We start from the raw sequence: 115,343 nt of genomic DNA, 5'->3' as shown, positions 1-115,343 counted from the left end.
CAAATTTTTTGTAATTTGCTTGTTGCTCAACAACACCATCTAAGCCAATATTACATCCTTTCAGATAGTGAATGCCTGCTTCCCATATTTTCAAACCATAGCCTTGACCACGATATTTAGGATGTACAATATAAAAACCGAGAAAACCGAATGCTGCCCCATATTTAACGACGGATAATGTTGCAATAGGTTCACCATCCAGCAAACCGATTAGGAAGCCATTTGGATCCGTGAGATAATAACATTCTGCATCATGAAGCCCAGGGTTCCACCCCTCTTTCGCTGCCCAGTCAATAGCTATATTAACTTCCTCACGAGTCATTGTTCGGATTATGTAGTTATTTTGCTTCATTAGATCTCCTTATGATGCTTCCTGTTTCCTTAAAGAGTATGGTGAGAATGCAATTATAGCCATAAAAATACATTGTAGTGAGACTTGCCCGATGAAGTTCATTGAATGTATAAAGCAAATTAACCTACTGAAGAAAAGACCAACATTTCACTATCAGACTGAAATCCTAAATGCCTGTATAACTTTTGACCTAGCTCTGATGCGGCAAGTCGTAACTGTGTTATATTCGCCTGTTGTGCTTCATAGATAATATGGCTCATGATCTGTTTAGACAGCCCTTGTCTTCTATAACTGAGGTGCGTTTGTACATCATCAATAATCATTTCATTGCCAGCAAAAATTGCCCGAGCCCATGATATTAGATTTTGTCCATCACGTAGATAGTACATAACAACTCCATTTTTATTAAACCTATCTAAGCAAACAACATCAGCCCCTCGCTGCTCGTTAAACCAATTCACCTCATCATTACTATTTAGCACTTTAACATCATGTTGAGGTTTCTGTGCTTGAAGCTGGTTCATCGCTAAAGACATCAACCGTTCTTGAGCCACAGGCAAATACTGTTGCTGATCAAGCTGTTTGTATGCAGACAATCCGATGTTAAAGAGCGTAATAAAATGCTGCTCTTGGTTGATACTTGTCCTAAACGATTGCAGATCAAATTCCTTTAAATTCCATATAAACGCCTCATGCTTACGTTTAACTGTACCAATAACCGTACTAAAAGAGCAGATCACACCACTAGTGCTATGTGTTAGCACAACTTCACCTTGAGTGCGTGATTGACTCCACCCCACCACAAAGCTCCGAATAGCCTCTACTAATTTGTTGTATGTATTAATGTCCATTAAATCCCTTACTGCTTGTACGGTGACTTGTTACTTCCAAAATGAATGTCAATATTATACCCTCAGTGATGGGTATTCCTACTAAACAAAAGTCGTTATCCATGATTAAACAACTCGAAAAGCTATTACAGCAAGGCCAGGACAATGCCATGTTAAGATTTGGCTTGGGAAAAGCTTACCTGGATTGCCTACAGCCAGAGAAAGCTATTGAGCATTTCACCGCCTGTTTACAACATGATAAAAACTACTCCGCAGCCTGGAAATTGCTAGGAAAAAGTTATGTTCAATTGGAAGAGTGGAAAAACGCTGCTGATACTTACCAACAAGGTATAGTAATCGCTCGGAGTAAAGGTGATAAGCAAGCAGAAAAAGAAATGCTTGTTTTCCTTAAGCGGTGCAATAAACAATTAGATAACACCAAGTAGCAATATATTCCTACTTGGTCATTGATATACCCTTCACGAATCACTTTTAAGGTTTGTTATCAGCGCTCTTGGCCACTATGGATGGTGAGAATGCAATTTACGCAGGCGCATTTAACTACTCCCCAGTCACGTTATACAACATGACTGGGTGGTAAAAAAATAATCAGTGCACCTAACTCAAATAATATCTAAGGTGACAACCAGGACAGTGATTATATTGGGCGATTTTCAGCTATATCCAGCTCGTTTAATAAAAATCCTTTACTCTTTTCAACACCATTAATAACAAGATGAATTGTCATTAAATTAGTTGGCAATTCGATAGCCGTTTCTAACTCTGTCCAACTATTATCATCAACTTGGCTTTGTGCAGCTGAAAACCAGTCTTTTTTACCATCAGTCGTTTCATAATAGATCCAAAGTGTTGCTTGTCCTTTTGCTAACCCTTTCAAACTTGCCTTAACTTGGTATTTTTTCCCTGGTTGCATTGCACAGGTCATATTGATACCCAATGTGGGTAGGTTAACACTGTTTTCTACTTGGAGAACTTTTTCAACTTCACCACTAATGACTTCTTCAACAAATGTAAATTGATCATTTCCTGGAATCCAGGGATAGATACCTTCCAATTTTTCTTCAGAAAAGCTAATTGTCCAAGAATCGGGATGCCAATTTATACTACTGGAGTTAGGCAACTTCTGTAGAGAAGACTTTTTAGTACCCACTAATTGTTTCGATGACATACAAAAATTGGCTACATGAGGCGCTGCGATGTTTAACGCTTTTGCATTATTAGCTTCCAGCCCCCCCGCTATTTTCCCACCCAGACTCATTTTTTCATCATCATAGCAAGGCTCTATTCCATACTCACAGACTTTTATGGATGGATTCGAAAAATAAGGTACTCGATCAGCCATACCATGATCTTGTGGATACGTCATTATTGAAGCAACACGATCCTTGCCTTTTGTAGCATACCCAAACGCAAAAGGATACTGACCCGAAAATACTTGAGCGTCAATTGCGTCATTAATGGTATTAATTCCTCCTAATGTGGGCACTTTTTTTCCATAAAAATTAATATCTTTTAATACATCAAAGTACTCATTATAAAGTGTTTGATAATCTGGAAATGATTTTTGCTCTGTGGACAGTCCGTGGTTTAATCCAAAGAGATGTCCTAACTCATGAGCAACATGATAGGCTGTTTCATTACTATCAGGGTTAATACTATATTCAGAGCACTGATCATTAACATTAACAACAGCATATGCATTATTAATATTCTGTATAGAAAAAGCACCTTTATTATAAAGGAAATAACCAGGTGCTGTTAGTCCGCAGGTTATACCACTACCACTTGCACCATCAACCTCAAATAATGTTAAAACCAAATCCGCATGATATCGAGCACGTAAGTCACGCAATGTTCTATTTTGTCCACTTTCTTCTAACGCCTTAGTGATTTCTTGTCCATCAACAGGCATCAGGGATGTTTCTACAGGGTACTGTTCCACTAAGTTCAGCTTAATATCAACCTTACTGTTTTCGAATGCTTTATTAGTAAATGCAATATAATCAATAATTTTCTTGTTGATATTTTGATTATTTTTTTGGTATACCTCTTCTGCTTTTGGCGTATACACAACCAAGACATCAACTTCATGTACTTTTGTACCAGCAAGAACACTTGTTACACCTAAAAATGGAAGCAACAAGGTAGTTTTTATAATGGAATTACCTGGTTTATTTTTTATCATACTCAATATATTCCAAATAGAATAAAACTTTTTAAAGTCATGTCATTCTATTTGTAAACCTTTATTATTCTATTAGTAGAACTACAGATAACACCACACAAAAAGGCATACATTCGTACCATATTAATACCTATGGAAACATATGATACTATCAGCAAGGCGGTCATTAACAATTTAAAATATATTTTTTACTTTTTATATTAATCCATACATTCTTAAACATACTCCATGAGTATTTTTATGCACGATATCTTTCACTTTCCCATAGCAAAACCTGAAAAAATTTTTAAAAAAACACAACCAATGGTTTACTGAATGGTAATGTCGAGCAATTTCTTAGAGAACAAGATCACGGTACAATTAAAGATTGTCATACTTATTTTAATAAAATGATACGCAATTACTCTGGGGTAATTTTATACAATGTGTCATGCATTATTTATGGCGTGAGCAGAATTAGCGAGAATGATTTACAGCCCAGCAACTTTCGTAATAACACATAGGGTCAATTGAGAGTAGACACACAAAATCTCCAATAACATTAAAATAACTGATTTAACTAATTATAATCAGTATACTATAAACTGTCCCATCATGCCTTTATCTTCATGCTCAAGTACATGACAATGATACATATAAGGAATATGATAATTAATATCCGATCGATTTTCTATATCTTTCATATATTCTTTTCGATAAGTATTGTGGTTAAATTCTACCAGTATTTTGCAAGTATGATACTCACCTTCATCCATTTCACCAATACGTTTTGGCAGTGCGATTGTGTCCTTCCATCCTTTTAGAGTATTGTCTGGCTCTTTTCCATATAGCTCAAGAACCAAAAACGAGCAGCCATGAACATGAAAGTTATGACCTCCTTTCAAGGATTTTATTTCCCATATCTCAGACATGTCTATTTTTACTTGTTCATTGATAAACTTCATATCAAATTCTTTATTATTAATACTCATTTTTGATAATTCATCGTCTACTGTAAGTTCAAATGATCTAGATACATCAGACAATGTATTAGTAATCAAGTCTCTCTTAATTTTACTATTTCTTAAACTATTAGCTAAGATCGTTTCTTTTAATTGAAAAGAATTTACTACAATCTTTGCTATACTCACTGTAATATAATCAGGATCAAAGGGATCAGAAGGTAGTGTAATTGCCTTCATCTCTAGCATACCACCTCTAAATTTTGAAAAGTCAACTATTATTTCAACCCTCTCACCTGGAAGAACCAAAATTTTTTCAACTTGTTCAGGCTGGTTTAAAAACCCTCCATCAGAAGCAATAACATAAAATGTAGTATCATTAAAGAATAGATTATATGGCCGTGCATTAGATGCATTTAATATCCTGAATCTTACAAACCCTGGCATTACTGATATAAATGGATTAGCTACTCCATTTATACAATATGTATCACCTACAAATACTCTGTTTGGTTTTCGATCATAAATCTGCTGTCCGGTATCGTCAAAAAGCTTATCTTGCAAAATAATTGGTATATCATTAACCCCATAAATATCTGGCAAACCCAACGAATAGCTATTTTTATCCTCTATAATAAACATTCCTGCATGACCAAAATATACCTGTTCAGCTGTTTTACCACAGGTATGATCATGGTACCAGCAAGTTGCAGCTTCTTGATGAATTGGCATACTGATATTCCAAGTTTCGCCTGGATGAATCATCTGATGAGGACCACCATCTAAACGACCGGGTATATGTAGGCCATGCCAATGATTGGTTACTGACTCTGATCTTAAATTTACAATAGAGAAATCAACAACATCACCTCGCTTGACTTTAATTGTAGGGCCTAAATATGAGCAATGATGTTGTAAAGTAGAAATGCCAGTAGCATAGGATTTTTTCCCCGGATAAAACTCATGTTTGGTATCTTGAATATACAGAGTTGGCATACGATATCGTTTTGTATAAGGGGTATACAACAGGGGGGGGACACAAAGAGGATTATAATCAGAAATAGCTTTTTTTTGCCGATAAGAAAGTCCCTCTAATGGTCGAGAGTGACCACCAATAGAAACCCCTGCTGAAGTTAGTGCAACTCCCGAAGAAAACACAGCTCCATATTTAATAAAATCTCTACGCTCCATATATGTACCCTTTAATTTTTATATACTAAACATGAATAATTTTTTTATTTATTTTTGTTTTCAATATAAAACTTCGAGTACTTCTTAAGAGGTAAGCCTGCATTTTTACAAGAGTTTCAAAATATCTGATTATAAAGTTTAGGTTTGTTCAATAACAGAAAATTGACCGATTTTACTAACACCCTGTTCATCCATACTTACCAGCTGATATAAGTAAGGAACATGGTACTTCAAGTTAGTCGGATTATAGGCAGCTTGAAACTGGTTTACACCATGTCGATATGTGGTCGTATTAAAACTAATGAGTATCTTCATTTTATGCAATTCATTCCCCCTTCCCCCTATTGTAATAGTATCCAGCCATCCACAACTCTCAGGAGGAATGCCATTTATACTAACTACTAGAAATGAAGTTCCATAGATATGAAAAGTGTAATTCCCCTTTACTTCTACCTCCCAAACTTCATCTTTATCTCGAACAACAGCACTCTCAATTTCATTCATATTGAAGATTGTTTTTTCCAATATATTTTTTTTTGCTGTTTCAACTTCGTCTGTTGATATTTTTTTTACTATTGGCAATGTATCTACAAGATTAAAGTTAACATTGAGACTATTTTGCCTCAAACTATTAGGCAATACCGTATCAGTACAGGCAACATCTTCAACCAAAACTTTTAGTGCAAGAACTGATAAATCATTCCAAAAACTATCCACAATGTTAATTGCAATATTTTGCTGTTTTTCCTCAATTAACAACATTAGCTCACAGCGCTGACCTGGTGCTACTCTTACTTTTTTTATAGCAATGGGGGCATTCAACATTCCGCCATCTGTTGCAATTTGGTAAAATATTGAGTCATTAGTAAAAGAAAAATCCAAAATCCGACTTTGTGTGGCATTTACAATCCGAAAACGAACCCAGCCAGGTGAAACAGAAATATATGGCTTAACGGTGCCATTGATAACTAGTGTGTTCCCCCTGTAGCGTGTGTTGAGATTAAATATTTCCTTCCCTTCACTATCAAAATTTTTATCCTGAACAATAAGCGGAATATCATCCAAACCATATGTGACAGGCATATTCAATGACTTATTACTTTCATCTTCAACAATCATAAGCCCCGCATAGCCTAAGTACATCTGTTGAATGCCCAACTCATAACCTAATGGGTGATACCAACAAGTAGCAGCTTCTTGCTGAATATGTAATGTAGTGTTCCAACTTTCTCCTGGATTTATCAACTGGTGGGGACTGCCATCAACACTTCCTGGAATATGCAAACCATGCCAGTGATTCATAGTTACTTCATTAGTTTGGTTTTTAATCGATAATTTAACAACATCGCCACGTTTTACTTTTATAGTTGGCCCTAGGTAATTCAGTTGATGCTGTGATGAAGATAAACCTATAGAAGAAGATACAATATTATGAAAAAAACTATGCGTTTTATTATTTATCGTTAGGGTTGGTAAGCTATAAAAGTCAGAAAATGGATCATTCAGCATTGGAGGAATATACAGTACATTATCACTTTCAGTTAACTCTACTTCGTACTTTATATTATCTGTTTTTAAGCCAGAATACAAAATACCCAATGCGCCCACTCCAGACGCAACAGTTAAAAACTGACGTCGATCCATTCCTTTACCTTATTATAATTAAATTTTCAGGCTTCATCGTACACTATAAACTGCCCCATCATACCTTTATCTTCATGCTCAAGTAAATGGCAGTGATACATATAGGGGAAATGATAGATCAACTCTTTTTGGTCTTTTAAACCACTAATATTCTGATTGCTAGTGTTAGCACGATAGGTTGTATGGTCAAATTTTACTAAAATTTTTGCCTTGTAGTATTTTCCTACAGGAGTACCTGGCTCTGGCAATGGTAGTACCACTGTATCTTTCCAGCCTTTAAACTCATCTGGAGGAGGCTCATCATCAATCTCCATAACAAGAAATGAACAACCATGCACATGAAAGGGATGTCCTCCTCGCAGAGACTTAACCTCCCATACTTCAAGAACACCACGAGGAACAATATCATTTATAACTTTCATGTCATAGGCTTTATTATTTATATACATTTCCGTTAGAGTACTATTACTACTTAAATCAAAAGATCTGGATATATCTTGAGGTGCTGATTTAATTTCTTCCTCCCAGTTGATCCATTTTTTCCTTAACCGAGATGGTAAAGCAGCAGGAAGCTCAAAACTATCTTCAATAGCCAGTCGCATAATTTTAACAAACAAGTCGCCGCCACCCGGATCAACAACGATCGTTTTAGCCATTAGATCGATAATACCACCACCATCCTGTGATAGATCAATCATAATTTCAGCACGCTCTCCTGAGTACAACGTAAGTTGATCAATTTGTACTGGTTGGTTTAAAAAACCACCATCTCCTGCAATAACATAAAAACTTCGTCCATCCTTAAAGTAAAAGTCAAAGTGTCTATCATTCGCACCGTTTAATATTCTTAAACGCACCCAGCCTGGGTTTACTTTACAATATGGACTTATCGTACCATTCACTAATATATTATCGCCTAAAAAGATAGGACCACCTCTTAAGTCATAAATTTGCTCAAAATTTGTGTTAAAAAGCTTATCATGAACAATAACTGGAATTTCATTAACTCCATAAATATCCGGAATTCCTAAAAAAGTACTATGAGTATCTTCTATCAAAAACAACCCTGCATGGCCAAAATAAACATGTTCCGCAGTTTTGCCACAGGTATGATCATGGTACCAGCAAGTAGCTGCTTCTTGCCGAATAGGCATGGTTATATTCCAAGTTTCACCTGGCTGAATCATTTGATGAGGCCCACCATCTAAACGACCAGGTATATGTAACCCATGCCAATGATTTGTAACAGGTTCTTGTCGTAAATTAACAATAGAAAAGTCTACAACATCTCCTTGTTTAACTTTGATAGTTGGGCCAAAATATGAGCAGTGATGCTGTAAAGTTGAAAGTCCTGTGGCAGGGGATTTTTTTTCAGGATAAAATTCATGAAATGTATCTTGTACATATAACGTTGGCATACGATAACGTTTAGCGAAAGGGTTATATAATAGCGGTGGTATATATAATGGATTATACTCTGAAATGTGTTTTTTTTGCTGATAATTAAGCCCTTCGGAAGATCCTGAAGAATTTAGTGCAGAAAGCCCCACAGAACTAAACGCCAATCCCGATGATAAAGTGGCTCCATATTTAATAAAGTTCCTGCGGTCCATTACATTACCTTTCCAATTTGAAAATTTTAATCTTAGGGCTTCACGTCAAATAAATCCACCCTTTTGAAGCCAAATAAGGCTCAACATGATAATTATTAACTGCTTATATCGAGTTCAAATCAGTCTTTTACTACATTATTTCACTAGCTCAACCCAACACCTTATACTTGAAATTATTTTTCCTCGATAAAATTATTTTTTCTTTTTTATTTTCAAATTTTAATACAACCACATTTTGCTGATTTCCAATCTCTGACATAGCAGTTATTTTAACATCCAACTCATTTACTTTCTTTAGCACATTAAGCATATTAATGTTAACATTTGTTTCATGACGACCAAATCGCACATCATTTACATCTAATACGATTTTTTCGCCACCAATTTTTATACTTATATTATTTAACAAATAGCGACCCAACAGCTTTTCTTTTTCTTTTATATTTAGTTTACTATAACGCTCTTTACCATAATAAATTCTTAGCGCAATATCTACTCCCTGCTGCGCAAATGAACCATGAATATAACTTGAACCAGGCGTGAGTATAATATTATAGAATGAGATAAAGTTTGTGTGAGAATAAGTTAATTCACTAAACAAAAACAAACTTAAAAAAAATGATTTATAAAAAAGGTTCGAGAGCATTATAAATTCCTTTTTACTATGCACTCATTACTATTGATAGAGCACTAAAATTTCATAACAGCATACTAACAACTGTATGACAATGACTATCGATCTTCATAAAAACAACAATACAGCAGACTCCAGTTAAGACAACTATTTTTTTGTCTTTTTTTGTCGCAATCTTTCATCCGCATTATAAAAAATAGCGAATATTATTACTTAACAGTCACTTATTCAGTCTTATTTTCTTTTTCTATTTACCAAGAAAGTATCTATCTTCAACACTCTACTTTTGACGACAATAAACTATTAGTCATAATAATTTTCAGGATAGACTAACTAATCAGCATAAATTGTAATAATGTGTACTAACAATGCGTATAGTCATTTTTAAAGTTAAGGCAAACCAACATCTTGCTATTCCCAAGAATTTAAAAAGAATTGCTGTAGTATTCTAATAGGCACGAAAGACAAACAAAGGTTGGGTAATGTGCGTCGGCAAGAATGCGGCACCCAAGCCTCCAAGGAAGGATTCACGGCGTGTTAGTCGAACATTATTCAGACTTTTTGATCAGAGGGCCTAGGTAAACCAGCTTTTAAAGCATAAAAATACAGAAGGTGTATTTTGTTACACTCTATTCAACACACGCCTAATAATATCGTATGAAAAGCCTCGATATTGTAGAAAGCGAATATGTTTTACTTTTTCTTTATCATCTTTAGGCACGGATGAAAACTTTCTTTGCCATGCCAGTAGTGCAACCTCTTCCCAGTCTGGCTCATACTCTTCCAATGCTTGCTCTACCATTTCGACGGTAAACCCACGAGCACGCATGTCCTGACGGATACGCATAGGCCCATGCCCTCTATCTATTCGTTGTCTAACAAACGATGCAGCAACTCGATGGTCATCTAACCAGCCTTTTTCAAGTAATTGCTCAATTACTTGTTGGATAAGACTATCATCTGTTGTCTTTTGTCGAAGTCGGGAAGTTAGTTCGGCAGTAGAAAAATCGCGACGAGCCAACAGTGTTAGTGCTGACTGTCGCAGAACGGCGAGAGAAATGGTCATACAATACGGGTGTAAACTGTTTGTTTTAAAACGTTCGGTATACCTGTATGTAGGTATACCTTTTATCTCTGATACCAAATAAAAGTACTACTCAGCGGTTGTCGCTTTTGATTTTCCTTTCTTTTCTTTAGTCACAGGTTCAGCAGCCTCTTGAGGTGCATCCTCACTAGCAAGCGTGCCGTGCTTCTGACGTATTTTTTTCTCAATTTCCCAAGCAATCTCAGGATTGTCTTCTAAATACTGTGCTGCATTCGCTTTGCCCTGGCCAATTTTATTTCCATTATAGGAGTACCAGGCACCAGCCTTATCAACAAGGCCATCTTTAACACCAAGATCTATAACCTCACCCATATGATAAATACCTTTACCATAAAGGATCTGAAACTCAGCCTGACGGAAAGGAGGTGAAACCTTATTTTTAACGACTTTTACGCGGGTTTCATTGCCAATGACTTCTTCACCTTGCTTGACAGACCCTGTACGACGGATATCCAAACGCACAGAAGCATAAAACTTGAGCGCATTGCCTCCTGTTGTCGTTTCAGGGTTACCAAACATGACACCTATTTTCATTCTGATTTGGTTAATGAAGATAACAAGACAGTTCGCCTGTTTGATATTACCCGTAATTTTTCTCAGGGCTTGCGACATAAGGCGGGCTTGAAGGCCGACATGAGTATCGCCCATTTCGCCTTCAATTTCAGCCTTAGGCGTTAACGCGGCAACAGAGTCAACAATAATGACATCAACCGCACCCGAACGAACCAACATGTCCGTGATTTCAAGCGCTTGCTCTCCAGTATCAGGCTGAGATACATAAAGGTTATCAACGCTTACCCCTAGCTTACGTGCATATTCAGGGTCAAGCGCATGCTCAGCGTCGACAAAGGCACACGTAGCCCCTTGTTTTTGCGCTTCAGCAATGACTTGCAATGTGAGTGTTGTTTTACCTGAAGACTCTGGTCCATAAATTTCAACGATACGTCCTTTTGGTAAACCACCAATACCCAGAGCAATATCTAAACCTAATGAGCCTGTTGAAATGGCTGGAATAGCTTCTTGTTCATGATCCCCCATCCGCATGATGGCACCTTTCCCAAACTGTCGTTCAATTTGGGAAACTGCAGCGGCTAAGGCTTTTTTCTTGTTGTCATCCATCAAATCACACCTCGTGAAGCAAAAGGACGAAACAGGCGAGAAACACCAGTACTGTATATATATTCAGTATTATGTCATAGATTTCCCATTCCGCCTAGTATAAAACAGTATTTTTTTTAACTAGATCATCTCTCTACCACCAGGCACTTAACCTAAAGCTCAATTCTTATGAGTTGCAATCAGATGGAAGATTTTTAATGAGACAATAACCGTATAAAAACAATCCAGCATTTATTATATAACCCTATATGCACAACTAAAGATTCAACCGAACACTTTTGGTAAACGGTTATAACCTGGTAGTGTTGAACGCACCTTAAAGACTAATTCCTTAGCCGGTCCATTATGCCAGTAAGTGCCGCTAACACGGCTTGCTGACGTATCTGACGACGATCACCGTTAAACTCAAAGTGCCTGGTCAACGTCTGACGACCTGTTGCAGACCATGCAATCCAAACAGTACCTACTGGTTTGACATGGCTTCCACCTGTTGGCCCAGCAATGCCGCTAATAGCAATGGCAAGATCTGCTCGCGTATGCAGTAAAACACCTTCAGCCATTTGAATGACAACAGGCTCACTTACTGCGCCAAACTCCTCTAGCACAGCCAGCGAAACACCCAGCATGTGATGTTTGGCCTCATTAGAATAGGTCACAAAACCACCTTCAAACCAGGCAGAACTACCAGGCACGGCTGTCACTTCTTGGGCAACCCACCCACCGGTACAAGATTCTGCTGTTGCTAACTTCAGCTCACTTTGTTTTAGTGCTTGACCCACTGTTTCGGCAAGTACGTAAGCCTGATCTTCAAATGTATCCATAATTCACCACACGTTATTCAACACTTTCAATCGTACAACCTATAGCGTAATGTAACGCGATTTAACTGAAAAAATACGACGACTGCTCTATATCCCTGAGAGTTTATTCGATGTCTCCCAATCCAAAACAAGGACTTTTGTCATTATTATTAAAAGTCGGTTGTCAGTGACTCATAAACCCTTAAAATCCTCTCCCATTATCTGTTTTCCTATGTGAGCAAAGAGATCGTTTGTTATCGATGACTAAAGTAAAGCAACAACAAGCTCAACACACCCCCATGATGCAACAATACCTGAAGATAAAACAGCAGCACCGTGAGGAGCTTGTGTTTTATCGAATGGGGGATTTTTATGAGTTATTTTATGATGATGCCAAAAAAGCAGCCCACTTACTGGATATTACATTAACAGCGCGAGGCCAGTCTGCAGGTGAACCCATCCCAATGGCAGGTATCCCTTTTCACTCTGTTGATGGCTACTTAGCAAAACTCGTCAAATTGGGGGAATCTGTCGCAATCTGCGAACAAGTGGGTGATCCCGCTACCAGTAAAGGACCAGTAGAAAGAAAAGTAGTACGTATTTTAACGCCTGGAACCATTAGTGACGAAGCGCTATTAGAAGAACGACAAGACAATTTGCTGGCTGCGCTTCACTGCCATGAGTCAACCTATGGGTTAGCTACCTTAGATATTAGCAGTGGTCGCTTTCATGTGACTGAATTAACCGGATTTGAAGCAGCACAGGCAGAACTACAACGACTGTCGCCTGCTGAAATTCTAGTCAGTGAAGAAAAAGATTACGGGTCATTGTTACAACCATATAAGGGTGTTCGAAAACGCGCACCTTGGGATTTTGATTATGAGTCTGCCTATCAACAACTCACACATCAGTTTGGCACTCAAGATTTAGCAGGTTTTGGTTGTGAGCACTTATCCATAGCGATTGAAGCTGCAGGATCCCTTTTACAGTATGCAAAAGAAACCCAACGCACTGCCCTGCCGCACTTACGTGCTCTTCATGTCGATCGTCATGAAGAAAGTGTTATTCTTGACGCTGCTACTCGTCGTAATTTGGAAATCACTACCAATCTATCCGGCAGCCGAGATAACACCTTACTTTCAGTAATGGATCATACGTCTACAGCAATGGGTAGCCGACTCCTTAACCGCTGGTTAAACCGCCCACTGCGTGACCACCATACATTAGCACTGCGGCAACAAACCATTACGGCGTTACTGGAAAACTATCACTATGAAGGTATACACCAAACCCTAAAACAGATTGGTGATATTGAACGTATATTGGCACGTATAGCCCTTCGCTCCTCACGTCCACGCGACCTAGCCCGTCTACGGGATGCACTTGCCGTATTACCGGACTTACAAGACTTACTGCAAGCAATAAATGGTGGCTTAATTGAGACACTGGTTACTCAAATCAGCACTTACCCGACACTTGTCGACTTGCTACAACGTGCGATTATACCTAATCCTCCTGTAGTTATTCGTGATGGTGGTGTGATCGCCGAGGGCTATGATGATGAGCTTGATGAGCTACGCGCCATCAGTGAAAATGCTGGCGATTACCTCATCAAACTAGAAACGGAAGAGCGACAAAAAACGGGCATTAGCACACTAAAGGTGGGGTATAACCGCGTTCATGGCTATTTTATTGAAATCAGCCGTCAGCAAGCACAACAAGCACCAACCCATTATATTCGTAGACAAACCTTAAAAAATGCTGAACGTTTCATCACACCAGAACTAAAAACCTTCGAAGATAAAGCACTCAGTAGTAAAAGTCGTGCACTTGCAAGGGAAAAGCAGCTCTATGAACAGTTGATAGAAACACTGGCTACCGACCTAGCACCACTTCAAGAAACAGCATCTGCACTGGCTGCACTGGATGTGCTTAATAACTTAGCTGAACGTGCAGAAACACTGAATTTCTGTCAACCAACCTTTATAGATGCTCCTGGACTAAACATTGAAGAAGGTCGTCATCCGGTCGTTGAGCAGGTATTAGATGAGCCATTTGTGGCGAATAATGTCTCACTGTGCAGCGATCGTCGTATGTTGATTATTACTGGGCCAAACATGGGTGGTAAGTCAACGTATATGCGACAGACAGCACTCATTGCGCTTTTAGCACATATTGGTAGTTTTGTACCCGCCACTAAAACCCAGCTCAGTATTGTTGATCGTATTTTCACCCGTATTGGTTCATCTGATGACCTAGCAGGGGGACGATCAACCTTTATGGTAGAAATGACTGAGACTGCGAATATCCTTAATAATGCAACCCCCAACAGTTTAGTCCTTATGGATGAAATTGGTCGGGGTACCAGTACTTTTGATGGTTTGTCATTAGCTTGGGCGTGTGCCTCACACTTAGCACAACATGTACAAGCATTCACCCTGTTTGCGACTCACTATTTTGAGCTCACAGCCTTGCCTGATGCTCATCATAATGTAGTCAATGTTCACCTGAATGCGACCGAACACAATGAGCGTATTGTCTTTCTGCATACGGTTCATGAAGGTCCTGCGAATCAAAGTTATGGCTTACAGGTCGCGCAACTTGCAGGCGTACCCCATTCGGTTATCGGTTTAGCACGAGAAAAACTGCAACAGCTTGAAGCAGAATCACATTCTCATCAGCAGGCTACAGAAGACCATCAAACTATTGATGCCAATACATCACAACCGGTCACATCTAAATCAACTTCCAAACGTAAAAAAGCGGAACCAATTCAGTCTGACCTTTTTGCAAGTGCACCTCACCCCGTTATTGCCAAATTGGAAAAGCTTAATATTGATAATATGACACCACGCCAAGCGCTGGATATGTTGTATCAAATTAAGGAACAGCTATAGTTACAGCAAATAGCCACGTATTATACCCTTCATTCGGGGTATAATACGTACTCTACCATGTGATCTTTTGTTAGACGCCTATGCAAACTATACAAAAGGTACAACGTTATAAGTATAGTTTTATTCGCTTTTAAGCATACTTAATTCATTTAGCTATAAATTTAGTGTAAATTCATCTAGAAAAAGCTGCTTATAAGCAACGATTATCTATAATGTCTTTTTAATAACTGATAAACTAACTTTCTGTTGGTTAGCCTGATTATTGATGGAGTAAAACACCCATGGCATTTGTAGTTGGCGAAAACTGCATCAAGTGCAAATACACGGATTGCGTTGAAGTCTGCCCAGTTGACTGTTTCTATGAAGGACCTAACTTTTTAGTCATTCATCCAGACGAGTGCATTGACTGCGCATTATGTGAACCTGAGTGTCCAGCAAATGCTATCTTTGCTGAGGATGAGCTACCAGACGACCAAGAGCACTTTAAAGAGTTGAATGCAGAATTAGCAGAAGTATGGGATAACATAACAGAGAAAAAAGATGCACCTTCTGATGCCGATGACTGGAATGGCGTTGAAGGAAAACTTTCTTATTTAGAGCGTTAAATATTTATACTCATCACTATGAGTATATCAATAGCAATATATTTTTAATTAATTTATTTTAGCATATATTTATTAAATATTTTTTCATATTTAACGCCCAATAAAAAACCGAGTAATACTACTCGGTTTTTTATTGGAAAATAATAAGGCTAACCATTAACTAAATAATGCGTCACTTGATAAACCCTGTTTTTCCAAAATGACTCTTAAACGTTTTAGCGCTTCAACTTGTATTTGACGCACACGTTCACGGGTCAGTCCAATTTCACGTCCCACTTCTTCTAAAGTGCTTGTTTCATAACCTCTTAAGCCAAATCGACGGGCAATGACTTCCCTTTGCTTTTCGGATAATTCACCTAGCCATTTATCAATACTGCTATTTAAGTCTGTCTCCTGTAATACCTGTGCTGGATCAGCATCATTTTCATCCGAAATTGTATCTAGTATTGATTTATCAGAGTCAGGCCCTAAAGGTGTATCTACAGAAGACACACGCTCATTTAAACCTAACATTCGTTTAACATCATCAACAGGCTTGTCTAGTAAATCAGCAATTTCTTCTGGTGAGGGTTCATGATCGAGCTTTTGCGTTAATTCACGTGCAGCACGCAAATAAACATTCAATTCTTTTACCACATGAATCGGTAACCGTATCGTCCTGGTTTGATTCATGATAGCCCGTTCTATCGTTTGTCGAATCCACCATGTAGCATAAGTCGAAAAACGAAATCCTCGTTCAGGGTCAAACTTTTCAACGGCACGTATGAGTCCTAAATTACCTTCTTCAATAAGGTCTAATAGCGTTAATCCCCGATTAACATAACGTCGTGAAATTTTAACAACCAAGCGTAAATTACTCTCAATCATTCTACGCCGACCCGCCTCATCGCCTTTAAGTGCTAGTCGAGCATAGTGTACTTCTTCTTCTGGCGTTAATAATGGAGAGTAACCTATTTCATTCAAATAAAGTTGAGTTGCGTCCAGACTTTTATAAAACCCCTCCTCATCTTCGTTCTTTTTATTAGCAGCCGAAGCTGACCGATTATGACTGGAACTGGATTTACTATCATCTGCCTCAAATGACTCGTTATCATCAGATTCTTCAAATTCGTCAGGAACTTGAATCATATCATGCTCGTATTCGGAAAATTCAGTGTTTTCCCTTTTTAGCGCCATAGTCATAAATCCTGCGTCTGGTTAGGTTGATATAATTATTGTTGTCTATCCATGACACACTGATTAATTCGCAGTACATGGGTTAAGTAGTTATTATTTCGGCAAATACTTCAGTGGGTTTACAGGTTTGCCTTTATTTTTATGGCGAATCTCAAAATGAAGAACCGCTTTAGCACTACCATTACTACCCAGTTCTGCGATTTTTTGTCCCATTTTAACCCGGTCGCCTTCCTTGACTGCTAATGATTGTATATGTCCGTAGGTGCTTAAATATTTACTGTTATGTTCAATTATTATTAATTTTCCATACCCCAGCGGACTACTTCCCGCATAAATAACTTTTCCTTCGGCCGCTGAGCTAACAGGCTGACCTAATTTTGCCTCAATATCAATACCCTTGTTAACCTTACCTTTTGTAGTAAATTGTGAAACAACTTTTCCACTCACAGGCCACTGCCACCCAAGATTAGCAACTGATGACACTTTTTTGGGATTTACTTTTCGAGTTGTTTTTTTGACATTTATACTCTTTGATTTGTTTGCAACAGTCGTTTGTTTTATAACTTTAGGTTCTTTTTTCTTGGCAACAGATTTTATTTTTGAATGCTCAAAAACAATACGCTGCTGAGGATAAATCGTGTAGGGTGGCTGAATATTGTTGGCGTTTGCTAACGCTTTATAGTCCCAACCATAATGAGCTGCAATAGAATAAAGCGTTTCACCCGGTTTCACCGTATGAAATCCTGAAGTTACTTTTGGCCTTTGATTACGGTCTGTAACAGGTGCATAGGAACCACCTGAAATACACCCTTGCAACAAAACAAAACACATCACAATAAAAGTGTGATAACAAAAAACGGCAAATTTTTGACTGTATAACGTCACTATTTTCACCTGAGATGGCTCGGTAAAACGAAAATGTTACAGTAATTATTATTCCATAACAAAATAAACAAAATTAACCCTACGATAAAAAAATCTAAAAAACTCATTTTTTTGAACTTCATCAACAAAAAATAGAACAAATATTCCATTCTTTATCATACTAAAACTAATCGCCGGTCACTCCAGACTAGTCATGAACCGGTCTTCTTAAACGATCTAAACTTATAACTAAAACAATAGCGGTAATCATTAAAATTATTGCCAACACAAGTGAGCTTGACTCACCGGTAATCATTTCATAATCAAAAGGTGAAACATTTTTTTGTAAAAAAGGTACCTCATGACCTTCACTATTTAGACGCATACTTTCGGTGACTTTCCAGGGCCAAACTTTATTAAGGGATCCCATCATTAATCCAGTTAAAAATGCAAATGTTATATCCCTTACATTTTTTAATAACCATGCTAAAACATTAGAAAATAATAATAACCCTGTCACACAACCTAAACCAATTGTCGCTATGGTGAGAATATTAAATGACTTTATCGCATCAATAACAGGAGCATATAAGCCTAGCAACAGTAAAATAAAACTCCCCGACACACCGGGTAATATCATTGCGCATACAGCGATAGCGCCACCTAAAAATAGATGAAAATAGTCTGCAGACATCGTAATAGGCGTAGCGACGGTAATCCAAAACGCAAACACAGTTCCAGAAATAGCACTCATTAAACTGGAAAATTGCCAACGTTCAATTTGCCGAATAATAAAAAATGCAGAGACAATGATAAGTCCAAAAAAGAACGACCAGAGATGTACAGGATAATTTAATAATAAATAACTAATGACTTGAGAAAGCGAGAAAATACTTACTAAAATGCCCATAAACAAAGTGACAATAAATGGGCCATTAATATATTCCCAAGCCGCCTTCCAACCATCACTAAATAAAAGGCGAAGCGCTTGGTGATTGACACGGCGAACAGACTCGATCAGTTGATCATAAATTCCAGTGATAAAAGCTATCGTTCCTCCTGAAACACCTGGCACAATATCAGCCGCCCCCATGGCCATACCTTTTAAAAATAACAACAGCATAATAAAAGAACCTTTAATAAAATAACTGTTTATCTCTTGTTTGAAAAAAGGCTAGCCCTATTGATTCGTTAGTTACACCCTTACTGCCATTTTGTTAGAAGGGTATAATCATACGGCACCAGGTAATAATGGGACAAACCTAACAGGCGCAAGCATACGCTGGGTAATTCCCGTTGAAGTCTTAGTCAACAATACTAACTGTTGTTCATAACTCTGCCCAATCGGTATCACCATACGCCCTCCTTCTGCGAGTTGGTCTATTAGTTTTTCTGGCACATCTTCTGGTGCAGCCGTAACAATAATGCCATCATAAGGTGCATAACCTGGCCATCCTTCAAATCCATCCCCGTAGCGAAAACGTACATTCCTAACATTTAATTGTCGAAGTTTCTGCTCTGCTTTTCTCTGCAATGATTTTATTCTTTCAACCGAAAATACTTGAGAGCAAAGTTGGGATAAAATTATGGTCTGGTAACCAGAGCCTGTACCAATTTCCAATACCTTTCCTAATGGCCCAGATTGACGCAAAGCCTCCGTCATTCTGGCAACAATATAAGGCTGTGAAAGGGTTTGACTAAACCCGATGGGTAAAGCAGTATCTTCATAAGCGCGATGCGAAAGTGCTTCATCAACAAACAAGTGTCGAGGAACATCACGCATAACCTCCAGCACGCGCTCATCCTTAATTCCCTCTTGCTGTAAACGCCGAATAAGACGTTCTCGAGTACGTTGGGAAGTCATGCCAATCCCGGCAACATCCAACTTTTTCACAAAATTTCCTCCAACCAACTCCCTACATGTGAAAACACTTGGTAATGTGTTTTATCAATTTGTAATGGGGTCACTGAAACATAACCAGCTTTGACTGCATGGAAGTCCGTCCCTTCTCCTGCGTCCTCCCCCTTTCCTACTACTGAAATCCAGTATCCCTCTTTGCCTCTAGGGTCAGTTTGTTTAACTGGTTTTGCCGCTCTCGCTCTATGGCCAAGTCTTGTTAACTGGATACCTTTAATTTCAGACCAGGGACAGTCAGGTACATTGACATTAAGAATACTACGAGGCGGCAATATCAACGCTTCAATATTAGACACTAATTGTTGTACAACATGAGCGGCGGTTTTTAAATTAGCGGCAGAACGACTACATAATGAGACAGCAATAGCAGGCGTTGCTAAAAATCGCCCCTCTAAAGCAGCCGCCACAGTACCTGAGTACAATACATCATCACCGAGATTAGCGCCCAAGTTAATGCCACTGACCACCATATCAGGCTCCTGGGGCAATAAGCCGTTAATCCCCAAGTGAACACAGTCAGTAGGCGTCCCATTCAAGCTAATAAAACCATTTGCTAAGCGAGTGGGACGTAACGGTTTATCTAAAGTCAATGCACTACTCGCACCACTACGATCCTGATCTGGTGCCACCACATCACACTGGCCAATTTGCGATACTGTTTCATAAAGTGCCATCAAGCCAGGTGCAAAAACCCCATCATCATTAGCTAATAAAAACTTCATGCTGTTTGAGAGTCCCCCCACTCCACCAATTCACGAATGACTGTGGTTGCATATAACCCTTTTGCTAAGAAAAAGTTAATTTCTAAGCAGTTTTCACTTAACCACTGCCAAACCAACTGCTTAGGTACCAAAGCCAAACTTCGCCGTTGCTGCTTCAATCCCGCATGGACCAAGCCGTCCGCAAACAAAGACACAGATTCTGCAGTAGTCTTCTCCAGTTTTGCTACTTCATGAGCGGTTAGCAGCGCTCCTTCACCCCAAAGAGGGCCTGTGGCAAACAGCTCACCCGCTTCAAAACGCTGGAGAATCACTTCATCAATTGCATCAGCCTTAATAATGGTATTACCGTCATTAAACTGTAGTACATCACCTGGTAAGTATTGATTCCAGCTATGATCTGCAACTCTGCTCGCTAAAACATGATTAAACAGAACAGACCTCGCAGTTGACAGTATTATGCTCCGTTTGTTTGGTGACATGCGTGATAATGATTGTTTTGCAAAGCTTGCTTCCGCAGCTCGAACATTATCACCCGCAATACCAAAGCGTTGCTCACCAAAGTAATTGGGCACGCCTCGCGCCTGGATAATACCTAGTTTTTGTTCAACAATTTGCTTTTCAGGAAATTCACCATACAAGCGAATACGGAATTCATTACCAAGATGCGTTCCCCGTTTTAGTTTTCGGTGGTGCCGTACAACATGTTCAATCTCAACCCCAGGTACCTTAAATAAGTGCCAATCAACATCTTTTTTGATTGGAAAGGGTAAAGAAAACCACTGACGGGTAATTGCATGACGGTCTTTAAGACCACAATAACTGACTTGTCGTTTATTAATCCCTACAAAATTCGCTAACTGGTCTGCAACCCAAGCTGTATTTTGTCCCGTTTTTTTCACCTGCAAACAAAAGTGTTCACCCTGACCCGAAGGTTCAAAGCCCAACACTTCATTAACAATAAAGTCTTCTGGAGAAGCTTTAAAGCGAACCGTACAAAGTGGCCCACCATAGGCAAATGGTAGAGGCTTAAGGATAATTTGTTTCTCAGTCATATAGATTTCAACAATACAACAGCGTGTGCCGCAATACCTTCTTTACGCCCAGTAAAACCCAATTGCTCAGTGGTTGTTGCTTTTACATTAATACAATCAGGTGATACTCCCACATCAGCAGCAATGTTCATCTGCATTTGAGGGATATGGGCTGCCATTTTAGGTGCTTGCGCAATAATAGTAAGATCAGCATTACCGACTTGCCAACCCTTTGTTTTTAACTGTGATATTACATTAGTCAACAAGTGTCGACTGTTTGCATTAGCAAACTTCGGATCAGTATCCGGAAAATGACGACCAATATCTCCTAATCCGGCAGCACCCAATAATGCATCACATAACGCATGGAGTAGAACATCACCATCAGAATGAGCGACTAACCCCTGATGATAAGGAATCGTTACCCCACCTAATACAATCGCGTCCCCATCCCCAAAACGATGTACATCATAGCCATGACCTATTCGCATGCTATCCCCTGTTGCTGTAAGTAAAATGCTGCCAGTGCTAAATCAGCAGGCCGCGTAATCTTAATATTATCTTCTGCACCTTCGACCATCAGTGGTTGAAAACCTGCATGTTCGACGGCAGAGGCTTCATCTGTAATGCCTGTAATATTATTGACCAACGCCTGCTGTAAGCTGTCGAACAGCAATTGGAAACGAAACATTTGTGGTGTAAATGCTCGCCATAACAAATGCCGGTCTACCGTTTGCTCAATAACCCCCTGCTCACTGGTGCGTTTGATGGTATCGACCACAGGTACACCCAGCAAACCACCCACAGGGTGATCACTCAGCGTGGAAATAAGCTGTTGTAAGTCACTATGGCGAACACAAGGTCGAACCACATCATGCACCAGCACCCAATCATCCGCATTGGATTGAGCATTTAATGCAGTTAAACCTGCTAATACCGAATCTGCCCGCTCTTTTCCACCAACAACCTTGATAATTTTCGGGTCATCTAAAATAGAAAGCTGCTTGGCATAAGAGTCACCTGCAGCTAAAGCGACAATAATCTTGGTGAAATAAGGAAACGTCAGCAACCGCCGTAATGTATGTTCCAGAATTGTATATTGTCCAAGTTGCAAATATTGCTTAGGACATTTTTGTCCCATTCGTTTGCCAATACCGGCAGCAGGCACAATGACCCAATATTGAGCGCTATTTTGCATAGGTATAAAACGTGAAAGGAGTTTATGGACTGGTAATTTGATAAAAAACTTCGCCTCGTTTAATCATACCCAACTCAAAACGGGCATGCTCTTCAATGGTCTCCAAGCCATTTTGAAGCTCAACAACCTCCGCTTCTAAAATACGGTTACGGTGTTTAAGGCGCTGGTTTTCTAAACCTTGTTGACTAATGTATTGTTTAGTTTGCCACCATCGACTGACACTGCTATCACCCAGCCATAACTGGTATTGCAGTATGATGAATAGCACAATTAAAACATAGTTAAGCCGCTTCATGTTTCAATAGTTGATCTTTTGCTCAACGAAGCAAGACAGTTTACCTGATTTTTTCCTGATAAGGTTATCGCAGACACAGATTTTTACAATAAATCCAATTTTCCGAAAAACGTCAAGAAATTTACCGTATAAAAAAGGGAAACAAGTGTTTCCCTTTTTCCATAAAGCCTGTTGAGCCAATTGTTTATGCTTTAAACTCGGCACGGCCTTTGTAAGGAGCTTTAGCACCCAAAACTTCTTCAATACGAAGCAGTTGATTGTACTTAGCCACACGATCAGAACGGCATAGTGAACCGGTTTTGATCTGGCCAGCCGCAGTACCTACAGCCAAGTCTGCAATCGTAGCATCTTCAGTTTCACCACTACGGTGAGAAATCACAGCAGTGTAACCAGCATCTTTCGCCATTTTGATTGCATCTAAGGTTTCAGATAAAGAACCAATCTGGTTGAACTTGATTAGGATTGAGTTAGCAATGCTCTTATCAATACCTTCTTTCAAAATCTTGGTATTGGTTACAAATAAGTCGTCACCAACGAGTTGAACTTTATCACCAATTTTCTGAGTCAATACAGCCCAGCCATCCCAGTCACTTTCATCCATACCATCTTCAATAGAGATGATTGGGTATTTTTGTGAAAGCTCAGCAAGGTAATCAGCAAAACCTTCAGAGTCAAAGGCTTTACCTTCACCACTCAGGTCATATTTACCTTCTTTGTAGAACTCAGAAGAAGCACAGTCTAGTGCTAATGTCACGTCTTCACCCAGTTTGAAACCAGCTTTGCTGACAGCTTCAGCAATCACTTCTAATGCCGCTTCATTGGATGGCAGGTTAGGTGCAAAACCACCCTCATCACCTACAGCTGTGTTCAAACCACGCTCTTGCAATACTTTCTTCAAAGTGTGGAAGATTTCAGCACCATAACGTAATGCTTCAGCAAAAGAAGGCGCACTCACTGGTTGAATCATGAACTCTTGGATATCAACGTTATTATCCGCGTGCTCACCACCATTAAGGATATTCATCATAGGTACAGGCATAGAGTAAACACCTGCTGTACCATTGAGTTCAGCGATGTGCTGATACAAAGGAATTTTTTTGTCGATTGCTGCGGCTTTTGCGTTAGCTAAAGATACCGCCAGGATTGCATTAGCACCAAAGTTGGATTTGTTTTCAGTACCATCCAACTCAATCATGATTTTGTCGATTGCACGTTGGTCGGTTGCATCTTTACCAAGTAGTGCTGGACGAATCTTTTCATTGATTGCAGCAACGGCTTTTAAAACACCTTTGCCCAAGTAACGTGACTTATCACCATCACGCAATTCTAATGCTTCACGAGAACCTGTTGATGCACCAGAAGGCGCACATGCGCTACCTACAGCTCCAGATGCTAAGATAACATCGGCTTCTACAGTTGGATTACCACGAGAATCCAACACCTCACGCGCTTTGATATCAACTATTTCAGCCATACCTATTTAAACTCCAACGATTGAATTTACAGGTGAAAAACTTATTGGGTATTCAGCGGCTCAAAGCTTTTAACCAATTCATCTAAAGCCTTCATTTGTTTGAGGAAAGGCTCTAGCAGAGAAAGACGCAGTGCTGATGGCCCATCACATCTTGCGTGATTAGGATCAGGGTGCGTTTCTAAGAATAGACCCGCAATGCCTGTTGCGATACCAGCACGAGCCAACTCAACGACTTGTTCTCTACGCCCACCGGCTGAGTCACTTCGACCACCAGGCTGCTGCAATGAATGGGTTACATCAAATATCACAGGGTAGTTAAATTGCTTCATAATGCCAAAACCAAGCATATCTACCACTAGATTGTTATACCCAAAGCAAGAACCACGCTCGCATAAAATTAGTTTATCGTTCCCTACTTGCTCACATTTAGTAAGGATGTGTTTCATCTCATGTGGTGCCAAGAATTGTGCTTTTTTAATATTAATCGCGGCACCTGTCTCAGCCATGGCTACAACTAAGTCAGTTTGTCGAGAAAGAAATGCTGGCAGCTGAATGACATCAGCTACTTCAGCTGCCGGTTTAGCTTGTTCAGGCTCATGTACATCAGTGATAACGGGAACACCAAATGTACTTTTCACTTCTTGAAGAATTTTCAACCCTTCTTCAAGCCCTGGCCCTCGAAAAGAAGTGACTGAAGAACGGTTTGCTTTATCAAATGAAGCTTTAAAAACATATGGAATGCCAAGCTTTTCAGTAGCTCGAACAAAAATCTCAGCAACCTGAAGTGCCAAGTCACGAGACTCAATGACATTCATGCCACCAAACAGCACCATTGGGCACTGGTTACCCACTTGAACATTACCAACGGAGATTACTTTCTGTGTCATGGTGTAGATCCCCCCTTATTTATTCTTTACCAGCTTTTTTAGCCAGTGCTGCTTGAATGTAATCTGTAAATAACCCATGGCCATCACGTGGAGTCGATGTAAACTCTGGATGGAACTGACAAGCGACATACCAGGGATGATTAGGTACTTCAACAATTTCTACTAAAGATTTATCGGCAGACCTTCCAGAAATAACTAAGCCTGCTTGCTCTAGTTGAGGTAAATAATTGTTGTTTACTTCATAGCGGTGACGGTGACGCTCACGAATAACCGACTGTCCATAGGCTTGTTGAACTTTAGTACCTTCAGTCAACAGGCAGTCTTGTGCACCAAGCCGCATTGTTCCGCCCAGGTCAGATTCCTGTCCACGCTGTTCAACAGAACCGTCACGATTTAACCACTCGGTAATCAGGCCAATAACAGGATGCTTACAGTTTGGTTCAAATTCAGTAGAGTAAGCGCCTTCAATACCCGCTACATGACGTGCATATTCAATAACAACAACCTGCATCCCCAAACAAATACCTAAAAAAGGTACATTGTTTTCACGAGCATAACGAGCAGCCATAATTTTGCCTTCAACACCCCTCTGGCCAAAACCTCCAGGGATTAAAACAGCATCCATTTGCCCAAGCACATCAATACCATCTCGCTCAAGCTGCTCAGCATCAATAAACTTAAAATTAATTTTGGTACGCGTTTTTAAACCCGCGTGTTTTACCGCTTCGATCAGTGATTTATAAGCATCCAGTAAGTCCATGTACTTACCCACCATCGCTAAGTTAATTTCATGCAATGGGTTTTTCTCTGCGTCTATTACTGCAGACCACTCACTTAAATCAGCAGGGTTACACTGAAGGTTAAAACGCTCCACAATAATATTATCCAGTCCCTGTTTGTGTAACATACTGGGAATACGATAAATCGTGTCCGCATCTTCCAGGGAAATAACAGCGCGTTCTTCGACATTCGTAAAAAGTGCAATCTTACGGCGGGCAGAAGCATCAATATGGTGATCTGAACGGCAAACCAAAATATCTGGTTGGAGACCAATTGAGCGTAATTCTTTCACAGAGTGCTGAGTTGGTTTGGTTTTAGTCTCACCCGCTGTTGCAATATAAGGCACAAGCGTTAAGTGCATTAATAGTGCTCGGTTAGTGCCCAGCTCAACTTTTAACTGACGAATCGCTTCCAAAAAGGGTTGAGACTCTATATCACCAACAGTGCCACCGACCTCAACTAAGGCAACATCAACGTCACCCGCACCTTCAATTACTCTTCGCTTAATCTCATCAGTGATATGAGGAATTACCTGGACAGTTGCTCCCAGATAGTCACCACGACGCTCTTTTCGTAAAACATCTTGATAAATACGACCTGTGGTAAAGTTGTTACCCTGTTTCATCGTGGTACGAATGAAACGTTCATAGTGTCCTAAATCCAGATCTGTCTCCGCACCATCATCTGTGACAAAGACTTCACCATGCTGATAGGGACTCATAGTACCTGGATCAACATTGATATAAGGGTCCAGCTTCAACATGGTAACCTTCAGCCCTCGAGCTTCTAGAATAGCGGCTAACGAAGCAGCTGCTATGCCTTTACCAAGCGAAGAAACAACACCACCTGTGACGAATATATAGCGCGTCATGAAGAACCTGTAGAATTTTCAGAAAAGTTGCGGTTTATGACCAAGGAGTGGAAGGGAGACTGGTCACGTCAAGATGGGACTACAGGCTACCAGAAACTGCTAGTAAGCTCAATCAACTATCTCTTAACTTACGTACAAACCGATCAGGTTAGACACGGTTGCCAGTCAATATTCCAACCAGGCTCACTCGCCTGAGCCGCAAATTCAGCCGTTACCCAAAACCCTGCAGCAGCCACCAATTGTCCATTTTTATTCACAATTAATGGCACTCGATCTCGTAACCATGGCACAACATTAAATTCTTGCAACCATCTTTTTAATGTTTTTTTACCACTTCTTTCAGCAACTGCAAACTTTTTTTCTGTAGGCCATTGTTCACGATAAATAATATGTAACGACTGAGAAGCAGAGCCTACCTGAATTCTAGGCACATTGTTATTGATCGATGACAACATTAATAAGCCATTGCCTGATAAGTGATGCTGATTACTTGTAGTAATATTTAATACTTCGGCTTCTGGTAAGTCGTTCATCTGAGCAGGCAGTGCAAAAAGCCACTCTTTGTAACGCCTGACCATGACATTCCCCCAACAAATTTGTGGCGAAGCATCAGGTCGGGCATTAAGTTGCTGCGTGATTTGAGCTAAATGCACTGTTGAGGGTTTTGGCCAGTTTAACGCCTGTAGCCAGTAACGAATAACATTACTCTGACGAGCCTCTGAAAGTTGTAAAAAAGCAGGAAGGTAAATAGGGAAACCATCCATACCTGTAATGAATGGAGGCTCCTGCACAACGTGTTGCATATCTTGTATGGCTACATCATGTAAAATTTCTGTCACCGCCGTACAGTGTTGAACTGTCTTCGTTAAAGATGCAATTACATTTGGCCAGCGTTGTAACACAGCAGGAAGCACTTCATGACGCAAGTAATTGCGATCAAAATCAACTTGGTCATTTGACTCATCGTTGACCCAGACTAACTCATGTTGCTCAGCATACTGTGCGATAGCCTGGCGATTAACCTGTAATAATGGTCGAAATAGTGAGCCTAAACCTACATTTCTTGATGCTGGCATAGCCGCAAGTCCTTCAACGCCAGCTCCACGAAATAGCCGGTAAAGCAATGTCTCTGCTTGATCTTGCGCATGATGGGCTAAGAGTAAACATTCAGTCTCTTGCAACTCATTAGCAAAAACCTCATAACGTGCCGCTCTGGCTGCATCTTCAAGGCCTTGACCAGCACCTTCGACTTGAACACTAAAAACAGAAACAGGTACGCTCCATTGTTCTCCTAGTGACACACAGTGTGACGACCACTGTTCAGCATTCATACTCAAGCCATGGTTGATATGAATAGCTCGCAGACTTTTTAACTGCCCCCTTAGAAAGAGACATTTGCACAAATGCAACAGCACCACAGAATCAAGGCCACCACTTAAGCCGACACAAAAAGAAGATGCACCTGTTTTTTTTAATTGAGCAAGTAGCCAGTCTGCCGTGAGATTAAACGCTTTAGCCATGCTGTTTATTCACTAGGTCTAACAATGGGGGAAACGGGTAGGAAGCCATCTCTGTTTATGGACTGAGATGGCTTGAACAATTGGATGATCGCTTATCTGTTAACTAAGTAAGCCTAATGGCTTTGATCAGACACGTTACCATAACTCATTAATCGCTTATAACGATGCTCCAGTAAAGTATCAGTATCCATCCGCTGCAGAACATCTAACTCTTTAAGCAACACCTCTTGGATACTGGATGCCATTTGAGTCACATTACGGTGAGCACCACCTAACGGCTCTGGAATAAGACGATCCACAAGCCCTAAATCCAGTAGACGATCTGCAGTAATACCCATAGCTTCAGCCGCATCTTCAGCGCGCTCAGCTTTCTTCCACAGAATGGATGCACATCCCTCAGGTGAAATAACCGAGTAAGTAGAGTACTGCAACATCATCAAGTGATCACAGACACCGATTGCCAATGCACCACCAGATCCACCCTCACCAATAACCGTTGATATGATTGGTGTTTTTAAGCGAGACATGACCGCTAGATTGTAAGCAATGGCTTCACTTTGACCACGTTCTTCTGCACCAATACCAGGGTAAGCGCCTGGTGTATCAATAAACGTAATAATGGGCATTTTAAAGCGCTCAGCCAGTTCCATTAAACGACACGCTTTACGGTAACCTTCTGGTTTGGGCATACCAAAATTACGCTTTACTTTCTCCTTAACATCCCGGCCTTTTTGATGACCAATCACCATTACGGGCTTATTATCTAAGCGGGCAATACCCCCAACGATAGCCGCATCATCAGCATATTTGCGATCACCATGTAATTCATCAAAATCAGTAAAGATATGCTTTACATAATCCAGTGTGTAAGGGCGTAATGGATGCCTTGCTAATTGCGCGACCTGCCAAGATGACAAGTTATTAAAGATTTTTTTAGTTTCTTCCTTACTTTTTTGTAGCATCTGCTCAATTTGAACACTTACATTAAAGTCATTATCGGTACCTTCATCAGGCCCCAGTCGAATCTGACGCAGCTCTTCAATTTTTTCTTCAAACTCAGCAATTTTCTGCTCAAAATCTAAGTAATTTGGATTCATATCAAATGTCGTACCCCAACGTCTGGCCTACGTGGTGACTATAGCCAGCAATAACCACACAGATTAAGTTTTTTATGAGTTATTGCTCACTACTAAAAATTCGTTTTAGAAAAATAAAAATAAAGCCGCCAATATTACCGTCTTGCATAACAAACAGCTAGTAGGCTATGGCCACATTTTCTTTACCAAATGTATTTTTCAACAGCTGCATGAGTTCATCACTAGGCGTAATTTGCCACTGCTCAGCTAACAGTAACTGTGCTTTAGCATCAGGCCGATAATACTCTACCGTTACAGGGATAGGACCTTGATGATGTGTTAATAAATGCGCTAACTGTGTAATTTGCTCAGTATCCACCCGTTGAGCATAAAGTCTAAGCACTAACTGTCTTGCATAATGTTGTCTAGCTTCCAGTAAACTGACTAGTCGTTTTGCTCTCACCTTAAGGCTATTTGAAAAGTCATCATGACTCACTTCACCTTCAACAACCACCAAGGCATCTTTATTAATTAAGTGTTGATATTGTTGAAACTGATCTGCAAAGATTGAAACTTCAATACGTGCCGTACGATCATCAAGCGTAATAAATGCCATACGATCACCACGTTTATTTTTCATAATTCGCATGGCAACAATCAAACCTGCAAGGGTTTGTGTTTCCCGTCCAGGCTTCAGTTCGGTAATACGCTGGCGAATAAAGTGCTGAAGTTCAGACTCATAACTATCTATTGGATGCCCTGTCAGATATAAGCCTAATGTATCCTTCTCTCCTTTTAAACGTTCATGATCAGACCACTCAGTAACGGCCAGGTACTTTTCATACACATCAGCACTTTCATCGACGAGTAAATCTTCAAACAAATCACCAAGCCCACTATCAGCCCCTTTAACAAGCTGCTCAGCTGTTTTAACTGCTTCTTCGGTACTTGCCGCTAAAACTGCTCGAACCTTTCCAAGCTCTGGTCCTTTAGCGGCGGGGTTATGGCCTAGCTTATCAAGTGCCCCTGAACGAATCAGCGCTTCTAATACTCGCTTGTTAATTTTCTTGCTATCAACACGCTGACAAAAATCAAAAAGATCTTTGAATCCGGCTTGACCTCGTGCTCCAACAATAGCCTCAATAGGGCCTTCACCTACCCCTTTGATGGCACCTAACCCATAAACAATCTCACCTTGATCATTCACAGCAAACTGATAACTACTGACATTCACATCTGGAGGCACAATGGCTAGTTTCATGATGCGACACTCTTCTATCAGGGTCACAATCTTGTCAGTATTGTGCATATCTGCTGATAACACAGCGGCCATGAATTGAGCAGGATAATGTGTCTTTAGCCAGGCAGTCTGAAATGAAACAAGCGCATAGGCTGCAGAGTGAGACTTGTTAAATCCATACCCCGCAAATTTTTCCATCAAATCAAAGATATAAGTTGCCTGCTCGACAGGAATTTGATTATCTGAAGCTCCTTTATTAAATATCTCCCGCTGCTTTGCCATTTCTTCTGGCTTTTTCTTACCCATTGCTCGGCGGAGCATATCGGCTTGCCCCAGTGAGTACTTGGCCAATACCTGAGCAATTTGCATTACCTGCTCTTGGTAAAGAATAACACCATAGGTATTTGATAAAACGGGTTCTAGATCTGGGTGGGGATACTCAACAGCTGCACGGCCGTGCTTTCGATTAATAAAATCATCCACCATCCCCGATTGAAGGGGCCCAGGCCGGAACAATGCAACCAAGGCAATAATATCCTCAAAACAGCTAGGTAGCAGCCGCTTGATTAACTCCTTCATTCCTCGAGACTCAAGCTGAAAAACTGCCGTTGTTTCTGCTCGTTGTAGGAGTTGAAATGAGTCCTTATCAGCCAGGTCAATCTGCATAATATCTAAGGCAGACTCTCCCTGTTTAGCCCGCTCAACGTTAATAGCATTTACTGCCCAGTTAATAATGGTCAGCGTTCTTAATCCCAAGAAGTCGAACTTAACAAGACCTGCCTGCTCAACATCATCCTTATCAAACTGGGTAACTAAGCCATGTCCATGCTCATCGCAATAAAGTGGTGCAAAGTCGGTCAACTTTGTGGGTGCTATAACCACCCCTCCCGCATGCTTACCGACATTACGGGTAATGCCTTCCAACTTTAACGCCATATCCCAGATTTCTTGGCCTTGCTCATCATTTTCTAAAAATTCTCTAAGCGGCTCTTCCTGATCAAATGCTTTACGAAGCGTCATACCCACTTCAAAGGGAATCATTTTAGAGAGTTTATCTGCGAGACTATATGACTTACCTTGTACCCGAGCCACATCACGGACCACCGCCTTAGCGGCCATCGTACCAAAGGTTATAATCTGCGAAACGGCATCACGTCCATACTGATCAGCCACATAATCGATCACTCGATCTCGGCCATCCATACAAAAGTCAACGTCAAAGTCAGGCATGGACACCCGCTCAGGGTTAAGAAACCGTTCAAAAAGCAAGTCGTAGGCTAATGGATCAAGGTCTGTAATTTTCAGTGCATAAGCCACTAATGAACCAGCACCTGATCCCCGCCCAGGGCCAACGGGAACACCATTATTTTTAGCCCACTGAATAAAGTCCATCACAATGAGAAAGTAACCAGGAAACCCCATTGAGATAATAATATTTAGCTCAAACTCCAAGCGATCCAGATATGTTTTACGCCTCGCTTGATAGTCATCGGACTCTGGATCAAGTATCAATTCAAGCCGCAGCTCCAGTCCATCAAGACTCTGCTTGCGGAAAAACTCATCCATTGTCATCCCTTGCGGGATTGGATATTCAGGTAGAAAGTATTTACCCAACCGAACATTCAGTGTACAGCGCTTGGCTATTTCAACTGAGTTTGCTAATGCCTCAGGCAAATCGGCAAATAGCTCAACCATCTCCTCTTGCGTTCGAAAGTACTGCTGATCACTGTAAATTCTTGGCCTGCGCGGGTCATCAAGCACACGTCCTTCACCGATACACACTCGGGTTTCATGAGCTTCAAAGTCATCTTGAACCAGAAAGCGTACATCATTTGTCGCAACTAATGGACACGTTGTTTTTTCTGCAAGGGTCACAGCACCATGAACAAAACCTTCATCATTAGGTAACCCTGTTCGCTGTATAGCCAAATATAGACGACTGGAGAAGTACTGCTGCCAATACTGAAGTGTATCTACAGCTTCCTGTTGATGACCTGACAACCACAACTGACCAACATCACTGTCCTTATTAAATAGCGCAATTAATCCCTCTGCTTTTTGCTCAAGCCACTCACGCTCGACAACAGGTTTACCATGTGCTTGTCCCCGTTGATAGCCCATCGAAATAAGTTCCGTCAGATTTCGATAACCTACGTCATTTATAATTAATAACACAACACGTGAGGGGGATGAGCTTCCTTCCAATGGGGTGAGACAAATATCTGCACCACATATTGGCTTTATGCCTGCAGCCATTGCGGCTTTATAAAACTTAACCAAAGCATATAAGTTGACTTGGTCAGTCATAGCCACAGCGGGCATTTGGTCCTGTTGAGCGGCTTTCACCAGCTCTTTAACCCTTACAAGGCCATCAACCAAAGAGTATTCTGTATGAACATGTAAATGTATAAATCGTGGCGACTGATGAGACATGAGCGATTCAAGCTGTTAAACTGTTGATTCAATTGGGGAAATATTATTAGATATGTCCGTGGTTTCAGGGGATAGCATTGTAAAGCCTACCCAGTCAGTTGTCATGGCCTAAACTGTTTCCTCAGAGCTAAGAAAATCAAACCTCGAATCTTTTTACGAAGTGTGTTTAGATTATCACTTCTGTGAATGATTAATACTTATAACTTATAAAACAATTCACATAATGGATCCCGCTTTCATGAAAGATGCGCTTGTCATTGGCATGCCAGCACATCCTATCAAGCGAAGCCAGAAATCGCTGCTAGCGCTTTTTCTTCTGTTTTTCGTTGCCTTAGATTTTTCATCCTCACCTGCTTCTGCTGCAGAATGTAAAACACTTACAGCCAGTGGCAACTCAGAATACCCTCCCCTTTTATGGCGAGACCGGGAAAACCCTAAAGCACTACTTGGTCTTTCCGTTGAAGTATTATCTGAAGCTCTAAAGAGCAAGCAAATTAACTTAAAAGCACGCTATGTTGGCCCCTGGTCTCGAGCCCAAGCACTTGCCAAAAGTGGTGATATTGATTTACTGGCAGGGGCTTTTAAAACAGCAGAAAGACTTCAGTATATGGATTATATAGAACCTCCTTTACTGGAAGTCCCTAGCGTACTTTTTGTACTACATGGCAAACATTTTCCTTTTACCACTTGGGAGCACCTTAAAAACAAGCATGGTGCTACCCTTATTAATAACAGCTTTGGCGAAAAATTTGATCGTTTTGCTGCAGAACATTTACAAATTTATGGTGTTCGCTCTGTAAAACTAGCATTTAACCTACTTTTAGCTGAGCGTACTGACTATGTACTTTATGAGTTATATCCTGGGTTAGCCTATGCACGAGAGATGGCGATAGAACATAAAATTGAATATCTACAAAAACCCGTTAACGCTGAAGGCCTTTATTTTACAATTGCCAAGCGATCTCCCTGTAATACTCCAGAACTTAAATCCTTTATCAGAAAAACAGTTATCCAGTTTCGTCAGTCAGGAGAGCAACAAAACCTTCTTAATAAATACCTTAATCTTTGGCAGCGGCAAGCTACACTGAAACCGCCACCACCCTAAAATTACTAGTAATCTCAAACAGTGTGTTATCTGGCCTTAAACTACAAAAAAATAGCAATTTAACTTAACAACCGTTTAACAGGTCCAAAAGACTGTCGGTGAATCGGTGAAGGACCAAGTGACTGTAGTGCCTCCAAGTGATACTTGGTGGGATAACCTTTGTGTTTAGCTATGCCATAACCTGGATATTGCTCATCTAGCACAAGCATTTCCTGATCTCTCGCCACTTTTGCCAATACAGAAGCTGCAGCTATTTCCATTATACGACTATCGCCCTTTACCACTGCTTGACTTGAACACAACAGTTGCGGACAACGATTACCGTCCACTAAAACATGTTCAGGTGCCACAGATAAGCCATTTACTGCACGCTGCATAGCCAACATTGAAGCATGTAAAATATTAATCGTATCTATTTCTTCTACTTCAGCCCTGCCTAAACACCAACTGAGAGCCTCTGTTTTTATTTGCTCAGCTATTTGTTCTCGTTTTGACTCACTCAGCTTTTTAGAGTCATTCAAGCCAGCAATTGGTTTTTCTGGATTGAGTATGACTGCAGCCGCAACCACAGCACCACAAAGAGGACCTCGTCCTACTTCATCTACGCCGGCAATCCTACTTTCAATGATTCCTTGCTTAGCAAGGTAGTCGTAACCAAACTCAATTGTCATGCGCTGAAAAACCAACAAAATTTTAAGTAAGAGTTATGAAATTAGCTTCGTGATGGCATCGGCTGCCCGCTCACTTGCATTACAGCGAAGCTGCTGGTGAATTTGTCGAAAAGTGTCGTGTAATTTAAAGGCCGTGTTAGGATGAAATGCATTCATAATCTCAACAGCAAGGTGAGTTGATGTCGCTTGCTGTTGCAATAGCTCAGGTACCAGTAACTTATTAGCTAATAAGTTAGGTAGCGAAACATAAGGTGTTTTTAGCATACTAGATACTAATAAGTGCGTTAAACCTGAAACTCGATAGGCAACAACCATGGGCCTTTTTACCAACATCGCTTCCAGTGTCGCAGTGCCTGATGCAAGCAAAATAGCATCACTTGCCGCCATTACATCTTGAGCCTGTCCTAGAAAAACGTGAGTTGATAACTCAGGAAAAGCCTGTGCTATTGCCTGTATTTGCTGAAGACGGTGTTTATTCGCTGCCGGAATTAAAATTTGCAAATCTGGGAGTTGATGTTGACAAAGCTTAGCAGCGTGCATAAACAATTTAGCCAGCCGCTCAACCTCACTCCGCCGGCTGCCAGGTAACACCGCTAGTGTAGGACGCTTACCAACAGCTAACTTTTCCCGAGCAGCCTGCTGGCTCATTTCCAAAGGGATATCATCAGCCAGGGGATGCCCTACAAACGTAACAGGAATATTATGCTTTTCGTAAAATGCAGCCTCAAACGGAAATAAAGTGAGCACATGATGAGTACTCTCTGCCACATTAAACACTCTTTTCTGACGCCATGCCCAAATAGTAGGACTTACGTAGTGCACTGTTGTTATTCCGGAGCACTTTAACTTTTTTTCTAAACCTAAATTAAAGTCGGGCGCATCGATCCCAATAAACACTGTTGGTGGATGTTGCTGCCAGTATTCAACTAATCGACGCCTTAATCGTAAAAGCTCAGGGACTCGACCTAAAACTTCAGTCAGCCCCATGACGGCCAAACGCTCCATCGACTCAAAGGATTTAAACCCAAGCGCTAACATGCGAGGGCCACCAATACCCTCAAATGTTGCATAAGGAAATCGTTTCTGCAATGACTTAATTAAGCCAGCACCTAGCAAATCGCCTGATGCCTCACCAGCAACAATGGCTATTCTTATCTTTTTGTTTGAGGTCATGATACTAGCTAGCGGGTTATACCCCGATTAGAAGACAGGAGTGAGTCAATTAAACGTTGTACTTCATCATATTCGCTTGACCATTGCTCAAGCTCGGTAATGGCACCTTTTAAGGTCAACCCTTGACGATAAATAATTTTATAACAACGCCTTAGCACATTGATCAGCTCAGCTGAATAACCCCGTCTACGCATACCTTCATAGTTCATACCATGGGCTGCAGCAGGGTTACCACTCACCGTAACAAATGCAGGAATATCTTTAAATACAGCAGTATGAGCTGCACTCATACTGAAGGCCCCAACCTGGCAAAACTGGTGAACCGTTGAGTAGCCCCCTAAAATAACGCTTTCCCCAATATAGACATGCCCTGCAATAGCGGCATTATTAGCCATAATAATATCATTGGTCAAAATACAATCATGTCCTATATGAACATAAGCCATAAGTAAGTTGTTATTACCTATTTTCGTGACACCATTATCTTGGATGGTACCACGATGAATAGTGCAACCTTCACGAATAATATTATTATCACCAATTTCTAACCGAGTTGGCTCACCTTTATATTTTTTATCCTGACAATCCTCACCAACAGATGCAAACTGGAAAATTCTGTTATTTTTTCCAATTTGCATTGGGCCTTTTAGCACCACATGAGAGTGAACGACTGTACCGCTATCAATTTCAACATTCGGCCCTACATATGTCCATGGGCCAATCTCTACATCTGCAGCCAGTTTTGCACTTGGATCTATGATAGCCCGCGGATCAATCAAGGTAGTAATTCCTTCTTAGCACATAGAATTTCTGCTGAGCTGGCTAATTTACCATCAACCAGTGCCTGACAAGAAAACTTCCAGATTCCACGTTTTTCCATTACAAATGAAGCATTAAGCTGGAGTCTATCACCTGGCACAACAGGCTGTTTAAAACGTACTTTGTCAGCACCTGCAAAATAATACACATGATTATCTTCAGGCTGCTTTCCACTCATTTTAAAACCTAAAATCCCTGCAGCTTGAGCCATCGCTTCAATGATCAATACGCCAGGCATGATAGGATGCTCAGGAAAGTGACCATTAAAAAACTCTTCGTTAACACTGACATTTTTGTAACAAGAGATTGTGTTGGCTTCCAGATCCAGCTCTACAACTCGATCAACCAACAAAAAGGGATAACGTTGCGGGAGATACGCTTTAATCTCTTGAATATTCATCATGCTTTGATTTCGCCTGTTTCTAATAACGAGGTAATGCTAGTGACGACTGGGGCAAAACCTTTAATGAGGATTACACCACTAACCGTTAGTGTTCATTACGTTTTTCAAGCTGGTGAATGCGCTTAGCCAGCTCATCAAGCTGACGAATACGTACTACCTGCTTTTTCCACTGTGCAGCAGGCATGCTTGTGCCTGCTCCAGAGGAGTATGTCCCTGGCTGGTCAATAGACTTAGTTACCAGAGTCATTGCTGTAATGTGCACATTATCAGTGATTTTCAGGTGGCCGGCTAAGCCAGAACCCCCAGCTATTGTACAGTTTTTTCCAACGGTTGTACTTCCAGAAATACCCACACAACCAGCAATTGCAGTATTTTCACCAATTACTACATTGTGAGCAATCTGAATAAGGTTATCCAGCTTCACACCATTACCAATAATCGTATCACTTAAAGCTCCACGATCAATCGCTGTATTTGCACCAATTTCAACATCATCACCTATGATGACACTACCTAACTGTGCAATTTTCTGCCACTGGTGTTGTTCAGGTGCAAAGCCAAATCCATCAGCCCCAATCACAGCTCCACTGTGAATTATAACGCGTTCGCCAACGGTTACTCCGTAACAAATAGTGACATTACGCGATATATGTGTATAAGCACCAATTAAACTATCACGCCCCACCACTGAGCCAGACTCAATAACAGCGTGTTCACCAATGGTAACGCCTGATTCTATAACAACATTAGGACCTATATAAACAGAGTCAGCTAACTCAACGGTATGATGTACTACAGCTGAAGGGTGAATACCCGTCTCAAACTGTCGACTTGAATCAAAAAGGTGGGAAATCTTAGCATATGCAAGGTAAGGATTGGCGACAACAATTACATTACCTGAAAATTGTGCCGCCATGTCAGGGTTCAAAATAACTGCTCCAGCTTTTGATGTAGCAAGGTATTTTCGGTAGGCCGGATTAGCCAAAAAAGATAAATCTTTTGGCGTAGCATCTTGCAGTGTAGCCAACCCTGTCAATATTAACTGAGCATCTCCGATTAAATCAGCTTGAAGATACTCAGCCACCTGCTTAAGTGTATAAGCTGAAGCAACTTTCATGAAACCCTACTATAGAATTAACGCATTTGATTTAACTTGAGTATAACTTTATTGGTTATATCATGTTTTGCGTCAACATAGTAAGCTGCGGATTTCTCTAATACAATTTCGTAACCACCTGCTTTAGCCACCTGAGCAATAGCAGAGTCCAGTTTTGGCTTTAAGCTTTTGATTTGTTCACGATCTGCTTTATTTTTTTCAATCTGCAATTCTTTAGATTGCACCTGAAAATCTTCAGCTTTGCGCTTTAATTGAAGTTGAAGCTTTGTACGCTCAGAATCACTCATTGCAGATCCATCTTTTTGCAACTTTTGATTCAATGACTTTGCATCTGCTTCAAGTGCACGCAATGTTTTCACTTTACCACCGAATTTTGCTTCGGCTTGTTTTGCATAGTGTTTTGCTTGATCAGACTCCAACATTGCCTTTTGATAATTAATAACGGCAATTTTCATTTCAGCAGAAGCCAAAGGAGCGACCAAAAGCGCAAGGCTAATACCTATAATTTTACCCAGCTTACTAGACAACATCACATCTCCTATAAATTCGCTTCAAACGCTTTTAGAAGGTTTGTCCAAGAGCAAATTGGAACACTTCAGTCTCATCATCTGAATCAGCATTTAAGGCTTTTGCCAAGCTGAAAGTCAGTGGTCCAAGACCTGTAATCCAGGTTACTCCAAACCCTGCAGAGTAACGCAGCTCTCCAAGATCTACATTGCTACAGTTGTTTTCATCACTACGACAGCTGGTGTCAAACACATTACCCGCATCCAGAAATACAGCACTTCGTATAGAACGCTGATCACGAATAAAAGGTAGTGGGAAAATAACTTCTGCAGTCCCTTCCACTAAAACATTTCCCCCTATGGGGTCGTCGTCAGTATTATCCTTACGTATTGCTCGTGGGCCAAGGGTATTATCTTTGAAACCGCGCACAGAACCGAAACCACCTGCATAATAGTGCTCTATAAAGGGCATTTCAGATGTGCTACCAATACTATCACCGTAGCCTAAGTTCGTCTTAAGATGTAATGTTAAGCTATCAGTTAATGGTTTAAACAACTGACCTCGATAATTCACTTTATAAAACTGTAGATCACTGCCAGGAAGCGCCAGCTCTAATCCTAAACTTTGTGAATGACCACGAGTTGCTAATACCCCCCTGTTCAAGGTGGACTCATTCCAACCAATATTGAATTTGTAGTTAAGGTATTTATCACCTTCTTCATCAATAAAGTTTTGAATTTGTTTAGCTGTATTAGTACCCGTTTTTACTTCGGTTTGATCAAGACCAAAACCAAAACTTAAATTTGAGGTTTCTGACAGTGGATAACCAAATGTCATACTGCCACCCCATACATCTGTTGAATAGTTGGAAATGTCTTTTTCCTCATAATCAGTGGTGCGATAAAACACATCAAAACCACGACTAACACCATCAACAGTGTAATAAGGATCATAAAAGCCAAAGCGGTATAACGTTCTGGACTTACTGGTATTAAGGCCTAAGTTAACCCTGTTTCCTGTACCCAAGAAGTTACGCTGGCTGATATTTCCACCTAAAATCAAACCACTTCCCTGAGAAAATCCAACACTGGCTGAAACACTACCAGAAGCCTGTTCTTCAACACCATAATTCACATCAATCTGATCGGTAGTGCCTGGTACAGGTGTTGTTTCAACATTAACTTCTTTAAAATAACCCAGCCTATCTAAGCGGGTCTTTGATTGCTCGATTTTATGAGTAGATGCCCAAGCACCTTCCATTTGACGCATTTCTCGACGCAATACTTCGTCTTCAGTTTTCGTATTACCTATAAAGTTCACTCGCCGTACATAAACACGCTTACCAGGGTCTACGAAAAAGGTAACACTCACACTATTATCTTCATCATGAGGCTGTGGAATCGTATTTACGTTAGCAAACGTATAACCATCATTACCTAAACGTCTAGCTAAAAATTCTTCTGTTTTAGTAATTGCCTTCCGTGAAAAAGTATCGCCCTCTTTTACCACAATAAGCTTACGCATCTCTGACTCAGGTACTTTAATATCACCAGCGAGTTTTACATCCTTAATTGTATATTTCTCACCTTCGTGAATATTAATTGTAATGTAGACCTCTTCTTTATCTGGCGAAATAGAGACTTGAGTAGAGGTAATATTAAAATTGATATAACCACGGTCTAAATAGTAAGAACGTAGACGTTCTAAATCACCAGATAATTTTTCACGCGAATACTTATTATCATCGGTGTAAAAAGAAAGTAAGCCAGAAGGTTGTAATTGAAAAAGCTCAAGCAGCTCATCATTTGGATAAATACTGTTTCCAACAATATTTATATGTTCAATGGTCGCCACTTTACCTTCTTTAATATTGATTTTAATGCCCACACGATTTCGTGGGAGAGGTGTTATTTCTGACTCAATTTTCGCGCCATAGCGACCTTGCGCCACATATTGCCGCTCTAATTGTAAACGAATAGCCTCAAGCGTGGCCTGCTCATAAATTTCACCTGGCGCTAGACCTTCTTGTTTCAAACCATCAAGTAGCTTTTCAGTATCAATTGCTTTGTTACCTTCAATATCAATACTGCTGATAGAAGGACGCTCAACCACCGTTATTACAAGAATATTCCCATCCCGTGCAAGCCGTATATCCTGGAAGTAACCTGTCTTAAATAGGCCACGTGTTGCTTCAGTAATTGCTTGCGCATTGACTTCATCACCAATGGTTAAAGGCAGTGCATTAAAAACCGTACCTTCAGATACACGTTGCAAACCATCAACGCGAATATCTGAGACGATAAATGAATCCGCCAAACATACGTACGGTAAAGCCGTACAGCCGAAAAGTAGAGACAACAGATATCGCTTCATGGAATCCGTTCTTCCAGAGCTGTAAGATGAAACATCACGAACCCGAAGGCAGGTTCCCCCAAAAAATAAACTACAGACGACTCAAGTCGTTATAAAAGGCAATAAACATCATCATGATGATCAATGCAATGCCTATACGACTACCAAACTCTTGAGTCTTTTGTGACACAGGGCTGCCTTTAACCCATTCAATGAGATAATAAACAAGGTGCCCACCGTCAAGTACTGGTATTGGTAGTAGATTTAAAACACCTAAACTGATGCTTAATATCGCCAGAAAATTGAGAAAGCTCTCAATACCTGAACGTGCTGTATCACCAGCAACTTTTGCAATTGTAATGGGGCCACTCAAATTTTTAACTGAGACAACCCCCTCTATCATTTTCTTTATTGAGCTTAAAGTCAATGCTGTCATTGACCAAGTTTTAGACAATGCAACAAATAGTGCATCATGTGGCGCATAACTTATGTCGCGAAATATATTATCTGAAAATGAAACTGCCTGTGGTGAAGCCCCGATAAATCCTATAGTTCCAGCTTCACTCTCTTTTACACCAGGTGTAACAGTCAACACTTGTCTTATATTATTACGTCGTATTTCAACCTGTAATGGCTGATTTGGATGTTTTTTAACTTTTTGAACCCAGTCACTCCAATCTACGACAGGTTTATCATTTATTGACAGAATTTCATCACCTGATTTCATTCCTGCTTTAACTGCAGGATAACCATCCATCAACTCACCCACTATTGCCGGAATCTTAGGGTAAAACTCAGAAATACCTAATGCAGCGAGTGGTTTTGGTTGTTCAACACCAGCTAGCCAATTATCAATGGAAACTTCACGCTGAATTGTACTTTGCAGACTGTCACTTTCAGCTGATAAGCGAAGTGTAAGTGGAATTTTGCCTGTGTCCCCAATGTAACTTAACAAAGCAATGTTGATGTCATACCAGGAGGGGGTTTGCTCATTTCCTACAGCAACAATTTCGTAACCTGAGCGAATATTAGCGTTTGCCGCTGGGCTATCAGGCTTAACATCACCAATAACAGGAATAAGGGCTTTAATCCCTATCATCAGCATTAGCCAGAATGCGATTATGGCGAGGATAAAATTAGCAACTGGACCTGCAACCACAATTGCAATTCGTTGCAATACAGACTTACGTGTAAACTCAAAAGATTGGTCAGATTCTGCAACAGGGCCTTCCCTTGCATCCAGCATTTTGACATAACCACCTAATGGAAAGGCTGCAATCACAAACTCAGTGCCATGCCGGTCATACCATGAGAATAAAGGCTTTCCAAACCCAACTGAGAAACGTAAAACTTTGACACCACAGCGCCGAGCCACCCAAAAGTGTCCAAACTCATGAAATGTTACTAACAGCCCTAAGGCGACAATCATCGCTACTATTGTTTGCAATAACTCAATCATGTTTGCAGCCTGTGCATCCCTATTTAGTTATTTGTTGCTAGCGTACACTATTTGTTGAGCACACTCACGAGCAATTCTATCTGCCTCTAATACATGCTCCAAACTATCAGCGGCTTTGCAAGGTATTTTATTAAGAACTGCCTGATTAACCTGAGCAATACCCACAAACTTCAACTCATTACCCAAGAAAGCCTCCACAGCAACCTCATTAGCGGCATTGAGGATAGCCATCGCCGTCCCTCCAACTTGAACAGCTTGCTTAGCTAACTTTAAACATGGAAAACGTTCTTCATTGGGTGTTTCAAAGTCAAGCTGCCCAATTTTTGCCAAATCAAGGGGAGAAACCCCAGATGTTATTCGCCCAGGCCAGGCAAGAGCATGAGCAATAGGTGTGCGCATGTCAGGGTTACCTAGTTGGGCAAGAACTGATCCATCAACATAGTCGACCATTGAGTGAATAATACTTTGTGGGTGAATAACAACGTCAACTTGATCAGGTGAAGCAGAAAATAGCCAACAAGCTTCAATAAATTCCAACCCTTTATTCATAAGTGTGGCTGAGTCAACTGAAATTTTTCGCCCCATGGACCAGTTAGGGTGATTACAGGCTTGCTCTGGAGTTACATGCTGCAACTCATTCAAAGAAAAGTTACGAAATGGACCACCAGATGCTGTTAATAGTATTTTTCGAATACCTGCACTAACCAGTGAATCGCTAACAGTAGAAGGCAAACATTGGAAGATGGCATTGTGCTCACTATCGATTGGAAGCAGTGTTGCACCTGCACGCGTTACTTCCTGCATAAAAAGCGCCCCTGACATAACAAGCGCTTCTTTATTTGCAAGTAACACCTTTTTTCCAGCACTTACAGCAGCCAAAGTGGGTAATAAACCCGCAGCACCAACAATAGCGGCCATAACGGTATCAACTTCTGAAGCTGCAGCCACTTCAGCCTGAGCCTGCTCTCCTGTCAAAACCTCCGTCGAGCAGCCTGTATCTTTTAGTAAAGTTTGCAGTTTACTTGCAGCAGTACTATCCGCCATAACCACATATTTCGGGTGAAACTGCTGACATTGGACTAGCATCCCAGCGACATCTTTTTGAGCAACTAACGCAAACACCTGATATCGGTCAGGATGTTGAGCAATCACATCTAAAGTACTGCAACCTATGGAGCCTGTAGATCCCAAGATAGTAATGTTTTGCACTATTTATCGACCCGCTGCTTATAAACCAATAACAACTAAAAGTAATGCAAGTACTGGTGTTGCCGCTGTCAACGAGTCAATTCGATCCAGAACACCGCCATGACCAGGCAATAACTGACTGCTATCTTTTAAGCCTTGCTCACGCTTAAACATGCTTTCTACAAGATCACCTAAAATTGAACTGGCAACCACTAACCACGCTATGACAATAAGCAATACACTGTTAACACCATTTAAACGCCAGTACCATGCAAAAACAACTGAGAGCACAGTGATAACAGCAAGGCCTCCTGCTACCCCCTCCCAGCTTTTACCAGGACTAACGCTTGGCGCTAACTTTCGCTTACCAAAACGTTTACCAGCAAAGTAAGCACCACTATCAGCACCCCAAACTAATAACAGAAGAAAAATAATAAGTGAGCTACTGTTTGCTTGCATTTTAATCAGTACAAATGCTTGCCACGCGGTAAGAAGCACCAATATACCTACTGCCAACTTAATAATAGTTGTATCCCAGAACCACCTAATTTTAGGGTATTGAATGACTAAGAAAAGCGCGGCACACCACCAAAGCATACTTATGATCACACCCCAGGTATAAGGAACCCATATAGCGCTGACAATCATAGCCAATGCATAAACCAGGGTATAACCAATACGCTGAGATATTTTCTGCCAGCCAGCTAAATTAGCCCATTCCCACGCGCCAAGGGTGGTAATTGCACCAATAAACCAACTAAAGTAAGGAAGATCAAGAAATAGCACCCCTAATAATACAAGAGGAGCTAGAATAACGGCTGTTAAAATACGTTGTTTTAGCACTGATCCTGAGCCTCAACCTGCTCGCTTGTACGCCCAAAGCGTCGCTCCCGACCTGCAAAATCTATCAATGCTTTTTCAAACTCTTTGGGACCAAAGTCAGGCCAAAGTGTTTCTGTAAAGTAAAACTCAGTGTAAGCAAACTGCCACAGCATAAAATTACTTATTCTATGAACACCACCAGTCCGAATACAAAGATCAGGTAATGGTAACCCTTCCGTCTGCAAGTGTTGCTCAACAAGTTCTGCTGAAATTTCATCTGCTTGCAATGTGCCTAACTGTACTTTTTTCACCAGTTGCTGACACGCATTGAGTATATCCCACTGCCCACCATAATTAGCAGCAATCACTAAAGTAACTTTGGCATTCTCTGCTGTTAATGCTTCTGCATCAGCAATATGTTTTTGCAGTGAGGGATTGAAAGCTGAGCGATCACCAATAACTTTTAAGCGAATATGATTTTTATGTAAACGTTTAGTTTCTCGTTTCAGCGCTCTTAAAAACAGTTCCATTAGCGCTGATACTTCGTCCTCTGGTCGACGCCAGTTTTCACTACTAAATGCAAATAAAGTTAAGACTTCAATACCATAGCGACCACAGGCCTCAACAATACTTCGTGCAGCACTCAAGCCAGCACGATGACCTGCTATACCAGGCAGTCGCTTACGTTTAGCCCAACGATTATTACCGTCCATAATAACGGCAATATGTTTAGGACGTTGCTTTAGTTCTCCCAGGGAATCAGAAATCTCTGGTTTGAGATGATTAGACATAAATCTGGAAATAATCGGCTATTGAATTGAGGTCGAAACAATAAACATTTATTTGCTTAATGCAAACAGAGAGATGCAAATATAATTCACAAAAGTAGTGTAGTGTCACCAAAAACAACAGCAGTATGAAATCTTCTTTCACACTGCTGTGACAATATTACAACAACTACTCACCTAAATTTTGGCTAGCACTTATATTTCCATAAGATCTTTTTCTTTATCCTGAAGCACTTTATCTATTTCACTAATATATTTATCAGTAAGCTTCTGGATATCATCTTGAGCTTTATGCTCTTCATCTTCACTGATTTCTTTATCTTTCAGTAAGCCTTTAAGATCATTATTTGCATCACGACGAATATTACGCACAGCTACGCGTGCCGATTCAGCTTCTTGACGTGCTTGCTTAGTAAAGCCTTTACGTGTTTCTTCAGTCAGCGGTGGTAAAGGAATACGTACCACATCACCAGACGTTGCAGGATTCAAGCCCAGGTCAGACTTCAAAATGGCTTTCTCAATCTCAGGAACCATATGTTTTTCCCAAGGAATAACAGCCAGCGTTCGACCATCTTCTGTAGAAATATTAGCCGCTTGCGACAGCTGGACTTCAGAACCGTAGTAATTCACCTTAACATCGTCAAGCAAGCTTGGATGTGCACGACCAGTTCGAATCTTTGCAAAAGCAATAGATAGCGATTCAAGACTTTTTTTCATTCGGGCTGATGCATCAGCCTTAATCTCATTAATCATTATTCACCCCCACAAATCAGCGTACCTTCATTACCACCAACGACAATATTTAACAAAGCACCTGATTTATTCATATTAAAAACGCGAACTGGCATCAGGTGATCCCGCACCAAACAAATGGCTGTAAGATCCATGACACCTAGCTTACGTGTCAGTATCTCGTCATAAGTGAGCGTATCATACTTGATTGCATCAGGATCTTGCACTGGATCTGCAGTATAAACACCATCTACTTTCGTCGCTTTCAGCACTAAGTCTGCCTCTATTTCAATGCCTCGCAAACAGGCTGCTGAGTCAGTAGTAAAAAAAGGATTACCCGTTCCTGCAGAAAAAATAACCACATCGCCATTTGTTAAATAGCGCTGTGCCAAGCGCCGATCATAGTGCTCAACTATACCACTCATAGGTATCGCAGACATGACACTGCTTTTAATATTTGAGCGCTCCAGCGCATCACGCATAGCAAGGGCATTCATGACGGTTGCCAACATCCCCATATGGTCACCTGTGACTCTATCCATACCGGCTGCATGCAATGAAGCACCACGAAATAGATTACCACCACCGATGACAATGCCGACTTGAACGCCAATACCCACCAACTGCCCTATTTCTAGAGCCATACGGTCTAATACTTTTGGGTCAATACCAAACTCCTCAGTACCTACGAGTGCTTCACCACTTAGCTTGAGGAGGATACGTTTATATTTGGGTTGACGGTCACTTACCGGCATAGAGCATTCCTTCTATCAGCGCATACTTTTAAACGCCCAAAAGTAATTGGCCTGCAGTTGCAGGCCAATAAGATTGTTACTTGTTGAGGCCCGCTTGAGCCGCGACCTCAGCAGCAAAATCAACTTCTTCTTTTTCAATACCTTCCCCAACTTCGTAACGGGTAAAACCAGCTACCGTTGCACCAGCTTCTTTAACTAACTGTCCAACTTTCATGTCAGGGTTCTTCACAAAAGGTTGCTCTACCAGGCTGTTTTCAGCCAAGAACTTGTTCACACGACCCACAACCATTTTCTCAATGATATCAGCAGGCTTGCCACTGTCCTGAGCTTGAGCAGTATAAATTTCACGCTCTTTTTCGATGAGCTCAGCAGGCATATCGTCTTTGCTTACTACCGTTGGGTTAACTGCCGCAATATGCATTGCAACATCTTTGGCAACTTCTGCATTACCACCTGTTAACGCAACAAGTACCCCTATACGGTTATTAGCATGCACGTAGCTACCAACAACTTCGCCTTCGGCAGAAGTAACACGGCGAACAGAAATATTTTCACCAATTTTTTGTACTAATGCTTGACGTCTTTCTTCCATACCGTCAGCCATAATCTGCTCAACGGAAGAAGCCTTAGTATCAAACGCCTTAGTCACTACTTCTTGTACAAACGCCAAGAAATTTTCATCACGGGCTACGAAATCAGTTTCACTGTTAACTTCAATCATGACACCATAGCGGCCATCATCAGCTAATTTAACTGCGATTACACCTTCAGCCGCAATCCGTCCAGCTTTCTTTGCAGCTTTCGCCTGGCCTGACTTACGTAGCTCTTCAATGGCTTTTTCAATATCACCTTCTGACTCAACCAGTGCTTTTTTGCACTCCATCATGCCCAAGCCAGTACGCTCACGTAACTCTTTTACCAATGCTGCAGAAATTGCTGCCATTACATTTTCCTCTGAATTAGGTTGATTAGACTAAAACATGTTGACTGAATAAACGTACTAACACATTATCGGCAAAAAGGGGGCTTTGCCCCCTTATTGTCATTCAGCCAATGCAATGTGCTACTTGAGGTTTAGCTTAGCCTTCAGCAGCAGCTTGTGCTTCACCCTGCTCGTCAACTTCTTCTACGAACTCATCTTTAGTACCAACATCTGAAGCAGAGCGACCTTCAACAATAGCATTTGCAACAGATTGCACATAAAGCTGGATTGCACGGATCGCGTCATCATTACCAGGTATAACAACATCAACGCCTTCTGGGCTGCTGTTGGTATCAACAACGCCGATTACAGGAATACCCAGCTTGTTTGCTTCGCTAATAGCAATACGTTCATGATCAACATCGATAACAAACAGCGCATCAGGTAAGCCACCCATGTCTTTGATACCACCAAGACTACGCTCTAGTTTATCCATGTCACGACTACGCATTAAAGCTTCTTTTTTAGTTAGCTTTTCAAAGGTGCCATCTTGACTTTGGCTTTCAAGATCACGTAGACGACGAATAGATTGACGAATAGTCTTGTAGTTTGTCAGCATGCCACCCAACCAACGATGGTCTACATAGGGCATTCCTGCACGCTGAGCTTCTTCACGGATAATTTTGCCTGCAGCACGTTTTGTTCCAACAAACAATACTTTTTTCTTTGCTTCAGCCATTTTTTGAACAGAAGCCAAGGCACTGTTGAATGCTGGAAGTGTATGCTCCAGGTTAATGATATGAATTTTATTGCGAGAACCAAAAATGTATTTGCCCATTTTTGGGTTCCAGTAACGGGTTTGGTGACCAAAGTGAACGCCCGCTTTCAGCATTTCACGCATTGTTACTTTTGGCATACTAACTCCTATAATGGGTTAAGCCTCCATGTACCCCATAGACCAACCTTTCGGCACCCAAGTCTATGTGACGGCACATGTGTGGGGTTAAAGATAAATTACCTATTAATCAAGCGGCGCTTTATACCACAAAAGCACCTAGGTTAAAACCTTATTACTTCATTTTATCTTTCAATTTTAGGCTATTCTAAGGTCGCGGCTATCCCTAACTGAGAATTCCCTTCAACAAAGATTTCATAAAGTCAGTTTGAGACCCCTTAAATAACGGTTGCCAGTTCTGATACACTAGCGAGAACTATAATCGTTTGCCGTTAAAAACTACTTATCAGGATTTACCTCTCAGAATGAATGTTACAATTAAGACACCTGAAGAAATTGAAAAAATGCGCGTTGCTGGCCGCATGGCAGCCGAAGTGCTGGAAATGATCGAGCCTTATGTTGTGGCAGGTGTTACCACTGGAGAGCTGGATCACATTTGCCATGACTATATTGTAGACACCTTAAAAGCCATCCCAGCCCCCCTTAATTATAGAGGTTTTCCAAAATCTATCTGCACCTCTGTCAATCAGGTTGTTTGTCATGGCATTCCAAGTGATAAGAAAACTCTAAAAAATGGTGACATTATCAATATCGATGTCACGGTTATTAAAGGTGGATACCATGGTGATACCAGTAAAATGTTCTTTATTGGCAACCCACCTGAGCACGCTAAACGACTCAGCCAAGTCACCCAAGAGTGCTTATATAAAGGGATTGCAGAAGTTAAACCTGGTGCTTTTCTAGGTGATATTGGCTTTGTTATTGCGCAGCATGCTCATGCTAACCATTACAGTGTGGTGGAAGAGTATTGTGGTCATGGCATAGGTAAAGAATTTCATGAAGATCCCCAGGTGCTTCACTATGGTAAACCTGGCACAGGGCTTAAATTACAAGAAGGTATGACATTTACCATAGAACCTATGATCAATGCAGGTAAAAAGTTTACCAAACTCAATAAAAATGATGGTTGGACAGTAACAACCAAAGACGGTCGACTCTCCGCTCAGTGGGAACATACCATCCTGGTAACCGCGACAGGCGCAGAAATTTTTACCAAGCGTAAAGAAGAAGATATTCTTTAGTCATTACTGCCATTATTCCTGATTACTGAAGTATTTTGCTAAGAGGTTGGTTAGCATGTTGATACCACCATCCTTTGATCAGCTGTGTGTAGAGCTGTTTGATAAAGGACAGTTTCGCGCAGACTTAATACTTTCCAGTAATCCTTTGCCTGCTTACAAAAAATCGCTTCAGCGAGCTCAACAAAAAATGGATGACCTGTATCAAGCAGGCATCAATATTGAGCATCTGGTTCATGGGCGGGCTTGGGTGGTAGACCAGCTTTTAATGTTAGCATGGGAGTTCTACGTAGGGCATGAGCAAGACGATATTGTCTTGCTTGCTGTTGGTGGATATGGACGACGCCAACTGCACCCCCACTCCGACATAGATTTATTAATTTTACTTTCTGGAAACCAACACCATCATTACCTTCCCGCGATTCAATCTTTCCTTACTTTATTGTGGGACTTAAACCTGGCTGTAGGTCATAGTGTTCGCTCTTTGGATGAGTGCGTAAGCGCTGCTGCTGACGATATTACGGTAATGACCAACTTACTTGAAGCCAGAGTAATAACAGGTTTTCCCCTTTTACTAAATAAACTTTGGCATCGGATTAGTTATTTAGGCATTTGGCCTAGTCGCCTTTTTTTACAAGCAAAATATGAAGAACAACGTACCCGCCACAAAAAATATAACGAAACTGAGTATAACTTAGAGCCTAACTTAAAAAGCTCACCTGGTGGTTTGCGTGATATTCAAATGATATCTTGGGTAACTCGCCGCCATTTTGGTACAACCAAACTGCATGACCTGGTTAATTGCCAACTCTTAACAGAAAACGAATACAGTATTTTAATATCAGGACAGGATTTTCTCTGGCAAGTTCGCTATGGGCTTCATATGCTGGCTCGTCGAGATGAAAACCGTTTACTGTTTGACTATCAGCAACAACTTGCCGCGTTATTTGGCTATAAAGACAGACCAGGCAGTTTAGCAGTTGAACAGTTTATGCAAAAATATTTTCGGGTTGTCATGTCACTCGGCGAATTAAACGACCTGCTTTTACAGCACTTTGATGATTTAATTTTATCCGCAGGTCAAGCCCAAACCGTCGTATCAATTAATGAGCGCTTCCAAACACGAAACAATTACATCGAAGTAGTCACACCTGACGTTTTCAGAAAAACCCCCTCAGCACTACTCGAAATATTTGTCATTATGACCCAAAACCCTAGTATTTTAGGTGTTAAAGCTACAACTATTCGCCTTATAAGAGAGCACCGCTATCTGGTAAATGATGAGTTCAGAAATGATCCACATAATGCTGCTCTTTTTCTACAGTTAATGGCAGCGCCTTATGGGTTAACCGTTAATTTAAGACGAATGGTTCGTTATGGATTAATGGGGCGTTATTTACCCGAATTTGGTCGTATAATTGGGCAAATGCAACATGATTTATTCCATATTTATACAGTCGATGCCCATACGTTATTATTAATAAAGTTTTTACGTCGTTTCCACTATTCAGAAAATGCTGAACAGTTTCCTGTAGCATCTGAAATCGTTCAACGTTTACCCGATCTCGCCTTACTCCACATAGCAGGGTTATATCATGATATTGCCAAGGGGCGTGGGGGCAATCACTCAGAACTCGGAGCAGAAGACGCACAGGCCTTTTGCATACGCCATAGTATATCCAAAGAAGACAGTAATTTTATTATCTGGCTGGTGCGCAATCATTTACTCATGTCCACTACAGCGCAACGAAAAGACTTATCTGATCCAGAAGTCATTCACGCATTTGCGCGTCAGGTTATTGATCAAACCCATTTAGATTGCCTGTATGTGTTAACTGTTGCAGACATTAATGCGACTAACCCCAAACTTTGGAATAGTTGGCGAGCCGCCCTACTAAGACAACTGTATCAAGAAACCAAACGTGTATTACGACGCGGACTGCAAAAACCTGTTGATAAAAATGAGCGTATAGCATCTCGTCAGGAAGAAGCGCTCACACAACTCAGCACAGAAAAAATTCCAACAACACAAATTTTTAGCGCCTGGAGCTCACTAGACGACAACTATTTTTTACGCCACTCTGTCGAAGAAATTGTGTGGCATACACATGGCATTCTTACCGAAAGTACAACTAATGCTCCATTGGTTCTTGTGCGAGAAACAACACATCCTGGGTTTGAAGGTGCAACTCAGATCTTTATCTATACAAAAGACAGTGATAATTTATTTGCAGCTGCAACAGCCGCCATCGACCAACTTAATTTAAATATTCAGGACGCAAGAATCATTACATCGCACAACAATTACAGTTTAGATACCTTTACTGTTTTAGAATCAGATGGCACGCCTATAGGCGATAACCCACAACGCATAAAACGTATTAAACGAACACTCACTCATAAATTAAATAATCCTGCACGTTACCCCAGCATTATTCAACGCCGTACACCTCGACAATTAAAACACTTTACCTATCCTGCGGAAGTCATTATCAGCAATGATACAAACCATAGTACAACCATTTTAGAAATAATTGCACCAGACCGTCCTGGCTTATTAGCGCTACTAGGGCGAATATTTATGGAGCTAGGCTTATTTATTCATAATGCAAAAATAGCAACACTGGGTGAACGTGTAGAGGATGTCTTTTTTATAACTGATGCTCATGGACATCCAATTACTGATGCAAGTGAATGTGAACACATCAGGCAAACACTGTGTAAACAGTTGGATGACCGGACACAGCAAGATGCAGGCAGAAAAAACAGTCGCCGTAAAAGCCTGACAATTCAATAGTTAATTTGATGCAAAATACGATGAGCGGAGAATAAATAGTCTAATGATTACCCTATTCGGTATTAGTCAGTGTGATACGATACGTAAAGCGCGTAAATGGCTTGATGCTAATAATATAAACTACACTTTCCACGACTTCCGACGTCAGGGGCTTACAATTGAGCAGGTACATGCTTGGTGTACTGAACTAGGCTGGGAAAAAGTACTTAATAAACGAGGTACAACATGGCGCCAATTACCTGAAGATACCAAAAACGCCACAAATGAAACCTCAGTTATAGAGCTACTGGTTGCTCATCCAACATTAATTAAACGTCCCATTCTTGATACGGGTCGCCAGCGTTTAATCGGCTTCAGTGAAACAAACTACCAACAGATTTTACTTGAAAATTAATGACGAGAAGTACTCATGAGTAAAAAATTTTTTAGTTTAGCCCTAGGTATTGGTTCCAAAAATAGTCGTGGTGAGTGGCTAGAGGTCTATTATCCAAACCCGATTTTATACCCTTCCTCACGGCTTATAGAACAAGTCAGTGCCATTGTTAACTATGAAAAAGGCAACACTACCATTGAAGTTACACAAGAGCAGCTCAAACAACTTGCTCACTCATTAACAGATGACGCAACAGAATTACACGTAGCGTTCATTGAACAACTAATAAGCTCTACACAACCGTTAGTGTTAACATTACTGGAAAGTGATGCTGCGCCTTCTTCAACCCCCGAAGCTTATTTAAAACTCCATTTACTGTCACATCGCCTTGTTAAACCTCATGGTACAAATTTAAGTGGTATTTTTACCCTTTTACCCAATGTCGCATGGACAAGCCAAGGTGCCATTGACCTGACAGAGCTTCCCGATTACCAGCTAAAAGCACGATTGACTGGTCAGCAACTACATGTTTTCTCTGTCGATAAATTTCCTAAAATGACTGACTATGTTGTACCTAAAGGGGTAAGAGTTGCGGATACCGCAAGGGTTCGTTTGGGCGCTTATCTAGGAGAGGGTACCACGGTAATGCATGAAGGCTTTGTTAACTTCAATGCAGGTACTGTGGGTAAAAGTATGGTTGAGGGACGGATTTCAGCAGGTGTTATTATCGGCGAAGCCAGCGACCTAGGCGGTGGCTGCAGTACCATGGGTACACTTTCAGGTGGCAACGACATCGTTATCGCTATTGGTGAACAATGCCTAATAGGCGCTAATGCAGGTGTAGGTATTCCTCTGGGAGATCGCTGTACAATTGAAGCAGGACTCTATATTACTGCAGGTGCAAAAGTACAAGTATTAGATGAAAACAATCAACCTGTGAAGGTTGTTAAAGCAAGAGAACTTGCAGGTCAATCAGATCTATTATTCCGCCGTAACTCCCTAACAGGAGCCCTTGAGTGTAAAACTAATCGTAGTGCTATTGCGCTAAATGAAGAGTTACACGCGCATAATTAATAGCTAAAAGCTAATGACATAATTAGTTATGTCATTAGCTCTCTCTAAACATATTGCATCCTGTTACTTATCCAAAGCCCCTTTTTTTATATTAATTACCATCTTTTTTCCGCTTCAGTATTCTCAACACTTTTGTTTTTTTACCGTTTTCATCATTTCCAAATAATGAGCCACCTACACATACTTAAATTCTGTAATATACAAAAAACACAACATTCAACGTACATTCACAGTAGCTCAAATAAAAGTATAATTTATGACACACGAAGCAATTAAGTTGCGACGGAGTCTTTATCCATGCTATTGTTATGCTTATTCAAGTGCATCATAGAAGTAGTTTTTCTGGATGGCTTCAACAGGCTTTGAGTCATTGCCAGTGTTTTGGACATACTATGTCTTTGCTGCAGCTGTATAATTAGCCTGATATTAAATGCATGACATTTAATATATAAGAAAGTGATCAGAAAAATTCCACCAGCAAAACTGCTCTCTTGTTTTGACTGTTTATTCTTTAGGGAGCTTCAGGTGAAAACACCTGCATTTATTGCATTCTTTATCAGCTTACTTATTTCCCTCAGCATTTCAACTGTTAGTGCCAATAATAATGCTATAAATTTATGGCAGTTAAGGCAAGATTCTGTCTATGGGACAGCACCTAATGGATCACCAGCTATTTTTATCACTGCTTATGTTGATGTACTTAAGCAGTTAGGAGTAGGTACACAACTCATATTGCCATTTCCGAATAAGCAACTCACTTTACAACTAACAGAATATGAGCAAAGTGGTGGGAATATCACAACCTGGCAAGCTAATATCATTGACCAAACACACAGTGGTACAGCCAGCCTAATAACCACATCAAAAAGTACGCGCATTAACTTATTTACTGACGAAGGTAGCTACGAGATTCAAATAAACAATTCAACAGGAAAAGGGTTAATCGTTAGTGAAGATGATTTAATACAAAATACGCAAGAGTCCGTCCACCCTACGCTTAAAATTTGGCAACTTAGTTCAGAGCCAAATGCAAAAGGTGATTACTCAGTAAAAGCTGATGCCAGTATATTTAATAGACTACAATTTGGCTGGCGACTACAGATTACACTTCCTAACACAAGTAAAACGCTCGTGGCCACATTAACGAATCGTGAGCTGCAACCTGGTAATTTAACGATTTGGCAAGGCAAGTTTTCTGAAGCAAACGATGAAGAGTTTATTACAATAGTCACTAATGAGATTGAAACTTACGTTACAATAAAATGCAGTGAGGGGACCTTTGAAGCCAGACTGAGCCATGTTACCAATCAAGGCGTTATTAGCTTAGTCAATGACGACATTTCTACCCAACCAATTCAACCTGTAATTTCCCTATGGCAAGCAGACCTGTTTAGTTATACTCAAAATAACCCTGTTGCCTACCTCAATGTTAATACCAATGCGCTTCAACAGCTGATGGTAGGACAACATATTTCTATCTATATACCACAGTTACAGCAAACACTTACGGCATCCATTGACTCATTCAACCAGCCGAATCGCTACCTTAAACTGTATAGGGCAGCCATCGACAACACCCGAAATGGCTATTTAATAATCAAAGTCAGTCAACAAGATGCTCGTGTCTTTATTAGCCTCAGGAGAGGCTTACAATATAGGGCACAAATTAACATGATGTCAGGACAGGGATATCTTACTGATTTTTTTAGCACGTATTATGGAACGTACTAAATAGACTCATTAATAACGATGCACGCTAATTTAGCGTGCTATCGACCATTTACCTGGCAAATATACAAATGACGCAATGTGTAAAAATAACCCTGGGAAGAAAATGCATTTAAAATAACAAATCCATTGCAATTTTTTTTCTGCGTATAATGAAAAAACCTAAATAACTATAAGTAAGAAAGTAACCAACGCAATAGATACGGAATATTGCTGTATCATTAAAATACTTATAATAAAATAGCCGCTTTTAGCAAATCCAAAACAGAAATAATTCCTACAACTTCCTTATTATTTGTTACCAAAACACGATGAATCTGTCCTCGAACCATTGCGTCAGCAACTTGCACAAGCGGTGTATCAGGCTCAACCTCATAAACTAACGGTGTCATAATATCAGCGACAAGCGTTGAGCCATCTACCGTCACCCGAAATGCATTACGCTCTTCACTGGACAACCTATAGTTATCTAATGCCTGATAGAAACTTGAATCACGTATGGGAGGTTCTTCAGACTGTAAGCTAGCATATCGAACTAAATCCGTGAGGGTTACAACACCTAATAACTTGCCCGACTCATCAATGACAGGCGCCCCAGATATTTGGTGATCAACTAGAAAATCAGCCAGCTGATTCACAGACCAATCATAATGTGCAGTCAAAATCTGCGTTGTCATTAAGTCAGATGCTTTTTGTCCCTGAAATACATCTCGCATATTATTTTCAATTATTGATGATTCCAACATGACAATGCCCTATTCCTGATGGCTATTTCTTTTAAATATATAATATAACCTAGCTTTTATAAGGCTATATCCATAAAACTACATCCATAAGACTATACCCGTTCAGTCTTACCTATGTCCTTTAATTTATCTTTACAGATAAGTATGACCAAGCAAGTATACTATGATATTGATTGCGATCATCAGAACTTAATAATTTGAAAATATTTTTCGCAAACTACCATCTGAGCGCATACGCTTTATTTCTAGGTTAATATCATCTATACGAGAACTTAATTTGGACCCTTTGGAAAAAGCTATTTTATATTGACTTTTACTAATCGCTTTTCTTGCAAAACTAAATTTGTCTCGCCACTTAGGATGGCGACGGATAATATCCTGCATTACCTGTTCATCAGAAATCATTAGATCCACTTCATTATTCATCAGCTTAGCAATATTTTCCAAGTGATCTGCACCATAAAAAACTTCTTTAAACTTATTTTCTTCTATGGCTTTATCCATATCCACACCATGGCTATAGCCACGTATCGTTGCTAGTCGATAGGGATACAAATCACTCATTAATTGCCATTGAACAGGTTCACCACGTTGCCTCAAATACCACACACGATCATGAGATATAAAAACTGTCTGGCTAAATGTCATGTAGCCCGATCGCTCAGGTGTCTGAATAAGAGGAAAAACAATATCCGCGGTATGCTCATGGATCATCCTTAAACATTCTTCCCAAGGATAAAGCATTGTATCCATTTGAAAGCCAAGGCGCTTCAGCAATTCTCTTGCAAAATTTACTGCGACGCCACCAGTGGCAGGGCGTCCAATATCACCCAAAATATAAGGTGGCCAGGGATCACTGACATAAAGTACTCGGGGCATTTCTTTTTTTTCTGCCGCCACACTGGGAGGGGAAAGTAAAGAAGGAAAAAGTCCTACAATTAAAATAAGGACTCCATAAAAAAAACTAGAAAATAAGCGCCGTTTAGGACCAGTCAGTAACGTCTCTATACAGCGAAAGGCTATAAATAACCCACAAAATACTTTAGTGCTTTGAGGACTCAAGGGTAAAACTCCAGCCTTTATAGTAAAAACTAAAATTCTATACTATAACTAAAGCACAAATTCCCCACCCTGCTGAAAAATGCCGTTCATTAATTCATCATGATGAAAAGTATAAAATGTCAAACTAAATTCGGCATTCAGCTGAATTTATTTAACTATCACGACTAATTCGACTGGCTATTGCACTTGACTGATTACGGTATTTAGCATCTTGCCGCTTATTATAGGGACGTAGCGCTGAACCCGTCATTGTTTCAAAATTAATAGCACCAATCGTCATATTGGGTTTTAAACCGAGGGGTAGCTTTCCACCATTAAAAAACTCTAAAACAATCTGGCCACTCCAACCAGGGTCAATTCGATGTGCAGTAACATGCACCATCAACCCTAAACGTGCCAAAGATGAACGGCCATCAAGCCAACCAACGATATTATCTGGTAGCGTCACGGATTCTTTAGTAACAGCCAGTGCCAATTCGCCAGGGTGTAAAAAGAAGGACTCTTCATCATCCAGAATAATTTCCTTGCTCATAATCGAGTCAAGCACGCGATCCATCTCTTCCCTAGGGCCACTTAGGTCAACATAGGGGGCTGCATGATCATTAAATACCCGAAAGCTATTACCCAGTGTTAAGTCAACACTGACACCATTAATTCGAGATAACGGTGGCTGTGGATCGATAACAATAGCCCCTTGTTCCATCAATGCTTCAATATCACGATCACACAGTCTCATGTTGTCTACTCCAGAAGAAATCGTAACTCATCAATAATATATGCAAATCAGTTTAGACATGACGCCTGTTTTAGCTAGGTTAAGATTGCTCTCAACTCAACTGTACCGAGCTAAAATTCATCACATCGCGTTTATGATTAATCATCAGCAATAGAGATCGTAGGTCCAGATGACATTGACGCTGTGATTTTACCCAGCTGTACTGCCATATTTCTTGCCATCACTCGATAGCGCTCAGCAATCTGACTTTCTGGTTCGGCAAGTACTGTTGGTGTACCACTATCGGTTTGCTGGCGAATTTTTAAATCAAGCGGCAAAGATCCTAATAAAGGAACATGATATTCATCCGCTAGCTGGGCGCCACCACCTTCACCAAATATTGGCTCTATATGACCACACTGACTACACACATGCATGGCCATATTTTCGACAATACCGGCTACTGGGACTTTCACTTTATGGAACATCTCAATCCCTTTGCATACATCAAGCAAAGCAATATCTTGAGGTGTGGTGACCATAACTGCAGCCGTTACAGGTACTTTCTGGGCTAACGTCAGTTGAATATCACCAGTACCAGGCGGCATATCAATAATAAGGTAATCTAATGATTGCCATAGTGTTTGTTGTAGCAGCTGTTGTAATGCTCCACTCACCATAGGACCACGCCACACCATGGGCGTTTTATCCGTTACCAGAAACGCCATAGACATCACTTGAATGTCATGGGCAATCAATGGTTTAAAGTATTTATCCTCAATGGTTTCTGGACGAACATCTTCAGCAACCCCAAGCATCATCCCTTGACTGGGTCCATAGATATCTGCATCCAATACACCTACTCGGGCACCTTCCTGTGAAAGCGCCAAAGCCAAGTTTGCCGTGGTCGTTGATTTCCCCACCCCCCCTTTACCTGAAGCGACAGCAATAATATTTTTGACCTGCTGTAAAGCGGGTATCTGCGTTAAACGAGGAAAATTAGGTATCGCCCAGTTAACCTCTATATTCACCGTTGATACATCTGGAAGCGAGAGAAGTCCCTGCTGGAGAGTCTCTTCAAATGCTTGCTTAATATCATTTGCAGGAAAATTTAAGTCGATCGTAATATCAACATGGCCGCCATTGATATTAATATGCTTAATCACTTCATGTGCTGTTAGAGGAATATCCAAGTGCGACTGTAATGATTGCGCTACCAACAATTCAACATGTTGGTGTATGCGTTGGGTCATACTTACTCCCACCAAAAAGGACGTTGAAAAGATTAATCTGAAGATTTTTTAAGTTTTGATCGCAGTGCAAGAAAAGCGGCTCTTCCCCCCTTAGGATTAATGCCCTGAGCCTGCATGGCCGCTTGAAGCTGCTTATTAGACTGTCTTTCAACCATTTCTTGAATAGAGGCCTTCTTGTGCTCTAAAGCTAGAGCAATAGGTGCATCAAGCGATTCACCATCCAATAGCCGTTGACACAACTGCTCATAATTGCGTTTGAACAAGGGATAAGCTATTCGTTGTTCTTCAGTACGGAGCACCATCCAGCCCGTCGCTTTAGCCGCTAAATAAACAGCAGGATGAGACCAACAGTAGTCAGGTGAAAATTCCGTCACATTACAGGCTTCATAATAGGCTGCCAGGGGCTGTTTTAAGCCAAGCTCCTCATAACGCAGCCTGCAATAGTGAAGAATCTCTTTAAGGTCAGGAAAGAACTCAGTATGGCGAATCGCAAGGTCTGCTGCATTGACGATTCGTTCAGGCGTATACTCTTTAAGCATGTCAAGCCATAGCGACTTCGCCACTTCAATATCATCTTGTGTTGGAAAAGCAGACCGAAACTTAATAGGCGATGCCGCTCTTAGTTTACGAAAAACAGCATTGATGGCCTGGTAATACTTAGTCAGATCGCTCGACGCCGCTTTCGAAGCGGAATTTGTTGGCCCAGCTGTAGTCTGTAAGTTCTTCAGCCGTTGATTGATGAGTGTTTTGCCGTCTTTCACTTTGCTGGCGCTTCCACTGATAGATCACATGGTTTTTAAATCGATTTTGCCAAGCTTTACGTGCTTCACCTGTTTCCAGCCAGTATAACTTGAAATCAGGTAGTTGTTTCCAAATAAATTCTGCCGGAATTCCATAGTGAATGGCAAGCCACTCAACATAACGAGGATCAGGCTCAAAGTCCTCAGGTAATGGTTGCACTCTCGCTCCAGACATACCATCCTGGTTTTCTGAGCGCTGCTGATCAACCTCTCGACCACGGCCAAAAACTGGGTGCTGAGGTGCATCTTGGGCAGTTTCTGCTGTAACGATTTCCCAAGGAGGAACTCCTTGATTGAGTAAACGATTGTATCGTTTTCGATCATTGCTCATAACATACCTGCTTGCTATCTACCCGCTGTTACCAAAGCAAAGGCCGCTCCAGCTATTTCAACGTACTTTACATCTTGTGCGTGTCTTGTTACTAAGGTCTTTACTTAGCACGACCTCCTACTAGAAAGCACGCCAGTCAATTAAGACCAGCATGGCTTACTTTACAGAGCAATGGGAGAATTCCTTTCGCCCAAAGTTCAGCCTTAACGGGCTAACTTTACATTTCCTTCCTTCAACCAATGAAGAGAAAGGGGCGACGATTATAGACATATCTGAATATCGAGCAAGAAGAATCAGTACGTTTCTCGTTTTTCGCAATCTAAGCACTCTTCATAAGTGATAGACGCATGTTATCTCAACATACCGCAGTTGAGTTCAATTTATGTAAGGCATTCTATCATACATAAGACAAAGCTGTTTTCTTAAACGACACTACTTTTTTGACAACACCTATTTGACGACAACTAAGGTATGAAGAAACAGAAAACATGTGCAGTATGATTTTCCTAAGCTTAACATTTGGCACGGCAGTATATTGCTTCAATGTTGCTATTTACCTAACATTTCTATGTAAATGGCATTACCCAATTGTTGCTCCACATGAGTGACCCATTGGCACGCCCCATATGTCAGGACACCGCTTCTGTTCTTTGAGATAAAAAGCCACTCAACGCCTCAAGCCAAATGATATACTGCACCCGGTAATACCAGCTGCCTCTTAACAAGGTAAACCAAGCAACTTCACACACAAATCAATGCATCAAACGTAGTGTATCAGTCATTTATACCCTTAATTGTAAAAGAGGTACCTTGACTGATGCCAACCTTTTTCTGTCAACATTTGTTAGTTGAAGAACTGCCTAGTGTTACCCCATAAGTGTTCGCTAACATTAAAAGCTGGCAAAAACCTGAACTATTGCTGGGTGAAACCCTGCATCTTTGGCATTATAATTGGCTCCCTTATTGAACTTTAGAATTGAGATACTGGCTGACCATGACCCAAGAAGCTAAACGAAACATCCTGGTAACAAGTGCCCTCCCATATGCAAATGGTCCTTTGCATATGGGACATTTAGTGGAGTACATTCAAACTGATATTTGGGTCCGTTTTCAAAAAATGCGTGGCCACCAGTGTATTTATGTATGTGCAGATGATGCCCACGGCACAGCCATCAGTCTCCATGCAGAAAAGCTAGGTATCACACCTGATGAGCTGGTTAAAAACATCAATGCTGAGCGCATCAAAGACTTTGGTGAATTTTCTATTGAGTTCGATAACTACTACTCCACACACTCTGAAGAAAATCGCGAGCTTTCTGAAACCATTTACTTAGCACTACGCTCTGCAGGACATATTTCCAAAAAGACCATCAGCCAAGCCTATGACCCTGAAAAGCATATGTTTTTAGCTGATCGCTATGTTAAGGGCGAGTGTCCCCGGTGTGGTGCTGCGGACCAATATGGTGATAATTGCGAGGTGTGCAGTGCCACCTACTCACCAGCAGAACTCAAAAACGCAGTATCCACGCTGTCTGGTGCCAAACCGGTAACCAAACAGTCTGAACATTATTTTTTCAAACTCAGTGAGTTCACTGACTTTTTACAGAAATGGACAACAAGTGGCCGAGTCCAACCAGAAATCGCCAACAAGCTTGCAGAATGGCTGGATAGTGGCTTACAAGACTGGGATATCTCCCGTGATGCTCCCTATTTTGGTTTTGAGATACCAGAAGCCCCTGGCAAATACTTTTATGTTTGGCTGGATGCCCCTATAGGCTACATGGCAAGCTTTAAAAATCTCTGTGATCAACGTGATGACCTTGATTTTGATACTTTCTGGAGCCCTGAAAGTAAGACCGAAGTTTACCATTTCATTGGTAAAGACATTGTTAACTTCCACTGCCTATTTTGGCCTGCCATGCTATCCGGTGCAGGCTATCGCACCCCCACTCAAGTTTGTGTACATGGCTATCTCACTGTCAATAATGAGAAGATGTCAAAATCCAGAGGTACATTCATCACCGCTCGGACCTATCTGGATCACTTAAACCCTTCTTATCTTCGTTACTATTATGCGGCTAAGCTCAACAGTCGTATTGATGATATTGACCTGAACCTAGAAGATTTTTGTCAGCGTGTTAATGCCGACTTAGTTGGTAAAGTTGTTAACATTGCTAGCCGCTGCGCCAACTTCATCAAAAAACAAGGTGGTGTACTTTCTAGTGAAAACAGTGAACCTACCTTAATTGCAGAGTTTGCAGACAAAGCCTCTATAATAGCTTCTTTGTATGAGCAGCGTGAGTTTGCCAAAGCCGTCCGTGAGATCATGGCTCTAGCAGATAAAGCCAATACCTACATCAATGATCAAGCGCCTTGGGTCTTGGCTAAGCAACCTGGACAAGAACAACAGGTTCTGAATGTTTGTACCGTAGGTATTAATCTGTTCCGGCTAATTATGCTGTATTTGAAGCCCATCATTCCTACTTTGGCTAAAGAAACAGAAGCATTCCTTAATATTAAACCGCTCCAGTGGCAAGATGTTAATAGCGTTTTACTCAATCATTCTATTCAACCCTTTAGTGCTATGTTGACCCGTGTTGACCCTAAAAAAATCAGCGCAATGGTTGATGCATCTAAAGAAAGTCTTGCCCCCAAGCAACAAGCAATACCTGCAGATAGCCCACTAAATAAAGAACCTATTCTTGACGAAATCAACTTTGAGGATTTTGCCAAAGTTGACTTACGCGTTGCCCTGATTGCCAACGCAGAGCATGTTGAAGGGGCAGAAAAGCTGCTAAAGCTGACATTGGATTTAGGTGGACAAAGTCGTACAGTCTTTTCTGGAATTAAAAGTGCCTATAGCCCTGAACAACTGGTTGGCAAATATACTGTTGTTGTCGCTAACCTTAAACCAAGAAAGATGCGCTTTGGTTTATCTGAGGGTATGGTGCTTTGTGCTGGTCCTGGTGGCAAAGATCTATGGCTGATTCATCCAGATAATGGTGCTAAGCCAGGTATGCGAGTCCTCTAGTCACTTAATTTATCTAATGTAATGATATGGACTGCAAGTCTGCCTTAACTTACTTGTGTGTCCATATCATGAACTTTTGTAATGGAAGCGACTGCTACCTATAGCAATGCCAATTAAGCTTATAACATATTTGACTTAAAACTTATGCCCTATCATCTTGTATGGCATAAAAAGCTGGCTGATAATAGTCATTCAGCCATTTAGTGACAGCTCCCGTTAAATCACAGCGTTCTTATCGCACTTATTCCAGTAGATGGTATTTTTAGCATGCTTGATTCAGCCAGTGAAATTGCACTTATTTTGACCAGTGCAATTTTGGTGAACAACTTTGTACTTGTGCAGTTCCTTGGACTCTGTCCATTTATGGGGGTTTCCAATAAATTGGAAACTGCAATGGGTATGTCACTGGCAACAACCTTTGTACTAACTTTGGCTTCAATTACCAGCTATATCACTTATGAGTACATTTTAAAGCCACTGGACTTAACCTTTTTAAAAACCATTGCCTTTATTCTGGTCATCGCCGTTGTTGTGCAATTTACCGAGATGGTTGTCCGCAAAGCCAGCCCTCTGCTTTATCGTGTACTGGGTGTATTTCTACCTCTGATCACGTCTAACTGTGCTGTGCTTGGTGTTGCCCTGCTTAACAGTAACCGGCTGCACAGCTCACTTCTAGGTTCTGCTGCTTATGGCTTTGGTGCTGCTGTGGGCTTTTCACTGGTATTAGTCATGTTTTCAGCAATGCGTGAGCGACTGGCCTTGGCTGATGTCCCTCAACCTTTTCGGGGAGCGGCCATAGGTATGATCACCGCAGGTTTAATGTCACTGGCCTTTATGGGCTTTACTGGACTTATCAAGCTTTAATTTGTAGTTAAACACAGGCAGTCACCCATGGAGATTATTGTCTACGCCATACTTGCTCTGCTGACCCTGGCACTCATTTTTGGGGCCATACTTGGCTTTGCTTCAGTGCGGTTTAAAGTAGAAGGCGACCCACTTGTTGATCAAATCAATGCGCTGTTGCCACAAACTCAGTGCGGCCAGTGTGGCTATCCTGGATGCCGCCCTTATGCTGAAGCCATTGCAGACGGTGATGTCATTAATAAGTGCCCTCCTGGTGGCGAAAGCACCATTGCCTCACTTGCTGACTTACTTGATGTCGAACCTATGCCTCTGGATGAAGCTCATGGTGAGGAAAAACCTCGTACAGTGGCATATATAAGGGAGGATGAATGCATTGGTTGTACAAAATGCATTCAGGCCTGTCCTGTTGATGCCATTCTTGGTGCTGCCAAACAAATGCACACAGTGATCGTCAATGAATGTACTGGTTGCGACCTTTGTGTTGAGCCCTGCCCTGTTGATTGTATTGAAATGAGACCCATTGAAGTCACCACAAAAACCTGGTCATGGGAATTACCACCCGCCCCTGTAAACTTAATCGCCACTGATGCTGGACGGGGGCATGCTGCATGACACGTAAAACATGGCCTCTAACGGGAGGCATTCATCCTCCTGAAAACAAGCATCAGTCAACACAGCAACCTATCAAAATTGCCGCACTACCAGAAAAAGTCATATTACCTTTAAGCCAGCACATAGGTGCACCAGCTGAACCTGTCGTTGCTGTTGGTGATCAGGTGCTAACGGGACAGTGTATTGCCAGAGCCAATGGTTTTGTCAGCGCACCCGTGCATGCTTCAGTTTCAGGTACCGTAACCGCAATTGGCCCAATGGCTGTACCTCATGCGTCTGGCATGTCTGAACCTTGTATAGAAATTCAAAGTGATGGGCAAGACCTATGGACTTCATTAATCAGCAATGAAGATTACACTTCACTTTCCGCAGAAAAGCTTCTTGAAATTATCCAACAAGCAGGCATTACCGGGTTAGGTGGTGCAGGCTTTCCCACGGCAGTAAAGTTAGCAGCTCGAGCAGAATCGGCTATTAAAACCCTCATCATCAATGGTACAGAATGTGAGCCTTACATTACCGCTGATGACATGCTAATGAGAGAGCGTGCAGAGCAAATTATTAGTGGTATAAAAATCCTCCAGTATCTGGTCAAACCCACGGAATGCTTGCTTGGAGTAGAAGACAATAAACCTGAAGCCATAGCGGCCTTAAAAAAAGCTGCCGAAAACACGACAATTGAAATAGTGGTTTTTCCAACCAAATACCCTTCAGGTGGAGAGAAACAGCTTATTCAAATCCTTACGGGTAAAGAAGTGCCCAGTGGTAGTTTACCTGCAGATATCGGCATCCTTTGCCAAAATGTGGGTACTGCCGCCGCTATTCACGATGCGGTTATTCTTGGTAAACCATTAATTTCCAGAATTACCACCATCACAGGAGAAGCACTGCAACAACCAGGTAATTTTGAAGTCAGGTTAGGTACACCTGTTGATTTCCTATTAGAGCAAGCGGGCTTACACCCAGAGCAGCTAGCGCGCCTAGTCATGGGGGGGCCAATGATGGGCTTTACCCTGCAATCACTTGCTGTACCTGTTATAAAAACGACTAACTGTTTAATTGCTGGTTCTCAGACTGAGCTGTCTCCTGCTCCTCCCGCTCAATCCTGTATTCGCTGTGGCCACTGTGCTGAAGCATGCCCTGTTTCCTTGCTTCCTCAACAGCTGTTTTGGTTTGCGCAAGGCAAAGAATACGCTCAACTACAACACCATAACTTGTTTGACTGTATCGAGTGTGGAGCTTGTGCCTATGTTTGCCCAAGTCATATTCCTTTGGTGCAGTACTACCGAGGCGCAAAAGGTATCATCCGCCAGCAGGAGCTGATGCAACAGAAAGCAGCGCAATCTAAGCAGCGTTTTGAAGCCAGACAAGATCGATTGGCTAAAGAAGCTGCCGCCAAAGAAGCCAAACGAAAAGCGAATGCAGAGAAAGCAGCTCGACTCAAAGCAGCCGCTGCAGAAAAAGCTTCAAGTAGCGAACAACCAAAACAAGAAATTCAAGCCGCACTGGAAAGAGCCAAGGCTAAAAAAGCACCAAGTAAAACTAGACCACTGCTTTCTGCAGAACAGAAAGAGTTAAAAATCCAGCTTGCAATGGTCAGTGCACAACTTAAAAAGCTGCAACGCAGTATTGAACAAAGCGGCTCAGCCCCTGATGCCAAGCAACAAGATGATTTAGATAGACTCCAACAACAACAGCAGTCTCTTGAAAAAGCTCTTGCCACTGCCACACCAAACGATTCAGATCAGGCAAGTACTCCCACTGATGCCACGACATCACAAGAAAAAACTGGATCAGGTCCTGACCTGAAAGTATTTCAAATTAAACTGGCCCAAGCGAAAGCTGCACTGAAAAAAGCAGAACGCGCTTATGCTTCAGCAGCAGAAAATAACGCCGCCGATCAGGATGCGCTTAAAGCAGATATTGCTGAAAAACAAGCAGCTCTTACTGAAGCAGAACAAGCACTTGCTAAAGCTAACCCTTCTTTAACAGAACCCTCTCACTCAAAAGACACAGCAAGTAAGAAGCCCAAAAAACAGCCATTAGATGAAAAAACCAAGACCCTTAAAATCCAGGTGGCGATGGCAAAAGCACAGCTACGTAAGCTGAATAAGCTAGCTGAACAGGCAGAAACAGCCCCTTCGCAAGAAGAAATAGAGGTAGCAGAAAAGGCTTTATCTGATGTAGAGTCAGCACTTTCTGAACACCAGCAACACACATCGTCTTCATTGGCTGACGTCTAAAGAGGTTATGCTATGACACTCATTCGACAAACCTCGCCACATACCATCAAGCCAAACTCAACACAGGCCATCATGCTAAATGTCTTGATGGCTTTGATCCCCGGTTTGTTAGTTAGCGTTTACTTTTTTGGCTGGGGCGTTTTAATCAACTTAGTATGGGCTTCGATTATTGCGGTAAGCTCTGAAGCATTGGTTATTAAACTACGCAAACGGCCTCTTCGTTTTTTCCTACAGGACTATACCGCTGTTGTAACCGCTGTACTTCTTGCTTTGGCAATTCCTCCTTCAGCACCCTGGTGGCTAACGCTGATAGGAACAAGTTTTGCGATTATTATTGGCAAGCATCTTTATGGTGGAATGGGTCAAAACCTCTTTAATCCCGCCATGCTTGGCTATGTGCTATTACTCATTTCATTTCCATTAGAAATGAGTGCCTGGCTGCCGGCATTAGGGGTTCGTGAAGGTCAAGGGGTTCTGGACTTCATGACCTCACTCCACCTGTTCACTGGCAGCATGCCTGTCAGTACACTCGATGCAATGACCATGGCCACCCCTTTAGATATCCTTCGTGAAAATAACAGCCTGACCCTTGAAGAGCTATGGGCTACCAATCCCGTTTTTTCTAACTGGGCAGGCAAAGGCTGGCAGTGGGTCAATATAGCTTACTTGCTGGGTGGAGGCTGGCTACTCTATAAACGCATTTTCACCTGGCATGCACCAGCAGGTATGCTGCTTACGCTGGGTGTAATGGCAACCTTGTTTTATGGTGGTGAAGGCTCCAACAGTCACGGCTCCCCTCTTTTTCACTGGTTAAGTGGTGCCGCCATGCTAGGTGCGTTCTTCATTATCACAGACCCAGTAACTTCAGCAGCCAGTAATAAAGGGCGCTTTATATTTGGAGCAGGCATTGGTGTACTGACGTATATCATTCGTACCTGGGGTGGTTACCCTGATGGTGTAGCCTTTGCCGTATTACTGATGAATATGGCAGCCCCCACCATTGACTACTACACCCAACCTAGAACCTATGGCCATAAAAAGCCTAATCGAGGCTTAGCAAAACCGGATTAATTGCCCATGAATGTAATAGGGATTGCCATTACCCGTAACAGCTTACTATTAGGTGTATTTGCAACACTGACGGTTGGTGTTATTGCTGTTACCTATGCACTGACCAAAGATCGAATTGCTGACCAAATTCGTGAGGCAGAAGCCAAAGCGTTATATGAAATATTACCTGAAGAAAGTCATGACAATGACTTACTCAAAACCGCTATCAGCATTACCCCCAATGAGGACTTAGGCAATGAGAAGCCTGCTCAAGGCTATGTCGCTTTTCAACAACAACAGCCATCAGCAATCATTCTGCCAGCAACAGCACCGGATGGTTACAATGGCCGGATTTTATTACTGGTAGGAATCTACGCTGATGGCACATTGAGTGGTGTACGTGTCATTTCTCATAAAGAAACACCAGGCCTAGGTGATGCCATTGATACCAAAGTATCAGACTGGATTCTTGGTTTTGCAGGTAAATCTTTAACAAACCCAAATCAAGCAAAGTGGGCTGTTAAAAAGGATGGTGGCGACTTTGACCAATTCACAGGAGCCACGATTACGCCCAGAGCAGTGGTTGGTGCTGTTAAACGCACCTTAGACTACTTTAACAAGCATCAAGACACCCTATTTCAGCAAGGTCTGCAACAACTGAGGACTCATGATGGCTAACAAACCACTGTCCACTGTCGCGGCTGATGGCTTTTGGAAAAACAACCCAGCCATTGTTCAATTATTAGGGCTTTGTCCCCTACTTGGCGTATCAAACAGTGTCGTAAATGCATTAGGATTGGGGTTGGCAACAACTGTAGTATTAACCTGCTCAAACTTAGTTGTTTCCCTCATTCGCAAACAGGTCACTGATGCCATCCGTTTACCGGCATTTGTCATGATCATTGCCTCATTTACTACCTGTGTCGAGCTTCTCATGCAAGCCTTCACCTATGAGCTATACCAAATATTAGGTATTTTTATCCCACTCATTGTTACCAACTGTATTATTTTGGGTCGAGCTGACAGCTTTGCAGCCAAAAATCCGTTAGTCCCCTCTATAGTGGATGGCTGCACAATGGGGCTTGGTTTTGCATCTATCCTTCTCTTGCTTGGCGCGGTTAGAGAGTTGATAGGCCAGGGCACCTTGTTCAGTAATATGCATCTCCTGTTGGGTGATGTTGCGCGCCACTGGGAGATAACCGTAATCACTGACTATAAAAAGTTTCTGTTTGCTATTTTACCTCCTGGCGCTTTTGTATTTATGGGCTTTTTGATTGCACTTAAAAATATCATTGACCAGCATTTGGCTGAGCGTGCTAAACAAAAGTCAGCACCCGTTGAAAAAGGTAGCAAACGTGTTAGGGTTACAGGCCAGATAAACTAACACCTGTCATAGTGCAGTTTCATTACCCATGATAGTAAAATGAATAATGAATAAAGAAAAACGACAGCAGATATTTTCACGGTTGCAGGCCCAAAACCCCAATCCCACAACAGAGTTAAACTACAATTCGCCATTTGAACTGCTGATAGCGGTGATACTTTCAGCACAAGCAACCGATGTAGGGGTCAATAAGGCAACTGTTAAGCTGTTCCCTATCGCCAACACACCTGAAAAAATATTCGCCCTTGGTTTAACAAAACTAAAGTCATACATTAAAACCATCGGGCTATACAATGCTAAAGCTGAAAACATCATTAAAACCTGCCAAATTCTCATAGAAAAATATAATTCTGAGGTACCTGATACCCGAGAAGCTTTGGAGTCGTTACCTGGTGTTGGCAGAAAAACAGCTAATGTTGTGTTAAATACCGCATTTAGACAACCAACGATGGCTGTTGATACCCATATTTTTCGTGTGTCTAACCGCACAGGAATAGCACCAGGTAAAAATGTACTTGAAGTCGAAAAACGTCTGCTTCGGGTTGTTCCCAAGGACTTTTTACTCGATGCCCATCACTGGTTAATTCTACATGGTCGTTATGTATGTAAAGCACGTAAACCGCAGTGCAACTCTTGTATCATTGAAGACTTATGTGAATATAAAGAAAAAACCATAGCCTAGGTTTATTTGCCAAGCTATTTATTTATCCAGCTTCATAAATAAAAGAAAGTACACACTAACACACTCTCTGACCTGGCCAGTATGGAGGGGGTAACAAAGCAAATGAGTATATTATTTGTGATCCCCTCTGTTTCAATGGGAGCAATAGCTGCTTTATGACGACCACATCCCCCACCTTAGCATTAGCCTGTGATCTTATCGCCCGACCGTCTATCACTCCAGAAGATGCAGACTGTCAAACCCTCCTTATCAGTCGCTTACAACCTTTAGGCTTTCATGTCGAACGTTTGCGCTTTGGTGAGGTTGAAAATATCTGGTTACGCAAAGGAAATAGTGGACCTGTACTTGCTTTTGCAGGTCATACAGATGTTGTACCTACAGGCCCTAAAGAAGAATGGCATACACCACCTTTTACCCCCACAATTAAAGATGATTACCTATATGGACGTGGTGCCGCTGATATGAAAGGCAGCTTAGCCGCGATGGTGACTGCTACTGAACGCTTTCTTAACGCCTACCCAAATCACCAGGGATCTTTAGCATGGCTAATTACCAGTGATGAAGAAGGTCCTGCGGTTAATGGCACACGTAAAGTGATGGAGTACCTCAGCGACCGGAATGATTACATCGACTGGTGTATTGTTGGAGAACCTTCAAGCACCCAATATGTGGGTGATGTAATTAAAAATGGACGTCGCGGCTCATTGACCGGTGAACTCACCATCCGAGGTATTCAGGGTCATGTGGCCTACCCTCACTTAGTAAAAAACCCCATCCATCTGGCAGCTCCTGCACTTGCCGACTTATCAACGACTGAGTGGGATAAAAGCAACGATTTTTTCCCCGCAACCAGTTTCCAGATTTCCAACATCCATGCGGGTACGGGTGCAGGTAATGTCGTGCCTGGTGAGCTACAAGTGATGTTTAATTTTCGTTTTTCTACGGAATCTTCTGCTGAAGAGCTTCAAGCCAGAACCCACCATATCTTGCAACAGCACCAACTAGATTATCATATTGACTGGACGTTATTTGGCAGTCCCTTTTTAACAGCGCAAGGACGTCTCATTGATGCCGCTCAAGCTGCCATTCATGCTGAAGTAGGAGTTCATTCTACATTATCTACCTCTGGTGGCACTTCAGATGGACGCTTCATAGCACCTTATGGTACAGAAGTGATTGAATTAGGCCCCTGTAATGACACAATCCATAAAGTGAATGAATGTACACGTATTTCAGAACTTGAAACACTCTCCTCAATATACGAACGCATCATGATTAATCTTCTGGGTTAACACTCTAGTAAGTGCTTTTTTTGTTTCTACTACAATCGTCCTGTTAACCTGAGTTCAGGTTAACAGAAGCACATACGGTTCAATATAGATTTAACATTAAGTGTTTGAATAAGCTCACCAACCTACGCTTTACACAAACAGCGTTTGGTGTATAACTCATTAACTCTCTTTTCATTATCACAATTCAGCAGATTAAAAGCATTGAGTATAAAGATTAACTGGTGAGTAGCATTGCTAGGTCTATACTACCCGTGTTAGCTTAGGTGCTCTTGACAGGGTTGGATAACTAGTTTTCCCAAGAGAGTAACAACCATGCAATTACCTGATATTGAAATCTATGTAAAAAACACTACGCCAGACCTTATTGAAGATTGGCTGGATGACCGCTTTGATAGCGTTGAGTTAGTCAATAAAGAGGGGCGTACTCATCAATATAATGTTGATTGGCAAGGTATGAACATACCCGTTATGGTTGTTGAACGAGCAGCCGGTCGCGCCTTTACCAGTATATGGTTTAACTCAGCAGAAACACCTTGGGAAACAGATATTGAATGCGCACGTGATGCTTTTGAATTTTTTGACACAGAAATACGTTGTAATGGTACATTCTGGCAGGAAGAAGAAGCAGCGGATAATGAATGGTGGCGGATTACCCATCAAGGTGAAGGTATTATAAGCTGGCAAGAGTAAATAAGTTAACACGCTCCCCATTCTGATTATTCATCAAGCTTACTTTTTATAATACAGCCTTTGCATTATGGCGATGAGTCGTCACAAAGCTATTTTCAAAGGCGACTTAGAGCCGTGGATACGTAACAGCATAATGCATAAAAGCCTCCTGAAATACATAGTACGGTGTATGTACTTGAATACTCGCCTCATTAAGTATTTGGCAGTATTTAAAATCGTTTCTGTTAAAAGCAACTTTAACACCTCAATGACGCTATTTACCCTTCATGAGCCAGTCAATCTCACTTAAGGGTACCTCTAAAAATAGTGAATTTTATACCGCATCTCCAGTAGGTTTTTAATAGGTTTACAGCCATGAGTACATTACAAGATAAAGTCAACAGTATTAATCACTAAATATCTATACCCAGCACACTAAAGCATTTTTTAAGATTATCACTACTACGTTTTTTAAAGCAAACACGTCAATCACACAATAAGCCCCATTACGCTTTAATCAAAACACCGTAGCGACAAGATGTAAAAAGTAATAAAAGTGATATAAAGCCAAAAGCAAATGATTGCTTATCTCACAGTGGAAGCTTACCCATCCAATATGAACAGAATTATTAAAAACAAAATCAATACTTGACCACCCCTCCCTCAAAAGAGGTCTACATAAAAACTATAGTTAAAGAAAGAAACTTTTATTTAACTGTAGTTTTCGTATTAATAAGGGGAAATACTTAAGTATCTGGAAAAAAACAAAAAATGTCGAAGATATCAATTCAACTCAAATCTCTTTTAAGATGCTGTTTACGAAAAGTCCTATTTTTATGGGTTAAAACCAATTACTTAGGTGAATTACCCTCAATACCCTCATTAAAAGAAAGCGATGGAATTTGCTATATTCTAGCTCGTCAGTCATTATTTGATACGCTAGTCCTTGAGGAAATTTGCCAAAGGCAGGGACTAGCTTCTCCAAACCAAAAACTCATCGTCACCCATAATCAGCTACTCCCCAACTGTTTACATTTAATTCAACAACCAACCATTTGGCGAATCTTTCCCCCACCCAAACCATCTGATCAATTACACCAGCTTATTACATTCTTACAACGCCACCCAGAAAAAAATATTCAACTCATTCCAGTGACGATTTTTTGGGGCCGTTCCCCCCTTAAAGAACAATCAGCGTTTAAATTACTGTTTACCTATGATTATGCTGTCGGTGGCCGTTTACGTAAATTATTTGCTGTACTGGTCCATGGTCGACAGACAATGATTAATTTCAGCACACCGTTAGCTACAAGAGAGTTAGTCGATGAACAACTCTCAACCAATCGTACAGTGCGTAAATTAGCAAGAATTCTGCGAGTCCACTTTCGTCAATTACGTACTGCAGTTACAGGTCCTGAGCTTTCTCACCGAAAGACATTGGTTAATCAGCTACTACATAGTCAACCTGTTAAGCAAGCCATTCTCGATCAGGCTAACGCAACACACGACAATATTAGTCGATTAAAAAGTAAAGCCCGGAAATATGCGAATGAAATTGTCTCTGACTTTCGCTACCCTGCAATACGCTTTTTAGATATTGTACTGACCTGGTTTTGGAATAAGCTCTACAATGGCATTCAAGTAAATCACATTGAACCTATCCAACAATTGGCTAAAGACCACGAAATTATCTATGTCCCTTGTCATCGTAGCCATATCGATTATCTACTATTATCTTATGTGCTCTACAAACAAAACTTAAGCCCCCCTCATATTGCAGCAGGAATAAACCTAAACATGCCACTTGTTGGAGGTTTACTTCGTCGGGGTGGAGCATTTTTTATGCGTAGAAGTTTTAAAGGAAATAAACTTTATACCACTGTTTTTAATGAATACTTGCATACTTTACTGACGCGTGGTTTCCCTACAGAATACTTTATTGAAGGTGGTCGTAGCCGAACAGGTCGATTACTACAGCCTAAAACAGGAATGCTAGCACTCACGCTACAAAGCTATTTAAAAGATCAACGAAAACCTTTTTGTTTTGTGCCTGTTTATATTGGCTATGAACGCGTATTGGAAGGAACTACTTACCTTGGTGAGTTACGCGGAAAAGCGAAAAAAGCTGAGTCACCCCTTGATATTTTACGTATTCTTTCAGCCTTGAAAAAAGAATTTGGCGAAGTATGGGTTAATTTTGGTGAACCTATTTTACTCAATCAGTTTTTACTGCAAAAACAACCAGATTGGCAATCTAACATTTCCTCAGAGCCACTTAGTATTATTACACGACAGTCCTGGTTTCGTAGCTTAACTCAGCAACTGGCAAATACTATTAACTGTCATATCAATGCTGCTGCTGTCGTCAATCCAGTAAACCATATTGCTACCGCGTTGTTATCAGCCCCCAAACAAGCAATGAGTGAAGAATCGTTAACAGAACAGTTAACTTTTTACCATTGGCTATTAGAAAAACTGCCCTACAGTGCACGTATTATATCAACACCCAAAACACCAGCAGAAACGATTCTTTATGTCGAAAAGCTAGGGTTTATCCGTCGACAGACTGACTCTCTGGGGGATGTAATCTATGTAGAGGGCAAGCATGCTGTGTTAATGACCTATTACCGTAATAACACGTTACATCTTTTTGCAATACCTTCCCTTATTAGTTGTTTCTTTAATAATAGTTCTCGAATTAAAGAAGCAGACCTTTTACCGATGTGTAACAAAATATACCCTTACTTACGTACAGAGCTTTTTTTACCTTGGCAACCAGATCATTTTAGTCATCTGCTCAAACAATGGCTGGATATACTTGTCGAACACGCCATTTTGCAACGAGAAAATGGCTGGCTACAAAGTCCAAACCCAGAGTCCGTCACTTCAGTCACTTTTAATTTTCTTGGTAAAACAATTATACAAACGTTAGAGCGCTTTTATATGGCACTAAGTTTATTGATTCGAAGTGGTAGCGGCCAAATAAACAGAGATACGCTGGAAAAACAATGTCATGAACTTGCCCAACGCTTATCCTTTATACAAGGCATAAACGCACCTGAGTTTTTTGATAAATCGCTTTTCAAGAACTTTATAGAAACGCTTCGCCAACAAGACCTGGTTCAAGCTGATGAACAAAAAAACTTATCATTTACTCATAATATTCATGTCATACTTAATAGTGCTCGTTATGTACTTCCTAACGAAGCACGACAAGCTATTCAGCAACTAGCCACTGTACATCTAAATAAACAGTGATTAAGCAATTTTCCAGTCTAAGGCATATTGTATTATTGTGGTATGCCTTTTTTAACATAAATATCAAACCGGTTAGCTTTTCCTGCTAACTGTAAAGTAGGTTTTTTATTAGCCAGAAGTGGTGCCACTCGCGGCCTTTTAACAACAACTCGATAGCGTGCTGTAGTATAAGCATCTGCAAATAACTGATCAGCGTCACTGTCACCTTCTAACAGCTTCTGAAAAAGTTGCATCTCTTTCTTTGACAATGCTGATTTTTTATCTTGATGTGGAAACATAGGATCAAGGAAAACACAATCAAAACTTTCTGGCTGACATTCGGCTAAAAACGATTTTGCATCTTGAAGTGGCTGCAATGTCATTCTTTCAATAATTGATTGAATCTCATGACATTCTAGTGCTCGTCTTAAACCATCACGTAGCAAACTAAATACAACAGGTGATCGTTCTAATAATGTCAACTCACAACCAAGCACTGCAAGAACAAATGCATCCCGCCCCAAACCAGCCGTTGCATCCAAAACTGAAGGTTTGAATTGTTTTTTAATACCAATCGCTTTTGCAATAGCTTGCCCCTTGCCGCCGCCATGCAATCTTCGAAAAGCTACTGGACCATGAACAAAATCGACATAGACTTGTCCCATTTTTTTATCATATAACGCTTCCAAGCTAACTTTATCTTCATCAACGACTAAAGCCAGCGATGAATTTAAATCCACTTCATCATTGTGAAGTTTTAGTGGTAAATCAAGTTCATCCGCTAGTTCTTTAGCATAAGGTAACCCTTCAGGAGTCGCGGGTAATACAATAACCGTATTTTTTGAGCACATCATGGGTGTTACCTTCATGCATGGTGTCGAATGGTTAAACGGAAGAAATACAACAATACCTAGTGAAAAAGGTATCTATGAAGGGAAGGAAAGTACCAAATAAAACGGCTTAAGGAAATCTATACATAAACATCAATACCAAACAACTCCGTACTCCCATGCTCTAAATCGAATTCAGCTACTTCAGTATAGGTGCGAATACTTCTTGGTAGAGGATTCACTTGATAAGCATGGGTTTGGAATGATTGTTCAGTATGACGACTTTTATTCACCCGTTGAGTTTGCACAAGTCTATACATTGATTCAGTCAGGTGTTCACTTTCATCTTGTGATGAGTGATGCCCCCTTGCCACCGGCTGTATAGATTCAACTGATTTCGGTGTCGTATTTGAACTTCTGGGTAACAGATACTGTGCACCTGATGTCAAATGACCAACACTGGAAACCACACCCCAACTCCTCTCACACAATAAAAACTTTTACCTGCTATTTATTATTGTAACCATTGCTCAAATTAATAATTAGAGCAATCATTAAAATATATTACATGTCCTTACTTATTTTTTTACATCACTATTACCTTATTAGTAGTATAACAGGTTACTCAGTAAATAAATGAAAACTCGAGTGCTTTTTCTCTGCACGTGAGCAAGTAGCCTTTCTTTCATTAATATCCATCACAAGGACAAATTGATTCCAGCGAACAAAGTTAAATACGCTAGGAAAAACTGTACGCCTATCCCCCAAACTCGATGATGAAGTCTGTGATCAAACTCAAGCACATATCAAAGCATCCCTACTGACTAGCCAAGAACTGGCGCTAAGAATAATACCTATAAAAGTGACTGAAGAAGAAAAACATGCAAAAAAAAACGCCCAAAGGGCGCTTCTGAGTAAGAGATTTTTTTCCTGTGAAACCTCACATTTCACATACACTTTAATACAAACTAAATACTTGTGAAGTAAACGAAAAAAAGAGCTGCACTTAAGATAATACGGTAAATAACAAATGGCATCATACCCATCCGTGCAATCATACTTAAAAATAGATGAATACAGATATAGGCACTCACGCCCGCTACAACAACCCCCACCAAAATCACATCCCAGGCAACAGGTTCTGTAGCTACAATAAGGTCTTTCGTTTTTAACAAACCTGCCGCAAAGATGACGGGTATTGATAATAAAAATGAAAACCTGGCGGCGGCATTTCGGGTAAACCCCAGCATAAGTCCTGCAGTAATGGTGACCCCTGAGCGCGATGTACCAGGAATAATAGCCAACGCCTGAGCAATTCCAATAAGCAAAGCCTGTTTCCAGGTTATTTCGGTTAAGTGACGTTGTAGCGTTCCTGCACGATCAGCCCATCCCAGTAATATGCCAAAAATCAATGTGGTACAGGCAATAATCAAGATTGAGCGTAATTGATTTTCCACATCCATAATGCTTATGGCTAAACCAAACAATACAGCAGGTATGGTACCCAAAATAATGTACCAACCTAAATACCCTTCAAAAGAGTGTTTCCCACCAAAAACTCCTTCCAGCATGCCTTTCATTACAGACCATAAGTCATCCCTGAAATATAAAACAACCGCTATCAATGTACCTATATGCACTGCCACATCAAATGCTAACCCTTGGTCAGGCCACCCCAGTAGTTGCGCAGGCAATACCAAATGAGCAGAGCTTGATATAGGAAGAAATTCTGTCAGCCCTTGTATCAACGCTAGAATAATCGCTTGTATCACATCCATAAATGCACTACCTAACCTATATAAACCTATTTTTCCAACGAAATACTCGTAAATGTTATTCGCTTAAAAATCTACAACACTATTCATTTGTACCCACAATCAGATAAGAGGTAAGTAAATTGTCTATATTTTCATTAAAAAGCGTCCACTCACTCATCTGTTAAAAACATGTAAGTACAGATTAACTTCCCTCTTATCAGAGTAAGCACTAAAAACAGTGTACTTAAAAATGACTCATAAAGGATATAATGGCTACAGAGACACTTCCCCTTTTAAAGTGGAAGCATTATAAGCCAAGACCGATTCCTCAAACTAAACTTTTTACCCAATAAGGCACTTCTATCAACAGTAAAACCTACAAACTTCACATTATTATCATGTAACGGATACTCTCAACATAGACTAATGTGTTGCAATGAAGGCACAAAAGATACATCAGGATCAGCGCAGAACTTAAACATCCTCTCACTCACGCATTTTTAAAGAAGAAAAGACAAACTAAAACAGAACTAAGGTAATAACAAAGTACTTAATGTGTATACGTTGAAATGAAAGACAACCTAAAAGGTTATCTTTCTTGTTTTTTCTTCGCAACATTATCACGTAAGTAAACAGGAATAGCTTGCTCTGGTGACATAGCCTCTCCTCGTTTCCATGCTTGCTCACCCAATAAAGCAATATCCTGAGCATGAGGTAAAAGATCCTCATAAATAACCTCAGGAGTAAATGGTATTCGTTGAGAATAACGCCAGCCAGTACCTACACCTACCCACCCAGTCATGTCTTGATAGCCTGTTGCATCTTCAGGGCTAATAACTGCTTCAGGAATTAGCAATGTTTGTTGCCCTTCAGCGCTTACCTGATATGCAGCGAAGTATATTTCATCCATTCTGGCATCTATTGCGGTAAAAACCTTTTCATGTTGGTAAACACGAAATGCGTAATATGCAAGCGCAGCTAAGTTTGAAACACCAATTACGGGTAAATCAGCCGCATAAGCCAATCCTTGAACAATACCTGCAGCCACTCGGACGCCTGTAAAGGCTCCAGGACCACGTCCAAACGCTATAGCATCAAGCTGTTGTATATCTAAGCCTGCGCCTGCAAGCAATTCATCAACCATAGGTAAAATACGCTCATTATGCTCCCTTGGTGCAACAATAAAAGATTCTTTGACATCTCCCTCAATAAGTAATGCTGCAGAGCAAGCTTCTGTTGCTGTATCAATAGCTAATATGCGACTCATAGTGTACCTAGACATTTAATTGTAAATAATGCTCTCCCTCGAACATGACTTTACCCTTCACATTCGGCAGACACTTTAAGATGAATTGTTTTTCCAAAAAACCACAGAATTTTACCTTAATGCATTTGCTCACACATTATATGTAATAACAACTGCAATAACTCATTTTTATAAATCAGCTTAGCGCCATCCCCAAACATTGCAGAGATAATATAAGTATGCACATGCTTCTCAGGGAACAAACTAATTTTAAAGGATAGATGAGGAGAGGTTAAGAAATTGATGTACTGAAAGGGTTCCACAACATAATTATAGGAAAATCTAGGAAAAAATATAGATGCCATCCTGGCATCTATTTGAGTAGAAGCTAGTTAAGAACAGACATTTTGTACTTAACTAACCCTTCTTTATAGGACTATGCTTGCTTCTTAGGTGGACGACCACGGCGTTTAGTCGTTGTGGATTTAGCTTTAGTCACTTTTGCTTTACTGGTTGATCCCGCTGGACGACCACGACGCTTAGGTGCTGTAGTGCTAGTTGCTGTTGAAGCCGTTGTAGCTTTTTTAGGTGGACGACCACGACGTTTTGGGGCACTTGTTGTAGTCGCAGTAGTTGTTGCTGTGGCTTTTTTAGGTGGACGACCACGACGTTTTGGGGCAGTACTTTTAGCAGCAGTTGCCGTTGTTGTCGCTTTTTTGGGTGGACGACCACGACGCTTAGTTGTGGTAGTTGTTGCAACTGTTGTTTTAGCTGCAGTAGTTGCCTTTGGTTTACGTCCTCGTTTTTTTGCACCGGCTGTAGAAGCTTTTTTCTCACCCATTTCTTTTGCTTTAACTTCTACATTTTTGAGTGCAACTTTCAGTTTCTTGTCTTCAGCGGTTTCACGCTTTTTAACTTTTACTTGGTCAGCCCGTTCACGGCTTTTCAACCACTTAGCTTCAAAAGTTGCAACTGCTTTTGCAAGATCTTGATCAGCTTTTGCTTTAAGAGAAGCTTGATATTCTTCCACACGTTTCTGTGCAGCTTCTTTTAATTGCTCGCCTTTAGCAATAACTTTTTCAACATCAACAGCTTGTTTTGCAGTAGCAAGCTTCTCATTTAATGCACGCCAATCAGTTTGTGCTTTTTCAATGGCTGCATTAGCACGATCTACTGCTTTTTTATTTGTAGCCGTAGCACTTGACTTCAGTTTTGCTTTAGCTGTAGCCAGTTTAGTCTTAGCTTCATCTATTTTGAGTTTAGCGCTAGCCACTCTTTCAGAAACCTTTCCTAACTCAGCCATTGCTTTTTCAAGGCCAGTAGAAGCTGTAGTTGTAGTTTTTGTTGCCTTAGCAGCAACCGCTTTTTTTGCAGGGGACTTTTTTGCTTTAGTCCCAGGTTTTCTACCTCTCGCCATTTCATTTCTCCTGAGCGGAAATCTAATATTAGAGTTATCAGTTAAAACATAGCACAAAAAACTGTGCGTCAACAAACAGTTAGGGGCGAATAATATTTAAATCGCAAAAATTTTTCACCCTCTTTTTACACGAAAGTTGAATCTTTTTATGATTTGACCACCAAACGACACATATCTTCTTTATAAATCAGACACAAATCTGAGCTATCCTATCAATCATTTCTCGGCCAAATTGCAAATTATTTTTGTAGTCAAGCTCAATAAATAGGTCATTATCCAAGGCTAACTTAGAATAGTTAAGATAAATCTGTAGCAAAGAATGTATCCTGCTTTCTTTATCCTAACAAACTGAGACGCATAATTCTAAAATGATAACAGCATTTGTATGAGTCATTTATAACACAAGGAAGAAAGTAGTTCGTCCATTTGTATATCATAATTACCACCGTTACCTTCCAAAGCAAACAGCGACATCAACATTCAAGCATTGACTCTCTTCTTAACAACTCAACTAACCTATTTGAGTTCAATTTAAGACAGCAACGCGAATCTATCCAGTTTAGCGACTTAATTTTACAAAAAACTTATCATAACCATCATTTACCTTCATAAGTACGACAGCACCAAATACTATCACATGAAATATATTCAACGTGATGTATCACCAATAGATAAGTTACCAGAACAACGAATTGATGGCTCTACTCAAATCCGGCAAATAGTCTTATGACTTTTCACCCATTATTGAAAGGAAACAGCTCATAAAATAAGTGACAGAAAAATCAGTTGCTTGATATATATGTCCCTACAACAAATAAACTTACTTGCTCACACTGTTAACAATATAATAAGCCTGCTCAGAAACTAAATAGGCTGACTTTAAAGTAGCAGGGTCATGTTGTTGCGCTTACTTTGAGAGCCAACGAATGCCAGGATAAATTAGCTACTGATAGCTCTATCATATACTACACATAAAACGCCAAAGCAGTATTTCAGCTACTACACCAGTTTCAACAATAGCCTTAGCACTTAAAAGTGAATTACAGAAACGTGTCTATCGACAACTTACAACCAACGCTTTTAAATTCATTTAGTGATGTTATCACTCATCTCAGGTTACTAACTCGCCCTCATTTATATTTACCATTCACTACAAGCGTTTTTGCAATTCTCTAAAGTTTACCTATAGCCGATATATTTAGAATCAGTCCTCTTGAAAATGCTCAAAAGCTAAATGCATTAAAAGTCAGAGGCAACCCCACCCCATACTGATCTACTAAAATTCTAGCCACCTTTGTCACCAATAGGCTGAGTGACATTACTATCCCATCATGCACTCAGTTTATTTTAACTGTCAAACAATCCTTCTTAACATGATGCAAACAGAAAGCTGAACCTTAAAAGAAATAAGACAACACATGCCCATAATGACTGACTTAAGCCACATCAAATTATGAATTGAAATAGCTTATACAATAAGCAAAGAGCTGAAATAAAGGCAATTAAAAACCAGCATTAACGACTTTTCTACTCGCCATAAAGACCAAGTATAAATAAAAAAAGTTAACTGGGGCGTTATCTAGTGTTAGTAAAAACATATCGGCACAAAACGGGGCAACAAAGACAAACAGTAAAAATAACCGTTATTATAAGCACTTTATGCAAAATAATATTTTGTAAAATACATTCAAGATTCTATAAGAGTAAGATGACTGTTTAAAAAAAGCTACAAGACGAACATTATTCATATTTCAAGAATAAATGCGCCCCAGCTTTTTTAGCAACATAAAGATAAGCAAATGATAGAGAGGACAGTTGAGGGGGAGAATCCCCCTATCGGCTGACAGCCTTTTAATTTTGGTAGGAAGATAGCGCTTCCAAGACAGCAGAGCGAATAGCATCCACTGAGCCTTTACCATCCACACGGACGTAATTAGGTGTTCCATGAGAGGCTTCAGCGTCTTTATAAAAGTTAACCAATGGTGCTGTTTGAGAATGATAAACCTCTAAACGCTTACAAACAGTTTCTTCAGTATCATCATCTCGCTGAATCAATACCTCACCTGTTTCATCATCTACTCCAGGCTGCTTAGGCGGATTAAACACGACATGATAAACCCGTCCGCTGCCTTCATGAATTCGACGGCCAGTTAACCGCTTGATAATTTCATCATCATCAACAGCAATTTCAACAACACAGTCAATGCTCACACCTGCATCGACAAGCGCTTGGGCTTGTGGGATGGTGCGTGGAAATCCATCAAATAAGAAACCATTCTCACAGTCATCCTGCTGAATTCGCTCCTTGATTAGATTAATAATAATATCATCAGACACTAATCCGCCTGACTCCATGACCTCTTTAACTTGTAGGCCAAGTGGTGTACCCGCTTTTATTGCGGCACGTAACATATCCCCAGTAGAAATCTGAGGAATATTAAATGTGTCCATAATGAACTTAGCCTGGGTTCCTTTTCCCGCCCCAGGTGCCCCCAACAAAATAACACGCATGAATGCCAGCTCCTTTAATATGCTTTAGGCTGTATATGCTAAAAAATCGCCGATTCTATAACAAATGAGGCTGTTGCAAAACGTTTCTAATCATTATTTCAGTTTTGCAACAAGCGAGATCAATCAAAAGTAGCAGGTAAGATACACAGGTCGTTAATGATGCTCAAGTTAAGCATTTGTGGTGTAAGGGTAGCACAACCAAGTTAAGCTGCTTGTGTGAACGCAAGTTGATCTGTCCTCGGATAATCTTTAGCCACTTGCGTAAAATGTTGATCTACCACATCCAAAGACAAATCCAGGCAGTTAAAGGCATGCTCTGGATAATCTGCAAGGGTTGCATAACTCACTCGGTGACAAGTCAACATATAGTTCACCACCTGTAACATATGCACCAGGGGAATTTCTGAATCTAACTGAAGCTGTTGGCTTACACCTTGTATTACTGCGTGGCTCAACCGCCAGCGTTTGAGTAGCCATCCACCAAGCTGAGCATAGCCAAAGCGAATTATCTCTCGTGCTTGTCCCAGTCCTACTAAACGCTGCTCAAAGTCATTCAAACATATATGTGGCTGACAGGTAACCCACTTATTGAGCATCACAAACTCTGGTCTAAAAATGTGCCCCAATAACAACACCCCAACATGCTGTAATAAACAGGTTAATCGAAGGTTAGTGAGTGCTTTTTGATCATGCTTTGGTACATGAAATAACAGGGACTCAGCGAGAATACTACTATACAACGCATGCTGCCACACACTATTAAGACCCAATGGTCCACGCAGTGGTACGCGAAAAGATAAGATAATAGCACTGGCCAGTGCTAAGTCGTAAGTCTTACACCCTCCCAGCTGCTCTATGACTTCACGAGAACAACTACATCTTTTGTGGCTAATAGCAGCACCAACCTTACAGAGCTGACGACTTATCAGTCCATGCTCATCAAGAAATGAAAGCAGAGAAACTTCATCTTCTCTTAACTCTGGGTGTTTAAGTAATACACTCGCTATTGGTGAAGTTGCAGGTATTGCAGATAAGGGCATGATCTGATCAAGTTGATCATGCTCGTTTGTGGGTGTTATGCCAGGAAAAATAATGAGTTCACTATTATCTGTCACCGTTGGTTGCTGCTCATTTTTTGGCCACTCAAAGAGTTGTGCATGCGGATGAAGAAATAAATACTCATCACTATCCACCCCCACAAGTATCGATGGGCAGCCCGATACGAAATATACCTTATTTTTGCTCATCAATGCTTTATCCAGTAAGCAAGGCAATTGATAAGGTACTGCCAAAGCTGGCTTAATGCCTGGTGCACAATCAGAAAATAGTTTATCCACTTCATGATGAGGAACTAAACGGACAGGCTCTTGCAGCACTTGTGACAATTGACCACATGACAGTACACGGTCAACACTGGTCACAATCATCCACTGACCTTGTCTCCGAGAAATAAGAACAGGTACAGCAACCTGAGAGGGATCAATGCCTATTTGTGAGACGGCCTGAGAAAGTGATACACCACAGTTTAATTGATACAACGCATAGGGAACGCCCTTGGCGGCTAAATAGCGTTTAATCCGGGTCGCAATATGCATCCCAGTTTCCCCCTGGCCTAAGCCATATACATACTTATTAGACATTAACGTAGTCAAATCCGTTGACCTTATTTTTCAATTTTATAAACTCAAACTGAATCAACTTATTACTATAATCCATAGTGGTGATTATAGTTGTCTCCATTACAGTTTATTATAGTTAGTTAAAACTGATTAGTTTGCAGAATTTATTACTTTTTATTAAATACGGAGGGATCATTTTTCTTATTTAGCCAAGCTGAAACACAAGATTAAAACAAACTATAAGTCCAGCTGCTGCCTCCTTGCAGCAGACAGGTTGATAGATATTAACCCGTATTCCTCATACCTGCAGCAATCCCCGCAATCGTCACCATTAATGCCTGACGGACTAGAGGCTTAATATTTTCTGTTTCATGACGTAAACGAAATAATAACTCGGCCTGTAATACATTAAGTGGATCAGTATAGGGATTTCTCAATGCAATAGACTGTTGAATCCAAGGCTCATCACTTAATAAGTCATGTACTTTCTTCAGATAACGTACAACTTCCACAGTACTTGCCAAACGGTGTCTCAGCTCTTCACCTAATGGCTGCAGAGATTCAGGGACAAGTCGTTGCTCATAATAAGCCGCTAATGATAAGTCCGCTTTTGCAAGTACCATTTCTAACATATTGACCCTGGCTCTAAAAAATGGCCATTCAGACATCATTTCTCGTATTAATGGTTCCTGCTTATTATCAAGCGCCTGCTGTAATGCCTCGCCACTCCCCAGCCAAGACGGTAACATCAGACGATTCTGAGTCCAGGCAAATATCCAGGGAATAGCACGTAAGCTTTCTAAACCACCAGATGTTCTCCGCTTCGCAGGCCGACTACCTAGAGGCAGCTTGGCAAGTTCTTGTTCTGGTGTTGCCGCACGGAAATAGGCAACAAAATCAGTATTCTCTTTAACCACTCCACTATATGCATTGAGTGATGTTCCTGTTAAGCCATCCATCATTTCTCGCCAACTATCTTTTGGCACAGGAGGTGGTATTAGCTTAGCCTCCAAAGCAGCATTGGTATACAACGCCAGACTTCTAACCGCGACATTAGGTAAACCAAACTTGAAGCGAATCATTTCCCCCTGCTCTGTGATTCGCATCCTTTCACCAATTGAACCTGGGGGCTGTGACAAAATAGCCGCATGAGCAGGACCACCCCCACGACCGATACTTCCCCCACGGCCATGGAACAACGTTAGCTTCACGCCTGCACGTTTACAAACCTCTACTAATTTTTCTTGCGCTTGATACTGTGCCCATGAGGCCATCAGCATACCCGCATCTTTAGCCGAGTCTGAGTAACCAATCATCACCTCTTGACTGCCCTGGATATAGTCACGGTACCAACTTACACCCAATAGGTTTTTGATGACATCATCAGCATTCGCCAAATCATTCAGTGTTTCAAACAAAGGAACAACGGGTACTCGGTGTTGAACACCACACTCTTTCAATAACAGAATCACGGCTAACACATCGGATGGCTGTTTAGCCATTGAAATAATGTAGCTACCTATCGCATGTGGCTCATGACGGCTCAGAACACGACAGGTGTCTATAACTTCTTTGACCTCAGCAGAAGGCTGCCACTGACAGGGTAACAAAGGACGCTTGCTGGCGAGCTCCTTTAATAAAAATGCTTGTTTTTGCTCCTCTGTCCAGGCGGTATAATCACCTAGTTCTAAGTAGTTTGTGAGTTCAGCGATCACATCACTGTGACGACTACTATCTTGACGTATATCCAGTTTAATCAGGTTTAAACCAAAACAGTGGGCACGGTATAAAATATCCAATAATGGCCCATCTGCAATCACATGCATCCCACAATCCTGCAGGGACTGGTAGCATAGTTTTAACGGGGCTAATAAATCTTCTTTGTACAGTAATACATCAGCAGTAGGCTCAATATAGCTCCGAGTAGCACTTTCAGCCCAATCACGTGTCACCCGAAGACGGGTCTGAAGCCGCTTAAGTAATGCACGATAAGGTTCACTCTGATTACCCACTTCCATCAATAAATGTTGATTGCATTCATTCATTGACAGCTCACCAATCAGCGTATCCATATCTCGCAAATATAAGTCAGCAGCCATCCATCGACTCAACATTAAAACCTGATGGGTAATTGCCGCCGTCACATTAGGGTTACCATCACGATCCCCGCCCATCCATGATGCAAAACGAACGGGTGAAATATCCAAAGGTAATTCTCGATTAATACGTTGTTTTAACTGCTGATTCAGTTGACGTAAAAACCGTGGAACAGCATGCCAAAGCGAATACTCTATTGTGGCAAATCCCCACCTGGCTTCATCAACAGGAGTTGGTCGCTCCTCACGTATTTCATTTGTATGCCAAGCCTGACTGACTAACTGCTGTAAACGATGGATCAGTTGCTCTTCTTCAGCACCCGACAAGTAGTGGTGATCTTTAACATACAAACAGTTAGCAATTTCCTCGTACTTTTTAATCAGTGTACGGCGTGTTACTTCTGTAGGGTGGGCTGTTAATACCAACTCAATTTTAAGTTTTGATAGGTTTTCAATAATCGTGTCGGCATTAAACTGTCGTGCAAGCAGCTGATCAAGTAACTCGGCTATAGGATTTAACTCAAGTGGACACTGCTGCGAATGCTTGGAAATAGTGTGGTATTGCTCTGCAATATTCGCTAGATTCAAAAACTGGTTGAAAGCACGTGTAACAGGTAGCAACTCATCATCCGTTAATCCCTTAAGTTCAGTTAATAATGCTTCCTGACCCGCCTTACTTCCTGCTCTGCTTGCTTTTGCAAGCTGCCGGATCAACTCAACTTTATCTAAAAACTGTTCCCCCATATGCTCCTTGATGGTATTACCTAATAACTCACCAAGAAGATGTACATTATTACGTAGCGCAGCATGTGTATCGGGCATTAACCTTCCCCCAAATAAACAGCAATCTGGCTTACCCAAAAACAAACCAGGTAACTAAAACAGACAAAAAATACAGACACTTCCCATAGTGAAGGGCGCGTACCCAGGAATATGGATAACCTATATAGCCTAAAGGAATCTGTGTACTAAAGATAGCCCCCACAGGCCAACCGATGCTAGAAGTACAATGTGAATATTGCCTATAACAAGCACAAATCTTAAGTCCAGTTTAATGTGCTTTAATGTAAGTTAGCTTTCACCTTATATGAAGCAATAAATAAGCTGTTATGACACCACCCTAACATGCACTCACTTTCTACAGGTAAATGTCGCACTACAGGTAAACTGTATTTGTTAAATACACATCAATGCATGTCTTCACTACTTATTTAACACTATTAATGCAATAATCACTTTGTTGTCTCTTTAAAGAAACGCTAGACTAAAAAAAGCTCAACGAATTGCTCTACAGGACAAAGGGTAAAGTCTAATAAAGTCCTTCTTTCGAGCAGAAACATTTTAATTTTGACTTTCGTTTAGTTAAGATAAACACAAAGGATAGTACCGATAAAAAATTTCAAAAACATACAAATTAGAGGCGCTTCTGTAAAAGCTCTTTTCGTTAATATACGTCAGCATTGTATGGAATGAAGTATAAAGGATACATAAAAACCAGCATGCTGCATTAGCCTGGCAAAGGTGAAAAAGCGCATTTTTAGATAGCGCCCATATGATTAAAGTGAACCATACAATGAGTATTAAAGATTTAATTAATGAATGGGAAAACTCTGCGCGTGGAGCAGTTACTCATGATTCAATCTGCGTCCAACTCCCCCTGGAAGATGCCGCCCGCCTTGCCGCACTTAGTGAAATGTATCCACGCCGCCATACAGAAGAAATTATTCGAGACTTACTACATGCAGCTCTGGATGAGTTAGAACGCTCTTTCCCCTATCAACGAGGCCAACTTGTTGTCGCTGAAGATGAAGAAGGTAACCCTCTTTACGAAGATATCGGCCCAACACCAAAATACCTTGAATTATCCAAAAAGCATTTAAAAACATTTAAAGAAAGTTTAGCTGATACCCACTAGATAAACGTTTTTGTAGAGTAATGCCGTTTTGATCAAATAAGGAAAAGCCAGCGACTTTCCTGGGAAGGTCGCTGGCATAATGTTATTCATTTAGTCTAAAATTTTATAGGGTCAAACTTTTCTAAACTTGGACTATTGAGGCTTTTACAAACCTTTTTCTTTCGCCTGTCGCCACAAGTAATCCATTTCTGTAAGTGAACTACTTTTACAGTCTTGTTCATTAGCCGCAAGCTGCTCTTCAATATAATTAAAGCGCCGTGTAAATTTTGCATTACACTGACGTACTGCCTGTTCCGCATCAACTTGTAAGTGCCTTGCTAAATTAACACAACAAAAAATAAGATCGCCAATTTCATCTTGAATATGTTCTTCTTTGCCTGTTTCTATGGCTAACTCAACTTCTTTAAGTTCTTCTCTGATTTTATCAAGCACAGGCTTATAATCAGTCCAATCAAACCCAACTTGTGCAGCTCTGTACTGTAATTTATGTGCTCGTTTTAAGGCAGGTAAGCTTAACGGAATATCGGCCAAGATCTGACGCTTATTCTTTTTAAGACGTTCCTGTTTTTTGATGCGCTCCCAGCTTGCTTTAACATCTAAATCAGTGACATCCGCTCGCTCAATTTCATTCTGGGTTGCCTTAAGTTCACCATCAGGAAAAACATGTGGATGACGGCGTATTAACTTAGTGACGAGCTGATGAACAATATTGTCAAAATCAAAATAATCTTTCTCAGCCCCCATTTGTGCATAAAAAATCACTTGAAAGAGTAGGTCTCCAAGCTCATCACAAAGGTGTTGAATATCATCACGCTCAATAGCATCCGCGACTTCATAAGCTTCTTCTATCGTGTAATTAACAATTGTCGAAAACGTTTGTTTAATATCCCAAGGGCAACCTGTTGCAGGATCACGCAATCGAGCCATCAAATACAATAAATCATCCATCGTGTAATGCGACATACTTAACAGGTCTCCTATAAATACAGCTTAAAGTACACATACTGTGTATGTTTACCAGTGTGTGCTGTACTCATTTGCACTGACTACTAGTGATTTTTAAGTCGATGCCGATTAGCTTCAATGACATTAGGTAACTGGTTAATACGTGTAAGCACGCGTCCAAGCATCTGCAAACTAGGCACTTCGATGGTAAGTTGCATACGTGCTAAATTATCGTGTTTATTTGACTGAGTATTGACTGCCAATACATTTACCCGCTCATTAGCGAGTACGACAGTGATGTCTCGTAGTAACCCTGGACGGTCATAAGCAAGAACCTCAACATCGACTGGGTAAGTTTCCTCATATTTCCCCCCCCAGTCTACTTCAATCATACGTTCTGGTTCTTGTTCCTGAAGCTGAACAGCATTAGCACAATCCATTCGGTGAATGGTTACTCCTCGACCAAAAGTAATATAGCCAATGATGGCATCACCAGGCACTGGATGGCAGCAACCCGCCATATGTGTCAACAAATTACCTACCCCTTGCACAACAACACCAGCATCCTGACTTTTTTGGGGGGTTGGCTGCCTTGGGGTTAAAAACATAAACTCTTTAGCTTCATCCGGTGCCAAAATACGTTGTGCAGCATTAATTACATGTGCAACTTTCAAGTCACCTGCGCCGACTGCCGCAAACATATCGGGGGCTGCTTTATAGTTAACCTGTTGGGCAAGCTCTTCATAGTTAATTTGGCGTAAAGCTAACCGCTTAAATTCAGCTTCTAACTGATGTCGTCCCGCCAGCTCATTTTGTTCTTTATCTTGTTGTTTAAACCAATGAATAACTTTTGCACGTGCGCGTGATGTAGTGAGATAACCCAGATTAGGGTTTAACCAGTCTCTGCTAGGTGTTGAGCCTGGAGTTGTCATAATTTCAATCTGATCGCCAGTCTTAAGCTTATGGGTTAAGGGAACGATCTTGCCACCCACCTTGGCTCCACGACAGGTATGACCTACTTCAGTATGAATTCGATAAGCAAAATCCAGTGGGGTTGCACCAACAGCCAGGTCCACCACATGACCATCTTTGGTGAACAAATAAATTCGGTCAGCCTCGACAGCTGCCTGCCATTGATCAGGAAGGCCCTCAATATCACCCAGCTCTTCTTGCCATTCTAGTACTTGTCGTAGCCAGGCTAACTTTTCTTCATAACTATCGCGACCAGAACCTAAGTCCGTTCCTTTATAACGCCAATGAGCGCAAACACCCAGCTCAGCCTCTTCGTGCATGTCATGAGTACGAATTTGTACTTCTAACGTTTTACCTTCAGGGCCAATCACAGCAGTGTGAAGCGAGCGATAACCGTTTTCTTTCGGCGTTGCAATATAGTCATCAAACTCACGGGGAATGTGTCGCCAAAGGGAGTGAACGACACCAAGCGTCGCGTAACAATCTCGCACATGGGGAACAAGTACACGGACAGCACGGACATCATAGACATCTCTAAAGTCGATTCCTTTCCGCCGCATCTTGCGCCAAATACTGTATATATGCTTAGCCCGCCCGTTCACTTCTGCATTTATATTCATCTCAGCAAGCGATGTTCGAAGCTGGCCCACCACATTTTTAATATAGTTTTCTCGGTCTATCCGTTTCTCATCCAACAACCGAGCAATTTTTTTGTAGTCCTGGGGTTTCAGGTAACGAAATGATAAATCTTCCAGCTCCCATTTGATGTAACCAATACCCAACCGGTGAGCAAGCGGGGCATAAATATTAAAAACTTCTTGAGCAACTTTACGTTTTTTATCCTTAGTTGCCTGCTTCACGGCACGGATTGCACATGTTCGTTCCGCAAGTTTTATCAGTGCAACACGCACATCATCAATGATTGAAACCAGCATTTTTCGGACTTTTTCAAGCTGGCCCAACCGATCACCCAAAACTGCGCCACCACTTCGAGGCTGTACAGCCATAATGGCCGCCATGCCCAGTACACCCTCAATGAGTTTTGCAACCCCAGATCCACACTCTTTTTCTACATATTCCAGCGTTAGCTTTTCTTCTCTCACTCCTCGATACAAAACCGCAGCAATCAATGTCTCCTGGTCCAGTTTCAAGCCTGCTAAAATTTCAGCCATCTCCAGACCAGTAATAAAGCTACTGGTCCCTTCCCAGCTATGATGACTGTCTTGACTCTCTCTTTCTGCAAGCTGACTTATTTCGCACGCTTTTCGCAATGCCGTATCATCTTCAGTCGCGACTTCTGCTTGAATACGCTGCAACCATGCATCCAAATCAACTGTGCCATCAGAATGGACAGGATGTTCTTCTCTAACCTTAACCATATTCGCCTTGTGGTTTTACGGGTTATTGTTTGGAATCGTTCTTATCGTTGTTACATTAAGGACCCGTACACTTCGCCAAAGTACATGTCCTCACACACTATTTACCTCTCTTTAACACTACCCGACATTACAGATTACCGAGTAAACAGTGCCATTGATTCTATATGGGCTGTATGGGGAAACATATCAAGTACTCCTAACTGCTTGAGCTTATAGCCATGCTTAACCAACTCAGCCGTATCCCTCGCAAGCGTTGCTGGGTTACAGGAAATATAGACCACTCGTTGTGATTTTAATTCGGCGATTTGACTAACCACCGCTAAGGCTCCTGCGCGAGGAGGATCCAACAAAATTCCGGCAAAGGACTTTCCTTTTAAACAGCTGGACAGAGACTGTGGTGCAGATAAGTCGGCCTGATAGGTCTTGATGTTCGCAATCCCATTGCTTTGAGCATTCATTTGACAACGCTTAAGGGCTGAAGCGCTCACCTCAATGCCAGTAATATCTACCCCAGTATACTGCGCTAACGGTAGGGTAAAATTACCAATACCACAAAATAAATCGAGTAACGCCTCCCCTGATTTAGGTTGTAGCCAATCAATTGCTTGATTAACCATGGCTTCATTAACACTCTGGTTTGCTTGTATAAAGTCAGTGGGTAAAAAACTTAACTGGATACGTCCTCGGCATAGACTATAAAACAGTGCTTCTGGCTGTTCAGGTAGTAATGGAATAGGCTCACTTTCAGGGCCAGCATTCAACCAGATACTCACATTATGATAAATTGACCACTGCTCAAGCCGCTGAATATCCGTATCCGGCAATGTTTTAACCAGTCTCAACGCTATCCCCACTACCGTATCACCTTGAGCGATATCAATATGACCTATACATCGCTTACCATTCAAACCCGATACTAGCGTTCTTAAAGATTCAAGCAGTTGCTGCAGCTGAGGTGTTAATGTCAAACAGTGAGTCACTTCTACAATTTTTTCAGACTGCAAACTACGAAAACCAAGCTGTAACTGACCTTTCACCACATGACAGGCAAGCCTTGCTCGGTGTCTATACCCCCATGGTTGACTACATATAGCGGGTAATAAAGTCTCCGGCTCAGTCTTTGCCATGCGTTGAATTTGCTCGACAACCGCTTGCTGTTTCCACTCAAGTTGCTGCTTTGCCGCCACAAACTGCCAGGAACATCCTCCACAAGCTGTAAAGTGTTTACATTCTGGTGAAATACGTGATGGAGACGGCTCCAGCACCGACTTTACATTCCCCTCAAGAAATCGAGTGCGATTCGATGTAAAGTCAACCTCTACCCATTCATTGGGTAATGCCCCATGAATAAAAACAGGCTTCTTCTGCCAGTAGGCAATACCTCGCCCATCATGAGAAAGTTTTTCCACGCGAAGCGCTGCCACTGAGGGTAAAGGCTTGGTTTTTTGACGTGCTGAATGAGACGAATAAAACTGGACAGAGGTGCGTTTTTTCATAGTGAGTAAGCTAAAAAGCAGCTATTCCCAATACTGTTATAATCACTACCCGCACTGAGAAGATATTACAAGGGGTATGTGTAGCAATTGCTGTATTTCACTACACCCTCAAAGGGTTGAAGTCTAATCAAGCGGCATGGTTTAGTGTTTTACATTATTTCCAATGCTAACACTATCATTGTTACTAACCGCACCATTATAAACAAAATAGCTAAATGAGGCAGCCCTAAACGCTTTAAACAAAAATATAGGTTGATGCCCCAAAGTTTTAATGGCTTTAGCTAAAGATACCTGTTGATAGATATCGATCTCCTCGATCGCAAATAATCGCTACGATTGTGGCATTTTCTACGCCTGATGCTACTTGAAGGGCTCCAGCAACAGCGCCACCAGAGGAAATACCACAAAGTATTCCTTCCTGCTGTGCTAAACGTCGAGTCATGCTTTCAGCTTCCCGTTGAGCAATATCAAGTACTCGATCAACGCGAGAGGCATCAAAAATTTTAGGTAAGTAAGCTTCAGGCCAGCGTCTAATTCCCGGAATGGCAGAGCCTTCTTCAGGCTGCAAACCAACAATTTCTATTGCTGGATTTTTTTCTTTAAGGTATCTCGACGTCCCCATTATCGTGCCTGTTGTCCCCATTGCACTGACAAAATGTGTTATTTGTCCTTGGGTTTGCTGCCAAATCTCTGGACCTGTTCCCTTAAAGTGAGCAAGCGGGTTATCTTCATTAGCAAACTGATCTAACACCACCCCTTTACCTTCTTTTTGCATCTGTTCAGCTAAATCCCTGGCACCTTCCATACCTTCTTCTTTATTGACCAGAATAATCTCGGCTCCATAGGCAGCCATTGCTGCCCGCCGCTCTGCGGTCATATTTTCGGGCATAATTAAAACCATGCGATAGCCTTTGATTGCTGCCGCCATGGCCAGGGCGATGCCCGTATTACCACTTGTGGCCTCTATCAATGTATCACCGGGATGCACATACCCCCGTTGCTCTGCTTCATTAATCATGCTGAGTGCAGGTCTATCTTTTACCGAGCCAGCGGGGTTTTGTCCTTCCATTTTCAATAGAATGGTATTGTTATAACCTGCACTTAACCGTTGCAAGCGAACCAATGGTGTATTACCAATCAACGAGTCAATGGTAGGATAGTCACTCTGCACAACCGAAAGTCCTTCTGATAACCAAGACAGTTCTTCAATCAAGCCTGTATCGCTACATGGCTTATCCTGTAATACCACAAATGGTACCTACCCTAACCATTAAATGTTAATACTGATTAACTATATGGTTATTCTTCTAAGCTATTTAAAATAATACAGTTGGATCATTTTGGTATATGTCCTATCCCTTAAAACGCAATGCTAAGGGTTATAAACTTGCACCCTTTTCAGAGTCATGGCTTAATCCCCGCTCAATAACGCTATACTCCAATTGCGACCAGATAGTTGATCACATAACACCCATAAGTTAACACACCAACCTAGCCTATCGTTTTTTAGGCAGTAGTAAGGCTTACTTGATAAGTAGTGTGATCAAATTTTAATCCCTAAAGGATTGTTTATGTTTCGTAATAAGGGCTTAAAAAATAGAGTTTTCGCTTTAGCACTACTACCAACGATTACCATATCACTGGTACTAGGTGTCTTTTTTACTATTGCCCGCCTAAATGATCTGGATACATTGCTGCTGGAACGCAGCCAAGCAACGGTTGAACAACTTGTACCGATGAGTGAGTACGGCCTACAACTTGAAAATAATAAGCTGTTACAACGTCTCGCTAGCTCAGCATTAGAAAAAAACGACGTTCGTTCAATTACACTTTACTCTCATGAAAAACAGCCCGTGATTCATGCCGGACCAAGAATGCTAACGCAGCATTTATCCAACATGAAACATCCTCCCAATAGCCAGCAAATCACTATTCAAAAAGATACCATTCATATTGCTCTTCCTGTTTTCACAAGACAGGCTCATACGCTTAATCAAGATCTAAGGAATAATACCCAGCTTTCAAGTAAACGCGTATTTTTAGGTTGGATTGAAGTTGAGTTTTCCCGAGCAAATACAGAGTTAAAAAAATACCAAACTATTCTAGCCAGCACCCTGTTAATTATTTCTGGGATATTAATCAACCTGTTTCTTGCCTTCCGTTTAGGAATTCATATTACTGAGCCATTACAAAAAATTATCAATGCCGTTGCCCATATCCGTGATGGCAACCTTGATACACGCATAAACTCTGAAACGGCTGGTGAGCTAAAAACCTTAGAGTCTGGCATTAATGCCATGGTTGCTTCATTGCAACGCGCACATTTAGAAATGCAACAAAATATTGAACAGTCAACCAAAGACTTACAAGAAACACTAGAAACGATTGAAATTCAAAACATCGAACTGGATATGGCACGAAAAGAAGCCTTAGAGGCCAGTCGAATTAAATCAGAGTTTTTAGCCAACATGAGCCATGAAATCAGAACACCACTCAATGGCATTATTGGCTTTACCAACTTATTACTTCGTTCCAAAGTGACTGAGCGCCAACGCGAATATTTATCAACGATACAAAAATCTTCAGAAAATCTACTTGCCATTATTAATGATGTATTAGATTTTTCAAAAATTGAAGCCGGTAAACTTGAGCTTGAAAGTATTCCAATGAACTTGCGAGAAAGTATTGAAGAAGTTTTAACAATCCTCGCACCTGCTGCTCATGATAAATCACTGGAACTCGTCCCCTTAATATACTCAGATACGCCGACTCAGCTTATTGGAGATCCGCTTCGCTTAAAACAAATTCTCACTAATCTGGTGAGTAATGCCATTAAATTTACCAATGATGGCTCTATTGTTATTCGAGCCATGTTAGAAGATGAAAAAGATAACAAAGTGACTATAAGAATCAGTGTAACTGACACTGGCATTGGCCTCTCCAAAGAACAGCAAAATGAACTATTTAAAGCTTTCTCTCAAGCCGACACATCAACCACAAGAAACATTGGGGGAACAGGCTTAGGTTTAGTTATCTCCAAACATTTAGCACAAAAAATGCAGGGTGAAGTGGGCGTTGAAAGTGAGCTGGGTAAAGGTTCCTCATTCTGGTTTACGATCACTGTGCCAATTGCAAATGAACCTGCCATTAAAGAGCATTTTCCGGCCTTATCTAGCAGCCGGATTATTATGTATGAACATCATGAGCTTGCTGCTCAGGCCATTATGCACTTGCTCCGCGATTTTGATCTGGATGTTACGCAATGTCATGATCCTAACGAACTAACACAACTTCTTGAGCAAGCACGCTATGATCGCAACCCTTATGATATTGCGTTAGTCAGTCATCACCCTTCATATACTGATTTAGATGTTATCCGCCAATTATTAAAAGCCGCCGCGAACCGAAATACGCATTTAATTATTTTGGCTAGTACCAATAAAGAGGCCTCAATTAATCGTCTATTGGAAAATAATAATAATGCTTTATGTATCGTGAAACCTTTATGCTACAACCGGTTATATCGTGCTTTATCCTATTTCATTATGGATCAACCCTGTACCCCAGGAAGCAAACACCAACATGTTGCTAAGCGGATAAACCAGGCTATTACTCGACAGCCACATATCCTGGCAGTTGATGACAACCCTGCTAATTTAAAATTAGTATCAGCCTTGCTCGAAGACTTAGGTGCTAAAGTCACGGCTGTTGACTCAGGCACAAAGGCGATTATAAAAACCAAGCAATACCACTTTGATTTAATTTTTATGGATGTTCAAATGCCAGGCATGGACGGTCTGGAAACCACTAAGCGTATTCGAGAACGAGAGCTTGGTGAACGCCGTATTCCCATCATAGCCCTCACAGCCCATGCCTTAGCGGAAGAAAAAAAGCAGCTTTTACTGGCAGGCATGGATGACTATATGACCAAGCCTATCAATGAGAACCAACTTCAGCACGTCATAAAGAAATGGACTGGACTCCATGTGGCGCCACTAGAAAGTGCTGATGAGCATACAACTTCTTCACATCATTCTACCCATGATAGTTCTGGTATTGTCGATATCGCTCAGGGCATTAAATTAGCCGGAGGAAAAGAGGATTTAGCACAAGATATGCTGAATATGTTACTTGCAGGCTTAGAACAAGACAGGGATGAAATTCGCTCACTTTATCGAGAAAAAAATTGGGATAAATTACTTGAACAGGTCCATCGACTTCATGGAGCTACACGTTATTGCGGTGTTCCATTACTTCGTCAAGCCTGTCATGACATGGAGTCTATTTTAAAGGCAGCAGAGAACAATAAAGAAGAACGAAGAAAAGTCGCCAGTGCAATGGAAGAGTTAATTGAACAAACTGAACAATTATTACAGTGGAATAAAAAATATCAGACGGCTCAATAAAAAATTAATGCAAAAACTAAGCTTTGAGCCCCGTCACTCTATGTATAAAAACCAGTAAATTACTAAGTCTTTTACTATTGTCATGCACTCAGCACCACAAAAGCAACAACATAATCCTGCTCATCGGCAAGGGAAACATGACAATGTTTCCCACCTAACTTTTCCAGCATTATTAATGCCCGATCCGAAAAGTGTAATATAGGGGCACCCAAATCATTATTATTAATATGAATATGTTGCCAGGAAACACCCTGCGCAATACCTGTCCCTAGTGCTTTAGCCGCAGCCTCTTTCACTGCAAATCGTTTGGCTAAAAAGGCTGTGGGTTTAGGGTGAGACTGATAACGCTGTAACTCGCTTGGCGTTAAAATACGACGCGCAAAACGAGCCCCCAGACGCAGTTCTACATCTGCAATACGCTCAATTTTTACAATATCAGTCCCTACCCCAATAATCATGCTTTAACGTAACCTCGCGCTTGCAGCATTAATTGCTTCATTTCCGTCACTGCACTTTTCAGCCCTGTAAATAGCGCACGAGCAACAATACCATGCCCAATATTTAACTCATTAATTTCGGGCAAAGCTGCAATCACTTCAACATTTTGGTAATTCAGACCATGACCCGCATTAACAATTAAGCTTTTATCTGCAGCATATTTTGCTGCTTGCTTAATTCGATCAAATTCATGCTGCTGTTCGCCATTACCTTCTGCATCAGCAAAAGCTCCAGTATGCAACTCAATGACAGGCGCACCACACTCAATAGCCGCATCAATTTGTGCTATATCAGGATCAATAAATAACGAGACTTCACTCTGATGAGCAGAAAGTCGCTGACAAGCCTGCTTTACTTGCTCAAAATGTTTAACAACATCCAGTCCACCTTCAGTTGTTAGCTCTTGTCGCTTTTCAGGTACCAAGCAGACATGTTCTGGCAAAATCTTAGCGGCAAAAACCAGCATTTCTTCAGTAACAGCCATTTCCAGATTCATTCGTGTCTGTAAAACCTGCTTCAAGATAGTAATGTCTCTTTCCTGAATATGACGTCGATCCTCTCTTAAATGCACAGTAATCCCATCAGCACCACCTTCCTCCGCAAGCAGTGCAGCCTGAACTGGGTCAGGATAGCGTGTACCTCTAGCCTGACGTATCGTAGCAATATGATCAATATTTACGCCTAACTGTATTCGTTGAAATGGAATCACTGCTTTATCCTTATTATTTACGCTTCACTGGAAAAAGTGCACGACTATTGAGTGGTTTACCACCTAATAAATCATTCAGAGCCAGTCTCATCAAACGCTTAGCAGATCGACGTGTACTATCTTGCTGATAATTATCTTCTGCAATAGCCAGTAAATCCTTCCCAAGAAAACAACGATGTGCTTGTTGAGATGACTCTTCTTTTGTTGCTTTTATAAAACCCAACTCTGTAACAAAACAATAAATCTGTGCTGACTCAATAAAAGCATCACTTTCGGCTTCATTTAACAGTGGTAAACCATAACCCAGTGCAATAAGTAACTGTTTTTCAAAAAGTCGTAATACTATATCTAGTGTACTCTTGGCAACAGCTAATGACTTAAGTGTTTGTGTATAAAGTTGAAAAATATCTGTTGATGTATCATGACTTGGGAGTAAGCGATACAACAATTCATTTAAGTAAAAAGCACAATATAGTGCTTCTCCATTTAAATTTAAGGGAGACATATTTGTTTCCCAATGATAACAACTTAAAAGTGTTTGTTGCTTTTTGAGTTGAAACCAGTAGGAAACAAAAGGCTGTAAGGTAGGTAATTTTTGATGTCTTTGTTTTTTTGCCGTTTTACAAATAACGCTTAAACGCCCCTGCTCTTTAGTGATCAAATCAACTAAAGCGCTATTTTCTCGATAGGGGCGCTGATGTAATACATAGCCAGTTACTAACGCAACAGTCATTTACTGCCTGAAATCATCATACCCTAGACTGCGTAATGCACGCTCATCATCAGACCAGCCACCTTTGACTTTAACCCACAGGTTGAGCATTATCTGGCTATTAAACAACCGCTCCATATCTAGCCGTGCATCGTGACCAATGGATTTTAATCGAGCACCTTTTGCGCCAATAACAATGGCCTTTTGCCCATCTTTTTCAACAAGAATCAATGCACTGATACGAAGAATTTTTCCATCTTGCTTAAACTCTTCTATTTCAACCGTGATTTGATAAGGAATTTCATCCCCCAACTGACGCATAACCTTTTCTCGTACTAACTCTGCAGCAAGAAAACGAGAGCTTCGATCAGTTAGCTGGTCTTCCTCGTAGAAGTGAATGCTTTCTGGTAAATGTACGGCTGTCGCAGCCTCAAGCTGTTCAACACCAGCGCCTGTTTTAGCGGACACTGGAACTAGTTCAGCATGAGGTATTCGCTTGGCTAACTCATCCAGTAAAGGCAGCAATTGCTCTTTATCATTGACCTTATCCACTTTGTTAATAGCAACAATAAGTGGACATTGTATTCCTTGGAGCTGGTCAAGTACCATTTGATCTTCATCCGTCCAGCGGTTGCGGTCAATCATAAAGATGACTACATCAACATCTTTAATCGCTGAACTGGCTGCTCGATTCATATATCGGTTGATAGCCTTTTTTCCGCTTTTATGAAGCCCTGGCGTATCAACATATATTGCCTGTACGTTACCTTCCGTTTTAATACCAAGAATTTGGTGTCGGGTTGTTTGTGGCTTACGCGAAGTGATACTTAGTTTTTGTCCAAGAATACGATTCATTAATGTCGATTTACCTACATTAGGTCGACCGACAATAGCTACAAATCCACACTGGTTATTTGTATTTGAATGATTACTATCAACCATTAGCTTTATCTACTCCTAAATGCTCAAGCGCTTTTCGAGCCGCTTGCTGCTCAGCTCCCCGGCGGCTAGAACCTATACCAATGGTTTTATCTTGCAACATTGAAATATTACACTCGATGGTAAACGTTTGGGCATGCGCTTCACCTTCAATACTAATCACATCATACTGAGGTAAGGCTTCTTGTCGGGACTGCAAAAACTCTTGCAGTCTTGTTTTAGGGTCTTTCTGCGTGTCTTCCAGAGAAAGCTTCTCCAGCCGAGACTCAAACCATTTGAGCACACTTTGTCGGCAGGCTTCCATGCCTCCGTCAAGATACATTGCTCCAATGATAGCCTCTAAGGCATCTGCTAGGATTGATTCTCGACGAAAGCCACCACTCTTAAGCTCACCTGAACCTAACCGTAAAAAATCCCCCAAGCCAAACTCTTTGGCAATTTCTGCCAATGTAGCCCCACGCACTAAACGTGCACGCAGTCGACTTAACTGTCCTTCTTTCGCTTCTTGAAAACGACGAAAGAGCTCTTCAGCAATGACAAAGTTAACAATAGAGTCACCCAGAAACTCCAAGCGTTCATTGTTCTGACCACCAAAGCTACGGTGTGTCAACGCAAGTAATAAACGCGATGAGTCGTTAAAGTGATATCCAAGCTTTTTACTGAGTGGTGTTAATGACTTCTTCACTTAGTCTGCGTATTCCAATTATGTTCAAAGGTTAAAACAACATAAATATTTGCCAACAAGTGTTCACGCTTTTCATAGTTGATGGCAACATTAACCACGCCACCTTGCCGCTTCACTTTAACAGCATCTTTAGGAATATCACGAATGCTGTTAACCTGAAATCCTCGACTGATTAAATCTCTAATTTCATTGGGTGAGGCAGAACCAATATCGGGCCGATTTAAATTGTTTAGCACCCTACCAATGGCCATATCATCCAGGTAATGAGGTAGCATTTTTAGTGTGCACAATACTGCAAAGCCCCCTACCACAAATACAAATAACCAGCCCGCTAGCGTCATTCCTTGTTGTTTATGCATTAGCTTCATAGCATCATCTCTTTTTCAATGATTGAACCAAAAATAGTTAATCTACTGGGTCTACTACAAAAATAGACCCATTTTGCAAATTTTATGCTATGAACGTTAAACTTCTAAAAAAAAACTACTCGGTAGTCAGCATCATAAGACGAATGGCACCTTACTATTGAATGGCACCATTATTTTTAAAGCTTGGCAACTGCCCCCAACTAGGCCAGTGCATCCAAATATAAATGGCTTTACCGACAACATTAGCATCAGGAACAAAGCCCCAGCTCCGACTATCATTACTATTATCGCGATTATCGCCCATCATAAAATAATGACCTTCAGGGACAGTCCACTCACCATCTAAACGGTTTAGCTGATACTGAACAAAGGCATTTTCTCTAATTTGGTGTTTTACTCCACCTAAATTTTCTTCTAACAACTTATAGGGAATATTTTGTTCATGCAGTTGGGCAATAAAATGCTCTTCAACTAACTCACCATTAACAAATAACTGTTTATCTTTATATTTAATGGTATCCCCTGGAAGTCCAACAACACGCTTGATAAAGTTAATTGAAGGATTGGCGGGCTCTTTAAATACCATCACATCACCACGTTGAGGATCACCTACATTGATGACCTTGGTACCAATCACTGGCAAGCGTACTCCATAAGCGTATTTATTCACTAAAATAAAGTCACCAATCGCCAGCGTAGGTTTCATTGAGCCAGAAGGAATCTGAAAAGGCTCAAATAGAAAAGAGCGAACCACAAGTACAATTAATAATATTGGAAAAATTGACTTTGCTGTTTCAAAAACAGCAGGCTCTTTGGTGATTTTTAATACCACATCATCATCCACATCGCTGGTAGACGCTTTGTACTGCTCAACAGCGAGCCGACGACGAGGTGCCAATAAAAAATAATCACATGCCGCTAATACCCCAGTCAAAAAAACTGCAATGACTAAAATAAGTGGAAAATTAAAGTCCATAATTATTTCTCTACTTTCAATACAGCAAGGAACGCATCCTGTGGTATTTCCACTCGTCCTACTTGCTTCATCCGTTTTTTACCTGCCTTTTGCTTTTCAAGCAGCTTACGCTTTCGAGTCACATCTCCGCCATAACATTTTGCAGTTACGTTTTTACGTAATGCTTTCACTGTTTGACGAGCAATAATATGCCCTCCAATAGCAGCTTGAATCGCAACATCAAACATCTGGCGAGGGATAATTTCTTTCATTTTTTCCGTCAATTGACGGCCACGATGCATTGCATGGTCCTTATGAACAATTAATGCAAGTGCATCAACTTTTTCACCATTGATCAAGATATCCAAACGAACCAAATTCGCTGCTTGAAAACGTTCAAAGCTGTAGTCTAATGAGGCAAACCCACGACTTACTGACTTCAAACGGTCAAAGAAGTCCAATACCACTTCACTCATCGGCAACTCGTAGCTCAGTGATACCTGTCCACCCACAAATTGCATATCCTTTTGAATGCCACGCTTTTCCACACATAGTGTAATGACATTACCTAAATAGTCTTGTGGCACTAGAATATTTGCTCGAACAATAGGTTCTCGCATTTCGTTGATGACAGAAGGATCAGGTAACCGAGAAGGGTTGTCCACATAATGAACAGAACCATCCTTATGTTCTACTTCATAAATAACCGTTGGTGCGGTAGTGATGAGATCAAGATCATATTCCCGTTCCAAGCGCTCCTGAATAATTTCCATATGGAGCATGCCCAGAAAACCACAACGAAAACCAAAGCCTAATGCATCTGATGACTCTGGCTCATAAAATAAGGATGCATCATTAAGTGACAACTTACCCAGTGCTTCACGGAATGACTCAAAATCATCTGAACTAATTGGGAATAAGCCCGCATAGACCTGAGGCTTAACCTTTTGAAAACCTGGTAACGCAGGAACTTCCGCTCCAGTCGACAAAACTAAAGTGTCCCCAACAGGTGCACCATGAATATCCTTGATGCTTGCAACAACATAGCCTACTTCACCAGCACGTAACACACCGGTTTCATGACGTTTTGGGGTAAAAATACCCACACCATCGACTACATGCACATCCCCTGTAGACTTAACTTTAACCTTATTCCCCTTATGTAAACTACCTTGAACAACACGAACGAGTGACACCACACCCAGATAGTTATCAAACCAGGAGTCAATAATGAGTGCTTGTAACGGCTTATCATAGTCTCCCTCTGGTGAGGGTATTAAGTGAATCAGGCGTTCTAAAACATCAGTGACACCCATTCCACTTTTTGCACTACATTGCACAGCATCCGAAGCATCCAGGCCAATAATGTCTTCAATTTCTTGGGCAACACGTTCTGGCTCGGCCTGCGGCAAATCAATTTTATTGAGTACAGGCATCACTTCCAAACCTTGCTCAATAGCGGTATAGCAATTTGCTACAGATTGTGCTTCAACACCTTGTGCCGCATCTACTACCAGTAGCGCGCCTTCACAAGCAGCAAGAGAGCGAGAAACCTCATAGGAAAAGTCCACATGCCCTGGGGTATCAATAAAATTTAATTGGTATTTTTTTCCATCCAAGGCCTCATAGGTCAGTGTTACACTTTGGGCCTTAATGGTTATCCCTCTCTCCCGTTCAATATCCATAGAGTCAAGCACTTGAGCGGCCATTTCACGATCAGACAAACCCCCACAGGTTTGAATAAAACGATCAGCCAGCGTGGACTTACCATGGTCAATATGGGCGATGATGGAAAAATTGCGAATATGGCTTAAATCACTCACGATACTTTGTGCCACCAATTGTCACTGATAAAAAAATGCTAGTCCTTATATTTACTTTCTTAAAGGACTGCAACAGAACAGTATATCTACTTTGAAATCAAAGATTCACAGAAAGGCTGAATTCTATCGTATTTATTACCATCCGGCTATGCTGACAGGCTAGAGGGGATCTAACCTGACAGACCTTTAAACTGAAGCACTCACTCATCAGTAATTTTAAATGTGATATAGCCTGGCTTACCATGTCGTACCAAGCGCATAGGAATGGATTTATTGGCAGGTAGTTTATCCACAATGTCATTAAAGCTTTCTGCTGAATCAACCTTCTCATTATAGATGTCTGTAATAAAGTCCCCTGGACGCAAGCCAACATCACGTCCTGGCCCATCAAGTACCTTGTCAACAACAACTCCATAAGCTAGATCAGATTGTTCTTTCTCATCAGTCGTCAAGGTTTTCACTGTAATGCCAAGTCGATTTGATAAAATTTGATCCTTGCTTTGTCTTTTATCAACAGCTTGTCGTTTATCTGGCAACTCACCGATTGTGACTTTAAGCGTTTGTTTTTCTCCTTTACGAAGAATATCAACGTTCACTTGCTTACCCACAGGAGTCCGACCAACAATATAAGGCAAATCGGATGACTCCCTAATCTCTTGACCATCAAACTGTAAAATGATGTCGCCACTTTCAAAGCCTGACATTTCTGCAGGACTACCCTCAAGAACCTCAGCAACAAGTGCCCCCATAGGCTTTTCTAAATCAAATGACTCAGCTAGCTCCTTGTTCATAGCTTGAATCATGACACCTAACCAGCCACGAGAAACATAGCCCTTATCTTTTAGTTGCTTTACAACATCCATAGCAACATCCATGGGTATTGCAAAAGAAAGCCCCATAAACCCTCCAGATCGAGTATAAATCTGAGAGTTGATACCAATAACCTCACCTTCCAAGTTCAATAACGGGCCACCAGAGTTTCCAGGATTAATTGCGACATCAGTTTGAATAAAAGGAACATAGTTTTCACTCGGTAAATTACGCCCCGTTGCACTCACAATGCCTGCCGTTACAGAAGCTTCAAAGCCAAATGGAGAGCCTATTGCAACAACCCATTGTCCTGGCTTAATGACAGCATGGGTATTTACTTTAACAACAGGTAAGTCTGAGGCTTCAATTTTAAGCAATGCTAAGTCTGATCGGTCATCAGCACCTATCACTTTTGCTGCTAGCTCTCTTTTGTCTCTCAACCTAATAATTATTTCATCTGCCCCAGAAATAACATGATTATTTGTCAGGACATAGCCATCTTCTGAAACTATAAAACCTGAACCTAATGAGTGAGCTGGTGTTTTATTACCTTTACCAGGAGGAGGGAAAGGCTTACCAAAAAAATCACGGAAAATATCAGGTAAGTCTTGATTAAATTCATGGAACTGAAGCCGTTGTCGACTTTTTGGCTCCTGCCGCGTACTAATGTTCACCACTGCAGGAGAAGCATCTTCAACTAACTCAGTGAAATCAGGGTAGGATCTAGCTCGTGCAGTATTAAGTACTATCAGTGTTGATAATGCAAGTAGCCACAAAAAACGAACAGTTGATACAGTTCTCATAGGAAACCACAACCCTTAGCTCTGTTTATTATTGATTCGGTTTGCTAGTTTTCAATTATTCAAGAAATTGATTGAGCTGCCAGTTTTACACTCAAGACTATAGGTAAGGTTTTTTTCTGAACAAAGTTTTGACGGCTATGATTACGAACCCCTATAAATGCCAACAGCAATAGAGCAAGCGCAATCCCTAAACTTGCTAACTCATGTAGTTGCCACCAGTGGCCTAATAATAAACCAAATAGAAGTGCGCAGAGTGGAAGTAGATAGACTAATACTGAAGCATTAATCAAGGTATTTTCTTCAATACCAATAACAACCTCATCCCCAACCTGCACTGTATAGTCATTAAGTGCTTTAATATAAGCATGTTGACGATCAGGAACCAGCTTTTCTATAAGATTATGACCGCAACCGGACTTAGCCTGACACTTACCACAAGCAGTACGTCTAAAAGTTTGAACCCACACTGCTCCAGGCTCTACAGCCATTACTTGTCCTTGTTCTTCAATCATTTTAGCTGATTTCTTTCTCTGGGTTTTATAGCACGAAGTTTTAGTTCACCTTGTATTAAGGTTTATTTAATGCTGATTGCACAGAAACTGCAATCTTTTCAGCTGTTTTTTCGGGGATTTCACCGACAACAGTAACCAGATAAATATTGTGCTTATGCCTTAATATTCGAGAAATCGCAGTCATCGCACCTCTACGGGTTAGAGCCTGTTCTGCCGCAGAACGTTCATCCCCTTGCTCAACAAAAACAGAAAAGGCAGATAATCCATCAGAGAACATCAGAGACGCAACCGTCATACCATATTTGGAATGTTTACGCTCATCATGCCTGGATAGCTCAAAGCCATCAGGTACCCAGGATACCCGCCAACTTTGCTGAGCTTCACTAGATTGCTCATTAACACTTTTCGTTGAAATAATTTGTTCGACAGTATTTTCATCACTTAATGAAGAAACTAAATGTTCTTCAGCAATAGGTTTCCCTGTCTGCAAAGAAGTAAACTGTAAGCGCTCTAACAATTTTCCCTTATTATCCAAAAGCACCGACTTTAATAAAAGCGCAGTGTCCTGATCCAACCATAATCGATAACCATACCGATGCCTGTCACTTGGTAGCACATTAATCACAACCGCAGACCTGTTTGCAATCCGGTCATGGCCATCCAGCTGAAGGTTATAAATTGATGCAATTTTACTTAGGTTTTTCTGAAATGCTTGAGAAAAAGGAATAGGAGAACCCTGATGATCAAAACGTATCACTTCATTTTTGGGAGTAACACACATCACCTTACGCCCATAACGAATAACCTCACGATGAGGCCCATCCAAATATACTAACCGCTCACGAACCTGTCCATCTTGATAAGCATGCGCTATAGACATAGTGGTTAATCCACGACTATGTTCGTACACAAATTGACCTTCATAATTCAATTGTTGTGTAGCATTCACCATGGTTTGAAGCCAGTCTAATGCTGTTCTATCTTCACTTGTTGCAGCATTGACATTACCCGCTAACATAACCATGACGACAATAGCCTGGCGTAACCCCAAACGAACCCGCACACTCATATTACTTTGTCTCAAACTCATGCACTCTGGCAAATGGCAAGATCCCTTGATTAGCACTTAGTGCACTATACTCAGCATGTTGCAACATGTAAGACTGAAACCTAGCCTGGGAGGCCATCTCTGCTAACTGTTTAGCACGTAATGCGGCTTCCTGTTGATCCACGCGAAGCGGTACACGATAAGTAGGCTGATCAGAATAACCTGCTAACATAGGTGCTCCCTGCCCCGTTACCATAGGAGATTCACGAACTACTTGAGGGGCTGCAGTTGTGGCAGGCATAGTGTTTGTTGCAGTATTACTTGCCTGAGCTGTCAACTCTGCCTCTAAACCTTCATTTGCAGAACGATTAACTAAGTTTGCACCCAGCAATACTGCCAACGTGACAGTTGCGGCAACAGCCGCGCCACCTGCAGGACGCAACCAACGAGTCCAGCCATGGGCTATCGTTACACTTCCACCAAAGCCTACCTGATCATATGCAGTGGATTCATTAGCAGATTGATTATGTTCATGCATTGGTTCAGCATCAATGGCAGTACTTATCGCTGCGGACAAATCAACCTGGGAAAAGTCATGAGTCTCTTTACGCATCACTTCGCCAACTAACTGATAACGAAATGCCTTTGCTCGAGTTTCCTCATTATCATGAAGATGCTTCAATACTCGGTGCAACTCCAGCTCATTGGCCTCACCATCCATAATGGCTGATAATGACTCGTAATTACGATCATCACTGCTCATAGAGGCACCTCATTGCACTGGTAAACATCAAGATCTGCTCTCATCGCTACACCATCCGTTCCATATTAAAAATCAAACGCTGTATTATAGAAAAACCTTTTCTCATCGCTTTTTATCTCAGCCAGCTGTACTAGATAGCAAAGGTTGTACTTGCTTATCAACAGCCTCTCTTGCCCTGAAGATTCTTGAGCGAACAGTTCCAACCGGACACTGCATGACTTCAGCAATCTCCTCATAACTTAACCCATCAAACTCACGAAGCGTGAGCGCAGAGCGTAAGTCGTCAGGCAGGCTTGCAATGGCTTTATAAACAACCTTTTCAATTTCATCACGAAGTAGTCGATTCTCCGGGTTTTCAATATCTTTTAAGGGATTGTGCCCCTCAAAGTATTCAGCTTCTTCACTATCTACATCAGTATCAGGAGGACGCCGGCCCTTTGAAACCAAGTAGTTTTTTGCTGTGTTAATCGCTATACGATAAAGCCATGTATAAAATGCGCTTTCACCACGAAATTTATCGATAGCGCGATAAGCTTTGATAAACGCCTCTTGAGTAACATCGTATACTTCCTGATGGTCATGCACATATCGACTGACCAAGCCAAGAATTTTATGCTGGTATTTTAAAACCAACATATCAAAAGCACGCTTATCCCCCCGTTGGACTCGATCGATTAGTTGTTGATCAGAGTCTTGCGCACTTACCATATTCCCTCCGCTGTTCCCTGGAACAACAGAGCGTTTAGGTATTGCCGGGTGGTTAAGTTATGTTCTGTTGTGTAGACCATATGGATAAATAAAAGTTCTCAACAGTTAGCTTGAGGTTATTGGCAGAAATCACAAGATGTGATCATAAGTTAATATCGTATCTCCTAACCGTGCAAAACCAGCTCTATATACCACAACCATACTCACTAAATAATGGTTACCACTGATATATCAGTATCCCAGTTTTGAATGAAAAAACGTTAAGATAAGCTTTTTCTTCACGTTATAGAGGTTTTACTTAAAACTCGATACAACAACACCAATAACAGTCTAGATGGAGTCACATACTTAAAATTGGTTCCCAATAGCAATTATTCAATAGCGAACAATTCACACTACCAAACAAAATTAATCACAAATACTCGTCAGTAAGATTGTCTGGCTTGCCTTACGTAACGCATAAAACACATTGAGCAAAATCAAATTCAACTATTATCTTCCAGGCCAAGACTGCCTATTCGAATAGGCATACTATATACTTCACCTCCTGCATGTTATGCGTATAAAACCTGCAATCATAAGTAAATAACGTTAGATTAACGCTAAAATTTAATTGGCATCTGCAAAAATCAAGGATTCCTCATGCCTCACGCATATCACTTTGATGTACTTGTCATTGGTAGTGGCGCTGCAGGGTTAACCTTAGCGTTAAATCTTGCTGACCATGTGAAAGTTGCTGTTTTAAGTAAAGCTGAGCTTGTTGCAGGCTCAACTTACTGGGCACAAGGTGGTGTTGCTGGCGTCATTGATAAAACTGACACTGTTGAAGCGCACGTCAGCGACACACTGACGGCTGGTGCAGGACTATGTAACGAAAATGCTGTTCGCTTTACTATTGAACACAGCAAAGCAAGTATTGATTGGTTGATAGGCCAAGGAGTCCCTTTTACTAAAGAACAAATGGCCAATGGACACGAAGACTATCACTTGACGAAAGAAGGTGGCCACAGTCACCGTCGTGTGATTCATGCTGCTGATGCCACTGGCCAAGCCATATCTCAAACACTTATCGAGCGAGCCCTAGCACATCCAAATATAGAAACAATATCAAATAGATTAGCTGTAGACCTGATAACCTCAGAAAAACTTGGCGTCCAACCCAATCGCTGTATTGGAGCTTATGTACTCAACCTTGAGACAGATGAAGTTGAAGTTTTTCACGCCAACCATGTTGTTCTTGGCAGTGGCGGCGCCAGTAAAGTATATCTTTATACCAGCAATGTAGATGGTGCAACGGGCGATGGTATTGCCATGGCCTGGCGTGCAGGGTGTCGTGTAGCCAATATGGAGTTCAACCAGTTTCATCCAACCTGCCTGTTTCACCCCCAAGCAAAATCATTTCTTATCACAGAGGCTATTAGAGGCGAAGGAGGCTTACTTAAGCTTCCTGACGGCAGTCGCTTTATGGCTAAGTTTGATAAACGGGAAGAGCTTGCCCCTCGTGATATTGTGGCTAGAGCCATAGACCACGAAATGAAAAGACTGGGGATTGATTGTGTTTACTTGGATATCAGCCATAAACCAAAAGACTTTATTTTAAGTCACTTCCCCAACGTTTATCAGCGCTGCCTGAGCTATGGCATTGATATTACCCAGGAGCCTATTCCTGTGGTACCTGCTGCCCATTATACCTGTGGCGGGATTATGGTAGATACTGCGGGGCGGACCGATATCCCGAACCTTTATGCGATTGGCGAATGCAGTTTTACTGGACTTCATGGCGCGAACCGGTTAGCCAGCAACTCATTATTAGAATGTGTGGTTTATGCCTTAGCAAGTGCTGAAGATATCAAGAAGCGATTATCTATCCCTTTAACTCCAGTCGATATTCCCGCTTGGGACGAAAGTCAGGTTACTGATTCAGATGAAGATGTCATTATTGCCCATAACTGGGATGAGCTTAGACGTTTCATGTGGGACTATGTAGGTATTGTGAGAACCACAAAACGACTCATGCGCGCTCGTCACCGAATCAACTTACTGCATCAGGAAATATACGAGTTTTACAGTAATTATAAAATCAGCAATGACTTAATCGAATTACGTAACCTATCGGTGGTTGCAGACCTCATTATTTCATCCGCGATGGTTCGTAAAGAAAGCCGTGGTCTTCACTATACACTGGACTACCCTGAGTCCCTCAACACAATAGAAGATACGATTCTCTACCCTACCAATTACCACCCTTATGCAGACCGGGAACCCTCTAACTAAAATAAATTTGGAGTCTCTTCACTTGATGACCAGCGCAGTACTACGCGAAGTAAGCGTAGCTGCTCTGCGTTTATTGCATCAGCCACAATGATTACAGGTAAAGGACGAAGTCTACCAGGAACTTTAAAGTTCAATACAACCAACTTCGTCATCACCAAACTGTCAAAATGAAGTGTACCGTTCAATAACGTCTCATCTCGAAGCGTCAATAACCAGCCATTGTGATTCTGCTGGATACTCACCACACTTTTAGCTGAGGTACGCCAAACATGGAGCCTCAATAACCAAATAGCAGACCCACATATGACTATGAATAACAGTAAATCTATCCACCACCGCCAAGGAGAAACCAATAAACCGAGTGCAGCAATACTATGGCTGGCAATTATCCAAATAGCTAAACACCGTGATGGCTGGAGAGAAATAAACAGGAAGCCTCTAGACTGAAGCAGGGACATGATTCAAAACCATCTCCACAATAATGGCCAACTCTGGATCTGTAGGCCGTTCCTTTTGCATAAACCAACGAAATAGGTCTGGATCTTCACATTCAATTAACTTCTTATAGCGCGCTTGGTCTTCTTCACCCAGAGATGGAAATACTTCTTTAACAAAAGGCACTAACAATACATCTAACTCCAACATACCGCGTCGGCTTCGCCAAAAAAGTCGGTTGTGTTCAGCGTTTGATAACATCTTATTCCCCTACTGGTACAGCACTTCTCATACGCAATTGCCTGACAATACCTAATGCAGAGGAGGAACCATCTTGCACAAAATCGCCAAGCTGCTGTATTGTCGGTTACTTATTTCTATTCTTGCAAGTAAATTTGGTTAATTGGAATCTGGAAACACGCATGAGTACATCATGGCCTGAATTTTTAGAAGCTCAAGGTGCACAGTTTAATGGTGAGCAGGTAGTCGCTTTTTCAAAGCCTCCTCTTTCATCGCAACCCATTCTGGTTGATTTAAGTCCTATGGGTATCGTCCAAATATCAGGAGAAGGTAGTGACAAACTGCTTCAAGGTCAGCTTACTTGCGATATTAACCATGTTAACGAGTCACAGGCTAAACTTGGCGCTTACTGCACTCCAAAAGGCCGTATGGTCAGTAACTTTTGGGTATGGCAGTTTAATAATGATTTCATGTTTTTTTTAAGCCGTAATGCCATTACTCATTTTAATCAAACATTAAGTAAGTATGCTGTTTTCTATAAATGCAGTATCAGCGACAGTAGTGATAACTGGGTTCGACTGGCCATACTTGGCAGTGAAGCGAGTTCAACACTCACTCAATTAGGACTCCCAACGCCGAGTGATGTGCTACAAGTAACCACTCAAAATCAAATTCAAATCCTAGCCCTCCCTGCTAAGCAAGGATATCTACTTAGTTGCCCCAAAAGTCAGGCTGAAGACTTCTGGCTCGCCCTGAGTCAATACTGTTCTCCAGCAGGTTACAGCTATTGGCAAGAATATATGGTCAGCCAAGGGATAGCCTGGGTTGATCAACAATGCCAAGAAAAATACTTACCTCAACAATTCAACTTGCAGCACTTAGAAGGCATTAACTTTAAAAAAGGCTGTTATACAGGACAAGAAGTTGTCGCACGCACTCAATACCTGGGTAAATTAAAAAGCGGCTTATATCGAATAGCACTTCCTGAAAATACAGCAACTGATCATGGGCAGTCGTTGTACTCACCAGCCCATAACAGCTCAGTTGGTGAAATCATTAGCTTAAATCACACAACACAACCCACTGAAGCACTTGCAGTTCTCATGAAGAAAGCAGTTAATGCCAACAACGTATACCTTGATCAAGATTTCTCAAAAAAAGTTCACCTTCTTAGCCTACCCTATACTATAAATAATGAAGGTTCCTGAGCTTATAACCATATAAATGGCAACCAGGCACTACGGGTGAGTCACAGTCACCCGTCTGCTGTCACCTATCAATTGCTCAAGAATTCAAACTAGTTGTTGAATACGTTAAAGGGAGCAACATGGCTAATCTTGCTGAGCAGATTTTAACTGAACTCACCGAGGCAATTGAAAATGAAGAACTTTTTATGCCGACTCTGCCAGAGGTTGCCTTAAAAATTCGAGAAACAGCTGAAGATCCAGAGGTTGATGTACAAACACTGGCAAAAGTTGTCAGTAATGATGCAGCGATCTCCGCAAGAATAATTAAAATCGTAAATTCCCCCCTGATGCGAGCATCAAGGGAAATAGACAATATCACTATGGCTGTAAATCGATTGGGTATCACTTACACAGCCAACCTAGCAACAGGCTTAGCCATGGAGCAAATGTTTCAGGCTACCTCAGATGTCGTGGATAAAATTCTTCGCAGCGTATGGCAACACAGTACTGAAGTCGCAGGTATTAGTCATGTTCTGTGTAAACACTTTACTCGGCTAATGCCCGATCAGGCTACATTAGCAGGCTTGTTGCATCAAATCGGTGTACTTCCTATTCTGACTTATGTTGAAGAAAAAGGCACAATACCCGACAGTATTAGCCTAAGTCAGGTTATTGAAAAAGTGCATCCCAGACTGGGTACGCGTATTTTAAGGGCATGGGATTTCCCCGAAAATATTGCAGTAGTCCCTTCACAATATACTAATTTTAGCCGTGACTCTAATTCAGTTGATTATGTTGATATTGTCATGGTTGCTAACTTGCAAACATTAGCAGGCACAGAACATCCTTATACCAAATTAGACTGGACCCAAATAAAAGCATTTGAAAAGCTGGGTATAAATCCTGTTGATGAAGAAGGTGAAGGTGAAGATCTAACCGCTGAAATGGATGCAGCCATGTCTCTCCTACAGTAACCAACCTCTACAAAGGAAAAACATGGCATAATAAAAAACAATATACGTTTTTAATCGTGTTTACTGGCTGACCTCTTCCAACATTGTCAGTTTTTCACCCAG

99 protein-coding genes (2 of these 99 only partly in view) are annotated in these 115,343 nt (G+C 41.1%); 25 read left to right on the top strand and 74 right to left on the bottom strand.

Features of this window, described 5'->3' with window-relative positions; translation table 11 throughout:
- Both ACQ96U_RS04255 and ACQ96U_RS04250 read right to left on the bottom strand, forming a co-directional pair.
- On the bottom strand, positions 1-352 hold the start of the coding sequence (locus tag ACQ96U_RS04255; protein WP_431719990.1) for a GNAT family N-acetyltransferase. Its footprint begins 500 nt before the window's first position; only the first 352 of its 852 coding nucleotides appear in the window; the start codon lies at positions 350-352; its stop codon lies off the left edge, out of view.
- Positions 353-471: 119 nt separating this feature from the next.
- Positions 472-1,203: a GNAT family N-acetyltransferase gene (locus ACQ96U_RS04250; protein WP_431719989.1), complete on the bottom strand. Its 732-nt coding sequence runs from the start codon at positions 1,201-1,203 to the stop codon at positions 472-474.
- Positions 1,204-1,244: 41 nt separating this feature from the next.
- Here ACQ96U_RS04250 and ACQ96U_RS04245 point away from each other — a divergent pair, with 41 nt between their 5' ends.
- Entirely contained in the window at positions 1,245-1,628 is a 384-nt protein-coding gene (locus tag ACQ96U_RS04245) for a tetratricopeptide repeat protein (protein WP_431719988.1), read from the top strand.
- Between the two features lie 212 nt (positions 1,629-1,840).
- On the opposite strand, the gene ACQ96U_RS04240 is transcribed toward ACQ96U_RS04245, so the two are convergent.
- From ACQ96U_RS04240 to ACQ96U_RS04205, 8 genes are all read right to left on the bottom strand, one after another.
- Positions 1,841-3,388: a reprolysin-like metallopeptidase gene (locus ACQ96U_RS04240; protein ID WP_431719987.1), complete on the bottom strand. Its 1,548-nt coding sequence runs from the start codon at positions 3,386-3,388 to the stop codon at positions 1,841-1,843.
- Between the two features lie 569 nt (positions 3,389-3,957).
- Entirely contained in the window at positions 3,958-5,520 is a 1,563-nt protein-coding gene (locus tag ACQ96U_RS04235) for a multicopper oxidase family protein (RefSeq protein ID WP_431719986.1), read from the bottom strand.
- 138 nt (positions 5,521-5,658) lie between these two features.
- Positions 5,659-7,164: a multicopper oxidase family protein gene (locus ACQ96U_RS04230; RefSeq protein WP_431719985.1), complete on the bottom strand. Its 1,506-nt coding sequence runs from the start codon at positions 7,162-7,164 to the stop codon at positions 5,659-5,661.
- 26 nt (positions 7,165-7,190) lie between these two features.
- Positions 7,191-8,777 carry a multicopper oxidase family protein gene (locus ACQ96U_RS04225; RefSeq protein WP_431719984.1) on the bottom strand — a complete coding sequence of 529 codons (1,587 nt, stop codon included), beginning with the start codon at positions 8,775-8,777 and terminating at the stop codon, positions 7,191-7,193.
- A gap of 148 nt (positions 8,778-8,925) precedes the next feature.
- Entirely contained in the window at positions 8,926-9,423 is a 498-nt protein-coding gene (locus ACQ96U_RS04220; RefSeq protein WP_431719983.1) for a DUF6702 family protein, read from the bottom strand.
- Between the two features lie 610 nt (positions 9,424-10,033).
- The gene (locus ACQ96U_RS04215) at positions 10,034-10,477 is read right to left on the bottom strand and encodes a regulatory protein RecX (protein WP_431719982.1); all 444 of its coding nucleotides are present in this window, start codon (positions 10,475-10,477) and stop codon (positions 10,034-10,036) included.
- 87 nt (positions 10,478-10,564) lie between these two features.
- Positions 10,565-11,635, bottom strand: coding sequence for a recombinase RecA (gene recA, locus ACQ96U_RS04210; protein ID WP_431719981.1), 1,071 nt, complete (start codon positions 11,633-11,635; stop codon positions 10,565-10,567).
- 323 nt (positions 11,636-11,958) lie between these two features.
- Positions 11,959-12,456 carry a CinA family protein gene (locus tag ACQ96U_RS04205; RefSeq protein WP_431719980.1) on the bottom strand — a complete coding sequence of 166 codons (498 nt, stop codon included), beginning with the start codon at positions 12,454-12,456 and terminating at the stop codon, positions 11,959-11,961.
- A 239-nt stretch (positions 12,457-12,695) separates the two neighbouring features.
- Here ACQ96U_RS04205 and mutS point away from each other — a divergent pair, with 239 nt between their 5' ends.
- Entirely contained in the window at positions 12,696-15,332 is a 2,637-nt protein-coding gene (mutS, locus tag ACQ96U_RS04200; protein ID WP_431719979.1) for a DNA mismatch repair protein MutS, read from the top strand.
- A 281-nt stretch (positions 15,333-15,613) separates the two neighbouring features.
- Positions 15,614-15,937 (top strand): ferredoxin FdxA, encoded by a 324-nt coding sequence (fdxA, locus tag ACQ96U_RS04195; RefSeq protein WP_431719978.1) that lies wholly within the window; start codon positions 15,614-15,616, stop codon positions 15,935-15,937.
- Positions 15,938-16,093: 156 nt separating this feature from the next.
- Here the strand turns inward: fdxA and rpoS are convergent, their stop codons facing one another.
- From rpoS to dnaE, 15 genes are all read right to left on the bottom strand, one after another.
- Positions 16,094-17,113: an RNA polymerase sigma factor RpoS gene (gene rpoS, locus ACQ96U_RS04190; protein ID WP_431719977.1), complete on the bottom strand. Its 1,020-nt coding sequence runs from the start codon at positions 17,111-17,113 to the stop codon at positions 16,094-16,096.
- A 93-nt stretch (positions 17,114-17,206) separates the two neighbouring features.
- The gene (locus tag ACQ96U_RS04185) at positions 17,207-17,998 is read right to left on the bottom strand and encodes a peptidoglycan DD-metalloendopeptidase family protein (RefSeq protein ID WP_431719976.1); all 792 of its coding nucleotides are present in this window, start codon (positions 17,996-17,998) and stop codon (positions 17,207-17,209) included.
- 187 nt (positions 17,999-18,185) lie between these two features.
- Positions 18,186-19,100, bottom strand: a complete 915-nt coding sequence (locus tag ACQ96U_RS04180; protein WP_431719975.1) for a DUF368 domain-containing protein — start codon at positions 19,098-19,100, stop codon at positions 18,186-18,188.
- A gap of 108 nt (positions 19,101-19,208) precedes the next feature.
- Positions 19,209-19,871: a protein-L-isoaspartate(D-aspartate) O-methyltransferase gene (locus ACQ96U_RS04175; RefSeq protein ID WP_431719974.1), complete on the bottom strand. Its 663-nt coding sequence runs from the start codon at positions 19,869-19,871 to the stop codon at positions 19,209-19,211.
- Positions 19,868-20,617 (bottom strand): 5'/3'-nucleotidase SurE, encoded by a 750-nt coding sequence (gene surE / locus ACQ96U_RS04170; protein WP_431719973.1) that lies wholly within the window; start codon positions 20,615-20,617, stop codon positions 19,868-19,870. Before surE ends, ACQ96U_RS04175 begins: the two co-directional genes overlap by 4 nt.
- Positions 20,614-21,669: a tRNA pseudouridine(13) synthase TruD gene (truD, locus tag ACQ96U_RS04165; RefSeq protein WP_431719972.1), complete on the bottom strand. Its 1,056-nt coding sequence runs from the start codon at positions 21,667-21,669 to the stop codon at positions 20,614-20,616. The genes surE and truD overlap by 4 nt, the downstream gene beginning before the upstream one ends.
- Complete coding sequence (gene ispF / locus ACQ96U_RS04160; protein ID WP_431719971.1) at positions 21,666-22,139, bottom strand: 2-C-methyl-D-erythritol 2,4-cyclodiphosphate synthase; 474 nt, start codon at positions 22,137-22,139, stop codon at positions 21,666-21,668. Before ispF ends, truD begins: the two co-directional genes overlap by 4 nt.
- Complete coding sequence (gene ispD / locus ACQ96U_RS04155; protein WP_431719970.1) at positions 22,130-22,846, bottom strand: 2-C-methyl-D-erythritol 4-phosphate cytidylyltransferase; 717 nt, start codon at positions 22,844-22,846, stop codon at positions 22,130-22,132. Before ispD ends, ispF begins: the two co-directional genes overlap by 10 nt.
- Positions 22,847-22,868: 22 nt before the next feature.
- The gene (gene ftsB, locus ACQ96U_RS04150; RefSeq protein ID WP_431719969.1) at positions 22,869-23,141 is read right to left on the bottom strand and encodes a cell division protein FtsB; all 273 of its coding nucleotides are present in this window, start codon (positions 23,139-23,141) and stop codon (positions 22,869-22,871) included.
- A gap of 184 nt (positions 23,142-23,325) precedes the next feature.
- Complete coding sequence (gene eno, locus ACQ96U_RS04145) at positions 23,326-24,615, bottom strand: phosphopyruvate hydratase (RefSeq protein ID WP_431719968.1); 1,290 nt, start codon at positions 24,613-24,615, stop codon at positions 23,326-23,328.
- 41 nt (positions 24,616-24,656) lie between these two features.
- Positions 24,657-25,502 (bottom strand): 3-deoxy-8-phosphooctulonate synthase, encoded by an 846-nt coding sequence (gene kdsA / locus ACQ96U_RS04140; RefSeq protein ID WP_431719967.1) that lies wholly within the window; start codon positions 25,500-25,502, stop codon positions 24,657-24,659.
- Between the two features lie 19 nt (positions 25,503-25,521).
- Positions 25,522-27,153, bottom strand: coding sequence for a CTP synthase (locus ACQ96U_RS04135; protein WP_431719966.1), 1,632 nt, complete (start codon positions 27,151-27,153; stop codon positions 25,522-25,524).
- A 143-nt stretch (positions 27,154-27,296) separates the two neighbouring features.
- On the bottom strand, positions 27,297-28,673 hold the full coding sequence (gene tilS / locus ACQ96U_RS04130; RefSeq protein WP_431719965.1) for a tRNA lysidine(34) synthetase TilS: 1,377 nt from the start codon (positions 28,671-28,673) through the stop codon (positions 27,297-27,299).
- Between the two features lie 113 nt (positions 28,674-28,786).
- A complete protein-coding gene (locus tag ACQ96U_RS04125; RefSeq protein ID WP_431719964.1) occupies positions 28,787-29,770 on the bottom strand; it encodes an acetyl-CoA carboxylase carboxyltransferase subunit alpha in 984 nt (327 codons plus the stop codon).
- Between the two features lie 157 nt (positions 29,771-29,927).
- On the bottom strand, positions 29,928-33,422 hold the full coding sequence (gene dnaE / locus ACQ96U_RS04120; RefSeq protein WP_431719963.1) for a DNA polymerase III subunit alpha: 3,495 nt from the start codon (positions 33,420-33,422) through the stop codon (positions 29,928-29,930).
- Positions 33,423-33,660: 238 nt separating this feature from the next.
- On the opposite strand from dnaE, the gene ACQ96U_RS04115 reads away from it, so the two are divergent.
- Positions 33,661-34,527, top strand: coding sequence for a substrate-binding periplasmic protein (locus ACQ96U_RS04115; RefSeq protein WP_431719962.1), 867 nt, complete (start codon positions 33,661-33,663; stop codon positions 34,525-34,527).
- 59 nt (positions 34,528-34,586) lie between these two features.
- Here ACQ96U_RS04115 and rnhB read toward each other — a convergent pair whose 3' ends face one another.
- From rnhB to rpsB, 15 genes are all read right to left on the bottom strand, one after another.
- Positions 34,587-35,198, bottom strand: a complete 612-nt coding sequence (gene rnhB, locus ACQ96U_RS04110) for a ribonuclease HII (RefSeq protein WP_431719961.1) — start codon at positions 35,196-35,198, stop codon at positions 34,587-34,589.
- 33 nt (positions 35,199-35,231) lie between these two features.
- Positions 35,232-36,371, bottom strand: coding sequence for a lipid-A-disaccharide synthase (gene lpxB, locus ACQ96U_RS04105; RefSeq protein ID WP_431719960.1), 1,140 nt, complete (start codon positions 36,369-36,371; stop codon positions 35,232-35,234).
- 8 nt (positions 36,372-36,379) lie between these two features.
- Positions 36,380-37,150 (bottom strand): acyl-ACP--UDP-N-acetylglucosamine O-acyltransferase, encoded by a 771-nt coding sequence (lpxA, locus tag ACQ96U_RS04100; protein WP_431719959.1) that lies wholly within the window; start codon positions 37,148-37,150, stop codon positions 36,380-36,382.
- On the bottom strand, positions 37,147-37,593 hold the full coding sequence (fabZ, locus tag ACQ96U_RS04095; RefSeq protein ID WP_027707195.1) for a 3-hydroxyacyl-ACP dehydratase FabZ: 447 nt from the start codon (positions 37,591-37,593) through the stop codon (positions 37,147-37,149). Before fabZ ends, lpxA begins: the two co-directional genes overlap by 4 nt.
- 85 nt (positions 37,594-37,678) lie before the next feature.
- Positions 37,679-38,710, bottom strand: coding sequence for a UDP-3-O-(3-hydroxymyristoyl)glucosamine N-acyltransferase (gene lpxD, locus ACQ96U_RS04090; RefSeq protein WP_431719958.1), 1,032 nt, complete (start codon positions 38,708-38,710; stop codon positions 37,679-37,681).
- A gap of 17 nt (positions 38,711-38,727) precedes the next feature.
- Complete coding sequence (locus ACQ96U_RS04085) at positions 38,728-39,240, bottom strand: OmpH family outer membrane protein (RefSeq protein WP_431719957.1); 513 nt, start codon at positions 39,238-39,240, stop codon at positions 38,728-38,730.
- 31 nt (positions 39,241-39,271) lie between these two features.
- The gene (bamA, locus tag ACQ96U_RS04080) at positions 39,272-41,590 is read right to left on the bottom strand and encodes an outer membrane protein assembly factor BamA (protein WP_431719956.1); all 2,319 of its coding nucleotides are present in this window, start codon (positions 41,588-41,590) and stop codon (positions 39,272-39,274) included.
- Between the two features lie 70 nt (positions 41,591-41,660).
- Positions 41,661-43,028, bottom strand: a complete 1,368-nt coding sequence (rseP, locus tag ACQ96U_RS04075) for an RIP metalloprotease RseP (RefSeq protein ID WP_431719955.1) — start codon at positions 43,026-43,028, stop codon at positions 41,661-41,663.
- Between the two features lie 27 nt (positions 43,029-43,055).
- Positions 43,056-44,237: a 1-deoxy-D-xylulose-5-phosphate reductoisomerase gene (gene ispC, locus ACQ96U_RS04070; RefSeq protein WP_431719954.1), complete on the bottom strand. Its 1,182-nt coding sequence runs from the start codon at positions 44,235-44,237 to the stop codon at positions 43,056-43,058.
- Positions 44,238-44,255: 18 nt separating this feature from the next.
- Positions 44,256-45,059 carry a phosphatidate cytidylyltransferase gene (locus ACQ96U_RS04065; RefSeq protein ID WP_431719953.1) on the bottom strand — a complete coding sequence of 268 codons (804 nt, stop codon included), beginning with the start codon at positions 45,057-45,059 and terminating at the stop codon, positions 44,256-44,258.
- On the bottom strand, positions 45,053-45,829 hold the full coding sequence (gene uppS / locus ACQ96U_RS04060; protein ID WP_431719952.1) for a polyprenyl diphosphate synthase: 777 nt from the start codon (positions 45,827-45,829) through the stop codon (positions 45,053-45,055). Before uppS ends, ACQ96U_RS04065 begins: the two co-directional genes overlap by 7 nt.
- A 192-nt stretch (positions 45,830-46,021) precedes the next feature.
- Entirely contained in the window at positions 46,022-46,579 is a 558-nt protein-coding gene (gene frr, locus ACQ96U_RS04055; protein ID WP_431719951.1) for a ribosome recycling factor, read from the bottom strand.
- Positions 46,579-47,313, bottom strand: coding sequence for a UMP kinase (gene pyrH, locus ACQ96U_RS04050; protein ID WP_431719950.1), 735 nt, complete (start codon positions 47,311-47,313; stop codon positions 46,579-46,581). The genes frr and pyrH overlap by 1 nt, the downstream gene beginning before the upstream one ends.
- 76 nt (positions 47,314-47,389) lie before the next feature.
- Positions 47,390-48,256, bottom strand: coding sequence for a translation elongation factor Ts (tsf, locus tag ACQ96U_RS04045; RefSeq protein ID WP_431719949.1), 867 nt, complete (start codon positions 48,254-48,256; stop codon positions 47,390-47,392).
- 136 nt (positions 48,257-48,392) lie between these two features.
- Positions 48,393-49,151, bottom strand: coding sequence for a 30S ribosomal protein S2 (gene rpsB / locus ACQ96U_RS04040; protein ID WP_431719948.1), 759 nt, complete (start codon positions 49,149-49,151; stop codon positions 48,393-48,395).
- Between the two features lie 305 nt (positions 49,152-49,456).
- On the opposite strand from rpsB, the gene map reads away from it, so the two are divergent.
- The 5 genes from map to ACQ96U_RS04015 all read left to right on the top strand — a co-directional run bounded on the left by map (position 49,457) and on the right by ACQ96U_RS04015 (position 56,244).
- Entirely contained in the window at positions 49,457-50,272 is an 816-nt protein-coding gene (gene map / locus ACQ96U_RS04035; RefSeq protein ID WP_431719947.1) for a type I methionyl aminopeptidase, read from the top strand.
- A gap of 55 nt (positions 50,273-50,327) precedes the next feature.
- Positions 50,328-53,066 carry a [protein-PII] uridylyltransferase gene (locus ACQ96U_RS04030; RefSeq protein WP_431719946.1) on the top strand — a complete coding sequence of 913 codons (2,739 nt, stop codon included), beginning with the start codon at positions 50,328-50,330 and terminating at the stop codon, positions 53,064-53,066.
- Between the two features lie 43 nt (positions 53,067-53,109).
- Positions 53,110-53,460, top strand: coding sequence for an ArsC family reductase (locus ACQ96U_RS04025; RefSeq protein WP_431719945.1), 351 nt, complete (start codon positions 53,110-53,112; stop codon positions 53,458-53,460).
- A gap of 15 nt (positions 53,461-53,475) precedes the next feature.
- Positions 53,476-54,513: a 2,3,4,5-tetrahydropyridine-2,6-dicarboxylate N-succinyltransferase gene (gene dapD / locus ACQ96U_RS04020; RefSeq protein WP_431719944.1), complete on the top strand. Its 1,038-nt coding sequence runs from the start codon at positions 53,476-53,478 to the stop codon at positions 54,511-54,513.
- 525 nt (positions 54,514-55,038) lie between these two features.
- Entirely contained in the window at positions 55,039-56,244 is a 1,206-nt protein-coding gene (locus ACQ96U_RS04015) for a hypothetical protein (RefSeq protein WP_431719943.1), read from the top strand.
- A 227-nt stretch (positions 56,245-56,471) separates the two neighbouring features.
- Here ACQ96U_RS04015 and ACQ96U_RS04010 read toward each other — a convergent pair whose 3' ends face one another.
- The 6 genes from ACQ96U_RS04010 to ACQ96U_RS03985 all read right to left on the bottom strand — a co-directional run bounded on the left by ACQ96U_RS04010 (position 56,472) and on the right by ACQ96U_RS03985 (position 61,148).
- Positions 56,472-56,987, bottom strand: a complete 516-nt coding sequence (locus ACQ96U_RS04010) for a CBS domain-containing protein (protein ID WP_431719942.1) — start codon at positions 56,985-56,987, stop codon at positions 56,472-56,474.
- Positions 56,988-57,176: 189 nt separating this feature from the next.
- Complete coding sequence (locus ACQ96U_RS04005) at positions 57,177-58,049, bottom strand: substrate-binding periplasmic protein (RefSeq protein ID WP_431719941.1); 873 nt, start codon at positions 58,047-58,049, stop codon at positions 57,177-57,179.
- Between the two features lie 151 nt (positions 58,050-58,200).
- Positions 58,201-58,785, bottom strand: coding sequence for a dCTP deaminase (gene dcd, locus ACQ96U_RS04000; protein ID WP_431719940.1), 585 nt, complete (start codon positions 58,783-58,785; stop codon positions 58,201-58,203).
- Between the two features lie 137 nt (positions 58,786-58,922).
- A complete protein-coding gene (gene apbC, locus ACQ96U_RS03995) occupies positions 58,923-60,017 on the bottom strand; it encodes an iron-sulfur cluster carrier protein ApbC (RefSeq protein WP_431719939.1) in 1,095 nt (364 codons plus the stop codon).
- 32 nt (positions 60,018-60,049) lie between these two features.
- Positions 60,050-60,778 carry a replication protein P gene (locus tag ACQ96U_RS03990; protein WP_431719938.1) on the bottom strand — a complete coding sequence of 243 codons (729 nt, stop codon included), beginning with the start codon at positions 60,776-60,778 and terminating at the stop codon, positions 60,050-60,052.
- The gene (locus ACQ96U_RS03985) at positions 60,675-61,148 is read right to left on the bottom strand and encodes a DnaT-like ssDNA-binding domain-containing protein (protein ID WP_431719937.1); all 474 of its coding nucleotides are present in this window, start codon (positions 61,146-61,148) and stop codon (positions 60,675-60,677) included. Before ACQ96U_RS03985 ends, ACQ96U_RS03990 begins: the two co-directional genes overlap by 104 nt.
- A gap of 994 nt (positions 61,149-62,142) precedes the next feature.
- Here ACQ96U_RS03985 and metG point away from each other — a divergent pair.
- The 11 genes from metG to plsB all read left to right on the top strand — a co-directional run bounded on the left by metG (position 62,143) and on the right by plsB (position 76,230).
- Positions 62,143-64,179, top strand: coding sequence for a methionine--tRNA ligase (gene metG / locus ACQ96U_RS03980; protein ID WP_431719936.1), 2,037 nt, complete (start codon positions 62,143-62,145; stop codon positions 64,177-64,179).
- Between the two features lie 267 nt (positions 64,180-64,446).
- On the top strand, positions 64,447-65,043 hold the full coding sequence (rsxA, locus tag ACQ96U_RS03975; RefSeq protein ID WP_431719935.1) for an electron transport complex subunit RsxA: 597 nt from the start codon (positions 64,447-64,449) through the stop codon (positions 65,041-65,043).
- Positions 65,044-65,070: 27 nt separating this feature from the next.
- Entirely contained in the window at positions 65,071-65,655 is a 585-nt protein-coding gene (gene rsxB / locus ACQ96U_RS03970) for an electron transport complex subunit RsxB (RefSeq protein ID WP_431719934.1), read from the top strand.
- On the top strand, positions 65,652-67,895 hold the full coding sequence (rsxC, locus tag ACQ96U_RS03965; protein WP_431719933.1) for an electron transport complex subunit RsxC: 2,244 nt from the start codon (positions 65,652-65,654) through the stop codon (positions 67,893-67,895). Before rsxB ends, rsxC begins: the two co-directional genes overlap by 4 nt.
- A 12-nt stretch (positions 67,896-67,907) precedes the next feature.
- A complete protein-coding gene (gene rsxD, locus ACQ96U_RS03960) occupies positions 67,908-68,966 on the top strand; it encodes an electron transport complex subunit RsxD (RefSeq protein ID WP_431719932.1) in 1,059 nt (352 codons plus the stop codon).
- Between the two features lie 6 nt (positions 68,967-68,972).
- Positions 68,973-69,623, top strand: a complete 651-nt coding sequence (gene rsxG, locus ACQ96U_RS03955; protein WP_431719931.1) for an electron transport complex subunit RsxG — start codon at positions 68,973-68,975, stop codon at positions 69,621-69,623.
- On the top strand, positions 69,616-70,329 hold the full coding sequence (locus tag ACQ96U_RS03950; protein ID WP_431720133.1) for an electron transport complex subunit E: 714 nt from the start codon (positions 69,616-69,618) through the stop codon (positions 70,327-70,329). Before rsxG ends, ACQ96U_RS03950 begins: the two co-directional genes overlap by 8 nt.
- A gap of 46 nt (positions 70,330-70,375) precedes the next feature.
- Positions 70,376-71,011, top strand: a complete 636-nt coding sequence (gene nth, locus ACQ96U_RS03945; RefSeq protein WP_431719930.1) for an endonuclease III — start codon at positions 70,376-70,378, stop codon at positions 71,009-71,011.
- Positions 71,012-71,166: 155 nt separating this feature from the next.
- The gene (gene dapE, locus ACQ96U_RS03940) at positions 71,167-72,303 is read left to right on the top strand and encodes a succinyl-diaminopimelate desuccinylase (protein ID WP_431719929.1); all 1,137 of its coding nucleotides are present in this window, start codon (positions 71,167-71,169) and stop codon (positions 72,301-72,303) included.
- 312 nt (positions 72,304-72,615) lie between these two features.
- Positions 72,616-72,993, top strand: a complete 378-nt coding sequence (locus ACQ96U_RS03935) for a hypothetical protein (RefSeq protein ID WP_431719928.1) — start codon at positions 72,616-72,618, stop codon at positions 72,991-72,993.
- Between the two features lie 750 nt (positions 72,994-73,743).
- A complete protein-coding gene (plsB, locus tag ACQ96U_RS03930) occupies positions 73,744-76,230 on the top strand; it encodes a glycerol-3-phosphate 1-O-acyltransferase PlsB (RefSeq protein ID WP_431719927.1) in 2,487 nt (828 codons plus the stop codon).
- Positions 76,231-76,262: 32 nt separating this feature from the next.
- On the opposite strand, the gene ACQ96U_RS03925 is transcribed toward plsB, so the two are convergent.
- The 8 genes from ACQ96U_RS03925 to ppc all read right to left on the bottom strand — a co-directional run bounded on the left by ACQ96U_RS03925 (position 76,263) and on the right by ppc (position 88,507).
- Positions 76,263-77,063, bottom strand: coding sequence for a class I SAM-dependent methyltransferase (locus ACQ96U_RS03925; protein ID WP_431719926.1), 801 nt, complete (start codon positions 77,061-77,063; stop codon positions 76,263-76,265).
- Between the two features lie 116 nt (positions 77,064-77,179).
- Positions 77,180-77,509: a hypothetical protein gene (locus tag ACQ96U_RS03920; RefSeq protein WP_431719925.1), complete on the bottom strand. Its 330-nt coding sequence runs from the start codon at positions 77,507-77,509 to the stop codon at positions 77,180-77,182.
- 498 nt (positions 77,510-78,007) lie between these two features.
- Complete coding sequence (locus ACQ96U_RS03915; RefSeq protein WP_431719924.1) at positions 78,008-78,817, bottom strand: undecaprenyl-diphosphate phosphatase; 810 nt, start codon at positions 78,815-78,817, stop codon at positions 78,008-78,010.
- 568 nt (positions 78,818-79,385) lie between these two features.
- Entirely contained in the window at positions 79,386-80,063 is a 678-nt protein-coding gene (gene tsaB, locus ACQ96U_RS03910; protein ID WP_431719923.1) for a tRNA (adenosine(37)-N6)-threonylcarbamoyltransferase complex dimerization subunit type 1 TsaB, read from the bottom strand.
- Positions 80,064-80,478: 415 nt separating this feature from the next.
- A complete protein-coding gene (locus ACQ96U_RS03905; protein WP_431719922.1) occupies positions 80,479-81,459 on the bottom strand; it encodes a hypothetical protein in 981 nt (326 codons plus the stop codon).
- A 1,851-nt stretch (positions 81,460-83,310) separates the two neighbouring features.
- Positions 83,311-83,970 (bottom strand): adenylate kinase, encoded by a 660-nt coding sequence (gene adk / locus ACQ96U_RS03900; protein WP_431719921.1) that lies wholly within the window; start codon positions 83,968-83,970, stop codon positions 83,311-83,313.
- Between the two features lie 203 nt (positions 83,971-84,173).
- Positions 84,174-85,565, bottom strand: a complete 1,392-nt coding sequence (locus ACQ96U_RS03895; protein ID WP_431719920.1) for a YbaK/EbsC family protein — start codon at positions 85,563-85,565, stop codon at positions 84,174-84,176.
- 308 nt (positions 85,566-85,873) lie between these two features.
- Positions 85,874-88,507, bottom strand: a complete 2,634-nt coding sequence (gene ppc, locus ACQ96U_RS03890) for a phosphoenolpyruvate carboxylase (RefSeq protein ID WP_431719919.1) — start codon at positions 88,505-88,507, stop codon at positions 85,874-85,876.
- 751 nt (positions 88,508-89,258) lie between these two features.
- Between ppc and ACQ96U_RS03885 the strand changes: the two genes are divergently transcribed.
- Positions 89,259-89,600 carry a type 1 pili tip component gene (locus ACQ96U_RS03885; protein WP_431719918.1) on the top strand — a complete coding sequence of 114 codons (342 nt, stop codon included), beginning with the start codon at positions 89,259-89,261 and terminating at the stop codon, positions 89,598-89,600.
- Positions 89,601-89,744: 144 nt separating this feature from the next.
- Here ACQ96U_RS03885 and mazG read toward each other — a convergent pair whose 3' ends face one another.
- From mazG to cysM, 4 genes are all read right to left on the bottom strand, one after another.
- The gene (gene mazG, locus ACQ96U_RS03880) at positions 89,745-90,563 is read right to left on the bottom strand and encodes a nucleoside triphosphate pyrophosphohydrolase (RefSeq protein WP_431719917.1); all 819 of its coding nucleotides are present in this window, start codon (positions 90,561-90,563) and stop codon (positions 89,745-89,747) included.
- Positions 90,564-90,649: 86 nt separating this feature from the next.
- A complete protein-coding gene (gene relA, locus ACQ96U_RS03875; protein ID WP_431719916.1) occupies positions 90,650-92,896 on the bottom strand; it encodes a GTP diphosphokinase in 2,247 nt (748 codons plus the stop codon).
- Positions 92,897-93,030: 134 nt separating this feature from the next.
- Entirely contained in the window at positions 93,031-94,392 is a 1,362-nt protein-coding gene (rlmD, locus tag ACQ96U_RS03870) for a 23S rRNA (uracil(1939)-C(5))-methyltransferase RlmD (RefSeq protein WP_431719915.1), read from the bottom strand.
- A gap of 277 nt (positions 94,393-94,669) precedes the next feature.
- Positions 94,670-95,563 carry a cysteine synthase CysM gene (gene cysM, locus ACQ96U_RS03865; protein WP_431720132.1) on the bottom strand — a complete coding sequence of 298 codons (894 nt, stop codon included), beginning with the start codon at positions 95,561-95,563 and terminating at the stop codon, positions 94,670-94,672.
- A gap of 400 nt (positions 95,564-95,963) precedes the next feature.
- Here cysM and barA point away from each other — a divergent pair, with 400 nt between their 5' ends.
- Positions 95,964-98,798, top strand: a complete 2,835-nt coding sequence (gene barA, locus ACQ96U_RS03860; RefSeq protein ID WP_431719914.1) for a two-component sensor histidine kinase BarA — start codon at positions 95,964-95,966, stop codon at positions 98,796-98,798.
- A gap of 80 nt (positions 98,799-98,878) precedes the next feature.
- Here the strand turns inward: barA and acpS are convergent, their stop codons facing one another.
- The 13 genes from acpS to rpoE all read right to left on the bottom strand — a co-directional run bounded on the left by acpS (position 98,879) and on the right by rpoE (position 110,131).
- Complete coding sequence (gene acpS, locus ACQ96U_RS03855) at positions 98,879-99,256, bottom strand: holo-ACP synthase (RefSeq protein WP_431719913.1); 378 nt, start codon at positions 99,254-99,256, stop codon at positions 98,879-98,881.
- The gene (gene pdxJ, locus ACQ96U_RS03850; RefSeq protein ID WP_431719912.1) at positions 99,253-100,005 is read right to left on the bottom strand and encodes a pyridoxine 5'-phosphate synthase; all 753 of its coding nucleotides are present in this window, start codon (positions 100,003-100,005) and stop codon (positions 99,253-99,255) included. The genes acpS and pdxJ overlap by 4 nt, the downstream gene beginning before the upstream one ends.
- Positions 100,006-100,018: 13 nt before the next feature.
- Entirely contained in the window at positions 100,019-100,738 is a 720-nt protein-coding gene (recO, locus tag ACQ96U_RS03845; RefSeq protein WP_431719911.1) for a DNA repair protein RecO, read from the bottom strand.
- Positions 100,739-101,659: a GTPase Era gene (gene era, locus ACQ96U_RS03840; RefSeq protein WP_431719910.1), complete on the bottom strand. Its 921-nt coding sequence runs from the start codon at positions 101,657-101,659 to the stop codon at positions 100,739-100,741.
- Positions 101,652-102,341 carry a ribonuclease III gene (gene rnc, locus ACQ96U_RS03835; protein ID WP_431719909.1) on the bottom strand — a complete coding sequence of 230 codons (690 nt, stop codon included), beginning with the start codon at positions 102,339-102,341 and terminating at the stop codon, positions 101,652-101,654. Before rnc ends, era begins: the two co-directional genes overlap by 8 nt.
- Positions 102,338-102,709, bottom strand: coding sequence for a DUF4845 domain-containing protein (locus tag ACQ96U_RS03830; protein WP_431719908.1), 372 nt, complete (start codon positions 102,707-102,709; stop codon positions 102,338-102,340). The genes rnc and ACQ96U_RS03830 overlap by 4 nt, the downstream gene beginning before the upstream one ends.
- Before the next feature lie 154 nt (positions 102,710-102,863).
- On the bottom strand, positions 102,864-103,685 hold the full coding sequence (gene lepB, locus ACQ96U_RS03825) for a signal peptidase I (RefSeq protein WP_431719907.1): 822 nt from the start codon (positions 103,683-103,685) through the stop codon (positions 102,864-102,866).
- 2 nt (positions 103,686-103,687) lie between these two features.
- Complete coding sequence (gene lepA, locus ACQ96U_RS03820) at positions 103,688-105,487, bottom strand: translation elongation factor 4 (protein WP_431720131.1); 1,800 nt, start codon at positions 105,485-105,487, stop codon at positions 103,688-103,690.
- 200 nt (positions 105,488-105,687) lie between these two features.
- Positions 105,688-107,100, bottom strand: coding sequence for a DegQ family serine endoprotease (locus ACQ96U_RS03815; protein ID WP_431719906.1), 1,413 nt, complete (start codon positions 107,098-107,100; stop codon positions 105,688-105,690).
- A gap of 59 nt (positions 107,101-107,159) precedes the next feature.
- A complete protein-coding gene (locus ACQ96U_RS03810; RefSeq protein ID WP_431719905.1) occupies positions 107,160-107,612 on the bottom strand; it encodes a SoxR reducing system RseC family protein in 453 nt (150 codons plus the stop codon).
- Positions 107,613-107,667: 55 nt separating this feature from the next.
- Positions 107,668-108,681: a MucB/RseB C-terminal domain-containing protein gene (locus tag ACQ96U_RS03805; protein WP_431719904.1), complete on the bottom strand. Its 1,014-nt coding sequence runs from the start codon at positions 108,679-108,681 to the stop codon at positions 107,668-107,670.
- Between the two features lies 1 nt (position 108,682).
- A complete protein-coding gene (locus ACQ96U_RS03800; protein ID WP_431719903.1) occupies positions 108,683-109,423 on the bottom strand; it encodes a sigma-E factor negative regulatory protein in 741 nt (246 codons plus the stop codon).
- Positions 109,424-109,540: 117 nt separating this feature from the next.
- A complete protein-coding gene (gene rpoE, locus ACQ96U_RS03795; protein WP_431719902.1) occupies positions 109,541-110,131 on the bottom strand; it encodes an RNA polymerase sigma factor RpoE in 591 nt (196 codons plus the stop codon).
- Positions 110,132-110,773: 642 nt separating this feature from the next.
- On the opposite strand from rpoE, the gene nadB reads away from it, so the two are divergent.
- Positions 110,774-112,405: an L-aspartate oxidase gene (nadB, locus tag ACQ96U_RS03790; protein WP_431719901.1), complete on the top strand. Its 1,632-nt coding sequence runs from the start codon at positions 110,774-110,776 to the stop codon at positions 112,403-112,405.
- On the opposite strand, the gene ACQ96U_RS03785 is transcribed toward nadB, so the two are convergent.
- Both ACQ96U_RS03785 and ACQ96U_RS03780 read right to left on the bottom strand, forming a co-directional pair.
- Positions 112,402-112,863, bottom strand: a complete 462-nt coding sequence (locus ACQ96U_RS03785) for a protein YgfX (RefSeq protein WP_431719900.1) — start codon at positions 112,861-112,863, stop codon at positions 112,402-112,404. The two genes, nadB and ACQ96U_RS03785, sit on opposite strands and share 4 nt — an antisense overlap.
- The gene (locus ACQ96U_RS03780; RefSeq protein ID WP_431719899.1) at positions 112,844-113,101 is read right to left on the bottom strand and encodes a succinate dehydrogenase assembly factor 2; all 258 of its coding nucleotides are present in this window, start codon (positions 113,099-113,101) and stop codon (positions 112,844-112,846) included. The genes ACQ96U_RS03785 and ACQ96U_RS03780 overlap by 20 nt, the downstream gene beginning before the upstream one ends.
- 161 nt (positions 113,102-113,262) lie before the next feature.
- Here ACQ96U_RS03780 and ACQ96U_RS03775 point away from each other — a divergent pair, with 161 nt between their 5' ends.
- Positions 113,263-114,288, top strand: a complete 1,026-nt coding sequence (locus tag ACQ96U_RS03775; protein ID WP_431719898.1) for a YgfZ/GcvT domain-containing protein — start codon at positions 113,263-113,265, stop codon at positions 114,286-114,288.
- 119 nt (positions 114,289-114,407) lie between these two features.
- Complete coding sequence (locus ACQ96U_RS03770; protein WP_431719897.1) at positions 114,408-115,241, top strand: HDOD domain-containing protein; 834 nt, start codon at positions 114,408-114,410, stop codon at positions 115,239-115,241.
- 60 nt (positions 115,242-115,301) lie between these two features.
- Here ACQ96U_RS03770 and ACQ96U_RS03765 read toward each other — a convergent pair whose 3' ends face one another.
- Positions 115,302-115,343, bottom strand: the final stretch of a protein-coding gene (locus ACQ96U_RS03765; RefSeq protein WP_431719896.1) for a transporter substrate-binding domain-containing protein. The gene runs 5,790 nt beyond the window's last position; only the last 42 of its 5,832 coding nucleotides appear in the window; its start codon lies beyond the right edge, outside the window — the gene reads right to left on this strand; it ends in the stop codon at positions 115,302-115,304.

Source organism: Zooshikella sp. RANM57 (genome assembly GCF_050749885.1).
Lineage (GTDB): Bacteria > Pseudomonadota > Gammaproteobacteria > Pseudomonadales > Zooshikellaceae > Zooshikella.
The sequence above is the reverse complement of the archived record's forward strand: the minus strand, read 5'-3'. Positions and strand labels throughout refer to the sequence as shown.

Bases quoted from the DNA above. Each gene is read 5' to 3' on its own strand.
- ACQ96U_RS04250 (WP_431719989.1), bottom strand. From the start codon at position 1,203: ATGGACATTAATACATACAACAAATTAGTAGAGGCTATTCGGAGCTTT.
- ACQ96U_RS04245 (WP_431719988.1), top strand. From the start codon at position 1,245: ATGAATGTCAATATTATACCCTCAGTGATGGGTATTCCTACTAAACAA.
- ACQ96U_RS04240 (WP_431719987.1), bottom strand. From the start codon at position 3,388: ATGATAAAAAATAAACCAGGTAATTCCATTATAAAAACTACCTTGTTG.
- ACQ96U_RS04235 (WP_431719986.1), bottom strand. From the start codon at position 5,520: ATGGAGCGTAGAGATTTTATTAAATATGGAGCTGTGTTTTCTTCGGGA.
- ACQ96U_RS04230 (WP_431719985.1), bottom strand. From the start codon at position 7,164: ATGGATCGACGTCAGTTTTTAACTGTTGCGTCTGGAGTGGGCGCATTG.
- ACQ96U_RS04225 (WP_431719984.1), bottom strand. From the start codon at position 8,777: ATGGACCGCAGGAACTTTATTAAATATGGAGCCACTTTATCATCGGGA.
- ACQ96U_RS04220 (WP_431719983.1), bottom strand. From the start codon at position 9,423: ATGCTCTCGAACCTTTTTTATAAATCATTTTTTTTAAGTTTGTTTTTG.
- ACQ96U_RS04215 (WP_431719982.1), bottom strand. From the start codon at position 10,477: ATGACCATTTCTCTCGCCGTTCTGCGACAGTCAGCACTAACACTGTTG.
- recA (WP_431719981.1), bottom strand. From the start codon at position 11,635: ATGGATGACAACAAGAAAAAAGCCTTAGCCGCTGCAGTTTCCCAAATT.
- ACQ96U_RS04205 (WP_431719980.1), bottom strand. From the start codon at position 12,456: ATGGATACATTTGAAGATCAGGCTTACGTACTTGCCGAAACAGTGGGT.
- mutS (WP_431719979.1), top strand. From the start codon at position 12,696: ATGACTAAAGTAAAGCAACAACAAGCTCAACACACCCCCATGATGCAA.
- fdxA (WP_431719978.1), top strand. From the start codon at position 15,614: ATGGCATTTGTAGTTGGCGAAAACTGCATCAAGTGCAAATACACGGAT.
- rpoS (WP_431719977.1), bottom strand. From the start codon at position 17,113: ATGGCGCTAAAAAGGGAAAACACTGAATTTTCCGAATACGAGCATGAT.
- ACQ96U_RS04180 (WP_431719975.1), bottom strand. From the start codon at position 19,100: ATGCTGTTGTTATTTTTAAAAGGTATGGCCATGGGGGCGGCTGATATT.
- surE (WP_431719973.1), bottom strand. From the start codon at position 20,617: ATGAAGTTTTTATTAGCTAATGATGATGGGGTTTTTGCACCTGGCTTG.
- truD (WP_431719972.1), bottom strand. From the start codon at position 21,669: ATGACTGAGAAACAAATTATCCTTAAGCCTCTACCATTTGCCTATGGT.
- ispF (WP_431719971.1), bottom strand. From the start codon at position 22,139: ATGCGAATAGGTCATGGCTATGATGTACATCGTTTTGGGGATGGGGAC.
- ispD (WP_431719970.1), bottom strand. From the start codon at position 22,846: ATGCAAAATAGCGCTCAATATTGGGTCATTGTGCCTGCTGCCGGTATT.
- ftsB (WP_431719969.1), bottom strand. From the start codon at position 23,141: ATGAAGCGGCTTAACTATGTTTTAATTGTGCTATTCATCATACTGCAA.
- eno (WP_431719968.1), bottom strand. From the start codon at position 24,615: ATGGCTGAAATAGTTGATATCAAAGCGCGTGAGGTGTTGGATTCTCGT.
- kdsA (WP_431719967.1), bottom strand. From the start codon at position 25,502: ATGACACAGAAAGTAATCTCCGTTGGTAATGTTCAAGTGGGTAACCAG.
- ACQ96U_RS04135 (WP_431719966.1), bottom strand. From the start codon at position 27,153: ATGACGCGCTATATATTCGTCACAGGTGGTGTTGTTTCTTCGCTTGGT.
- tilS (WP_431719965.1), bottom strand. From the start codon at position 28,673: ATGGCTAAAGCGTTTAATCTCACGGCAGACTGGCTACTTGCTCAATTA.
- ACQ96U_RS04125 (WP_431719964.1), bottom strand. From the start codon at position 29,770: ATGAATCCAAATTACTTAGATTTTGAGCAGAAAATTGCTGAGTTTGAA.
- dnaE (WP_431719963.1), bottom strand. From the start codon at position 33,422: ATGTCTCATCAGTCGCCACGATTTATACATTTACATGTTCATACAGAA.
- ACQ96U_RS04115 (WP_431719962.1), top strand. From the start codon at position 33,661: ATGAAAGATGCGCTTGTCATTGGCATGCCAGCACATCCTATCAAGCGA.
- rnhB (WP_431719961.1), bottom strand. From the start codon at position 35,198: ATGACAATTGAGTTTGGTTACGACTACCTTGCTAAGCAAGGAATCATT.
- lpxB (WP_431719960.1), bottom strand. From the start codon at position 36,371: ATGACCTCAAACAAAAAGATAAGAATAGCCATTGTTGCTGGTGAGGCA.
- fabZ (WP_027707195.1), bottom strand. From the start codon at position 37,593: ATGATGAATATTCAAGAGATTAAAGCGTATCTCCCGCAACGTTATCCC.
- lpxD (WP_431719958.1), bottom strand. From the start codon at position 38,710: ATGAAAGTTGCTTCAGCTTATACACTTAAGCAGGTGGCTGAGTATCTT.
- ACQ96U_RS04085 (WP_431719957.1), bottom strand. From the start codon at position 39,240: ATGTTGTCTAGTAAGCTGGGTAAAATTATAGGTATTAGCCTTGCGCTT.
- bamA (WP_431719956.1), bottom strand. From the start codon at position 41,590: ATGAAGCGATATCTGTTGTCTCTACTTTTCGGCTGTACGGCTTTACCG.
- rseP (WP_431719955.1), bottom strand. From the start codon at position 43,028: ATGATTGAGTTATTGCAAACAATAGTAGCGATGATTGTCGCCTTAGGG.
- uppS (WP_431719952.1), bottom strand. From the start codon at position 45,829: ATGTCTAATCATCTCAAACCAGAGATTTCTGATTCCCTGGGAGAACTA.
- frr (WP_431719951.1), bottom strand. From the start codon at position 46,579: ATGATTAATGAGATTAAGGCTGATGCATCAGCCCGAATGAAAAAAAGT.
- pyrH (WP_431719950.1), bottom strand. From the start codon at position 47,313: ATGCCGGTAAGTGACCGTCAACCCAAATATAAACGTATCCTCCTCAAG.
- tsf (WP_431719949.1), bottom strand. From the start codon at position 48,256: ATGGCAGCAATTTCTGCAGCATTGGTAAAAGAGTTACGTGAGCGTACT.
- rpsB (WP_431719948.1), bottom strand. From the start codon at position 49,151: ATGCCAAAAGTAACAATGCGTGAAATGCTGAAAGCGGGCGTTCACTTT.
- ACQ96U_RS04030 (WP_431719946.1), top strand. From the start codon at position 50,328: ATGTTGATACCACCATCCTTTGATCAGCTGTGTGTAGAGCTGTTTGAT.
- ACQ96U_RS04025 (WP_431719945.1), top strand. From the start codon at position 53,110: ATGATTACCCTATTCGGTATTAGTCAGTGTGATACGATACGTAAAGCG.
- dapD (WP_431719944.1), top strand. From the start codon at position 53,476: ATGAGTAAAAAATTTTTTAGTTTAGCCCTAGGTATTGGTTCCAAAAAT.
- ACQ96U_RS04010 (WP_431719942.1), bottom strand. From the start codon at position 56,987: ATGTTGGAATCATCAATAATTGAAAATAATATGCGAGATGTATTTCAG.
- dcd (WP_431719940.1), bottom strand. From the start codon at position 58,785: ATGAGACTGTGTGATCGTGATATTGAAGCATTGATGGAACAAGGGGCT.
- apbC (WP_431719939.1), bottom strand. From the start codon at position 60,017: ATGACCCAACGCATACACCAACATGTTGAATTGTTGGTAGCGCAATCA.
- ACQ96U_RS03985 (WP_431719937.1), bottom strand. From the start codon at position 61,148: ATGAGCAATGATCGAAAACGATACAATCGTTTACTCAATCAAGGAGTT.
- metG (WP_431719936.1), top strand. From the start codon at position 62,143: ATGACCCAAGAAGCTAAACGAAACATCCTGGTAACAAGTGCCCTCCCA.
- rsxA (WP_431719935.1), top strand. From the start codon at position 64,447: ATGCTTGATTCAGCCAGTGAAATTGCACTTATTTTGACCAGTGCAATT.
- rsxB (WP_431719934.1), top strand. From the start codon at position 65,071: ATGGAGATTATTGTCTACGCCATACTTGCTCTGCTGACCCTGGCACTC.
- rsxC (WP_431719933.1), top strand. From the start codon at position 65,652: ATGACACGTAAAACATGGCCTCTAACGGGAGGCATTCATCCTCCTGAA.
- rsxD (WP_431719932.1), top strand. From the start codon at position 67,908: ATGACACTCATTCGACAAACCTCGCCACATACCATCAAGCCAAACTCA.
- rsxG (WP_431719931.1), top strand. From the start codon at position 68,973: ATGAATGTAATAGGGATTGCCATTACCCGTAACAGCTTACTATTAGGT.
- ACQ96U_RS03950 (WP_431720133.1), top strand. From the start codon at position 69,616: ATGGCTAACAAACCACTGTCCACTGTCGCGGCTGATGGCTTTTGGAAA.
- nth (WP_431719930.1), top strand. From the start codon at position 70,376: ATGAATAAAGAAAAACGACAGCAGATATTTTCACGGTTGCAGGCCCAA.
- dapE (WP_431719929.1), top strand. From the start codon at position 71,167: ATGACGACCACATCCCCCACCTTAGCATTAGCCTGTGATCTTATCGCC.
- ACQ96U_RS03935 (WP_431719928.1), top strand. From the start codon at position 72,616: ATGCAATTACCTGATATTGAAATCTATGTAAAAAACACTACGCCAGAC.
- plsB (WP_431719927.1), top strand. From the start codon at position 73,744: ATGTCGAAGATATCAATTCAACTCAAATCTCTTTTAAGATGCTGTTTA.
- ACQ96U_RS03925 (WP_431719926.1), bottom strand. From the start codon at position 77,063: ATGATGTGCTCAAAAAATACGGTTATTGTATTACCCGCGACTCCTGAA.
- ACQ96U_RS03915 (WP_431719924.1), bottom strand. From the start codon at position 78,817: ATGGATGTGATACAAGCGATTATTCTAGCGTTGATACAAGGGCTGACA.
- tsaB (WP_431719923.1), bottom strand. From the start codon at position 80,063: ATGAGTCGCATATTAGCTATTGATACAGCAACAGAAGCTTGCTCTGCA.
- ACQ96U_RS03905 (WP_431719922.1), bottom strand. From the start codon at position 81,459: ATGGCGAGAGGTAGAAAACCTGGGACTAAAGCAAAAAAGTCCCCTGCA.
- adk (WP_431719921.1), bottom strand. From the start codon at position 83,970: ATGCGTGTTATTTTGTTGGGGGCACCTGGGGCGGGAAAAGGAACCCAG.
- ACQ96U_RS03895 (WP_431719920.1), bottom strand. From the start codon at position 85,565: ATGCATATTGCGACCCGGATTAAACGCTATTTAGCCGCCAAGGGCGTT.
- ppc (WP_431719919.1), bottom strand. From the start codon at position 88,507: ATGCCCGATACACATGCTGCGCTACGTAATAATGTACATCTTCTTGGT.
- ACQ96U_RS03885 (WP_431719918.1), top strand. From the start codon at position 89,259: ATGAGTATTAAAGATTTAATTAATGAATGGGAAAACTCTGCGCGTGGA.
- mazG (WP_431719917.1), bottom strand. From the start codon at position 90,563: ATGTCGCATTACACGATGGATGATTTATTGTATTTGATGGCTCGATTG.
- relA (WP_431719916.1), bottom strand. From the start codon at position 92,896: ATGGTTAAGGTTAGAGAAGAACATCCTGTCCATTCTGATGGCACAGTT.
- rlmD (WP_431719915.1), bottom strand. From the start codon at position 94,392: ATGAAAAAACGCACCTCTGTCCAGTTTTATTCGTCTCATTCAGCACGT.
- barA (WP_431719914.1), top strand. From the start codon at position 95,964: ATGTTTCGTAATAAGGGCTTAAAAAATAGAGTTTTCGCTTTAGCACTA.
- acpS (WP_431719913.1), bottom strand. From the start codon at position 99,256: ATGATTATTGGGGTAGGGACTGATATTGTAAAAATTGAGCGTATTGCA.
- recO (WP_431719911.1), bottom strand. From the start codon at position 100,738: ATGACTGTTGCGTTAGTAACTGGCTATGTATTACATCAGCGCCCCTAT.
- era (WP_431719910.1), bottom strand. From the start codon at position 101,659: ATGGTTGATAGTAATCATTCAAATACAAATAACCAGTGTGGATTTGTA.
- ACQ96U_RS03830 (WP_431719908.1), bottom strand. From the start codon at position 102,709: ATGAAGCTAATGCATAAACAACAAGGAATGACGCTAGCGGGCTGGTTA.
- lepB (WP_431719907.1), bottom strand. From the start codon at position 103,685: ATGGACTTTAATTTTCCACTTATTTTAGTCATTGCAGTTTTTTTGACT.
- ACQ96U_RS03815 (WP_431719906.1), bottom strand. From the start codon at position 107,100: ATGAGAACTGTATCAACTGTTCGTTTTTTGTGGCTACTTGCATTATCA.
- ACQ96U_RS03810 (WP_431719905.1), bottom strand. From the start codon at position 107,612: ATGATTGAAGAACAAGGACAAGTAATGGCTGTAGAGCCTGGAGCAGTG.
- ACQ96U_RS03805 (WP_431719904.1), bottom strand. From the start codon at position 108,681: ATGAGTGTGCGGGTTCGTTTGGGGTTACGCCAGGCTATTGTCGTCATG.
- ACQ96U_RS03800 (WP_431719903.1), bottom strand. From the start codon at position 109,423: ATGAGCAGTGATGATCGTAATTACGAGTCATTATCAGCCATTATGGAT.
- rpoE (WP_431719902.1), bottom strand. From the start codon at position 110,131: ATGGTAAGTGCGCAAGACTCTGATCAACAACTAATCGATCGAGTCCAA.
- nadB (WP_431719901.1), top strand. From the start codon at position 110,774: ATGCCTCACGCATATCACTTTGATGTACTTGTCATTGGTAGTGGCGCT.
- ACQ96U_RS03785 (WP_431719900.1), bottom strand. From the start codon at position 112,863: ATGTCCCTGCTTCAGTCTAGAGGCTTCCTGTTTATTTCTCTCCAGCCA.
- ACQ96U_RS03780 (WP_431719899.1), bottom strand. From the start codon at position 113,101: ATGTTATCAAACGCTGAACACAACCGACTTTTTTGGCGAAGCCGACGC.
- ACQ96U_RS03775 (WP_431719898.1), top strand. From the start codon at position 113,263: ATGAGTACATCATGGCCTGAATTTTTAGAAGCTCAAGGTGCACAGTTT.
- ACQ96U_RS03770 (WP_431719897.1), top strand. From the start codon at position 114,408: ATGGCTAATCTTGCTGAGCAGATTTTAACTGAACTCACCGAGGCAATT.